This is a genomic window from Methanobacterium paludis, from assembly GCF_000214725.1.
Lineage (GTDB): Archaea > Methanobacteriota > Methanobacteria > Methanobacteriales > Methanobacteriaceae > Methanobacterium_C > Methanobacterium_C paludis.
Map to the genome: position 1 here is coordinate 2,446,101 of NC_015574.1, position 100,441 is coordinate 2,546,541.

Genomic DNA, 100,441 nt, shown 5'->3' on the forward strand with positions numbered 1-100,441 from the left:
CCCATCCATGAGCGAAGGTGTGGACCTGCCCTACGAGAAGTGCCAGTTCCAGGTTATCTACAAGGTACCATTCCCATACCTTGGCGATAAACAGATAAACAAAAGAAAAGCCAAAGACCCGAAATGGTACGCCTACAAAACAGTTATGACGCTTTTACAGGCCTACGGTCGTGGAATGAGAGCTGAAGACGATTACTGTGAAACCTACGTTCTGGACGGGAACATAAAAATGCTCTTCCGAAACAGGCTCTACAAATCCCTTGTTCCAGAATTCTTCACCGAAGCCATTTCAAAGGATTGAAAAGTTTTTTGTAGGAGTTTGGGATTAAATTTTAAAATGTAAAACTTTTAAGATGTATAACAAAATTAGGATAAATAAGAAAATAAGAAAACTAGGATAGAAAATTTCTAAAAACTATTTTTTTCAAATTTTTCTTTCAATTCTTCCCTAAAATCCTTTTTTCAATTCTTAACTAGAGTATATTTCTCAGGTTATAGTTTCTTGGGTTATAAATTTCTAATTTATTCCTTATTCCTTGGCTACTGGAAGTTTGGTTATCTTCCACCCGGCAAAACCGCCAAGGATGTTGTAAACTTCCATGAACCCCATATCCATCATTATTTTAGAGGTTTTTGTACCCCTAACTCCAGATCCACAATAAATTATGTATTTTTTATCTTTATCCATTTCATCAAGCTGTTTTTTAAAGTCGTCTGCATAATAATCCAGGTTTTCTGCGCCCTCCACATGCCCCTTGGAAAATTCCTTGGGGGTTCTCAAATCAATTAGGATGAACTCATGATCGTTTGAAGAGTTTTCAATTAGTTTAATTGCATCTAAAGGAGTTATATTTATGATCAACTGATCTTCGGGGTTTACAGGTTCAGACATTTTAAAACCTCTTAGTTTTATAATTTTAAACTTATTGCCTTCATCAATATTTATATAATTGCATTCATCATTTCAGTAATATTTATGATGTACTTAATTATTTGTTAAAAAGTGTATTTTAATTATATATTTGTCTGTGTATTTTTTTCAATTAATTTTTGATGATCTATAAAATAAAGGGTAGAAATCCACATCACCATCTGCCCCTATTTAATGTGGGCTCATAAAATCGAAGCTTACTCCCACTTTGCCTTCCAATCCCTTTTCTCTTCAGGCGTCATCCAGTGGCGACCATCACAGAAGGGTTTGTTTTCAGACTTTCCACACTGACATAATGTGACCCTATTTCGGATTTCATAAAGGGTTCCATCTGCAGATTCTATTGGGATACCTCCCCTTACCCACATTGGACCTTCACAGTCTTTCACCGGGTCATGAACCATTGCAATGGACTGTTCAAATTCTGGCTCAAGTGGCTTGCCTGTTTTTTTGTCCCAGACAACCAACCTACCAGAGGGACAGTTTTTACCCTGTTGGATGGCAAGTTCCCTGGCTTCGGGATTTTCAGACTCGGCTATAAGCTTCCTTATTCCCCCTGCCCTCATGCAGAAACGTGAATGGTCGCAAAGTGACCATACGTCTGTTAAATTCAAATCAAAACCTTCTGTTTCCACAGCCTCCTCAAGGTACGATTTTCTGCTGGCTATTTCTGTACCATCAAAACCCACTTCTCCATGGGTTCCATCACAGAATGGTTTGTTTTTGGATTGACCACAGCGACAAAGGGTGTAAGTTTCACCACACGGTACTATCTCTTCAGAATGCCAGTTGTAAGAGTTTCCCTCTTCATCCGTTCCTATCACCATTTTCATAAGTGGCACAGCACCTGAAACAATGTAAGGGCCATTTTTAACTATTTTGATCCTTCCTTTTGCCTTCTCATCTGCCATTTATTGCATCTCCTCTTTTTACCAAGAACATGTTTAAACTATCTAATCCTTTTAATGCTACCTGAAATAATTTAAGATTTATTATTTTTTGTCTGAATTGAATTCATAGGCAGCCATTCCCAGGTCACCCCAGTACCAGCTATGATGAATGATCTTTCCCCTGGCACCAGATCCTGCAGCTCCCAACGCCACAAGTAAAGGCATGAAGTGGTCAGGATAAGGATGGGCACGTTGTGGGTAGGGAGCCAGCTGACTGTAGTTTTCAAGCTGTTCCACATCTCCCCGGGTTACAGCATCTGTGAGCCATTTGTCAAAATCCATGGCCCAATCGTCTGTTCTTGCACCAGGTCCCAGTGGGGCGTAGCCCAATGGATGTACTGCACCGCCGCTACCCAAGATCAAAACTCCCTCGTGATTCAGTTCTTCTATGGCCTTTCCCAACAGGTAATGCCTTTTAGGGTCCAAATGGCTCTGGATAGAAAGCTGAACCACAGGAACATCCGCCTTGGGATACATCAGACGTGTGGGCACCCATGCACCATGATCCAATCCCCGTTGGCCGTCTATATCGCAGCTGAAGCCTGCTTTATTTATAAGATCGGCTGTGCGTTCTGCAAGTTCAGGTTCTCCTTTGACAGGGTATTTTATGGTGTAAAGTTCCTCTGGAAATCCATAAAAATCATGGATCGTCTCTGGTTTCTCCACTGCCGTGACTTCCGGGTTTTTGGTGTTCCAATGGGCAGATATGCAGAGTACAGCACTGACTTCAGGGTACCGTGACCCTAAACCCTTCAAAAATTCCCGGGCAGGAATGTCTTCAATGCTCAGGGTGGGTGCTCCATGGGATACAAACAGAGTAGGTAAGGTTTTCATATTTTCCTCTTTTATAGGTTTTAATAATATGATTATCTATGAAGTTATTTAACTCTATTTAACAATTGTTATTAATTTTGGAGTTGGAGTAACTTAAATTTTGTGTAAACCCGGTTTAAACATTCTAAAATGAGTTAAATCCATGAAATATCAAAAATCATGAATAAAAGAGTGATTAAAAGATAATCACTGCTAATTTTCTAATTTATTCATCTAAAATCTTATAATAGGATCCACTAAAGCATGAGGTACAGTATGCACGTCCTCCTAGTAAATGATGTTTTCCATCCATTACCACTTCTCCACAATTGGCACAAGTAGCTATTTCAAGTGGTTTACCCGGTAAATCATTTTTATCAATTTTAACTGATACTTTTTGAATTTCAAACAGATCCTCTGCTGGGGTTTTGGCTATTCTTTCAATGAGCTCTTCTACTGTTTCATCTTCTTCCTCTTCCATATCTTTCTTATTGGCACCTAAGTCTATGACACGGATTGCTTCTCCAGTATCTATGTTAACAAAAGTAGCCGCGAATTTACCATAACCCATTGGTTTAAGTGATTTTTTACCCAGGGAAGTTCTGGTTACAGATAAAATTGCATCTGATATACATCGATCAATTTCAGTGAAGACTATTAATCTTTTATCTTTCTCTCCAGGCGTCATTCCCATAGTTTCCATACCATAAATAGCTAATTTTGTTCCCATAACAATTCCACCGCATATATCGCCATGAAACTCACCAGCTCTTTTTAATAATTCCATATAATCACTCATACTATCACCATTTTGCTTTTTTTAAATTAAATTTCAAATTAAACTATTTTCAATTATTCATCTTTACTGAGAATTATGCTCTTCAATATTTTCTTTACTATGAATAATATCTAGTTCAATATTTAATGAAGAATTATAGAATATAGACAGTAAAACACATTTACTGACCATTTTCTAGTATTTTCATCTGTTAATTTCTCTTTTATGACGTTACCCTATCCATTCCAGATCCTTCCAGATGTTTTGATTTCTTCCGGTCAACTTATATCAGTAGAATTTATTCCAGATGCTTCCAGGATCTTATTTACTTCATCATCCGTCAGTTTATAATGGTAAAAGTCTGAATAAAATTCTTCAACCTGACTGGTTAAGTTTAGATCCTGGAATTTGTCGGGATAAATTACTTTAGCCGTCCATGGAATTCCAATAATCATATTTGCCCCTGTTGGTCTGTCAAACCATTTGAATGGAGACTGTGGAGAGAGGTATACCCTTTTATTTTTAACAGCGGTTACTCCACTCCAGCTGGAGTTACCGTAGACCTCCGCGTAGAATGTTTCATCGGTGGTTATTATGACCTCGGGATCCCATTGAAGCACCTGTTCCATTGACACAGTACTGTGTCCTGCTCCTCCTTCTTCTTGAACGTCCGCCACATTTATTCCACCACAAAGACTAATTAACTGTCCATGCACAGAACCGGAAGGATCTGTTTGAAGTCCAGCAGTACCTTCAGCATAGTAAACAGTTACTTTTTCACTTTCAGGTATTGTTGATACAACATCGGTAACTTCCTTTTGAACTTTATCATTGAAAGCCGTCAATTTTTTAGCTGTATCTTCAGTCCCCAGTAACGTTCCAATAAATTCAATCGAAGGATCTAATGTGCTGATATTATTGGTATCAGCCACCCCAAGGTCAGGTATCGAACCAAATTGCTGCTGTCTTGCTTTAAGGGTGGCCACTGTTGCTAAATCTTCAGATGAAGAGTTAGATGGTGTATAACTATCCAATATCACATCTGGATTCATAGCTATGAACTGCTCATAATCACCAGTTTGTGATCCATACCAGCCCCCCACGGAGGATAGATTCTTATATTTATCTGGCATGTACTTCTGTTCTTCAGACGTTGTTACATAATTAAAAGCAAGCAGTTTGTCCGGGGCCAGCATGTACAACATAACTGTTATTGTTGGAGAAGTTGATAGTACGCTATTAACAGGTGAGGGAACACTTAAAGTTCGGTTAGCCATGTCCGTTATTGTTTTATTACCTCCAGGGAGGTATCCGGTTTCTGTTAAATAATGTCCCACACCTGAAGCTATAATTAAGGATATTGCTGCAATTAAAATCAAATGATTTTTATTCATTTCATCACTCTCATGAATTTATAATTATGATTTTTAATCATTTTTTTCACCGATTAAAATCCAGTCTGGTTTTCATAAGGATTTTCCAAGATTCCATCCATTATTATTAAAGTTTTTTTCTAAATGGTTTTTCATGACCTCTTCTTCTGGATTTAAACCATTCTTTGCTATCCCAACTTTGCTCTGTTATGCCCTGGATCTTTTAATTCTTTTTCCCAGTGATACTGCCCAGCTAGAGTATTCAGGGGATCATCAACAATAAAAGAATAATTATTTTTTATCATCATACCGCCTCAAGATGTTAACTAACCATAATAAGTTTGCCTGTTGTAGGGTCTTTGTAAACAGTTCCCATCTGCTGATAACCACTGTCAGACCCGGATTGATTCTCAGGGGTATCGTTAAGTGTTGAGCCTGTACTGACAGAAACTGTATTAGTAGGTGTGGATCCACTCTCCATTAAGGTAGGATTACCGTGTACAGCCATTATAGCAAATACTAAAAATCCTACTGCCAGTACCAACATACAATCTGTCATGTTAATTATTCCGGAGGTGGGGTCTTCACCGTCATCATCTAAAAATTTTCTTTTTTTTGGCATTTGTCTAAAACCTCCAATGTTGAATCAACTATTGATTCTAAAATGGATAGATCATCATTGTACCAGTTTTTCCTGTATCTTGATATAACAAATCCTATGGAACCCGCAGTCAATCCTGTTATTGTAGTATCAAATGCTACCAGCAATGCCTGTGCCAGAGTATTTATATCTCCAGCCCCTAACGCTGATAAACCTGGACCTAATGGAATTAATGTCCCCAAAAGCCCAATAGTTGGGGCTAATCTGACCAATATATCAGTTTTTTGAGTTATATTCGCAAATCGGAGTTCTTCTTCTTCAATTAATTTTGTGGCCAGTGCTCTTCTTGATTGCGGACCAATATCATGGTTAGAAATAATTTTTATGATAATTTTCTTATAATTATCCAGAAGTTCACTTTCAAGAACCTTTTCCTTCATTTCTTCAGGATTGGAAGATTTTGAAATAGCCCTTATCAAATTCTCAGTCTTATCCACATCAAATTTTATTCTTGAAAATTTTTCTGTTAAAAAACCTCCTAAACTCAAAACCGCATAGGTTATGAAGATGAGAACAGCTATTATAACGGGTATAAATAAACTCTGCGCGATTAGATATAGTAAACTGCTTAAAATTTCGCTTCCAAGAAATTGCATGAACAAACACCTGTAAAATATTTTCAAATTAAATTTTTTCAATTATTGTCGTTTAAATCCTGATCATCAAGTTTTTTTAGTTTTATTGGATTTTGATAGATGTATCCTTTTATGAATGTCCCCTAAGCTCGTGATGCCTTCCTCTTTTAGATAAACTCCTATTAAAAATACTCCCATACCTGCCATTGCCATGAAAATCAGCGATGATACTGATGAGTTTATAGATACTGAACTTGTTTGGACCGAGGCTAATTTTTTAATATTTGGGACAAATACTGCGCTTATTAAAAAACAAAATCCATTTAAAATCATGAAATTTCCAAGCAGAACTGGATATGGAGTTTCAGCGTTTCTTAAAATCTTAGAAAATAAATAAAAAAACATCACCATTAAAACCATAGTGATCGCCGTAACTGCACTGAACTCCCAGAAAGAAATTGTTATTTCCTTACTCAACAACACAGCAACAGATGCGAATCCCACAAAACAACATATCGATGAAGACATCATTGCCGCTGATGAAAAGGAATAGTACTCTTCTTTAGATTTTTTCCATTTATCAATGGTGTAAATTCCACTTAAAAGAATTACAGCACCTATAACTCCAAGTATTATGGAGATATAACTTCCAATAACCGTATAAAATACTGAATTAACTAAATTAGCAATTATGCTAAGTATCAATAGGATTAAGCCGCATGATAGTGAAATAGCCAGAGCTTTCTTTTTATGGAGCTCTGTGAGGCCCACTGCAAGACCAATATTAATACCAAACAGTAAAACCATGGATATAATTAAGCCTCCCCATACCAACTCTGCCATCTTTAACCTCTCACGTGATATTTTCTTTCTAAATTTGAAGATAATTTATTTTAATTTTTGAAATTTTGTTTAAGTAATTTCATGAACTTATTAAAGACCAATTAAACATAAATCGATAAGATTATATAAACATGTCGATGTGCTAAATTTAGATACTAAAAAGAACCATTATCTTGAAATAACAATTACATAGATGGAATTAAATAGTTCAATTCATCATTTATTTTTTAAAGGATTGAATTCAGTTAAAAAAAATAATAATTAAAAGAATGAAAGCTCCAGAATAGTAATTGATTCAATTATTAGAGTATTTTTAAAATAAAGGATTTAATCCAATTATAAAAGATAAATAACATTAAAAAAAGATAAAAAAATAGGTTAATTTCTCGATTTTTTGATCATGCACATCAAATCCTTCCTATAATAAGCCACTAACACCAGGACTATGAGTACGATAATTCCAATTATACCCCAAACATGCGAATTTTTCACTGCATTATCGATGAACAACTCCTGAGCAGTTTTAGACTTAGAATCTCCTTCACCATTGGATCCAGCCTGCCCAGCAGCAGCCGAAGCGGCCATAACTCCCGTAGTGGAAGATAAAGAACCAGATGTACCACTACTACTACCAGAACCAGAACCACTACCAGAACCAGGACCATTGCCTGTACTACCGGGACCAGAACTATCTGGAGGACTATCTCCAGAATTGGTATTGCCATTATCTGTATTACAGGAGTTGGTTTTTTGGCTATTCCAAGGTATAGAAACACTCACCCCATTTGCGGTAGCTGTTATCATACCCGTAAGACAGTCATCACTCACCGTAAAGGTAACTTGTCCATTCTGAGTCGTGCCAGTTTGTGAAGATCCACCTGCCGTAAGTGTTACCAAAGTAGGATACAAATCAGTTACCAATTTACCAGTAACACCATCTACAAACGACACAATATAAGTATTTGTCCCAATTCTCTCTAACTTCAGCTTTATGGACGCAGCATATTCAAGTGCAGGACAGAGTTTATCTGAATTTCCATACCAGTTTGAACCTATCTTAGGCGTAGTTGATGCATAACGTGCCCTCATCTCAAAATTTTCATTACCCCAAACAGCATTGTGTTCTATGACTTCAGTTACAGAACGGACACAGTAACCCGACCCAAAGGACATTCCATTCCCAGAATCTTCGCCTGATATTCTATTCTCGCTGCCGGTTACGAAATTCCCGCTGATATTCACGTGATTACCAGTATAGTAGTTAACCATGATCCCGTTATTATTTCCGTCTATGTAGTTACTCGTTACTGTGATACCATTTGCGGACCCACTGAGCAATATTCCTTCTCCATAGTTATCAACTATTGTGTTACTGTTTATGATAACATTTGATGCATCTACTACAGATACACCCTGGCTGTTATCAGTAATCTTGCTGTTGGTGATTTTAACACCGTCTGAGCTTTTTACATATACCCCGCCTTCATTAGAGGATAAGCCCGCAGTGCTGTTGTTTCCATTACCTTTTATGGTGGAGCTAGTTATTGTGGTGTTCTTGGAATTGTAGACATTAACTCCTCTTTTTGCGTTGTTTAAGATCTGATCCTGACTCAGGGTGGTGTTTACAGAATTCTCTACGTCAACACCGTCTTCTTTGTTATTTTTGATGGTACTTCCAGTGATCTTGGTATTGTTACTGTTGGAAACCGTGATTCCTGTGTTGGAGTCTATTATGTTGCTGTTTTTAATGACCGTATTAGAACTTTTATTGACCGTGACCGCTGATCCGTTGGTTGAACTTATCTGATCGTTGGAGAGCGTCGCACTACGGGTGTTGTTCAGAATTATTCCCGAACCTGCATTCGTAGTAATAGTAAATCCGCTTATCTGGGTTCCCGAAGCCTGGGACCCGTTAACCAAAAATACTGCAGAGCCAAATGAATTAGACCCAGATATCTTTGTTCCACTGGTTACTATGTTCAATTTCTTGTTAATAACCAACTGCAGATTTTCATAGACATTTCCAAGGAATTTTATAGTGTCTCCCGATGCAGCGTTATCCAATATCGACTGTATCTGTTCACTCAAAGACAACGTTCCATTACTGTAGTAAGAAGCGTTCTGCACATCCACCGTGGCAGCCGAAACAGGCTCAACAAAAGCAACATGTGCAAACATACACACAAACAACAAAGACAACACCATAAAACCATTTTTAGCATTCATTTTCTTAGTTCACCTCCTTCTCAATTGTTTTTCATTATGAATCTTAAAAAAATTAAAAAAATAAAAGATTCACATACATTAGGAATAACCGACTAGTCTATATAAACGTGTCGATTAAATAGGATTAATCAAACGTTATGGATTTCATTTTAAAAGTTATATTTATATTGTCAGTTTGATATGTGTATATGAACATATCAAGAGTATTCAAAAAATATTTTGCAAGATAATAGGATTAATAACTCCTTGAATAGCATTATTCTTAAAAATAAATTATTTAAAAGCGTTTTTATAACCTAAAAAAATAAAAAATGAGAAAAATATATCTATTTTTTAATTGTAAAACGGCTTACGTAACCTTTTAAGTTGTTACCAGCTAAATCAGTCACACAACCCGTATGCAACAACAACGTGTACTTAGTTCCTTTAACCAAAGCACTATCAGGTGTTATTGTTAACACATTACCACTGATTGATTTGGTGAAAGAAACTGCTTTTCCAGTACTATCTAACAACTCTATCCAGCCAGTTCCATTTTGTATTGCCTCACTGAAAGTGACCTTGACCACCTTATTAACTGCCACGTTCACAGCGTTGTTTGCAGGGTCAACAGTCTTAACAGTTGGTGCAGTGCTGTCAGTTGTGAAACGGCTTACATAACCTTTTAAGTTGTTACCAGCTAAATCAGTCACACAACCCGTATGCAACAACAACGTGTACTTAGTTCCTTTAACCAAAGCACTATCAGGTGTTATTGTTAACACATTACCACTTATCGATTTAGTGAAAGAAACAGCCTTTCCAGTACTATCTAACAACTCTATCCAGCCATTTTCATTCTGTACTGCCTCACTGAAAGTGACCTTGACCACCTTACTAACTACCACGTTCACAGCGTTGTTTGCAGGGTCAACAGTCTTAACAGTTGGTGCAGTTCCATCAACTGTGAAACTGTACACATAACCAACTAAACTGTTACCATACAAATCAGTGATACTGCCAGTATGCAAAAGCAACTTATATTTAGCCCCTTTAACCAAACTGGTAGGTTTAATTTTTAAAACACTACCATTAATTGATTTAGTGAAAGAAACAGCCTTACCAGTACTATCCAACAACTCTATCCAACCAGTTCCAAGTTCTATAGACTCACTGAAGTTAACAGTGATACTATCTTTTGGAGTATTATAACTCACACCAGTAACGACAGGTGCAGTGGAATCAATAGGATTAGGTTCAATTTGGCTATTCCAGAGTTTGGAAGCAGTTAATCCATTTGTAGTTACATTTAATTCATTTGTAAGAGATATGGGATTTGTTTGGATGGTAGCTACTCCATTTCGGGTCATAACAGTCTGTGAAAAGTTACCTGCTGTGAATGTTACTGGAATAGATGGTAAATCAGTTACCAATTCACCTGTAACGCCATCAACAAACTCTACAGTGTAACTGTTTGTCCCAGTTCGTTCTAATTTCATGTTTGTGGCAGTAGCATATTCTATGTCCGGACAGAGTACAGGAGAATTGCCGTACCAATTGGAACCTACTTTAGGTGAAGTTGATGCCTCACACGCCCTCATATCAAAATTTCCATTACCCCGAATAATATTGTGTTCTATGACTTCAGTTACAGAACGGACACAGTAACCTGGGCCAAAAGAAAGTCCATTTCCTGAATTTTCTTCAGATACCCTGCTTAAACTGCCAGTTATGTAATTTCCGTTGATAGTAACATTGTTACCAGTATAGTAGTTAACTTTGATCCCGTTGTTATTTCCTTTTATGTAGTTATTTGTTACTGTGATATTATTTGCAGATCCATTGAGTAGTATACCTTCTCCATAGTTATCAGTTACTGTATTGTTGTTTATATTAACGTTTGATGAATCTATTGAAGATATTCCTTGACTGTTATCAATAACCTGGTTATTGGTAATTTTAACATCATTTGAACTTTTTACATAGATTGCACCTTCATCCGATGATAGACCTGCAGTGCTGTTGTTACCGTTACCTCTGAAACTAGAACCGTTAATGGTATTATTATTGGAATTGTAAACTCTAACTCCTTGTTCTGTGTTATTTTCAATCTTGCTTCCAGTGATCTCAGTATTTTTACTGTTTGAAACATTAATTCCAGTGACAGAATCTGTTATGTTGCTGTTTTTAATGGTAGTATCAGTACTGTTATTTATTGTAACTGCGGATCCATTAATTGCACTTACCTGATCATTAAAAATGCTCACGTTGCTGGTGTTATTTACCAGAATTCCAGAAGCTGTAATATTAAAACCATTTATTTGAGTTCCAGAAGCCTGAGAACCATTAATTAAAAATACAACAGAGTCAGATCCAGATATTTCTGTCCCAATGCGGGTTATTATATCTAATTGTTTATTGATAGTTAGCTGTAAATCTTCATAGGACTGCCCTAGAAAGTTTATAGTATCCCCAGATACAGCAGCATCCAGTATTGCTTGAATCTGATCACTTAATGAAGATGTTCCACCACTATAATAAGAAGCATTCTGCACATTAATCACAGCAGCTGATGCTGGTGCCACAGAAGTAACAGGTATAGCTAAACCCATAAACAACAAAGATAACACTAATACCTCCTTTTTAAAATTCATCTTTAACCTCCTTCAATTGTTTTTCATTATGAATCCTAAAAAAATTAAAAAAATAAAAGATCCACATATATTATGAATAACCGATAGGACCATATAAACATGTCGATACCAATGGTATTCAAAAGATATTTTACAGTACAACAAATTTAATTCTTAAAAATAGCATTTTTCCCTATAAAACCTAAAAACTGTTTTCTTAATAACCTAAAAAAAATAAAATGGGGAAAATAATTTTGTTCTAGCTTTTAAACTGTGAAGCGACTCACGTAACCTTTTAGGTTGTTACCAGCTAAATCAGTCACACAACCTGTATGCAAGAGTAGCATGTACTTGGTTCCTTTAACCAAAGCACTGTCTGGTGTTATTGTTAACACGTTACCGCTGATTGATTTGGTGAATGAAACTGCTTTTCCAGTACTATCTACCAACTCTATACTACCATTTCCTGCTTTTACTGTTTCACTGAAAGTGACTTTAATTACCTTATCGATAGCCACATTCACAGCGTTGTTTGCGGGGTCAATAGTCTTAACGGTTGGTACTGTACTATCAACTGTGAAACGGCTCACGTAACCTTTTAAGTTGTTACCAGCTAAATCAGTCACACTACCTGTATGCAAGAGTAGCATGTACTTGGTTCCTTTAACCAAAGCATTATCAGGTGTTATTGTTAACACGTTACCGCTGATTGATTTGGTGAATGAAACTGCTTTTCCAGTGCTGTCTAACAGTTCTATACTGCCATTTCCGTTTTGTATTGCTTCGCTGAAGGTGACTTTGATCACTTTATTAGCTGCTACGTTCACAGCGTTGTTTGCAGGGTCAACAGTTTTAACGGTTGGTGCTGTGCTGTCAGTTGTGAAGCGACTCACATAACCTTTTAGATTGTTACCAGTCAAATCAGTCACACAACCCGTATGCAAGAGTAAAATGTACTTAGTACCTTTAACCAACGCGTTGGTAGGTGTTATTGATAACACGTTACCATTGATTGATTTAGTGAAAGAAACAGCCTTACCAGTACTATTCAACAACTCTATCCAACCAGTTCCATTCTGTATTGCCTCACTGAAAGTGACCTTAATCACTTTACTAACTGCTACGTTCACAGCGTTGTTTGCCGGGTCAACAATCTTAACGGTTGGTGCAGTTCCATCGACTGTGAAACTGTACACATAACCTGCCACATTGTTACCAGACAGATCAGTGATACTACCAGTATGCAAAAGCAACCTGTACTTAGCTCCATTAACCAAACCAACAGTAGGTTTAATTGTTAACACACTACCATTAATTGATTTAGTGAAAGAAACAGCCTTACCAGTACTATCCAACAACTCTATCCAACCAGTTCCAAGTTCTACAGGCTCACTGAAATTAACAGTGATACTCTTATTCGGAGTATTATAACCTATACCACTAACAGTCGGAGCAGTAATATCCTTAACCGTAACAGTCTTAGTTACAGTGTTGGTATCACCATAAGCTGTGGTTACAGTCAAACTAACCGTATAAGTACCATTTGCAGCATATGTATGCATTGGATTCTGCTCAGTACTTGTTGAACCATCACCAAAACTCCAACTCCAACTCGTAGGAATATTACTTGAACTATCATTAAACTGAACATTTAAATTAGAACCAGCCGTAGAAGTGAAATTACCAACCAAATCCTGAAACGCATACAAACCGCATCCATATCTACTAACATATAAAGTACCGTCAGGGCCAATTGTTGGACTACTTAATGAACCACTACCACTAGCAGTGTAAATCCATTTGGTGGTTAAATCTGGGTTGAGTGCGTACAAAATACCATTTGTTGTTCCAATGTAAATGGTCCCGTCTGAACCAATCACAGGTGTTGATACACTTGTTGCTTTTGTAAGGCTACAATTATATAGAATGCTTCCATCAGAAGAGTTTACCGCGTAAAAATTTACACCGGTTTTAAAGCATCCCACGTATATTGTTCCATTGGAACTGATTGCGATATTCCCATAACTTGATCCAATGGTAGTGTTCCATTTTACTGTTGCATGATCCCCATTATCAGTTATAGCATAGAGTATACCAGTACCGTATGTTGCAACATAAATTGTTCCATCTGAACCAATAACAGGAGTACTTTGGATTCCTCCTTTGCTGGAGCTTGTTCCGGTACTGTAGCTCCATTTTAAAGTTCCATCAGCTGTGTTTAGAGCATATAAAGCAACAGCACCATATGATCCAACATAGAGTGTTTTACCATCTGAAGAGATAGCACCATGACTAGTCAATGACTTTCCAGTAGAGTATACCCATTTTGCACCCACATCGTTAGGGTTAGTCTTGGTGTCAATCGCATACACATTACCTAAATTTGAGGTAAAGTAGATTATTCCATTGGAATCTAGTACAGGATCACCATAAGGAGCACCCACACTTCCGGTGTTGTATTTCCATTTTATTGTTCCGTTAGAGTAAACCGCGAACAATGTACCATCATCAAGTGCGTAGATGGTTCCATCACTACCAACAACCAGACCATTATTTGCAGTTCCTGTACCCAGATAGTCGCTCCATAAGAGTGTTCCATCTGATTTGAAAGCATACAGAGTAGAATCACTATGTCCCATAACGTATATGGTACCGTTTTTTGTGACAGTTACTTTTCCCACTGAGTATATGCTGCTGTTGGTCCATTTTGTGGTGTTTGTCTGTGGTCCAGTATAATTGGACTGACCTGTTGCATTTGTGGCAATGGCCGTGTTTACTGTTGTGTTTGTAGTGTTGGTTGCGTTTAAAGTTGAATTATTTCCAGTGCTGGCTGCACTAACACTTCCAACTGTTGAAACACCAATCACAGCAAAAACCACCAACAGAACTAACAAATTATTGTGTTTCATTTTTTTTAACCTCCCTTCTCAATTAATTATTTATAATTTTTTTATTATGAATCCATTATAGAATTAAAAAAATACTAAGATTCACACATAGTATGAATAATCGAATACATCATATAAACATATCGATCAAATAATATGAGTTAAATACCTTTAATCAAATTAAAACGAACATTTCTATCAATCTGATATGTGTATATGGACATGTCGAAACCATCCAAACTGCATATAATCAGTGCAAATAATAATTAAAGTATTAATACGTCTTAAAAACAGAATTTGATAACACGACTAAAAAAAATAAAAAAGGAAGTTGATTCCCATTATGTGTAAGGACTTCCATTTAAAGTGTTACCACTCCATTCTCCATAAAGTCCAGCGTCGTCGTGGAAAGTATCAGTTACGGGGTAACTGAAAGCGTTGTTTGTAACAGAAATTGCGATACTTGGGTCTACTGCAAAGTATGCATTTGTTAGTATACTGTACCCTGTGCTGTTTAACTGGCTTATGTTGTTATTATCTAAGTTAAGGTATAATACATCAGGACTTTCCATAGCTATGCCTGTTATGTTGTTGTTGGATATAGTTGCGCTTAATTGACCGTTGGTTGCGGCATTTTTTCCAGTTATGGTCATTCCATATGGAGAGTTAGTTATATTGTTACCTGAAACAGTTCCTTTGAAGTTTCCACCCAAGAATATACCATATTGAAGGCTGTCTACGACGTTGTTTGTGATAGTTGATGGAATAAATGAGTCCATGTCGATGGTAGTAGCGTGGTTTACGAGTGAGATACCGTCACGGGCATCGTTCATGTTGGTTATTTTGTTGTTGTTGATTGTGAGGTTTGCGTACAGCATGTAAATGTTGATTCCATCGTCACCGTTTGTTATGTTATTGTTTTCAATGTCACAGCTGTAGACGTTGGATCCAGTTATACCGTCTGCAGATGGGTTGTTAATATTGATATTGAAACCGTTTATGCTGACTCCAGTTGTACTTGAAAGTTTCAGAATTGAAACTCCATCACCAACAAGAGTAGCTCCGTTACCTACCAAAGCCAAAGCCTTATTAATTGTCAGGTTAATACCATTATAAGTTCCTGATGCGAAATTAATGGTATCTCCTGCATTAGCACCAGTAATTGCAGTTTGGATTTGAGCATTGGTCATGCTTGAATCCACATTGACAGTAGCTGCAGATACTGGTCCGACAGCAACGACTAAGGCCAGTAAAAACATTAACACACTCAATTTGTTTTTTTGCATTTAATTCCTCCGTTCTATATTTTCTATAATTACATCCATTCCATCAATTGATTCAATTCAACGAAATGCAAGTAACTACAATTCAATGTGGAATAACATTACTATATAAAACTTTGCGGAATTTCATAAGAATTCGTGTGATATAAGAAAATAAAAAATTAAGTCCCAAACATTTTAATTTTCCACAATAATACTACAATATACGTTTAAACACATTAATATCAAAAAATATCCTTAACATTAAAATTTAAAAACTTTTTTAACGATTGAATACTAATTAAATGACAGAAATTTAAAAGTAACAATTATAATGATAGTATTATTGTCATTAAATTTATTATTTTTATAAACTAAAATAATAAAATATCAAAACGTATATTAATCCATATCGATATACCTGTGTGTACTCTAGATGTTAGCCCAGACCATGAGTTATATTAAATTCTATGGATTTAATATGAAAAATTTAAAATTTATACCAACAATATCTATTCAGCAGACGATATAGATTTAAAACCTTTCAAATTCCATAATAATTGATTTATGATGTTTATTATTAAGGATATGAATCTCTTCGATATAATAAAAGATGTATATCATGAACAAAACTAAAACTGAGATTTTAACCTTGTAAATAGAAAATTACTTGGATAAATGACTTTTTTATATCAAAAAAAATGAACGAATTCAAAACCAACGTCCAGCAGTCACTAAATCGAAATGTATATATACACATATCGGATATCATATTTTAAAACGAAAGGAGTATAGAAAATGTCAAACAATACAGGATTACTTCCATTTAATGGCCACCGTATTCAGGGAAGGTCAAGCGAATCTTTTATAGATGCCCACGATGTAATTTCCAGATTAAATCTCAAAGGAAATGAAGTATTCATGGATGCAGGTTGTGGTGATGGCCATGCAGCCATGATAGCGTACGATATGCTGGATGATGAAGCAACAATATACGCTTTAGATATCTACGAACCATCCATCCAAGATATAAAAGAAGATCTGAAAGAAAAAGGGATAACTAACGTAATTCCCCTTCAATCAGATATAACGGAACATATTGCCCTTGAGGATGATACGGTGGATATGTGTCTCATGATCAACCTTTTCCACGGATTTGTAGCCAATGATAAATGCAAGGAGAACGTTACAGATACCAGTAGTAAGGTTGATGAAGCCATTACCGAACTTAAAAGGATAATAAAACCAGGTGGAAAGATAGCGATTATGGACTTTAAGAAAATGAAAGCCAGACATGGTCCCCCATTTGAAGCTAGAAGCAGTCCAAAAGAAATAGAAGAGATGTTTGTTAAAAACGGTTTAAAGATGGTTCAACTGGACAATGAAGTAGGAGAAGACCTTGAACAGGGATGTAAATCCCATTATCTTGTAGTATTTGAAAAATAAAATTAAAAAACTGAAATTCAAGAAAAAATTAAAAGTATATAAAAAGAGCATCTTCCTTAGGAAGTGTTTTTTTAATTTTAATTAAAAGATGGAATACGCCATCTTAAGGAAGATAATTCGTTCTAAAATTTTCTATTTTTTATAATAAAATTAATTAGTATTTGTTTCTATTTTAGATACAGGTTAGAACTCTAAGATCATATGAGATGGTTTTAAAGCAAGAGATCTACGATCGTAACACAAAGTTAAAACTTGTAAATTTTCATGAATAAAACTGGCTTAAAAGAGTATTTAAACAAAAATTAGCGGACCTGGGGGGATTTGAACCCCCGACCTTGGGATCCGAAGTCCCACGTCATGTTCCTGGCTAGACTACAGGCCCCAAAATTAATCTGATGTAGAATAAATTTAGATATTCATTTCATATAAATTTAGTTACTCATAAAGTTTTGGGATAAAAAAAAGGAGAAGTTTGGGGTTGATTTTTTAGTTTCTGGAGTACTCATGGAAACATGGTATGCAAACCATCTTCCCATTTTCCACACGGGCCCTGTGCTCTGCAACCATCTCCCCACATTTGGAACAGCGTACTGATTTGAAGATTCTGGCTTCCTCTGGAAATTCCATTTCCACACGTTCTACCTTGAAGAGATCCTCTGCACTTATTCACTGATTTAAAAAAAAGATGAAATATTATTTTCGTGTTCATTAAACGGTTTCAAAGTCCTGATTTTCTCCTATTTCATGATTATCATCAGCTTCAGTATCAGTATTTGTGCTAAAGTATCCATTTAGATACATAAGTCCCGTAAATCTGCTCCGAGCTATATTTCTATAGACAGTGAACAAAAGATACAAAATTCCCCCTACAACAAGGCCGGCCAGCCCAAAAATTCGCCCCCATAAACTTACATTAAAAAAAAGGCCTAAAATACCTAGAATTATGAAGAAGACAAAGACGTATGCAAAGTATGTTAACCATCCTATTCCTTTAATAAATTTGAATATGGTACTAAATTCAAATGCAGCGCCAAAACGTTCATTATGTGCCATATTGCCCAGAGCCATTATGTAAACCAAATTAAACAGTAAGCTTATTATTAAACCTATCAGTAACAAAAATAGATACAAAACGATTTGAGAGTTTCCAGATCGTACCGAAAGGATCATGCCCACCAGACTCACAATTAAAATTACGGTGGGGACAATAAGGTAAATTATGTTAGCTCCAATATATTTTAAACCATCTACAAACATTTTATCCCAATCATTAAAGGCAGGAAGTTCATCATAACCACGAATAGTGTGTTCCACTATTCTCAAAAGGTATCCTAAAGCAAAAAATGCAGGAATAATTAAAAAACTTCCTAATAACAGTGCTAAAAGCCCTAAAAATCTCCCATTATTTGAAAAAGGGTACTTCAATGAATCTGATACTGTCCCATCGATCCTCATTTTAAACCTCCACAATTTTATTATGAGGATATGGTTTGTAAAGTTATAATTATTACTATTTGTATTAGAATGAATGGGATAATTATTAAGGGGATTGGAGAGAATTTAATATATCAAAATTAACTAAATAACAAAGATTATAACTAACACCTCATTTAATTCAGGAGATTAAAATGCTTGCCAAACGAATCATACCATGTTTAGACTGCGACCTCCAGGTACCTCACGGCCGTGTGGTCAAAGGAGTGGAATTTAAACAGATAAGATATGCAGGGGAACCTGTGGAACTTGCAACCCGCTACTACGAGGATGGAGCCGATGAGATAGTATTCCTGGACATAACAGCATCACACGAACGCAGGGAAACTATGGCAGATGTTATAAAGGCAACCACAGAGAACGTGTTCGTGCCCATATGCGTTGGAGGGGGCATCCGCAAGCCAGAAGACTACGTGAACATGCTCCGCGCAGGTGCAGACAAATGCTCAACCAACACGGCAGCCATACACAACCCGGACCTCATAAACCAGGCTTCAAAAGTTGTGGGCAGTCAGGCCTGTGTAATAGGGATAGATGCCAAACGCCGCTACGTTGAAGATCCAAAGGAAAATGAAGACAAGATCATAATTGAGACAAAGGAAGGCTACTGCTGGTTTGACTGCAGTATCTACGGTGGCAGAGAATTTACAGGCATAGATGCAATAGCATGGGCCATGGAATGCCAGGAAAGGGGAGCAGGGGAGATACTCCTGACCAGTATGGACAGGGACGGGACCAAGGACGGTTATGATCTGGATTTAACACGAACAATGAGCGAAAACCTAGATATACCCGTGATTGCATCCGGTGGTGTAGGTAATCCAGAACATATCTATGAAGCATTCATCAAAGGCAAAGCAGATGCCGCACTTGCTGCAAGTATCTTCCACTTCAACGAGTATCCTGTGTATGTGGTGAAGGAGTACTTGAAGGAGAAGGGTGTTGAGGTTCGATTATAATTCATGTTTTAAATTAGTGGATCTATTCAACATTACAATAATTATTTAGGACTTTTTAATGAGTGGAGGTTATATGAGTACTCTTGACTATAAAACCCTTGAAAATATAGCTGATTTAATATGTGGCGATAAATTATCCGAAAAATATTGTGAAGATTCTTTTAATTGCCCATTTTATAGAAAAGGGTTTCAATTACCAACATTTTTTAGAAGTGCTGGTTTAAAATGTCCAGATCATGATGGCAGTACTCGAAACTGGTGAACATTAAATCGTTTAGAAATTTATAATAATGAAGATAAATTAGACCTTGTTTTAAAAAGGATAGCTAATCCTAAAGAATATGGGGATATGCAAAATACATTAATAGTAATTAAAGAATTAAATAATTTAATTGCAGTAGAAGGTCTTGAAGTTGAACTAAATGGGGTAGAACCAGTTATACTAAATAAAAATGCTACAGTACCTCACAAAAAGTCCACAATGACAAGCTTACTTAAAATTGATTTTAATGAATTTATTAATGACAAATCACTTGTTTTTATATTGAACAGCCGATGGAAAGAAGTAGAAAATTGTATAAACTCTAAAGCTTTTCTTGCTGCCATAATTTTGATGGGTAGTATTTTAGAGGGAGTTCTACTCTATGTTATCGAAAATAATGAAGAAAAAGCAAAATTATCAAAAGAAGCACCCCATAAACATGAAGAAATTAAAAATATTGATAAATGGACATTATATGATTTAATAGTAGTATCTCATGATTGTAAATGGCTTGATAAAGACATAAAAGATTTTGATCATAATTTAAGGGATTATCGTAATTTAGTTCATCCGAGAAAACAGCGTGATGAAGAATTCTATCCTGATGAAGATACATGTAAAATTTGTTTGGAAGTAGTTAAAGCAGCAATGAACGACGTAATGAATAATAATGAAAATATTAATTCAATATAAGAGTTATATACTGTTAAACCGAATCAATTCAACTTTTGAAAGCTCAAAATTCGATTCAGATTTTTTTTAATTTCATTGTCACCAACCATTATAAGTCTGGTAATCCAAAAAATAGTAAAAAGAGATCATTAGGGGAATGGATTTGAAAAAACGAAAACATATTTTTCTGGACGATAAAGCTAAAATCGACAGAATGGCCAATAAAATCAAGAAATACGAGAAATTTAAGCCTTACAGTCAAAAAACTGCCGATGAAGACTTCCGTTTACAGGAAAAAATAGCTCAGTTAAGCATCGTGGCAAGTAACTTCATGATGACAGGCCACAGTCCTACCCTTGTTTTAACAAAAAGGGAAGAGGGAGACGAAGTTCAGCTACCTGTAGGTGGAGGTCAAAAGGATCGGGCCAGGGAAATAATATCCAAGGTTGATTTCAGGAAGCTTTATCGTGGAGGTAAAGGTAGAAAAACAGACCCACTCATGATCATAACTGCCATTTGTATGTACGTTATGAGACAGGATAACCCTAAAAGAGGAGATATAAAATATTCTAACGATTTTATTAGGAACGTTGGAGTAACCAAGGAAATTTACGGACACATCAGTGAAAAACTCGACTCCTGCCTGAAATCGTAAGATCTGATAGGTAGCTCTATATAGTGATAGCAAAAATATCGAGTACTTCTTTTTCTGATTATTTTCATGAAATTATTTAAAAACAGTAAATTTTGTTTTAAATTTATCATTACAATTAACAACAAGGCCTGGATCATTCTCAACGAATGGTTTCGGGCCTTTTTTATTAATATAAGCTTTAGTAAGATGCGTATTATTTAATTTAGATTACCAATCAGGGTATAATCTTTTTTTAACATTTTTTATTTTGAATTGTAAGTTGAATTCACTGATTCTATTTAAAAATTCTTAAATCATCAGTATTTGAATGGTGTAAAAAACAAACCCCGTCCAGGTCATAACTGCCGTCTTCATGTACGTTATGGGGCAAGATAACCCTAAAAGGAGAGATATAAAATATTCTAACGATTTTATTAGGAACGTTGGAGTAACCAAGGAAAGTTATAGATACATCACTCGAAATCAGAACTCCTATTCTAAATCGTAGATCTGATAGGTAGCTCTATATAGTGATAGCAAAAATATTGACTATTTTTTTCTGACTTATTTTAACAATTATTTCAAAAAAATTAATTTTTAGGTTATTTTTAACTATATTTCTTCCGCATTCTTTCAAAAGAGTATTTATAATAATTTCTAGTTATTTTATTGCCCTTTTTAGTTTAATTGCTATAAAATGCCCGTTGACTATTTAAAAAATTATTAAAAAGATTTTTACTCCTCCTTATTCCTTATTGCTCCTTCTTAGATTCATCTTCTTCGTCTGTGGTCATTAATAAAGCCAACCAGCGGGTTTCATCAAAGTTTTCTAGATACTTGATAACCACCAGAGTTAAGGGTACGGCCAAGAACATTCCGGCCAATCCCATAATCCAACCCCAGATGAATAATGATACAAATACCACATAAACAGACATCTGAAGTCCTTTACCTGTCAATTTAGGGAACACATAACTTTCGGCAATAGTGTTAACTACTACAAAGAGGATGGTTATGGCCAAGGCCCCCCAGATACCGTATTGAACCCATGCTACCAGAATAGGGGGTATGGCAGCTATTATAATTCCAATATATGGAATAAATCCCAAGACAAAGGTTAATATTCCCCAAAGAATGGCGAAATTAATATCGAAGACCCAAAATATACCCACAAATCCTACGGCTGCTAAGAAGTTCACCTTTATTCTAATTACAAAGTATTCAATAAAATCAGCAACCAAGTCAAAGGTATGTTTCAGGGCAGGACTTTCTGCACCTAAACCTTTTACTAACCTTGATTTTACGTAGGGTAACTCATAAATCAGGAACATTACCGCGAATATTAAGAAGAATCCTATCTCAATGATCCCAGCAATATTTTCCAATGGTATATTGGAGAAGAGGAACTTGATGATCTGATTGGCATAAGTGGCCAGGAAAGAATTAGGGGCTATGGTTATAGTTGATGCTGATGCTACCAGCTGACTTATACTCATGACCATGATTGCTAACAAGCCCAATCCCAAAACAAAGGTTAAAGCCAGGGTTATAAGAATAGACACATTGTAAGAAAATCCCTTCTTTTTAAGCCACATTAAAAATGGATAGATAAGTATGCTGATAAAAATAGAAATGAGTACCGGTCCCAGAATTGGAGCAATATACTTCATTCCTATAAATACCAGTATGATAACAACTATAATAACAATTTGGCGAAGAAAAGGTGGTATTTCATAATTTTCGCCCATATACTTTGTCCCTCCCCAACAGTCTTTTTCAAAAGCTCGGTTATTATATTATTTACTTAAACCCACATAAATAGAGTATATTTGTTATTAACAACAAAATATTATCCATAGTATTTACTTAGTCTGAAAATTTTCATGGCATTAACTTCGCAGAATGTAGCTAGAAATGGGGTTTTCAATATGTCAGAGGATTTTAACCTAAAATCAAAAGATTATTGGAAGCGTATGGGTTGGGGGCTGTTTTTAGGTCTAATCAGTGCTTTAGGAACATTTATATTTATAATGCTGATGAACCTTGGCCAAGGCCTGTTTTTTTCCAAATTGACAGACAACTGGACACCATTTTCAGGACCGTGGTGGATGGTAGTCGTAATGACTGTAGCCGGGCTGTTGGTTGGAATAATTCACCGTTATACCCCCGCCCAACAAATGGATACATTTGAAGCAATGGATAAGGGGTATTTGGACCCTAAACCAGTGCCTTCTTCTCTTCTTGCGTCGCTTATTTCTCTGATTAGCGGTTTTAGCCTAGGACCTGAAGTGCCGTCTGGATTTCTGGCTGCAGGACTGGGAAGCTGGATATCCAAGAAGCGAAAAATGGACCCTAGAACAACCCGAACTACTGTCCTGAGCAGTGTTTCTGGTGCCTTTGCAGGACTGTTTTCATCCCCTCTTGCCATGCTGATCATGCTGCTCGAAACCAACCACAAACAAAATGTAATCTACTATGGGACTCTGTTGATTGCAGGACTTGCGGCGGTGATAGGTTTTGCCATATTTTATTTATTTAATGATTTTAATTATGCGTCACTTTTGGGGATTTTATCACCCCCTGCCTATGATTTACGGCTGTGGCAACTGGGGGCTAGTGTTTTAATGGGTGTGCTCGCTGTTCCTTTTGCCCTGGTATTTGTGATCTTTAACAAGATTTTCAGCCGCCTGGTGGAACCAATAAAAAGTAAACCAGTCTTACGCAGTACTTTAGGGGGCTTTTCACTGGGCTTACTGGCAATTGTCATACCATCAAGTATTGGTCTGGGAACCACTGAAATGTCCATCGTGACCCAGCAGGCCACCCAAATCGGAGTTCTGCTCCTTGTTGTATTTGCCTTGGTCAAGTTGTTGGCCCTGAGCGGAGCATTGAACTTCGGTTTCATTGGAGGCCCTATTTTCCCACTCCTTTTTGTGGGTTCCTGTCTGGGGGCTGCCATAAATCTGATTTTCCCCCAAATTCCACTGGGTCTAGCCCTGGGCTGTATGATAGTTGCGGTACCCGCAGCCATTGTACCCATTCCAATTGCACTGGGGGCAATCGGAATTATTATTATTGGATTATCACCGACCAACGCCCTTCCAGTCTTCATTGCAGCATTGGTCTCCTTCTCCATAACCCACGGGCTTCTGGGCGGAGATCACAAAAAGGCATCAGAAGTTGAGGGTGCAGATGAAAACTAAGCTGAACAGTTGTGATCTCACAATATCCATTCATATATGCATGACTCGAAGTAGTTCTGCTCTTATGAATTTTATGATTCGATCAAATACGTTGAATATTCTTTTATTTTTTATTTTTTAAGTGATGAACAGAATTATAAAATATTAAACCATTTTATAAGGAAATTAGGATTAAAAAATGATAATTAGTTGTATATGAATCAAAAACGGGACTTCCGCTTGAAATCGTGGCATCTGATAGGTAGCTCTATATAGTGATAGCAAAAATATTGAATACTAATTTTTTTCTGATTAATTTTCATGATTATTTTAAAAAGAGTAAATTTTATTTTAAATTATTATTGCACTAACAACAAGCCCGGATCGTTCTCGAAGAATGGTTTCGGGCTTTTTTATTAATAGATGGATTTATTATTTAATTTGGATTTAATTAATTTGGATTAATAATCAAATGTATGGTCTTTTTTTAAAATTTATTTCGAATTTAAGTTGAATTCACCGATTATATTTTTTTATTTTTTAAAAAATCTTAGATCCTCAGTTATTTTGAATAATGTGTAGAAAACAGACGTTCTCCTGATCATAACTACAACTTTTACATACGTTATGAGGAGGGAAACCCCCAAAAGAGGAAATATAAAATATTCTAAGGATTTTATTAGGAACGTTGGAGTAACAAAAGAAATTTACTGACGTATCAGTGAAAAACAGGGCTCTTACCTAAAATCGTAAAATTTGATACGTAGCTTTATATAGTGATAGCAAAAATATCGAACACTTATTCTATTTTGAATTATTTTCACTTGAACAAATTACAACCACTAACATGGCATGGCCATCGTTCGATGAATGGTTTTTAGGTCTTTTTATTAATAACTGAGTTATTTTTAGGTCTTTTATTAACAATTGAGTTATTATTTTACTTGAAGTAGCAACAATCATTCTAATTTTCAAAATCATACATTGAAATACATTTATTTCCCCTGGTTAGAAGACAATTAGTTTCCACTGGAGTTTATGGATTGATAGGTATATCTTGGAGGTATTCTAATGTTTCTAGGCGGGCCACTTCCAATGGGTTCCATCTACGGTTAGTAATTGGCATATTCTTATCCCTATCTTAGTTGTTCGTATCAGATTATAAAAAGAAGGTTAAATTTCGTTTAATTCCGTATTTATGTAATTAATATTTGATTTTTTTAAAGGCCTACTCCACATTCCAACCCACATAACCTCCAATTAGATTATAGACCTCAGTAAAACCTGCCTCTTTCATGGCCTTCAGAGCTAGGCCCCCCCTACGGCCTGTTTTACAATAAACTATATATTTCTTATTTTTATCAAATTTCTCCAGATTCTCACTGAAATCCGGATCTGTAAAATCCAAGTTCTCTGCATTTTTAATATGGCCCTCAGCGAATTCCCAAGGGGCTCTAACATCCAATATAATAAAATCTTCGTTTTCCATTAATTTCAGGGCTTCTATTGGTGTAATGTTCTTGATGGTGGACATGATATCACTTTTTGTTATATGTTGTTCTTCATTATTTAGATCTGGGATTCCATATTTTTTAAAAATTCTTAAATATTTCTGAAATTATAATATATAGTGGTAATTTCATTTTATCAATTAAATACTGGAGTAACATCCATGGAAAACCAGAAAACATCCAAAATCAAACTATTTCTAACTTTTATTTACATCCTTATATTCCCCGTAGCCCTCCTATTTATTTCAGGAAACTGGCTCTGGATTCAAGGATGGGTATTCAGTATCTGGTTTATAGGATTGTGTTATACCACCATAATCTATCTGTATCGCTACGACCCGGCACTCTTAGAAGAGAGGTACAGACAACCGGGAAGCGGTGAGGAGAAAAGGTGGGACAAGTATTTTATGTATATCCTGTTCCCCAGCTTCGTAATTTGGTTTTTAATCATGTCCTTAGATGCCCAAAGATTTGCCTGGACCATTAATTTCCCTATAGGGTTAGAAGCAGTGGGATTGATCCTTTTAATAGGTTCTGCCTTCTTTTTGTTTAGATCCTACAAGGACAACACCTTTGTATCTCCTCTGGTTAGGATACAATCAGAAAGAGATCAGAAAGTAGTCTCCACAGGAGTTTATGGATTCGTGAGACATCCCATGTATCTGGGAGGAATACTCTTATTTTTAGGGGCACCGCTGCTCCTGGGATCAGTGTATGGATTAATAGTTGGTATATTTCTCTCCCTCTTATTCGTGGCCCGTATCACGGGCGAAGAAAAGATGCTGTTAGAAGAATTAGAAGGATATCCAGATTATAAAAAGAAGGTTAAATACAGGCTAATTCCTTATATCTGGTAGTTAAACAAATTACCATAATATGGAATCAAGGTAAAGAAAAAGTATCTAGGGAAGGATAAGTATGAAAAGAAACATTATTCATATTTCAGATGTACATTTTGGAGATCCTACACATTCTGATGAGTTGGTATACAATTTAACGTCGCAAATTGAGGAAGAAAATCCAGATATGGTAATTTTTGCAGGGGACCTCACTTACGGGGGCTTTATAAGTGAATACAACAATGCCAAGAATTTTATTGAAGAATTGAAATCTATTACTGAAACCCATGTGGTTCCAGGAAACCATGACGCCAGGAACGTGGGTTTGGAACACTTTAAAAATTTGATTGGGGACACACATTTTGTTAAAATAGATAAAAAATGTAAATTAGCAATAATTGGCCTTGATTCATCCCGACCAGATATTGATGACGGAAATATTGGATCATTCCAGTTAGAATGGTTGAAAGCCGAACTTGATAAAATACCAAAGAATTTCGGAAAAATGGTTATTTTTCATCACCACCTAATTCCCATACCCCAAAGTGGTCGGGAAAGGAACATTTTACTGGATTCAGGGGATATAATACAGTTGTTAATAGATGAAGGCGTTAATATTGTACTGGGCGGGCATAAACACGTTCCCAATGTGGTGACCTTAGAGGGAATAGCTGTTATAAACTCAGGTACTGCAACAACCAGAAGATTGAGGGGTACGGGCCATCCATGTTACAGTCAGTTAATTCTAAACGATGTGGATATGGAAGCAAACCTAATATTCACAGAATCTGGGATCAAAAAAAATGTAGCCAATTACAGTTTCGTTGAAACAGATTCAGGTGTTAAGATTCATTCATATAATCATGAAGCAGCATTTAGGATAAAACCTGTGATCTAATTCTTTTTTAATAAAATCAGGACTTAATCTACACAGACTATATGCCAAATTTATCGCAATTTAAAAAAATACATCACGCCAAAATATCCATATTCGCGTCTTCAAGGGTATCACACCCTGTAAGGATCATGGCTCGCCTCAAATCATCTTTCACATAATCTAAATACTTTTTAACTGCTACTTCTCCCCCGGCAATGGACATCTGGGCCAGAGGTCTGCCAAGTAATGCCACATCAGCACCCAGGGCCAGTACTTTGAGTACGTCAAATCCTGTACGTACAGCACCATCTGCCAGTATAGGAATTTTTCCAGAAATTTCCCGAGCAATATCTGGAAGAACTTCGGCTACTGCCTGGCCTCCGTCCATAACTCTGCCCCCATGATTAGATACATAACAGGCACTAGCTCCTGAATCCACCACTTTACCTGCATCTTCTGAGTTCATGATGCCCTTGAATATAACAGGCTTTTCTGTAGAATCTACCAGTTCCCGGAGCTCTTTTTCGCTTTTACGGTAGACTCGTTTTTCAGGTGTGGTCCAGAATGTGGAACCGGCACATTCCAGATCCACACCAATGGCAATCACATCAAGTTTTTCGGCCAGTTTAAATAACTCAAATAATTTATCCTGTGCCTGTGGTTTGAAGGTGGGTATGCCCCATCCCTTATTTTCTCCTATGATAGTAACTCCAAGATCTTCTGGTGCAGAAGGGGTGTTTCCCACCATACCTATGGATCCAAAGGCTTTCGCCCCGTTTAAAAGACCGCGGTAGAATGATTCTTCAGGAATAGCATCATTAAGACGGGCTTTACCCCAGAAAGACTGGCCCCCATTACTGGCGCTACTATATCCTTTCCGAAGATAGATATGTCCATTTCTGGTTCGTGGTGGGCCTTAATCACTCGCATTTTAAGCTTATATTCCTGAAGGGAATTGTAATTTGCTTCAAAAGTCTTTCCCTGTCCAGCACCACCCATGCCAATGGAAGCCCCGAAATTCTGCCCGGCGCATATACGATCGGGCTGACCATTACAGACTGAATAAACCCCACAGGTTCCTGTAAGCATTTTTCGTGCTATGGTACGATAGCGATTCAGATCACCAGATTCATCCTCTTTTTCCTGGTAAACAGCCATTTTAAGGTAGAAAACTTCGTCAGTTACTTGCTGGAGGTAAGTTTTGGGCATTCCACAGACTGGACATTCCCAGTTATCAGGGATATCTTTTAAAGTAGTTCCGGGTTCTAGATGGGAATTGAGATCCCCTTTTTCATCATCATAGGCAAAAAAATTGCAGTAGGTGCAGATGTACTTCATTTAAGTTACCTCCTTGAATATCGGGATGTATAATGTTTTCAGCACATTAATATCGTTAGTCCCTTTTCTTTCCTTTATCTAATTTATTCCTTGCCTGTCCAATAGCCTTAATGGAGGAACTCCTCTAGGACACACCTCAAAACAGTTCCCATGAAATTCACATGCCCACCAGCCGTTGGTGATATCAGCCTTTTGCAGTCGTTTACTGCCTTCATCATCTCGTGGATCAATGTAGAATTGGTAAAGTTTGGCTAGAGCAGCAGGTCCCAGATATTCTGGATTTTTCCCATTAACAGGGCATGCTCCGAAACAGGCGGCACAGAGAATGCAGTTAGTATATAATTCAAGTTCTTGCATCTCTGCCGGTCCATGAGTCGTTCCTTTTCAGGAGTTGGATCGGATGGTCTTAAAACAGGATCTACAAACTTGTAATTTTGGAAAAAGGTAGTCGTGTCCACCATAAGATCTTTGATAACTGGTAGATGGGGTAGGGGCTCTATTAAAATCTCTTCATCTGAATTCCGCAGTACATTTTCTCCTATTGTAGCATCTGGAGAGAAATCAGTCTTTATATCCCCTTTAAGAATTGATGTCACTTGAGTTCGGCAGGCAAGTCTGGGAACTTTGTTAATGAGCATGGCACATGTACCACATACTGCACCTCTACACGAGTAACGAAATGCGATAGAATCGTCGAAATGTTCCTGAATCTGAAATAGTGCTTCTAAAATTGTCATTCCTGGGTTTGGCTCCAACTCGAATGTATCGTAGCGTGGTGAATCCATTCCTTCATGATAGCGGAATACTTTAAGTTTCATTAGTAAAAGCGCTCCTCTGGTTCAAACATACCTATGTTAACTGGTTTATATGACAGCTGCATCTGATTATCTTTCATTGAGATCATTGTATGCTTCAAGAATCCTTCATCATCCCGTTTCGGATAATCAGTTCTACTATGGGAACCACGGCTCTCTTCTCTTCCTAAAGCACCCATAGCAACTGCTTCTGCCAGATAAAGCATATTTTCCAGTTCAAAAAACCTGATAAGTGTTTGATTCACGACCCGTTCTTTATTATTGATACTGACATGGGAACTCTGCTCCTGCAATTTTTTAATCTTTAAAAGTCCCTCCTGCATCCTGGAATCTTCACGATAAATGCCAAACTTGTCAGACATGGTTTTTTTCATTTCATCCATAATTTTAAAGAGGTTTTCTCCCTCGTTTAGTTTAAGAATTTCATCAATCCACGAATTTTTTTCCTGCATTGCATGTTTTATCGGTTCTAATGAGGGTTCATCCATATTGGGGATATCTCTAATGATACTATCAGCTACCAGCCTACCAAATACCACTGTTTCCAGAAGTGAATTTCCCCCAAGCCGGTTGGCCCCGTGAACACTGATGCATGCACATTCACCTGCAGCATAGAGGCCAGAAATAGGGGTAGCTCCGTTGATATCCACATGAATTCCACCCATTGAATAGTGTTGACCTGTCTGGACAGGTAGAGGATCTTTAATAGGATCTACTCCTGCAAAATCCATGGATATCTGTCTTATCCCAGGTAAACGTTTTTTAATCTGATCAGCACCCACATGGCGGAGATCCAGATGTACATATCCTCCATTAAATCCTTTGCCTTCGGCTATTTCCTGTTCAATGGCTCGGGCCACCACATCTCGTGGGGCAAGATCCATGGATTGGGGAGCGTATCGTTCCATAAAACGTTCCCCATTTTGGTTCAGGAGAATGCCCCCCTCACCACGTGCCCCTTCAGTTATTAGAATGTTGGTTCCATAAAGGGTCGTGGGATGGAACTGCACAAACTCCATATCTTTGAGAGGAGCACCTGCACGAAGGGCCAGTGCCTGTCCGTCGCCTGTATTGATAAGAGCATTGGTGGAATTGTCAAAAATTCTACCAAAACCACCCGTTGACATGAGCACGGCCTTGACTGCAAATCCATGTATCAATCCGGTCATGATATCCAGGGCTGTGCATCCTGTACACTGCCCATGTTCAGTTACCAGAGATGTAACAAAAAATTCTTCATATACTCTGATATTTCGGGATACGATCTGCTCATAGAGAGTATTAAGTGCGTTATGGCCACTACGATCAGCTGCATAGCAGGTTCTAGGAAATCCTACCCCTCCAAAGGGTCTCTGAGCAATTTTTCCATTTTCAAGCCTCGACCAGGCAGTTCCCATATGTTCCAGTTCGATCACAGTTTTAGGGGCTTCACGGCACATTAGGACCACAGCATCCTGATCTGCCAGATAATCAGAACCTTTTATAGTGTCGTAAGCATGCATTTTCCAGCTATCTGCCGTATCATCTGGACCGGGAACATTACCTAAAGAAGCATTCATTCCCCCATGGGCTGCCACAGAATGGGATCGTAGAGGATGAACCTTGGAAATTACTGCTACGTTGAGTCCTGCATCTGATACCCGTATTGCAGCTCGAAGTCCGGTTAATCCTCCTCCTATTATAACAACATCGTACCTGTGAATTGATGATAAATCCAAATCAGTACCAACTTCTTTATCAGGAGTTATCCTAGACCCATTGGTTTCAAAATATTTTTTTAATGATTTATATCTTGTTTTAAAATTTTCTAATCGTGAAGGGGGCTTTTTATCTTTAATAGATCTGATAACTTCCACTCAATCACCTTTCCCTCAATCACCTTAAATTATTCTTTTGCCTTAATCCTGGTTTCTTTAATATTTCTTTTTTTGAGGTAAGTTGGGATTAACCATCTTCACAGGATCAACTAATAGGTTAAATTCATCTTCTGAAAGATATTTTAAATTCAAAATAGCTTCTTTAAGAGTTAAATCATTATTAAATGCGTAATTTGCGGCTTTTGATGCCTTGTCATATCCAATAACAGGACTTAACGCAGTTACTAACATGAGGGATTGCTCTAAAAATATATTAATCTGTTTTTTATTGGGTTCAAGACCCTTTACTAGAAATGATCGGAAGTTACGGCAGCCATCAGCCAGTATCCGTATGGACTGCAGGATATTACGTATCATCAACGGTTTGTAAACATTCATTTCCAGATAACCCCCGCCGCCTCCCATGGTTACTGCCACATCATTAGCCATTACTTGAACTGCTATCATGGATAATGCCTCACATTGAGTGGGGTTTATTTTCCCGGGCATTATAGATGAACCGGGTTCATTAGCAGGAATATCAAGTTCATGGATACCGCAGCGCGGTCCGCAACTTAATAAACGAATATCGTTGGCTATTTTGTATAGTGAAGTGGCCAGGGTTTTTAAAGTGCCACTCATCATCACCATGGCGTCATGTGATCCCTGTACAGTGAATTTGATGGGAGCTGTGACAAAGGGCATCCCCGTTATTCTAGCTATTTTCTCGGCTACTTCTTTATCAAATCCCGGAGCAGTATTAATCCCCGTTCCCACAGCTGTACCTCCCAATGATAACTTATATAAATCCTGTAAACTGTCCTCTAAACGCTTTAAATTATCATTTAACATGCCCACATAACCTGAAAATTCCTGGCCTAATGTTATTGGTGTAGCATCCTGCATGTGGGTACGGCCAATCTTGACAATATCTTTCCATTCTTCTGATTTAATATGCAACGAATCACGTAATTGTTTCACAGAGGGGATTAATTGCTCATTTACACCTTTTGCTGTGGCAATATACATGGCCGAAGGAAAAGAATCGTTGGACGACTGAGACATGTTCACATGATTGTTAGGATGCACTGGTTTTTTACTGCCCAAGGGCGTTCCTGCCAATTGTGAGCAGCGATTGGAAATCACTTCATTTACATTCATATTGAACTGAGTCCCGCTTCCCGAAATCCACACATGGAGGGGGAATTGATCCTGATGTTTACCCGCTAGAATTTCGTCGCAAACCCAGACTATCAGATCTTTCTGCTCCTTTTCAAGCCTGCCACCATTTAAATTAACCAGTGCCGCAGCTTTTTTTATAATTGCATAAGATTCAATCATTTCTTTTGGCATCGGATCGTCACCAATGCTGAAATACTTTAGAGAACGTTGAGTTTGGGCCCCCCACAACTTATCCAAAGGGACCTGAACCTCACCTAGACTATCTGTCTCTTTCCGAAACTCGTTTGGCATATATACCCCCTTCGACCTATATTCAGAACTATTAGAGATTTTAGATTTGATTTCTAGATTAAAATAATGTTATTCTTATTATTATTTTGTGTTTCAAAACTTATTATATTTTGTAGGTATTCAATTTAAAAAACATGTTCCGGGGTTTTCATTAATCTAAAGACTAATAATCGAAATAAAAATTAAAAAGACGATTTGAATGGTAAGTTTGTAAAATTTTAAACTAAAATAGAAAGTATATTAGATTAATAGAGGATATTAAAACTTTATTTATTTGTTAAATAATAATTGTTTATTCACTTACCAAAGGAAGCTTACTGATCTTCCAGGCCACGAAACCTCCAAGGATATTGTAGGCACCTTTGAAACCAGAATCCCTCATTTTATCCATGAAGTAACCACCTCTAACCCCACTTTTACAGTATATGAGATAGTTCTGTTCTTTATCCAATTTCTCCACTTTCTGTTGAAATTCGTGTCCATCATAATCTAAATTCAAAGCATCGGGGACGTGCTCTTTTTCAAAGTCCTCTTTAGGCCTAATATCCAGAATGGTAATCTCATGGCCTCGTTCTTCAATTAATTTAAGTGCTTCATGGGGAGTTATTGTTACAAATTGGGGCATTATAATCACTCTCTTGTAGAATTAATGGCCTGTAATTGGGCCCATCTTTACACTTGTATTGTATGGCTCTATGGAATAATAAAATTTGTGAATGTCTTACAAGATCGTGGCCTCAAATATCATCCCTGAAAAATGATGAGAAAAATAAATAAGTTACAAACCTAAAAATGAGTATCATGAAAAAACGCTGCCTATGGGCTAAAAAAGACCCTTTAATCATAGAGTACCATGATAAAGAATGGGGCGTTCCAGTCCATGACGATCAACGCCTTTTCGAGTTTCTGATACTGGAGGGGGCACAGGCAGGTCTAAGCTGGACCACCATACTCAGAAAAAGGGATAATTATCGTGAGGCATTTGATGATTTTGACCCTGCAAAAGTTGCAGTCTACGATGACCATAAAATTGAGGAATTGAGGAAAAATGCGGGTATAGTGCGTAACCGCCTCAAGATCGCTTCTGCCATCACCAATGCACAGGCGGTTCTTGAAATTCAAAGGGAGTTTAAAAGTTTCGATTCCTACATCTGGAAATTTGTAGGGGGCAAACCCATCCAAAACAGATGGAAAAACCTGCAAGATGTGCCATCATCTACAAGAGAGTCTGAAAATATGAGTTTAGACCTGAAAAAGATAGGTTTCAAGTTTGTGGGTCCTACCATATGTTACGCTTTTATGCAAGCTGTTGGCATGGTCAACGACCATACTACAGATTGTTTCAGGCACTTGGAATTGCTGAAAGATCACCCTTAAAGAGATCATCACACAAACCCATTGAAACAAGGATTGAATGGCCCGCATAACCTTTAAAAATCCAGGATTAAAGCTTTTTATTGCATATACTGAAATTTTGTGATAAAAAAAGAATTTTAATTTGAAAAGAAGTTAAAAAGAATGATCTCCGTATCTTTGAAGCGTTATTTCCCCTTAAAGACAATTTGAAGTCTGAAATCAAAAAAATAATCTTACAACCACCATAAAATTATATACAATGATCTAAAAAATAGTAGTATTATTAATTGAGGAACAAGTTTTAAAAAATGGAGGGTTACCATTTAAAACCATAGCAATTACTGTGGAAAAGGAAGGAACCACATACGTTGAAACATACCTCAAAGGAGCACAACTCCTGCAATCAGCCCATCTGAATAAGGGCACCGCTTTTAGTAACGAAGAAAGAAAAGAATTCTCTTTAAAAGGCCTCTTACCTCCAGTTGTGGAAACAATAGAAGACCAACTTCAAAGAGCCTACCGTCAGTTCTCTTTACAACCAGACGATCTTCAAAGAAATATATTTTTAAACAACCTCTACAACACCAATGAAACGCTTTTTTTCAAGCTCATCTCAGAGCATGTTGATGAGATGATGCCGATAATTTACACTCCAACTGCAGGTTTAGCAATCCAGCATTACAGCAACGAATTTCGAAACCCTCGTGGTATTTATATATCTTACCAGGATCAGGATAACATTGATGAGATTCTAGACAATCTAAGTAATGATGAAATTGATCTAATAGTTTTAACAGATTCTGAACAGATACTGGGAATAGGGGACCAGGGAGCCAACGGAATCGGTATTTCAGTGGCTAAAATTGTGATATACACCCTTTGTGCTGGTGTTAATCCTCGAAGAATGCTGCCTGTAATGATCGATGTTGGAACCAACAACACCCGGCTTCTAAACGACCCACTCTACATTGGATGGCGCCATCCCAGGATCAGTGGCAGGACCTACGACCGGTTTGTGAATAAGGTTGTAGAATCCATCAGAAGAAAATTTCCGGATGTTTTCCTCCAGTGGGAAGATTTTGGGAAGAAAAAGGCCAGATGCAACCTTGACGAGTATCAAGATAAAATCTGCACCTTCAACGATGATATACAGGGCACTGGGGCGGTTACAATGGCTGCACTCCTTAACGCTTCCAGACTGACCGAAACCCGATTATCAGACCACAAAGTTGTGATATTTGGTGCTGGAACAGCAGGCTGCGGAATTGCGGACAGGATCTGTGAGTGGATGGTAAAAGATGGTCTCAGCCAGGATGAGGCCCGTTCCAGGTTCTGGCTCATGGACAGTGAAGGGTTAATAACAGACGATAGGGAGAATCTTGATTACTTCAAAGCCCATTACGCCAGGCCACAGGATGAAACCAAAAACTGGGATTTGAAAGATAACTCCATATGTCTTCTGGACGTTGTCCGCAACGTAAAACCCACCATTCTTATTGGCACCAGCGCCGTTCATGGTGCATTCAATGAGGATGTGGTGAGAGCCATGGCATCGGCAGTTGAAAGGCCGGTTATATTTCCAATTTCCAACCCTCCAAGCTTGGCGGAGGCCGATCCAGAGGATGTGCTTAAGTGGACTGGTGGAAGGGCCCTGGTTGCCGCAGGAAGTCCACATGACGATGTTACAGTAAATGGAAAGAAAATATTTGTGGCACAATGCAACAATGCATTTATATTTCCAGGATTAGGTTTAGGGGTGATCTGCGCCCGGGCAAAAAGGGTGACCCCCGCAATGATCGATGCTACTGTAATGGAACTGGGCGATGCAGTTAAGCTCCATGTCGATCATGGCGAAAGGCTGCTCCCAGAAGTCTCCAAACTTCAGGAAGTGAGTAAAAATATCGCAGTGGCTGTGGTTAAGAGAGCAGTGCATGAAGGAGTTGCCAGAATTGACCCTGAAGAGGATGTAGAAGAACTAGTTAATCGGAACATGTGGAAGCCTGTGTATATTCCTTACAAAGAAATGAAACATTCCGAAGCTTCTAAATAAACTATTCGATCATTCTCTTTTCTATTTTTTGGATTACCTTAGGTTATTATCCGAATAGGAATATTTAAGTTTCTGCCGGATAAAGGACCTGATAAAGGAATATAAACTTGGGTTATCATAAGTCTATTTTAGAAATAATAATTTTTAGAAATAATATTGAGGTGGTCTCAACATGTCACTTGTAATAAACACAACAACACCTGAAGGAATAGTTTTAGCTGCAGATAGCAGGCAAACATACCGCAACCTTAAAGGAATGGCTCGTATCGGCAGCGACAATGCTTCAAAACTTTTTCAGATCAACAAAAGAATAGGGGTTGGAGTAACGGGCCTCGCATTTTTATCAGATGATGGAGTGCTGAAAAACATAAGCAAGTTCATCGATGAGTTTAGGAGGGGGTCGAAAATTGAGAAAATGGAGGTTAAAGATGTTGCAAACGAACTGCACAGGCTATTTAACCGGAAGTACCAGTGGGAAGAACAGCTTGAACTTGCAAAAACCAACATCCAAAACGATCTCAAAGCCAAGGGCTGTGAACTTTTAAGCATTGAAAGACAGAATTACGCCCTGAAATTTAAATTTAAAACTCCTCAAGGCACGGTAGAAGATGGAATGGCTGGTGTGGATATGATCGAACTTCTGGTTGCAGGCTACAATCGGGATGGTTCCCATGAAGTTTACGGATGTCAAATACCCGGTGATGTCCAGAAAAGGAGGGACAGTCGTCAGCAAAACAACGAGTACGGCAGTTCATGGATAGGTCAGGGCGACGTTGTCTCAAGAATCGTTTTGGGATTTGACGGGAGGATAATGAACGTGAACTTTGCAAAGGAAACTGCAAAAACCATAGGCGAAGCCCAGATCATTGAACAGTTGAAGGGATTGGAGTACGCAATCCAATGGGGAACCATGACGCTGCAGGATGCTGTGGATTTCTGCACCCTGATGATTCAAACCACCTCAGCCATGCAAAGGTTTTCAGACGGGATAAATGCCGACCCGGGGGATATGCCTGGTGTTGGTGGACCGGTGGATGTTGCTGTTATCACGGAGGATAAGGGATTCTTATGGGTGAGTAAGAAAAAACTGACGTTTGGTGAAAATGAGGTGGATTTGGGCTAAAACTAGGAGTTATAATAGAATATCACATAAGGTGAGAAACTATGAAAATCACCCTAAAAATCAGTCCAGAAGAATACAAAGGCCCGTTCAACCTTATAAACACCATCAGAAGTGGGCAAACATCCCAGCCAGCATGGTTCTACAAGGATGATTACTTCAGGGAGCTGATTAACGTGGCAGGCAAACCATGCCTCGTGAAAATCTCCCAGAGAAGTTGTAAGAAAGACAGTACCATGGATATTGTGGTGGAATGTCCTGAAAATCTAGAAGAAGATGTAATTAAAGCCCGAATAATGGAAATTTTCGGTTTAAACGACGACCTGAATGATCTCTACGAATATTTAAGGTCGGACCCTATGCTCGAACCAACCATCAAATTCTGCAATGGATTGCGACTTTTCAAGGCGCATGACGTCTTTGAATGTTTAATATCATCCATATCCTCGGCTAACTGCTCCATTATACGCTGGAACAAGGCAATTAAAGACATTAAAATGAAATGGGGAGATGAGTACAAGTTCCCATCTGGAACATTTTACACCTTTCCAAAACCTGAAATTCTCGCTAATGTGCCTGAACACGACCTTGAAGAAATGCAGCGTTGTGAGGATAATCTACCTGAAGACTTCAAATTTACGAACAATCTAAAAAGCTGCGGTGTGGGTTACAGGGCCAAATACATCATCAAAGCCGCTGAGATGGTTCAAACCGAAATTGAACTGGATAAACTGGGAAATATGAGCTACGAAAATGCATTCAACACCCTCTTAAAGATCCCTGGTGTGGGACCCAAGGTGGCGGACTGCATACTCTGCTATGGTTACGGTTACGGTTACGGCAAAGCCTTCCCTGTGGATGTGTGGATAGGAAGAATAGTATCAGAGCTCTACTTCAACGGAGAAGAGATCAAACCCCAAAAGGTAAGGCAGTTCGGTATGGAAAAATTCGGTGAGCACGCAGGTTATGTGCAGCTCTACCTCTTCCATTACGCCAGAAAATCCGGCCTTTTAGATTCTCTCAAGAAATAGGAAAGCTGAATAACAGCCTCCAACATAATAAAATAGGTGAGTTTTATGGGAGGAATCTCCGACAACCTGGAGGAATTCAGAAAAATTACCCGTAAACACTACGGAAAACTTGTTGACAGCCTTGAGGAGAAGTACTGCTGGAAGTGTCCCATGCATACCACGAGCCCTGAAACCTTCTGCAGAGAGGCTGAAATCTGGCTTCGGCTTTCAAATGCATTTGAACAAGGCATACACGATGAACTGATTTCTAGGAACATTCCAAAAGATAGTTTAGAGGTTATAGCTGCCAAACTTCTGGAAAAAAAGATGAAAGCAGAGGTTAAAACTCCTAAATTCCAGAAACTGATTTTATTGAAGGTTGAAGAGGACATGGATCTCCAGGTAAAGAAGGGTAGTTTCCTGCTGGTTAAGGAGAATCCAAAATCTGTTAAAAAGGATGATCTGGTTCTGTTACCCCGGGTTTGTCCCCTGTCCCTAGGCTGGTTTGCCAGGGCAAGCTACCGGAACATGCCCCTGAAACTCTTTAAAGTTGTCAGATCATTTCAAAAAGGCAACATATCCTACATCAAAACAGAAAATGGGCTTGAAATACCAATTGTATACGTTTTTGGGGTTGTTCTTAAAACAATAATGGAAAAAGATCCAATCTACTCTGATTTAGGACTTAAACAAGCCTAAAAAAATAAATTTTCACTTATTTTGGCAAATAGGTTATATAGGTCATTATCCACACTGAAAAGAACAGTATGAGGAGTATTCCATAGAACATGGTGTGTTTATCCCTCTTGGCTGCAAGGTACACGCCCAAAATTGGAGATAAAATACTTCCAAGGAAACCTACAAGGTAACCCTTTGAAACGAAGTACAGTCCCACAAAGAAAGCCCCAAAGCTTAAAATGTAACAAAGGTTTATTTCTTTAGTGTACTCCCTTTCTACTAATTTTCTTTCCAGTTCTTCATTGTCCATTTTTTCACACCCTAAATGACACTCCCATTCTTCTGGGTTGAAAATAAATTACAACATATTGATGGAATGAATATATGTGATTGCGGTTACTATGGCCCATATCACTGCAAGTGCAAGGAGAATGTAGCCAAATTTTCCATTTCCATCCAATTTTTTATAGTTGTAAGCCCCAAAAAGAGCTGCAACCACTGAAATAGCAAGTGTTAAGGACTGCAATCCAGGAGATAAAATATAACCTCCAAGAAGGATTCCGAGAAACATTACAATCGCATTTGTAGATTTATAAGAAGTTTTAAGATTTTCACATTCTGTTTTATCGTTGTCAACCATTTTTATCACTTAAAATTAATGTTAAGGTGTATGTTATCTCCCAACTATAAATGTTATGAATCTTATAAACTAATCACAATATAGATGCTTGTCTTAAGACTGAAGGTGATTACATGGAAGATAATGACACATCAGAGTATGGGCTGGCATCAGGGAAAAGGATAAAATCTAAGGCAATTGAATCCCTGAAAAAGGATGTAATTAATATGCTACCGACTTCATCCCTAAAAGAGGTATCAGATGTTATTATGAATGAAGCAAAGCATCTGACAGGAAGTCAGCACTGCTACATTGCATACGTGGACCCGAAAAACATGGACAGTGTGGGTATTTCCTTTTCACATATGACTGGTGGGTGCGATATGTACGAGAAGATGGGTGAGGCTCGTTTCAAGGTCAGAAAGGATGGAACTTACGGCGGTCTTCTTGGATATTCTCTTGACACTGGTGAATCCTTCTACGTACACGATCCTTCAAAGCATCCTGCATCTCACGGACTTCCAAACGGACACGAACCAGTTTCACAGTTTTTATCGGTTCCAGTAAAGCATAACGACAAAATACTGGGACAGATAGTGCTTGGAAACCCTGAAATGAATTACACATCTCATGATGTGGATTTAGCAGATGCTGTGGCAGAGGTTTATGCAGTTGCACTAAAAAAGTTTTTATATTGAGAGTAATGTGACTCAATAAGTAAGATATGTTTGTTTTGGACTTATTTTTCTAATAGTTTTTAATGGCTGTTTTAATGGTCACCATAAAAATTAAATATTATTTTCAAAAACTAAAAAAGAAGCTAAAAAAACTAAAATTAGGGAAAAAAAAGTAAAGTTAGGATTTTTTTTGTTTACTCGTCAACCACTGTGACTTTATTCATTACGTCGCCTGCAGTTATCTTGTTCACAACATCCATTCCCTTCACAACCTTACCAAAGACTGTGTGCACTCCATCGAGGTGTGGCTGTGGGCTGTGGGTTATGAAAAACTGGCTTCCACCTGTGTCCTTTCCTGCATGAGCCATTGATAATGCCCCTGTACCGTGTTTGTGCTCGTTTATCTCACATTTAATAGTATAACCTGGGCCTCCTGTTCCGTTACCTTTGGGGCATCCACCCTGAATTACGAAGTTAGGTATGACCCTGTGGAATGTCAGTCCGTTGTAAAAACCCTTTTTTGCAAGTTTTTCGAAGTTTGCAACCGTGTTGGGTGCCTCTTTATCAAAAAGCGTGAGCTCAATATTTCCTTTATCCGTTTCAATTATTGCTTTTTTCATTTTATTTCACCATTCAGTTTTTGTTAAGGTATGTAGTTAAAATTTATTAAACCACCTAATCAAAGTATCCATTGGTATCTAACAATTTAATATTACATAAGTTTCAAATAAATAAAAAGCTTTCACAGGTCATGTGGAAAAATGAAACCCAATTTTTATGTAACCACATGACATCCACAATTTAAAGTTACATCATGTTTTTAGAAGGTGAATAAATGAACACAAAAGAAATTATGGCATTAGACAATGAATACGTTATGCAGACATACGGTCGCCAACCTCTGGCCCTTAAAAAGGGTAAAGGAGCTGTGGTTTGGGATGTTGAAGGTAAATCTTACATAGACTGCGTTGCAGGAATTGCAGTCAACAACGTTGGCCACGCCCATCCTAAGGTGGCAGAAGCAATTTGCAAACAGGCGCAGGAACTCATACACTGCTCAAATATCTACTACACAGAGGAGCAGGTGACCCTTGCAAAGTTACTTGCAGAGGTCTCACCCCATAATAAAGCATTTTTCTGTAACAGCGGTGCAGAGGCCAACGAAGGTGCGATCAAGCTTGCACGAAAGCACACTGGTAAGGGTGAAATAATAACCATGGAAAACTCATTCCACGGCCGAACCATAACCACAATAACAGCAACAGGCCAGACCAAGTATCAGAAGAACTTCGGACCATTAACACCAGGATTCAAATACGTACCATACTGCGACGTGGATGCAGTAGCAGATGCAATAACAGACAAAACAGCGGCAGTACTTGTTGAGCCTATTCAAGGTGAAGGTGGGGTAATAGTACCACCTGAAGGATATTTGATGGAACTTAAGAAAGTTTGCCATGAAAAGGATGTTTTATTAATCTTTGACGAGGTTCAAACAGGTTTCGGAAGGACCGGGCAGATGTTCGCCTCCCAGACATTTGGTGTAACCCCAGACATCACAACCCTTGCAAAGGCAATAGCCGGAGGATTCCCAATGGGTGCAGTACTTGCAAGTAAAGAAGTTGGAGAAACATTCCAGCCAGGAGACCATGCAGCAACCTTCGGTGGAAGTCCATTGGCATGTGCAGCTGCAAAAGCTTCAATAAATGTGATAATTGAAGAGAAGCTCCTCGAAAAGTCCAGAGAAAACGGAACCTACTTCAAAGGTAAGCTGGAAGAAATAAAAGAAACCTACAACATAGTTAAGGATGTGCGTGGTTGTGGGCTCATGCTAGGTATGGAGATGGAGAAAGAATGTGGTGTAATGGTTGATGATGCCCGTGAAAGGGGTTTAATCATAAACTGTACTGCAGGCAACGTGTTAAGGTTCGTTCCTCCATTGATGATAAGTAAAGACCAGATAGATGCTGTGGCCTCAATGATGGATGAAATTATCGGTGATTTCGCCTGAGTAAACTTTAAAGGGTTAAATTCAAATTTCATACTTTTTGAATTTATTTTTTTTTATTTTAAACGATCTACTTAAGTTAGGATTTTAACCAAAGTTTACTTAAATATTAATTAAAAGGAAAAAGGCTGATTAAAAAAAATTCATATTGAATATTTTAAGATTTATATCCGTTTATGTGATTAATTTATAAAATAAGGTGATTTTAAGGTTTAACTTCATCATATATCTCTGAAACTTCTTTTTTAATTTTTTCAGTGCCCATCCCCATAATGGATAATACTGCCATTCCAGCACTTAATATGGCTGCAAATGTAACCACCAGGTGCATTCCTGTTGTGAAGTTGTATGCATCCAAGTTGAAGAGTTGGTGCATTTGAAGTACCGCTGGTGAGACTGTAAAGTTAATTAATATACCTGCATAGCATACTGCAAATACCATTCCAAGGTTTCTCATGGTTACTATAATGCCCGATGCAACTCCTGCCTGACCCATAGGTATTTTAGCCATTATGGCCTTGTTGGTGGGAGACTGGAATATTGCGGTTCCAACCCCCAAAAGTGCAAGGCGCAGGAATACATCGGTGGCTGTTGAGAAGATGGTGAGCTGTGTCATGGAGTAAAATGCCACAACACAGATCATGGCTCCAAGGAAGGAGAGGGATCTTGAACCAAATCTATCGGACAGAGCACCACTTAAAGGTGCCAATGCCATCATTATAATTGGAGATGCTGTTAAAACCAGTCCTGTGGTGTTTGGTGTGAGATGGAGGACTTTCTGCAGATAGAACGGCATTATAAATATGATCATGTACATGCATATGTAGTTGAAGTGCAGGCTCAGGTTGTATGCTGAAAAGCTGGGGTTTTTGAAGAGTGAAAGGTTGAGCATAGGGTCTTCAACACGGTTCTCCCTCCGAATAAAGAGTAAAAATGTCACCACTGCAAATACTATCATTAAAATTGTTTCAATATTTAAAGAATTTATCGTTATGTAGTTTAGAATGTAAACTACCGCGAAAAGACATGCAAACTCAAGTAAAGTACCTGGAATATCCCATTTAACCTTCTTGGTTTCCCCAATTTTGAGTATACGGTAGCAGAGCAGAAAACTCAGTATACCAGTTGGAACGTTCACAAGGAATATGGCCCTCCAACCAAATGCAGCATCAAGTATGCCTCCGATTGCAGGGCCAAGGGCCAATCCCGCCGCAACTGCCACTGCATAAATTCCCAGGGCTTTGCCAAGTGTGTAGGTTGGGAAAGATTTTTTAATTATTCCCATGGATACCGACAGCATCATGGCGGCTGTAAAACCTTGTAAAGCTCTAAAAATGATCAGAAGCTGGATAGATGGTGCCAGGTTGCAGAGGAGGGATGTTAATATGAACCCCACCAACCCTGTCAAGTAAAGCCGTTCATGCCCTAAAAAATCACCCAAACGGCCAAAAAAGAGGACAAATCCCAGTAAAGTAATTAAATAACTTGTTAAAACCCATTCTGAAGTTACAAGGCTTGTACCGAAAAATTCTGTAATGGATGGCAGTGAAACATTGACCAGACTGGCATTTATCGGGACCATCGTACTTCCCAATGCTATTGCAAACAAAATTTGCCAGCTTTTTCGGTATGGATCCTTCAAAGTAATCCATCCATCTGAATAATGTTTTTATACATCTTTTAATCATTTAAACAAACTTATTTAAAAATTAAGTAATTTTTAACCTTTATATTTAGAATAAGATTTATATTTGTTCTTATATTAATTATTTGAAATGTATATCATAAAATTTTTCATGAAAAACATCGAGTGATTTCAGTTTTTTGGTGATTTTTCGTGATGATATGAATAAAATTTCATCTTATCTTTTCAGATGATGAAATGAAAATTAAAATAAAATTTTTAAGTTTTTGATGTTTTTTAGGATGGTTCAATTGAAAGTTTAGGACTCCTGTGATGCCCCTACAAACTATTTTTTTTATTGCAAAATTTTTATATGATAAAGATTAAAAATTGAACATCAACTTTACTTTTCTGTTTTTGGAGGATAATAGATGAATTTCGATTTAGAAACAAATAAAAAAGGAAATCTGAGCATCGGAGGAGCTGATGCATTAGAACTTGCAGATGAATATAAAACTCCGCTTTACGTCATTGATGAAATGAAAATAAGGGGAAACTACAGAAGGTTGTACAAAGCTTTCTCAAAACAATACGATAATTTTAACATGTATTATGCATGTAAGGCCAACACTAACCTTGCAGTAATGAAAATATTGGAAGAAGAGGGAAGCGGAATAGATGCAGTATCCCCTGGTGAGATATACACATCCCTGCTTGCTGGATTCGATCCTTCAAAAATTCTTTACACTGGAAACAACGTCACAGATGAAGAGCTTGAATTTACAATATCATCTGGAGTTAGATTGAACATTGATTCAATTTCACAGCTTAAAAGACTTTCAAAACTGTCAGGTGCAGAGGGAATGGAAATATCATTCCGTGTAAATCCTAATGTTGGAGCAGGACACCATAAACACTGCATAACTGGTGGACCGTTAAGTAAGTTTGGTATTATGGAAGAAGAAGCTGTAGAAGTTTACAAACTGGCCCAGGAACTTGGTTTCAAACCAGTTGGTATCCACAGCCATATAGGCTCAGGAATACTGGACCCAGAACCATTCATGCTTGCGGTTAGAAGTTTGATGGACATTGCAGGAAGGGTGCATAGGGAAGCGGGAGTTGAATTTGACTTCATAGACTTTGGAGGAGGTATTGGAATACCTTACGAGCCTGAAGAATCCAAACTCGATATCGATCTCTTCGCTCAAAAAATCGTGGACCTTTTCAAAGAGAAGTTAGGAGAGTACGACCTTGGAAAACCTACAATGTGTATAGAACCCGGCCGTTATATAGTTGGAGACAGTTCATACCTACTAACGAGGGTGAACACTGTAAAACAGAGCTACAGAAAATTCGCAGGAGTTGACGCCGGTTTCAATACACTCTTAAGGCCAACCATGTACGGTTCATACCACCACATAGTGGTTGCAGACAAGCCTGGAGCAGAACCAACTCAGACTCTAGATATTGCCGGAGATGTTTGTGAATCAGGAGATCTGTTTGCAAGGGACAGGCCAATGCCAGATATAGGGGAAGGGGACCTTCTTGCAATACTCAATGCAGGAGCATACTCATTTTCCATGTCATCCCAGTACAACAGCAGACCACGACCCGCAGAGGTACTTGTGAAAAACGGTGAAGCAGATGTTATAAGAGAAAGGGAAACTTTTGCAGACGTCCTCGCAAAACAAAACGTGCCTGTGAGGTTGCTCAAATGAAAAATACCCTTTTAATCTTCTCCAAGATGCACGGACTCGGAAACGACTACGTTGTAATTGATGAGAGTAAAAAAGAGATAATCCCTGAGTATAAGAAACCAGAAATTGTGGAGGAACTGTGCAGACGCGGGTTTTCAATAGGAGCCGACGGTGTGATCTTCGTTGTGCCACCAACTGTGGACAAAGCAGATATAAGGTTCAGGATATTCAACGCAGATGGAAGTGAAGCTGAAATGTGTGGAAACGGGATAAGATGCTTTGCAAAATTTGTTTATGAGAACGGGATCGTTCCCCATGATGAAATGGTGGTTGAAACACTCGGCGGCATTAAATATCTGGAACTTATAGTTCGAAGCGGAGAAGTCCTGGCTTCAACTGTTGATATGGGCAAAGCAAACTTCAAAGCTGATGCAATCCCGATGATAAACCCTTTGATCGGTACCGACGAGTTTATGGACCAGGAACTGATCGTTGATAGTAAACCAATGAAAATGAGTGCAGTAAGTGTTGGCAACCCACATGCGGTTATATTTACAGATGAAGACCTTGAAACCATAGATCTGGACTATCTCGGCCCTTTAATAGAAAATCATGAGGCTTTCCCACAGAAAACCAACGTACACTTCGTCAATATCATCAACAGAGGGGAGATAAAGATGCTCACCTGGGAGAGGGGTGCAGGATTTACATACGCCTGCGGTACAGGTGCAACATCATGTGCACTGGTCGGTTACAAGCTTGGAAAACTCGATGAAAATGTTCTGGTGCACCTGCCGGGTGGAGACTTATTTATAGTTGTTTATCCAAGAGATGGTGGTCTTGGAGCATTCATGGAGGGTGATGCAGTCCTTGCATTCGACGGTGTTGTTGAAGTTGATATTTAAGGGAGATTAATGGATGATCAATGGGTTATTTAATGGATAACTAGGATGTAAAAATAGATGAAAATGAGGTGCATTACGAACATCTCATTCACCTATCCTATCTTGATCCGTCCATTTCAATTATAATGGATAACTTATCTTTTTTTTATTTTTCTTAGAAAATTTTTATCCGTTTTTTAAATTAGTTTAAAGAGTTAAGTTCTTTAAAAAATGAAGTTCATTTACAAATTTTTATAAAAATAATAATCTGAATGATATTTAATAATCTGGGAAATTGGAATATTGAGAATTCGTATATTTTACTTAGAGAATGGATATTTCTTATTCTCCTATTTTTATCCTTAATTAAAAACCAAAATAATTTTAACCCTTTTAAAAGTTCTTCTTTAAATCAGCACCATTTTTATATGTTTGATCTTAGATATAAAATTCCATGGAAAAATGGATTCAACACCCCCTCATAAAACCCGGAAAAATTGAATCACGATTGTATCAACAGATCCTGGCAGCAGGAGTGCTTAAAAAAGGTAACAGTATGATTGTGGCCCCAACAGCCCTTGGAAAAACTATTGTGGCCGCACTTGTGGCTGCAGAGAGACTTAAAAAGTTTCCTGATTCCAAAGTGCTGGTTCTGGCTCCGAGCAAACCACTGGTTATCCAGCACGAGGAGAGTTTCAGGGAGTTTTTGAAGGTAAGCACAACGTCATTAACAGGAGCCATAACCCCATCTAAACGAGTTAAACGGTGGTTTGACTCTCAAATAATCTGTGCAACTCCCCAAACAGTTGAAGCTGATGTTATATCTGGAAGGTACTCAATTGAAGATGTTTCGCTCCTAGTGTTTGATGAATGTCATCGGGGGGTGGGTGCATACTCTTACGTATATCTGGCATCCAAATACACAACCGATGGAAAGAATCCGTTGATACTTGGACTTACAGCATCTCCAGGATGGGATGACGAAAAGATAGGTAGCGTCTGTGAAAATTTATTCATTAAAGACGTTGTTATAAAAAGCGAAGAAGATGCAGATGTTGTGCCTTATTTTAACCCTGTGGATGTTAAATGGGTAAAAGTGGAGTTGAAACCAGAGCTTAAAGATATAAAATCCCATATGGACAAGGCGCTTAAAGCCCGGCTGAAAACTCTGAAGAGAATGGGAATAATAAGATCCGTAAGTGTCAGCAAAAAGGATGTGCTGGCTGCTAAGGCAAGTGCTCAAAGGAGGATAGGAAGCAGTGCAAACCCTCCTAAAAAATGTTTCTTGGCGATTTCTATTTTGGCTGCAGTTTTGAACCTTCTACACTCCCTCGAACTTCTTGAAACCCAGGGTATAAGCAACCTACACAGCTACTTTGGAAGGCTTCGTAAAAAGAGGACGAAAGCATCAAAGGGGCTCATGAATGATCCTGAATTCCACACAGCCATGGAACTCACAGAAAAGGCCTATGAAAACGGAATAGAACACCCCAAACTCGAAAAACTTATCAAAATTCTCAAAAATGAGCTCAAAAATCCAGAGTCAAGGATAATTGTTTTCACACAGTTCAGGGACACCGTTAACAAAGCCTATGATAAATGCATGGAAAATAATATAAACGCCGTAAAATTCTTTGGACAAGCATCAAGAGATACTGAAAAGGGTTTAACACAGAAAAAGCAGAAAGAAATAATTAAAAACTTTAAAAAAGGTGTTTATGACGTTTTAATATCAACCAGTGTGGCTGAGGAAGGTATAGACATTCCATCTGTGGATCTGGTGGTGCTTTACGAACCTGTACCATCTGAGATAAGGATGATTCAGCGTAGGGGAAGAACTGGACGAAAAAATAAGGGTAGAATGATCATACTCATGACCAAAGGAACCAGAGATGAGGCTTATTATTGGTCCAGTAGTAACAAGGAAAAGAAGATGAAAAAACAGCTTTCATCGGGCTATAAAACTGATCTGAATGGCTTCGTAAATGGTGCTGAAAAATCTGCTTTTGAAGCTATTGAATACAGCTACAAAGAACTTGAAGCTGATGAAAATTCTGAATTAAATGATGAAAAAAAAGAAAGACCTTTAGTATACGCTGATTCAAGGGAAGGGAATTCATCGGTTCTTAGGGAACTCGATAGATTGGATGTTAATATAAAAGTTAAGGGGCTTGCAGTTGCAGACTATCAGGTCAGCGATGAAGTTGCAATTGAAAGAAAAACAGCAAAAGATTTTATAGGTTCAATTATGGACAAAAGACTCCATAAACAGGCAAAAGAACTGGTTGAAAACTTTGAAAAGCCCGTGATCATACTTGAAGGTGAGAACCTTTACTCCAGCTTCATCCATCCGAACGCTGTGAGGGGTGCTTTGGCCTCTGTTGCTGTTGATTTTGGAATTCCAATAATACCAACCAGATCCGAGGCAGATACAGCGGCCATGATAACTAGAATTGCAATAAGGGAGCAGACGCATGATAGGCCTGCGATGCAGATCAGGACCGAAAAGAAGCCCCTGACTGCATGGGAGCAGCAGCTTTACATAGTTGAATCATTACCTAACGTGGGGCCTGTCACAGCAAGGAAGCTCCTTGAAGAGTTTGGAAATGTTAAAAATGTTATAAACGCCTCAAAGGATGAATTAAAAAATGTTGAAGGAATTGGGGATAAAATAGCCCAAAGAATCAAAACAGTTGTTGATTCTGAATTTAAAACAATTCGAAGTGGAAACAGTCTCCAAAAACCCGGTGAGGAATATAAATTAATAAAATAAAGATTGATTGGAAATTTAATTGATTTGAAATTAATTGAAAGATGAAAGAGATTTAATTGAAAGGATTAATTAAGAATAGAAAAATCAGTTAAAAATTTTAGAATAAAGATTTAGGGAATAAAATTTAGAGATACTTAAAGATTGATGATATTTCTGAAGGTTTATCTGAAGGTTAAAAATCTAAGATCATATCAAAAGAACCTGACTAATTTCAAATTAAAAAATTTTCAAGATTATAAAAAATAAGATTGTAAGAACTTTAATGTTCTGTAACTAAGGAGTGATTTAATTGCGTGTTCTCATCGATGAAAGGGAAAAGAAGTATATGGTTGGTGATGTGGAATTCCATACCGACTTTGGATTCATTAAAAAAGAAGATATAATTAACAGTAAATCAGGAGATATCCTTAAAACCCATCTTGGAAGAGAATTCCATGTTATAGAGCCAGATGTCAATGATTACATCGATTTAATGGAAAGAAGATGTTCAATAATTCTTCCGAAGGATGTTGGAATCATCACAGCTTATACAGGACTCGGATCAGGTTACAAGGTTGTGGATGCTGGTACAGGGGCAGGGGCAACCGCACTCCACTTTGGAAATATAGTTGGAAAAGATGGAGAGGTCAATACTTATGAAGTCCGTGAAGACTTTGCAGAAATTGCAGAGCGTAATATAAAAGGTTTTGGTCTTGAAAATATTCATGTAAAGTGTCAGGACATTACAGAAGGTATAGATGAAAAAAATGTTGACGTGGTGTTTTTAGACCTCCCAAAGCCATGGGACGTTGTTGAACACGCACAAAATGCCCTGAAAGTGGGAGGATACATTGCAACTTACACACCTTTCATTGAACAGATACAAATACTTCAGAGGGTTCTTAAAAAGTTCAATTTTTCAGAAATTGAAAGCTTTGAATGCATATTCCGAGGGATGGAAGTTAAAGCTAGAGGTACGAGGCCAAAAACAAGAATGGCTGGACATACAGGTTATCTTACATTTGCAAGACACCTCTAATGAGGAATTACTTCAAAAATTAGTTCACCAAGATTATAAATTACAAGGACAAAAAATAATTGGTTGATAAACGATTGTAAAAAAATAGTGTTGAACTATTTAAACTTAAGATCTAACTCATGAACATAGATGGAATTCAGTTAGCATTTCATTTATCTGAGAGTTTATCTTAAAATTTTACAATAGAAATGTTTTAGAATAGGAAATGGTGTGATACATGGACTTTAATCAGAAAGATATCATTTCAATTAGGGATTTCAGCAAAGAAGATATTGAATATATTTTAGATGTTGCAGAAAAGATGGAACCCGTTGCAAGGTCAAAAAAACGATCAAACGTTCTTTCAGGAAATATCCTTGGAATGTTATTTTATGAACCTTCAACCAGAACAAGGCTTTCATTTGAAACTGCAATGAAAAGATTGGGCGGTAGTACGATCGGATTTGCGGAAGCAAATGTGAGTTCAGCTACAAAAGGAGAAAATTTAGCTGACACAGCCAAAATAATAAGTGAATATGCTGACGCTATTGTTATAAGACATAATATGGAAGGTGCAGCACGTTTTGTGGCTGATGTTGTTGATGTACCGGTTATAAATGCAGGTGATGGGGCTGGACAGCACCCAACACAGACACTTCTTGACCTTTACACAATGAAGAGGGTGCTTGGAAGAACTGAAAACTTGCACGTTTCATTAATTGGAGACCTGAAATACGGAAGAACTGTGCATTCATTGGCATATGCCCTTGCAATGTTTGGTGTTGATATGAGCTTCGTATCTCCAACTGAACTGAGAATGCCACAAAGTATAGTGCACGATTTAAGCAAGACAGGAGTTTCAGTTGAAGAAACAGAAAGTATACATGACGTAATTGACAAAACTGATGTTTTGTATGTGACTAGGATTCAAAAAGAGCGATTCCCAGATCCTGAAGAGTACTCCAAGATCAAAGGGGCTTATATGATAGATCTAAAACTTCTCAAAGGTACAAATGCCATTGTGATGCATCCACTACCAAGAATCAGTGAAATAGCCCCTGAAGTGGACAACACAGCCTATGGAAGATATTTCGAACAAGCTTTTTATGGGGTTCCAGTGCGTATGGCTATTTTAAGCTTGTTAATGGATAAAATTGAGTGAAATATGAAAATAAAATAAGTGAAGAATATATTTACTTAATTAATATAAATGTAATTTTAAAAATGAAAATCACATGCGAAATAGTGGAACTGTATTTAAAAAAGGGATTAAGAAAAATTTGGATGAAAAAAGATTAAAAGTGAAATAGAATATATTAACTCCATATTGCATCTTCAAGGAGTGCCATTTCACATTGAAGGTCTATTATATTTGTTCTTCCTTTTCCTCTTCCTCTTGACACTGTTTTTGTTGATATAAGTCCTAACATTTCTAGCTCGTTTATAAAGTCAAATATTCTTCTGTAAGAGACTGAATCCCCCTTAGATATTTCTTTGTAAACATCGTAAAGCCGGCCTGAAGTTATCTCTTCCTTCTTCTTTGTGAGGTAAATTATAGATTCTAAAACCTTTTGCTGCTGACTTGGAAGGGTCATTACTATATCAGTAACTTTGTTGTGTTCTATGTAATCTTTTGCTTCTCTTACATATGTTTCTTGAACTATTTCAGACCCTTTTTCATCTGCAAGTTCTCCTGAAGTTCTTAAAAGGTCAAGAGCATATCTTGCATCCCCTTCTTCTTTGGCTGCAAGGGCTGCGCATAATGGTATCACATCTTGATGTAAAACATTATCTTTGAAGGAAAGTTGAGATCTTTCTTTCAGGATATCGACAAGCTGCTGTGCATTGTACGGTGGAAACACAATTTCACGGTCACGTAGACTGCTTCTGACCCTGGGTTTTATGAACTGTTTGAAGTCAACGAAGTTACTTATAGATGCAATAGAAACGTTATCTGTACGAGTTAAAGTGTAAAGAAGACCATCACCATCATTTTTTAGAAGAATATCTATTTCATCAAGAATTATTATTAGTATAAGGTCCTTTCCAAACACATCTTTTTTGAAAAGGTTTCTAAAAGCATTAATAACTTCTGCCTTTGTCCAACCTCTGTATGGAACATCACGTCCCATCTGTTGACATAGACGAGCAATAACTTGATATTCTGTAGTATAATCTGTGCAACGTATGTATTCAACCCTTACATTGATATTTTTATCCTTGGATATTTGTTCCAACTGTTTTCTTGCAAATTTCGCAACAGCTGTTTTCCCAGTACCAGTCTTACCATATATAGTTACATCTGGAGGCGTAACACTTCCTAAAGCTTCCACCCAGTATTTAGCTACGGATTTAATTTGCTCAGTTCTGTGAGGCAATTTGTCAGGTAAAAATCTATGATCCAAAAATTTTTTGCATTTAAAAACTGTCTTTTTTTCGCCTAATTCTTCAAAAATATTCATAGAGACCACTACTATTATTTTATAATAAAATTACGAATTAAAATTGAATCATTGATAATCTTAAGAGTCCTTGAGAGTTATCGTTAAAACTGATTTATCTTTTTGTTTTTAGTAAAATTGTCGAGTTAATGATGAGTAAAATGTTCAGGACTACTCAAAATTTTTTAGATTATTGGAATGGGTGCGTGTGAGGTGCATTTCAAGTGTAAAATTTATTTAAAAACCCTGAAATAATGATCGTTTGAGGTGCATTTCAAGTGTAAAGATGATCGTTACTAAGTCCCGATGATAGAGACGTGCATTTCAAGTGTAAGCAACGAGATTCCCGATCAAATTTTAAGTGTGGGAGATGCATTTCAAGTGTAATATGTACTGAGTTTAATATGCGTTTTATAGTTTTCGTATTATCAACGTTTATAATAAGAATAATAAGTGATGAATTTGGTAGAACTTGCTCATTAAATTGGAAAACACGGACTTTTGAGTTAATTCAACTATGTTTAGTAACTATGAAAAAAATGTATTATGAAATTGTTTTAAGTGTAATAGAAAATGGATTATATTAATTTAAAAGCTTTAAAACATAATATAACCATGTGTAAAAAATAATTAATTAACTTTAAGATAAAATTAAATCAAATTAATAATTTTAAACAGATGTACAAATAAAAAGTTAATTAAAGAATGTAAAAATAAATTTTTAGGTTATTAAATAATTGAAAAATTAAAATTAGTTTTAAAAAGGTTTAAAAGTTAATATTAATCCTTTAAACAATTTATTTTTTTATATTATAATAATAAATTATATAATAAATTATTTTAAAAATTTTATACTGATCCTATTGTAAAGTTAACATTATATATAAATGTACCTATTTTTTAGAAAAACTTTTAAAAAGAATATTTAGCAAATTTTGTGGTCCTATATATCTTAACAATAAAACCATTTTACTTAAATTTTTTAATTAGTATTCTAAGTTAAAAAAGAAAAAATAGAAGGTAAATACAGTTGAAATGGAACTCATTTTTTCATAATTAAATTAAAAAAAATCTTGACTCATATTTTTCAAAATTTTACACTTGAAATGTACCTCTCAAAACTTCAAAAACATTTTTGCACGCGTTTGTTACACTTGAAATACACCTCTCTTTTTTTTGTAAGATCTAAATTGAATGTAGATGATCTACTTACACTTGAAATCAATCTCTTACCCATTTTTTGATAAAAAAAAATAATGAAAATTTCCTAAATAAAAATTAATCAATTAAATGTAAGCTAAAAATCAAAAAAGTTAATAACAAAAATCTGATTTGAACAAAAATTTTATTTTACAGTTGAAATTGGTGTCTCACCCATGTTTCATATCTATCTGATATATTCATTCAATTTCAAGATTTTGATCCAATTTAATTTAAAAGCAACAAGATAAGATTTAAGCATGTTTTTGTAGAAAAAATCAAACAAAAAAAAACAATATAATAAAAGAAAGAATAAAAAGAGAATTATGAATATGAATATTCTTTTCATAATTTTAGTGGCAATAATTATAGATATTGTCTTTGGAGAACTTCCATCTCAAATTCATCCTGTTGTGATGATGGGCAAGTTCATAGATATTTTCAAGGGTTTCCTAACTAAACGTAACAGCAAATTAGCAGGTGCTATCTTCACAATTTTGATGATCGTCGTTTTTGTTACGGCGTTTTTCCTGATAATTCAATTATTCACATTTAATTACTTAATCTACCTTTTAATATCAGCTATTATTCTTTCAACAACATTTGCAATAAAAGTGCTTTTAAACTCTGCAGAACACATAAAAAATGATTTAAACCAAGATATTGAAACTGCAAGAAAATCTGTTTCTTACCTAGTAAGTAGGGACACTTCCAAACTTTCAAATGAAGAACTAGTTTCTGCAACCGTTGAAAGCCTCACAGAAAACATAACAGATTCTGTTGTGTCCCCAATTTTTTACACCTTCATATTTGGAGTTTTGGGTGGAATTACTTGCAGAGTTATAAACACATTGGACGCTATGGTTGGATATAAAAATCCTGAAAATATAAAAATAGGCTGGTTTCCAGCAAAATTGGACGACATCATGAATTATATACCTGCACGTGTTACAGGAATTCTTGTTACACTTGCAGCCCTCCTCTTAAGGTTTGATTGGAAAAGTTCCTACACGATCATGATGAGGGATGCCAGTAAAACACCAAGCCCAAACTCAGGATATCCAATGGCAGCGGCTGCAGGTGCACTTGGAATTAAACTCAAAAAAATAGGTTGTTATGAAATCGGAGACTCTATAAATCCTTTAAATCCTGACAAAATAACCGAAGCATTACTTCTTACCAAAATTACAATTATACTGTTTGTTGTACTTGCATCGGTTGTATTTGGAATCTTCTTGACCATTGCTGAACTTTTAATATAACTTTTTAATGTAAATAAATTTCAATGCTTTATCAATTTCATTCTTAAAAAATTGATTAAAAAAATTAATTAAATAGATCTTCAACTTAAAAATGTGGTTCACATGAAACTGGCTATAATCACAATAACGCCTAAAGCCCGAAAGCTTGCAGAAAAAATAATGGATGATGTTGCAGAAGATCCAACTGTAATAAAAGTTGATTTATTTGAAAAAAACGTTAAAAAAACGTTAAAAACAGTGTTTAACTCTTATGATTGTATCATTGGTATAATGGCCACAGGGATCATGGTCAGAAACATCTGCGGACTGATTAAAAATAAAACAGAAGATCCTGCAGTTTTGGTTGTGGATGAGAATGGTGAACATGTTATAAGTTTACTTTCAGGACATTTAGGTGGTGGAAATGATTTCACCCTAAAAATGGCAGATATTATTGGTGCAGAGCCCATTATAACAACATCGACGGATCTTAACAGTAAACTTGGCGTTGACAGTCTTGCAAGAAGATACCTTCTCAACGTAGATGACCCCAACAAAATAAAAAGAATGAACATGGCATTAATAAACAATGAAAACGTTAAAATAGGTGTAAACCCTAAATTTGATTTCATATTAACGGATCCTGAAGTTAAAGAGTCATACAAAGAGATTTCTTCGGCTTCAGATAGAATAAGAATTTCCTGCAACCATATCAATATGATTTTAAGACCTAAAAAAATTGTGGCTGGCGTGGGCTCAAAAAAAAATATCTCTAAAATCTCTGTAATGGAAGCTGTGAAATCTGCAATGGATACGTTGCGTTTACCAATAAAACGATTAGATTGTATTGCAACAGCAGAAATGAAAAAAGATGAAGCTGGAATAATTGATTTAGCTTCCGAACTTGGAATTTCACTTAAAATAATTCCAAAAAAGGTTTTAAAAGAATTTAAACATCCTGATTGTTCCAAATCAGACTTTGTAATGGAAAAATTTGGGGTACCTGGTGTATGCGAGCCATCTGCCCTGATCGCTGCAGGAACCAATTCACAACTCATATATAAAAAAACAGCCTTTAACGGTGTTACAGTTGCAGTGGCGGTTTCAAAGAATTGATCAACACATGAAACTCGTTTTATATAACTAATTGTTTAATTTTCATGAATTTTATTTTCATCTTCGACCATGAACACCAAAACTTTTTTAAATTATGAATGAGAAACAGTTTTAGATATAACTTTTACCGGTTATTTTAATTTAAACATTGGAGGAATAACTATGAACCAAGATGCATTTGATCGTTGTAATCAAATTTTACAACATATAACTGAAGATACAAGCGTTCCAAGAAATATTCGAAGGGCTGCAGAGGAATCTAAAAATATATTGGCTAAAGATGAAGAAGCAACAATACGTGCAAGTAGTGTGATTTCAATACTTGATGAGATCAGTAACGACCCAAATATCCCTATACATGCACGAACACTTATATGGAACGTTTTAAGTGAGCTTGAGTCTGTCCACGACTGAGTAAACTGGACACAAGTTGTATTTTAGCTGTCTCTTCCACAAATTCTGCAAGAAGGAAAGCATCATCTAAATTTTCTCCACAGGCAACAATACCGTGCCTCTTTAAAAGCACAACGTCCTCATTTTCCAGAGCTTTTGAAACATTTTCGGCAAGCTCCATAGTACCTGGGGTTGCATACTCTACGAAAGGAATAAATGGATTTTTAATAGTTCCAAAACCTTCTAACCTTTTAATTTTTTCTTCAGCAAATGCAAATCCTGTTGCAACTGGAGAATGTGTATGAACAATTCCATTCACTTCATCATTTTTTTTATAAACGTTGATATGCATGAAAACTTCTGAAGAAGCTTTTTTATCATTTTCAAGGCTTTCATTTAATTTATTACCATCCATATCAACAATTACGATGTTTTTTTCATCCACATCTTTGAGTGAGACTCCGCTAGGGGTTATAGCCACATTTTCTGAACCATTAGCAACGAATCTAAAACTCACATTTCCAGATTTTCCCGGTACAAGTCCTTTTTCATACAAATAGTTTGATACGTCAGTAATTTTTCTTAAAACTTCTTTTTTGTCCATTTAAAGTCACCTATTGAATTTTAACTATCCTAATTTTTAAACTTAATTTTAAAAAATATTTGCAATGGTCTGAATTTAACATTTTAGAAATCATAAAAATAAAAAAAAATTTATCTAATTCTTTAAATCTTATTTGACCCTTCATTCATTTATTAATTAAATTTGAGGACTTTCATGGTCCCTCTGTTTAATACAGGAACCTCTGCGCACGTCGGTACAATGTTGTAAATCTTCTGGAACTCTGTTTGGGACTGGAAGGTTCCTGAGTTTATCATGTGAACTCCCTTGTACTTCTTGTAAGCATTTATATGCACATGCCCTGTATGAAAAACGTCTGGAATTTCTTCTATAACAAGATGATCCTCATATTCTGATGCAAGTGGTGTTCTCTCCCCATATATTGGTGCTAAATGTCGTTTTTCAAGGAGTTCCTTCATTATAAGATCTGTGTGTTCGTGTGACATTCCGTTGACTGTCATTGCAAAGTCATCGAAGCTTCTTCCGTGGTACATCAACGTGTTGATTCCTTCAAGACTTACAACGGCTGGGTTGCTGACAAACTCCGTGTTTTTAAGCTTGTAAAGTTCTGATGCATAGTGTTCTGGAAGTGCTGGCTGAGGTTCAGCTAAACGGCATGCATCGTGGTTTCCAGGAGATATAACTATTTTAACTCCATTTATATCTCCTAATAATCTTGCAGCTTCTTCGTACTGTCCATAGATATCCTTTATTGTGAGTTCATCTTCCTGGTGGGGATAAACACCGATACCATCCACAAGGTCCCCAGCTATAACCAGATACCTCACGTCGTTTGCAATTTCTCGCTGCTCTTCATCTCCATAATTCCCATTCATCCAACTTGTAAACCTTTTAAAGGCATCTTCAAGGAATGTGGAGCTTCCTATGTGCACATCTGAGATGAAAACTGCTGAGAAATCCATTTTTTTATCTTCTTTCCTGGGAACTCCAGGATTTATCAATTCTGAGGCTATTAATAGGCTTCCTTTCCTGATTCCAACAACACCAATAACCTCATCTTTAACGATCTTTTCAGAGAACTGGAACAGTTTTTCATTGTCCTTGTGTACCAGTACAGTTGTGTACCCTGTTCCATCTTCTAACTCGATGATCTTGTGGTTGTTTTTTGTGGTTCTGATTTCATTAACCATTCCTATTACTTTAACATCATTTTCAAGGTTAACAACATCTTTTATAGGATGATTCTCCCTGAGTTCAGGTTTTTTCTCAAGAATACCCTTTAATTTTTGGTATCTACTGTTGAAGTAAGCTGAAAAATCTTTTATTTCACCGTTGGTGTAGGATTTTTTACTTGCATCCTTTATGATGTGGAAGTCGAAGGGAAGGTTGGGTAAAAGTTTGCTCTGGGGCATTTGCACACTAACATCCGTACCATTAGATGGTTCATTGGGTGTAATACTTTCATCCATATCTGTTCCATCAAAATTAATCTGTTTAAGATATCGATCCACGATTTCCCCTGTTAAAATAAATATATTTTCATCAGAATTGGACAAATCATCTATTAAGGAATCTGTAAGTTTCAAAGAGTTTTTTTGCCCGCTTATTTTATGGTAAGCTGCATCGTTTATCAGAATATCTGCATTTGTGAATTTTAGAATAATATCATCGATCATGAGAACCCCATGGAAAGCTTTTAGTATATTATATCTACAACCTTAATTATAATAACTAATCCAAATTGATAAACTGAAAGGTGATAATTTTGTCCAGGATTCTAAAGATCATATTATTCATCATATTCTTCGCAATATTCTTTGAAGCAGGTCTTATAAGTGCGTATACCATTGTAACATCCCAACCTCCTGACGTGAATAAACTTATAACTATGCAGGTAGATGAGCTATCATCTCTTTTCAACTTCGGTTCGGGCTCAATTGGGAGCAACCAAAATACTTTGAATGTAACCAATCCTAATGAGGTTGCAACTGCAATCAATGCCACTGGAATTGTTGATGGTGTGAATATTCAGAGTATAACAGCTACGACGTCGCAGAGCACTAAAAATGTGGATACTTTACTGGTAAATATCACCGCAACAGGGTATAAGGATGTTATAACTGGTGATAATACGAGTGCTCAAGTAGTCATATCTCCAAATCAAACGTACACTATTTTGGCAACTGCAACTGGAAATTTATCTACTGGAAAAACTCAAATTACCATTGACGTTAGTACATTAAAGATAATCTCAACCAAAGAGCTCTATTCTAAAACATCTTAAAAACCTTCAAAAGATTTTAAAGAACAACCTTTCAAAAAGGTTAATCAATAAGATTTAATGAAAATAACTCTTTCAAAAAGCAACAACTAAAGTTGGAAATGGAATTAGTGAAGGATTAAAATTAATAAGAATTAAGAAATAATTTTTCAAAAATATTCCTAAAATACATCAACTTTAAATTTTTTAAGTACGATGATGAATAGTTAAATATCTAAAAAAAGGTTTGAAACAAGTAATAAAACATTAAAACTGTTTAAATTTTATTTTTTTTAAAAAAGGTGAAGAAATGATCAGCGTTATAGGAATTGGACCCTCCCGTGAAAATATGAGCATCAGGGCCATGAATGCAATAGGGGCTGCGGATGTTATAATCACCTACAAGAAGTACATAAAAAACATAGAAGATCTTGTAGAAGGAAAGGAGATCATACTCAAGGGAATGGGTGATGAGATAAAAAGGGCAGAACTTGCAGTATCTAAATCTCAGGAAGGAAAGAGAGTTGCTTTGATAAGTTCAGGAGACCCTGGAGTCTTTGGAATGGCAAACGTGTTCTTCCAGATTCTGGGAAAGTACGACGATGTTGAAGTTGAAGTCATACCTGGAGTAACTGCGGCAAATTTTGCAGCATCCTTGCTTGGGGCGCCTCTACACGACTTTGCAGTTATAAGTCTAAGTGACATTTTAACTCCCCTTTCTGAAATAAAGAGGAAGGTCAATGCAGCAGCTAAGGGTGATTTTGTAATAGCCATATACAACCCCCTGAGCAAAACAAGAACCAAACCCTTTGAAGAAGCATATAAAATTCTTCTTGAAACAAAAGGTCCGAAAACACCTGTTGGAATAGTTAGAAGTACCTCAGATGGTGCTGTAGTTACAGTGACAAACCTCCATGATCTTTTGGATCATGAGATAAACATGTCCACAACAGTTATAGTTGGAAACTCCATGACCTACGTCCAAGATGGTCACATGATAACCCCCCGAGGTTACAAGGTTCCATATCCAACACATCCACTAGCAGTTGAATTCTACGATAAATACCTTGCAGGTGAAGGTAACAAAGGTTCCAACAGGGAATGTGAATTTTATCCATGTCACAGCCACCCTCAAAACTGTACATTTTGTTACTGCCCATTTTATCCTTGTGGTGACAGTTCAACCGGTGGAAAGTGGATAAAAAATAAGGGTGTCTGGAGCTGTGAAAACTGTGAATGGATACACCGCGACAAAACAGTTGAGTGCATACAGGCCAGACTACCCGAAATACTTCAGGAAGTGGACGACCTGAAGAATAAAAAGAAAGACCTTTTAAAATTAAGAAGAGAATGCATGTATCTTACCAAATAAATCAGGGTTACTTATGTAATGCTGAAAGAATTATTTTTTCAAAAATATTCTTTTTTAGATGACGGTGGAACAACCTTCAATATTAACCTTCATTTTTTTTATTTTTCCTATTGTAACCATCTTAATTTAATTTTAATTTGCAAATCTCATCATTTTTCAAAGTTCATTTTGAATTTTCTATTTTTCTCATAAGTCAAAAACAAAAAAAATCAAACTAGTAAAAAATTAGCTAAAATACTTCGAATATTAAGTTTGATAAGAAAAGAATCCAATAAGATAATTTAAATGATATTATTACCTAGAAAATCAAATATTATTACCTAGAAAATCAATTAAAAAATTTAAATCAAGCATCATTTTGGTACTGTACCTTTATCAATAATTTTATTGATTGCAGACGCCGCTTGTTTGCGAAAATTCACATCTTCATCCTTTAAAGCACCTATGAGGGGGGTTAACGCCTTTTTATTTCCTATTCTCCCCAGAACCCTGGCGGCCTCCATACGGATATCAAGGTCATCGTTCTTAAGAGCCTTTATTAAAGGATTTATGGCCGGTTCACCAATTTTAACCAGAATATCAGCTATATAATTCCGCACATCCCAATCAGGGTCGTTTAAATTTTCAATAAGGCCTGCAACATCTTTTTCATCCATTTCCATGCTACCACTAGAGTCTTTATGAATTTTCTATCTAATCTATTTTGTTGAAAGAAGATCATTCATTCACAAAAAATAAATCATACCAGAGATAAATAAAATTATCAACAAAAGTTAAGTTCGTGATACTTTGGCAACTTTGGAAAAAAGACTTCACTCATCCAGTAGGAATATTGCAGAAAGATCCATAGAAGAAGTTATCTTCGAATACGAAGTTGATGGATTGGATGCATTGATCTTTGAGTTGAAGAATTTAAAGAACTCCGGATGCTATGAAAAACTTTTCAATGCATATAAAACATGGGAAGAACCGTCCGAACGATTAAATGGGGAACTTCTCGAAGAAGAATTGGAGTCTCGCCTTTTAAATCTTGCATACGATACGTTAGATCCCCCCAGTTCCAGAATTTCAAGATCTGGAACGATAGATTTTTTTGGTTTTTGCTGGCTTTACCCATTTTTAGAGTTATTTTACTTCAGAGACATTGGCAGAAAATTATATTCATACGATCTGAAAGTTTTGTACTCCAGCAGAATAGATGAACGTATAATTTTTGCATTTGATAAGTTTGATGAAGTTTCTTATATTCCTGAACCCACAGACAACTTCTTTTTTAACTTAAAGAATGTTGGATGGGATGGCAGGAAGACTAAACAACTATTTGAGAAATTAAAAAAGATAAGACATTTTATGAGGTATGAAATTGTAGGGTACCTTGAAGATATAACCTTTCAAGACAATGAAGATGCATTTATTTTTTTAATTGCATGTTGCAGCGCTGCATATCATGGTGGAAACATCGATGATCATGATGTTGTCAGGGCGTACATGACTTACTTCAAACTAATGAAAACAGATATCTCCCATCTCGTTGATAACCTAAACGTAGATAACAAGCCGCAGGAAACTGGGTACCTGGTCTGCGAGAGATGTCATGGTTATTATAAACTTGACCCTTGGGAATCACCAGAAGATTTCTCTTCCTGTCACTGCCAGGGTAAGTTAAACTACTACGATGATATTGACTGGCTATTTGAAGATATCTAAGATTAAAAAAAATGGCTTTTAAAATGAAATAAAGAAGATTAAACTTCTTTAGAAAAAGAAATTGAATAAAATAGAATTATTCCTCGAAATCAATTAAATTCTCAAAGTCGTCGAACACAACTTCCAACCCGCACATGTTGGGCACGTAGTTTGCTGCCTTTGCAGAATTTACACCTACAACCTTAAATTCGAGTTCTTCAATGGGTGCAACCACCATACATGTGTCGCAGACTATTTTACCTCCTGCTTTTTCTATAATTGAGGTGTAGCCCATCCTGTCTGCAGCAGCCTTAACTGATATGGATGTGCAGACCCAGAGCTCATTTTTGATACTGCGGCCAGCCACTTTCTCGGATATTTCCCGTATCTCCTCAAGGGATGCGTGTGGACATCCAAGACAGATTAGATCAGGCTTTTTTGTGGTTGTTGAAAGTTTTTGACGCGCTTCAGTGATATCAGACCTTCCGAGCGATATCTTATCTACATCAACACCTTTTAAGGCATCCTTGTATTCTGGGGTGACTCCTTCAACATGATAAAGCGCAACAGCTCCTGATGATGCCAGTGCAGCTCCCAGCCATTTGAGTTCATCTGTTGATGGTGCTTTCTGGAATTTGAAGTAGGGCACACCACCTCCAACCTTGTTTCCAACCATGTATCCAATGGCCCCGTAGTCTGAACCCGCAAGATTTGCATCCACTTCAACCACAAGGTTGGCCTTCCGTTCTTCATCTAGATGGTAACCATATTCTGCTGTTTTCCCGCATATTGCGGCTGCAAGTGCTCCTGGACCTCCTTCACGGTTGGTTCTGGCGCCAAGAACAGAGTTTGCATAGCAAACTGCTGAAGATTCTGACCAAGCTATATGGGATCCAAGCATTGGAACGTTACCCACAAGGTAGGGAGTGCACGTGCAAGTAGTTGAGATGCCCATCTTCTGGTAGGCTTCAACAATCCTGAGCTGCTTCTGGGTGAATTCTTCTGAAAATCCCAGTTCCCTCCATATTTTAAGGTCTACACCTGCAGGGTTTAATGTGGATGGCACACGGACATGTGCGTCCTTTGCAAGTTCTTCAACAAACTCCAGACCTGCATCGCCAATGGTTTTGTAGGAAACACCAGATATCTGGGCCGAACTTATATCCACAAGACGTTTCGCCCCATATATATCGCCCAGGGCTACAATTATCTCCATACATTTTGCAACTGCGGGGCCTTCTTCCCCATTATACATCTTTTTTTCTTCTTTTGTCAGGTACATGAGATCACACGTTAGTTTAATTAACTTTACTTTATCCATTAGTTTAATCAAGCACGCTACAATTTCATCTTAATCCAATAATGCAGGTTTCTTTCAGGAAATTGTTGGTGGAATCTATTGTTGAATTAAATTTATTGTATTAAATCGATAAAAATAATTTGAAATTTTTACAATTAAAATATATTCCTAAAAATATCAAATAAAATAAAAAAATAGAAAAAATTGGTGTTCAACTAGCTTTAAGCTGGGTTTCCACTACGTCATCCACCAGGTTCAGGAAGTTTTCCATGTTCCTGTAGGGTACCACAGCTCCTGCTGCTATATTATGTCCTCCACCAGTTCCACCGAAACTTTTAGATGCATCTTCAAGGGCTGACCCTAAATTAACACCTTTTTCTGTGAGATTTTTGGTGGTTCTTCCAGAGATCTTCACTATGTTGTCCATGCGTGATAGAGTAATCACTGGTTTTTCAGGGTCTAAAATTTCAAGTTCCAATCCTATACTGGAAAGTGTGCCCATCACTTTCTTCCTCTTTTTATCAGCGGTATAAATGTACTGAATGTTCCTTAAAACAATAGAACCTTCCTTTTTTATCCATCCAATACCCTGGACAATGTTGTCTCGATACGTCTTAAGGAGAAGATCAGCTTCTTTAAGGGAACCGTCCCTATCCCCTATGCATATACTTAAGCCCACACCGTGTTTTTTGTTCTTACCACAGGCATCTATTAACTTGGAATAATCCTCAATATTACGAAGTTGAGGGATTTCCTGTGGAATAGAGTAGGTACTTCCGAATATGTTTGGATTTATCCTTATAAGCTCTTCTTTCAGGAGGTCTTTCTCCTCGTTTGCAAGTTCTGTGAATTTTATTCCGTAAGATATACCAAGTTTCTCAAGGAAGGTTCTGGAACCCTCTTCATCACCCGTAATTTCCTTAATAGCGGGGTTGAATGTATATGCCAGTGCCTTGTAAAGGGGCTCTTGTGCTTTATAAGCTATTTTAAGGTCATCTCTAACCTCAACCGTGCCCGCTCCAGTTCCATCTTCCAGTATTATTTTGTTGATACCTTCTATGCCGTTAGAACACTGCATATCTCCAAAGGCACCCACAAGGGCCAGTCCTGCAAGTTCCTTGTAATCCATGGGACGTACTGTTAGGTATGAAAGTCCTGAAGCACTCACATCACTTGTACCGTCCAGCCCGTATAGATGGGGGTTTACATGAACTAGATTTTCCGGGGGCTCGGCTTTAGAATCAATGGTTTGGTGGTGGTCAGCGATTATCACGTCACCTTTGAGTCTTCCAATTGGGGTTAGACTCGCACTTCCCATGTCACAGAAAACAAATAGTTTATATTTTTCCTTTAGGATCTTGGCCAGAACATCATCTTTCAGTCTTGGAACTATTGTAACATGAAATTTACCCTCCTGCCGGGCAATTGCATTGCACATAACTCCGGCAGCGGAAATTCCATCGGCATCGTTGTGAGAGATTATTCTCACAACATGATCCGATTCAATATGCTTGCGAAGTAAATCGCAGGCTTCTTCAGCCTTATTTAACAAGGAGTGCTGCTGTTTTTGGATCATATCTCCATCCTTCAGGGAGCACACCTTCCTTGGTGTAGTATCTGACGAGTCTTCGTATGTTTGATTCAACGATCCTTAGACCCCTTTTGGTGTGAAGGTCCTTTGGATTTTCATCAAGATGTTCCCTTACGTTAACGGCCTTTCTTATGAGGTTCATTAGATCCTCAGGATATTCAAGGCCGTGGCCGTGTTTTTCAAGGATTTTTGTAATTTTCTGTCCTGTTACAACCTTAACATCAGGAATTCCGTACTGGTCACGTAGTATTATTCCTATCTTACTTGTGGAGTTACCCTCTTTATTGAGTTTTAAAACCAATTCTTCTATCTCTTCTGTTGAATATTCAACCCATTCCGGTTTTATTGCCATCAAATCACCTCTATTCTTATTTTAGTTATTTTTAGTAGTTTTACACATATTTTAAGTAGTTCTGTAGTAATTTATTACAGTTCTTTATACCAATGTGCAAATTGCTCAAGCGATTGTCTACGATGAGAAAAGTCGTTCTTCTCTTGTGTGGTTAGTTCTCCGAAGCTTTTATCATAGCCTTCTGGATAAAAAAGGGGATCATAGGCAAAACCATGTTTTCCCCTCTCTTTGTAACCGATGCGTCCCTTAACAGTGCCTAAAAAAGTCTTGGGCTCGGCTTTGGGAGTGCAATACCCAATAACCGACCTGAACTCGGCGTATCTGTCTTCAACATCACTCATAAGCTTTAATATACCCTTATTCCCAAGTGTTTCCTGAACGTAGGATGAATAAGGTCCTGGGAACCATTTAAGGGATTTTATAAAAATTCCGGCGTCTTCTACAATCACAGGTTGTCCAAAACGCCCTGCAGCATCCTTTGCACCGTACCTTGCCACATCTACCAGATCTCCCTGGATTTCTGGGTAGCCGAGGTCAGCATGCTCCAGTTTGATGCCAAACTTATCAAAGATTCCTTTGGCTTCTTTTACTTTGTGTTGGTTACCAGTTATAAATGTTAGCTTCATTTTGATCCCAAAATTCTATTATTTTTTCATGTTTATATTACTATTATTTTTGATCTAGTGCTATGATGAACTTTACCGGCCAGATCATGAATTTTTTATCTTTTTCATGATACATTAGATGAAATTATTTTTGAGATTTTTGAAATATTCTAAATGAATTGAAATTTCAAGTAAGAATCAAGACGGATTTCTCAACATGATCTTCATGAATTTTACGTTAAGTTCGCTTAAATCTTATTGTGGCTATTGTTATTATTAGCTGTATAACGACCCCTTCCTTCAATCTCCTCAACCTTGCCAACTACTTCATCACAATCTTTTGCAATCCTATATCCTTGAAGAATGGAATCAAAACATTCCTCTCCAACTTCATGGTGAATGCCTGAAATGGCCTTCTTGAACACCAGGAGGTCCACACCCTTATCCTCAACTAGATCCGAGATCCTGCCGAGGCCGAAGTCTATAAAGACAATTTCATCGTCATGGAGGATCATGTTGCTTGTTGTAAGGTCTCCGTGAATTATTCCACAGTTGTGAAGTTTTGCAACGTTTTTGCCTATTTTTTCGCACAACTCCTTCATGCTATCAATATCCAGATTATCAAAGACGTCTTTCACGGGCTTTCCACGAATTTTTTCCATTACGATGGTTTTTTCTTCCTTGTTTATATCGTAAACAATGGGGGTGATGACTCCGCAGCGTTTTGCCTCACTTAAAAGTTTAGCCTCACGTTTTGTTCTCTTTTTCCGTAGGTAATGGTCTATCTCTTCTATACGATATGTTTTAGGGATTCTATTTTTCATAAGAACCTCTTCACCCATCCATTTGTCCGGATAAATGTTGGCCTCCGCACCCTTCTCCAGCATCTCTGCAGGCAGTCGCAGATGTTTTGGGGAACTTTTCCTCCATGGAACGTCCACCTGGTCTGTTCTGTACTTTTGAATAACTTCTGTATCTTCCATGCCTTTGACCAGACTGTGACTGTGCATGAGCTGGCCCATCCACGCGATCATGGCCCCGTTGTCTCCACAGTACTTCATGGGAGGCATGTGGAATTCTGCATAATGTTCCTCAGCCATGATGCTGAGCATTTCCCTGAGCCTGTTGTTTGCAGCCACTCCTCCGCAGAGCATAACCTCACGTTTTTTTGAGTGAGCAAGTGCCCTTTCAGTGACTTCAACGAGCATGGAAAATGCAGTCTCCTGAAGGCTGTAGCAAACATCCTCAATCGCCTCTCCCGATTCATATTTCCTTATTGCTGCAGTTAGAAGCCCTGAAAATGATAAATCCATCCCCTTAACTGTGTAGGGAAGTTTTATATGGTTTCTGGATTTTAATGCCAGTTTCTCAACCACAGGCCCTCCTGGATGTCCCAGTCCCACAGAACGTGAAAACTGGTCTATACAGTTGCCCATCGCTATGTCAAGGGTTTCACCAAAGACTCGGTAGCGCCCGGCATCGAATGCAATTATCTGTGTATTCCCTCCACTCACGTAGAGAGTCACAGGGTCTTCAGCACCTGTGGTGAGTCTTCCTATCTCAACATGGCCTATGCAGTGGTTTACACCCACAATTGGAATGTTGAGTGAAAGTGCAAGGCTTCTAGCGGCTGTTGCAACTGTTCTGAGGGCCGGTCCAAGACCAGGACCTCTTGAAAATGCCACAAGATCCATATCTTCAAGGCCTAACCCTGACTCATGGAGTGCATCCTTTATAAGCGGCACTATGTTGGCTGCATGGTGTTCTGCAGCTTCTCTTGGATGAATTCCCCCACTTTCAGGGATTAATGGGTTGCCCTGTGATGCCAGGATTTTCCCGTTTGAGTCAACTATTCCAACTCCTGTCTTTTCTGCAGTTCCTTCTATTCCGATGCATATCACTTTGATCACTTGATGATTATTGATTAAGTACAATCTAGTTCGAATTTGTTGATTAGTTTATGAAATAATGATTTATGGATTAATTTATCCAGATCTAATTGATGTGTAATTCAACGTTCTAATTCATATCTTATTTATTTCAGATTATATCCCCTATTTACTGATTATATTAATTTGTAACTAGTTTAAACCCATAAAAATTTAATTACAAGCTTAATTAAAACTTTCATTTATGGGATTTCGTATTGTAAATTGGCCTAGTAAATTGCATTAGTTATATCTTACCTTGTACCATACTTTATTTTTATACCCTATCACTAATGAGGTGGAAACATGAAGAATGCTATAAAAAGCTACGGTTCATCAGATATACTTCACAAATTGGAAAATAAAGATTCACTCTTTTTATGTGCCATAGCAAGCACAAGAATATCAAGAATTCCCGGAATAACAGGTGCAGGTGCAACTCCTGAACTTACAGACTACACACCTGCAGCGGACGTTGAACTGGTTTTGAATGGAAAACCCCAGTGCCTTCCAGATATAGCTAAAACAATAGTTGATGGAGTACCTACTCCAACTCCTGCTGTGATAACCAAAGCATCGGTGGAACTTGCTGACATTCCATTCCTGGTTGCAGATGCCGGTGCCGCCGTAAAACCGAATTTACCCTATTTTAAAATAAATGAAGAACCCGGTGGAAACATAAAGATGGGAAAAGCAGTTAAAAATTCCAAGGACATCTTCGATAGGGGTGTTATGCTTGGTCGAACCCTCTCAAAACTCACGGATCACCTTGTGATTGGGGAGAGCACCCCTGCAGGCACAACAACGGCCCTGGGTGTTTTAACTGCCATGGGCTACGATGTTGACCATAAAATCAGTGGCAGCACACCTGAAAACCCCCACAAACTCAAACATCAACTTGTGGAAGATGGTCTTCAGGCTGCAGGGTTCAGTGCAGGAGAACTTTCATCAAGACCATTTGAAGCCGTGAACGCGGTTGGTGACCCAATGATTCCTGCAGTTGCTGGTATTGCAGTTGGAAGCAGCGTTCCAGTAACTCTAGCAGGGGGTACACAGATGATGGCGGTCTGTGCAATTATTAGTGAAGCTGCACCGGACTTTAACTTTGACAACCTCGCAGTTGCAACCACCATATTCGTTGCAGAGGATAAAAATGCCGATATAAACTACATATCTCGCCAAATTGCAGGCACAACTGTGTTTGCAGTGGACCCAGAATTTGAAAGATCTGAAAGCGGCCTTAAAAATTACACCACAGGTTCTGTGAAGGAAGGAGTTGGCGCAGGTGGTGCAATGATGGCAGCAATTCTTAAAGGTATTGATGTTGGAGATATAAGAAGAAAAACAGAGGACATATGCAGACGTATGCTCTAAAAAATATTTTATTTTTTTCATAAATGCATCTTTAAGAGTGTTTGATGAAGTTTGCAGAAGTTTTCAAATAAAAATAATTCGTTAAAATTTTATTAAATAAACAATAGGTTTCATACTCATGCCAAATAAATTGAAACCCAATAAAAAATGGATTAAAACGTTTTTACACGGATTTATACCGTCGAAGTATGCTTTTCTAACTTTTTTAATATTCTATTTTGCAGGATTCATTTTTGCGTACGTTGCACCTCATTTAGCCCAGTCAAATTTTAATGGGGGTTTTTTACTAGGAGAGCTAGATGCTAAAATACAGGTTCCCCAAACCATAACCCTCGTCTACCTTGAAAATCAATTTATCCATTATTTGGGGGCAGTTTCTTGGGGTTTGTTCGTGAACAACATGCGGACCAGTTTTTTGTGTATATTCAGTGGAATTGCCATTGTTCCAGTTGTGCTCATAAGTCTTTTCAGCTCCCTGGGTGCAGTTACCTACCTTCTCATATTAAAAGTGGGTATTTTCAAGGCATTTTTGATCATTTTTGGGTCTTTTCACCTTTACTTTGAAGTTTTAGCTGCAATGCTGGTTATAGATGCATTTCTAAAGTTTTATGGATCGTTTTTAATTTCAATAAGGGAAGGATCCACCCGAAGATTTAAAAATGAGGTTATATATGGAGTTTTACCAATTTTATTAAGTATAATAGTTCTTTTGGCTGTTGCAGCAGTTCTTGAGGTATTCTGGAGTACATGGTGGGTTTACATACTCACCCATAGCCACGTTTCCTGGCAGAACTTTTATTTGGGCCTTTACTCCTGTATTGTGCGATGATGTTAATTTTCAGTTTTGATACAAAATATTATCAAACAGGACATCTTTCAAGCATTATTGATAAAGTGTTTCAACTGTTTCAAACAACCTCTGTAAGAATTTGTACAAGAATTTCATCTACGTCTGAAAAAAATGAGTTTGACTTTGGAAAAAATAATTAAAAAAGAAATTTAAAAAATGTGAAAAAATATTTTTTTACCTATTTTTATTTTCACATTATTACAGATGATACACCATTGCAATGATTATAGATGCGATACCAACGATCCAGCAGTAGTATGCGAATATAACCAGGCTCCATTCCTTTATTATTTTCAGGAGAAGCTTTATTGCAAGGTAACCAAATATGACCGCGGCAAGAAAACCTGCTATGAGGGCAGTTAGGGTCATATCAATGGCGGTTATGTCTTTGACTTGTACCAGGGCAGCTCCAAGAATTGCTGGTATGGAAAGCAGGAAGCTGTACCTTGCTGCAAGTTCCCTGTTGAGTCCAGAGAAGAGTCCAGCTGATATTGTTGCCCCTGACCGGGATATACCCGGTGCTATTGCAAATCCCTGGAATATTCCAATTGCCAGAGCGTTTTTAAATGAAACTTCTTTAACTTCCTTGTTTCCACGTTTGTAGTGTTCAGCTGTCCATAGCAGTACACCTGTTATGAGCAGGAAGAAACCTACGGCAAGTACCGAGGTGAAGAGAGCTTCAAACTCGTTTTTAAATGCTATACCCATAATACCTGCTGGAATCGTACCAACCACAAGGAGCCATACGAGTCTTTTGTAAACGTCTTCTTTTACACCTTCTTTGAATGTTCCTCTGAATAGGTCGAGGATGCTTGATACCAACGCTTTTATCATCGATAGTATATCCCTCCAGAAGAACGAAACAACTGCAACCAGTGTTCCTAGGTGGAGAACGGTGTCAAATGCAACACTTGACTTTGTTCCCAGGATGTATGGGAAAAATACCAGGTGAGCTGAGCTACTTACGGGTAGGAACTCTGTTAAACCCTGGACCATCCCTAGAATTATTGCTTGAATTATTTGAATTAAATTTATGTCAATCATTTTTTTGATCACCCTACATTTTGAATCCTAGTTACTCAGAATAAATCGTGCTACGTCATGGTTATATAAAAAATTAGTGGGAACTTTATAACTTATAACTTCTAAGGTTTAAGTTAAAAGTTATAACTTATAATTATGTTCAGTCGAGGAAGGTTAACCAACCGTGTTCATCTTCACATTTGGCGTTAACAACTTCAAAGAACTTATCCTGAAGTTTTTTTGTTATTTTTCCTCTTTTACCCGCACCTATGGTGATCTTATCTATGGACCTGATTGGTGTGACCTCTGCAGCCGTACCTGTTAGGAATGCCTCGTCTGCAATGTAAAGCATTTCACGCGGCATCTGTTGTTCGCTAACCTCCAGTCCCATATCCCTGGCCATTTGAATTATTGAATCCCTTGTGATTCCCCCAAGCAGGGATGATGATATTGGCGGCGTGTAGATGGTACCGTCCTTGATAACAAAGACGTTTTCACCACTTCCTTCTCCAACAAGACCCTGATAATCGAGCATTATTGCCTCGTCGTAGCCGTTCATCACAGATTCAACCTTTGCAAGCTGGGAGTTCATGTAGTTGGATCCTGCCTTTGCCATGTTTGGCATGGTGTCGGGTGCCATACGCCTCCAGGTTGAAACACCAACATCAACGCCTTGTTCAAGTGCTTCTTCACCAAGGTACTGCCCCCAACCCCAAACTGCAATTACAGTTTCAAGAGGGCAGTTCAATGGGAATACTCCCAGTTCCTTATAGCCCCTGAAGGCTACCGGCCTTATATAACACTCTTTAAGGTCGTTGGCCTTTATTGTTTCGATTATTGCGTCTGAAAGCTCGTCGACACCGTATGGAATGTCCATTCTGTAGATCTTTCCCGAGTTAATGAGTCTTTGTACGTGCTCTCGCAACCTAAAAATTGCCGGGCCTTTTTCAGTGTTATAACATCTTATTCCTTCAAACACGCTGGATCCGTAGTGAACAACGTGAGATAAAACATGTATGTTTGCATCTTTCCAATCAACTAATTTTCCGTTAAACCAAATTTTTCCAGATTCATCAAATGCCATTGTTATCCCTCTATTCTATTCAAACATAGTTGGACACGATCCAATAAATAGTTTGTAAAGTAAGTTTGTAAAGTAAGAAAGAAGTTAAATACTCAACGAATTAAGCGTAACTTTCCAAGAGGTATTCCAGTTTCACTAAATTTAACTAAAAATATTTAAAATAAAAATTAGAGGAATAATTGAACTGTATGGTATGATTTAAGGACATCTAACTATTTTTATGGTTGGGATTGTTGGCTCTAAAATATTCTATTAATTTGAAATTTTTTTAGATGATCCTCCACATGTGGAAAAAGTTTATATAGCCAATCTACCATACATGAAACAATAGGGCCGGTGGTCTAGGGGTATGATACCTCGCTTACAACGAGGTGATCAGGAGTTCGAATCTCCTCCGGCCCATTTAGACATATTTTTTAGATTTAAGGTATTAAATATTGTTTTAGGGATCACTGATTCTATTAAATTTTACTAATCTTATTTGGATTCCAGAATTGGAGGGCCGGTGGTCTAGGGGTATGATACCTCGCTCACACCGAGGTGATCAGGAGTTCGAATCTCCTCCGGCCCATTTTTAACTAACTAAGGAATCAAGATCTAAACTGATATCCTGCTAGATTTAAAGCATTCCACTAAAAACAGGATAAGAGCGAAATTAAATCCATTAAATATCTAAAAAACATTAAAGATTTTAAAGTATAGTTAAATTCCCATTTATTTTTAGCTAATTTTTAACCCAATTTTTAACAAATGAAAAATATATGGGTCGTTTTTTTAGTAATATTTGGGAAAGATAAACTAAAATAAGTAACAATAATATAATAAAACGATAAATATCGGATAAAATTTAGATGCAATTTGAATCGAACAATAAAATACAACGTTTTATTTTAAGACTTAAAATCAAAAAACACGTTTAAGGAAATTAAATTAAAGATTTTTTAAATTAAAGATTTTTTTTAAATGTTCATTTATGCCTGCAAAAGTTATCTGAAAACTATCTCAGAGTATAACTATCATCACAGCATATATGACCATGGAAACAAAGAAAACTGTTGTTCCTTTTACAAGCACGACTGTTGCATCTTTTTCAATGCCTAAAACAAGTCCATAAGCGAGTATTGCCGAAACGAATATCTTTGAAACTCCAAGCAGTGCGGTGTTTTTATTTCCAAAACCTATCAAATACGTTGCAAATGATGATAAAAGAAGAACTATGACGATCAAGGCCAGGGTGTTATTTAAAAGCATCTTAATTCTGGGTTTCACTGCTTTTAAAATAGTTTTTCCACTTTTTCCTTTACTTAAACTTTTTTTACCCTTGAGAAATGTGGTGGCATTTGATCGGGACGAAGGAGCGTAATCTTCAAAGTCATCGTTTTCAACTGTATCCTCGGCTTCTTCTACTACTTCAACTTCTTCAGCGAATTTTTTGGCTAATGCAACAATTCCATCCTTGTCTATGAGTTTAATATTCCTTCTTCCAGCGTAATTTGCAGCACTGTCTGTGAAGTAGGATGTGCTGACAACGACGATCTTGGATGCTTTAAGGGGTTTCCCTATCATTTCCATCTCCTTCAAAACATCGAGCCCTACTTCCCACTTCTCGTCGTAGTTTTTGCAGGCTACTACAACTCCCATGTCTCCTAGAACTGTGGGTAAAACCCCGTAAATGTCTATGATATGTCTGGATGTTTTGAAGTTTTTGTAAACTTTGAACCCAGATTTTTCCATAACCTTTGCAACGAACCCGACCAACCGATTTTTTTCCAATTTTATCACCTATTGAAAGTTCAGGTGAATGAATATTTACATGACCTTTCTTATCACTATTTAATAGGTATTATTAATTATTTTCTAATTTAATATACTTAAAACTGTTCATGATGTGTGATTTTCCCGCGTAAACTTTTTGAAGGTTGAGGTATATAACATACAACCATGGGAATTCTCATAACCAACGACGATGGAGTTAACTCGTCAGGAATCATAGCAGCAAAAAAAGCAGTGGAAGATCTGGGAAATATCGATGTGGTAGCTCCAGCAACACAGCAAAGTGGAATAGGACATGCATTAACACTTTTCGAACCCATAAGAATCACGGCAACCAAACTTTCAGATGGAAGCGAGGCCTATTCTGTATCTGGCACCCCTACAGATGCACTGATCATCGGGATCTATGAGATTACAGATGAAAAGCCGGATCTGGTGATATCAGGGATAAACATAGGTGAAAATCTTGGAATGTCCGAGCTCACAACATCAGGAACAATAGGGGCTGCAATGGAGGCGGCAGTAAACGGAGTGCCTGCCCTTTCAGTCTCACTCCAGGTATCAAGGGGTGACATTAAATTTCACGATGGTCACGTTGATCTTGATTTCAGCCACGCCCAGAAGATCATGCGAAGGGTTGCAAAGAGAATTCTGGAGCGGGGACTTCCAGAGGGTGTTGACTTTTTAAACCTGAACATACCCTCCTCACCGGATAGTGACAGGATAAAATTAACAAGGCTGGGAACTCGCATGTACAGGATACACATCCAGAAACGGTTGGATCCAAGGGGTAGGCCTTACTACTGGATAGACGGCGACCCGGTTGAGGATGATAAGGAGGGCACAGATGTTCACGCACTTAAACAGGAATCTTGTGCAACTATAACGCCAATATCATTGGACTGCACGGCTGATCTGAATGCAATGGATGGCTGGATGGACTAAAAATCTCTTGGAAATATTTCTTTACTAAAATTGATTTTAAATAAATTGATTTAAAGAATTCATAAATTTTTTTATTTTATTGAAATTTGGAACAGAATTTTAATTTTTACAAGATCTCTACTTAAATTTCTTTTAATTGAATAGTTATGTTAATATGATGTATTAACCCAGTTTAGACACTTTAAGATGATTCAAATTCTTATTTAAAACTTATATCTCATGGAAATAATCCTTCTATGAACCGGTAAAAACAAGGTTTATATAATAGTTTTGAATATATATTCAGAATATGCCACGGCCTCGAAAATTCAGAAGGGTATTAGAAGAACCACAGACGCGTTGTTTTAAACCGGATAGCAAAAAAATTGGTCCATCTAATCCTATTAAAATTACAGTAGATGAGTTTGAGGCCATAAGACTCAGAGATTATCATGATATCCAACAGAAAAAATCTGCAGAGATAATGGGCATTTCACAGCCCACATTTCACAGAATATTAACCTCTGCCAGAAAAAAGATATCAAGAGCCTTGATTGATGGAAATACAATAGAAATCATAGGTGGGAATTATATAACTGACAAAAAAAGGTACAAATGCAATGGTTGCGGATTTGAATGGCGTAGCCCTGAAAAAGAATATGATAAATGCCCGGACTGTAAATCTGAAGACATAAATATTATTGTAGGGGATGAAGAAGTCCCAAAAGAATCAGAAGATTCATTACTCCAGAGAAGATCCTATGGCGGCACAGGTATTCGAGCGGGCCCACCAAAAGTTTGCAAATGTCCAAACTGCGGATATGAATCTCCAAAAATAAAGGGAGTGCCATGCAAGAATACTAAATGTCCTAAATGTGAAACTCCACTGTGTGGAGCGGATTAAACATCTTCTAGATTTAAAAAAATTAAATACCAATAATGGATAACATTATCTCTCTAATAAACTCATAAATTAGGAAATAAACGATAAAAATCCTATATAAACAAAAATGGTGGTTGCATTGTCTTTTATAGAGGTTAGGAACGTTACTAAGACTTTTAAAGGTGTGGATGTTTTAAAGAATGTTAGTATGACCATAGATGAGGGTACTGTTTTAGGTATTCTTGGAAGAAGTGGTGCGGGTAAATCAGTTCTTATACAAATGCTCAGAGGAATGAAGGATTACAAGCCAGACCAAGGTCAAATAATCTACAACATAGCCTTTTGTCCTGATTGTATCCGAGTTGAAACACCATCACAAGCCGGGCAAAAATGCAGCTGCGGATGTGAATTCCAGGCAATGAGTGTTGATTTCTGGAACTGCGACCGAATACTGTTTGCAGCCATCAAAAGAAGAATCTCAATAATGCTCCAAAGAACCTTCGCCCTCTACGAGGACGATACAGTCATAGACAACGTTCTAAAAGCAATTCACGACCATGATGAGGAAGAAAGCATCTCAATAGCCATAGACCTTCTGGAAATGGCTCAAATGACCCACAGAATAACCCACATAGCAAGAGACCTCAGCGGAGGGGAAAAACAAAGAGTCGTGCTCGCCAGACAAATGGCCAAAGAACCCATGATATTCCTAGCAGACGAACCCACAGGAACACTCGACCCCAAAACAGCAGAACTAATACATGAAGCACTGCTCGACGGAGTGAAAAACAAAGGCAAAACAATGATCATATCCTCCCACTGGCCAGAAGTCATGAAAAAACTATCAGACCAAGTAATATGGCTCGAAAAAGGAGAAATAATCGAACAAGGCAACCCCACCAAAATCGTGAAAAAATTCCTACAACAAGTACCCCTACCAGAAAAAGGAGAAGTCTTCAAAACAGGCGGACCCATAATAAAAATGGAAAACGTGAAAAAACATTACTACTCCATAGAAAGAGGAGTAGTCAAAGCAGTTGACGGAATAAACCTAACAGTAGATGAAAGCGAAATATTCGGAGTCGTAGGCCTCAGCGGCGCAGGAAAAACAACACTATCACGAATACTCTACGGCCTAACAGAACCCAGCACAGGCAACATCCAAGTCAAACTAGGAGAAACCTGGATAGACATGACACAAAAAGGCCCATACGGAAGAGGAAGAGTCAAACCCTACCTAGGAATACTCCACCAAGAATACAGCCTCTACCCGCACAGAAACGTGCTCGGAAACCTCACAGAAGCCATAAGCCTCGAACTACCCGCAGAATTCGCAAAAATGAAAGCCATATACGTCCTCAAAGCCGTAGGATTCGACGAAACATACGCCACAACCATACTAAACAAATACCCAGACGAACTCAGCAGCGGAGAAAGACACAGAGTAGCACTAGCACAAGTCCTCATCAAAGAACCCAAAATAATAATCCTAGACGAACCCACAGGAACCATGGACCCCATAACAAGAGTACAAGTCACAGACTCAATAATAAAAGCACGAGACGAACTAAACCAAACATTCCTAATCATATCACACGACATGGACTTCGTACTCGACGTATGCGACAAAGCTGCCCTAATGCGCGGAGGAAAAATCCTAAAACAAGGAAACCCAAAAACAATAATCCAAGACCTAACACCCACAGAAAAAAAGAAAATGCTTACAAAGGGATAATAACAGGAAATCATGATGTATAAACTATTTTTGGCAGTGTTGGCAGTTATTGTTATTTTATATGCTGTGTTAAAGGATCCAGCAAAGAAGTATGAATAAATCATGGAATGGTGATGTTATGCGTGTAAAAAATCTAAGGACCTTAATTGAACATTGAATTGTCATCTAAAACGCATGTCATAGGTACTTCATAATCTGGGCACGTTCAAGACAGCATAAAAATCTTCTTCAGGCCCACGAAGGTTGAGATCAGGGGGGAGTTAAGCCATCCAAAGAACTTGCAAAAACCTTATAAAACCTTTTTTATTCTTTTTTACACTTTTTAAATTCTAATCTACAGTTACTATTAAAAAAACATTTTTAATCATTAAATTGTGTTGTTTTTATTTTAAAACACTTATGCTCTGATTGGGTAAAGATTTGGGTGTAAATCTGGAAAAACTACTTTTGTGATAGAAGCCTTTTTTAGTCAAGTAAAACTGTTCCTGTTTTTGATGTAAAATAGAGACGTTTTGGGTCTTAGGATTTAAGTCTCCTTTAAAAAAGAAATAAGTTGAGGTAAATTTAAATGATGTATTGGACCCTCATTTTTTAGTTTTCAAACCAGTTGGCTTAGGCGATAGGTTTATTTTATGTGGGCTCAAAAAGTTGATTAGGTTAGTTGATGTCCATGAAAAAAATGTTATGGTGGCTTATTGGAGGTACTAGGGGCGGAGTTAATAGGGCCAGGATTATAAATGCTCTACATCAGAGGCCCTACAATGCCCATCAGCTTTCTGAAAAACTGGAACTGGATTACAAGACAGTTAGGCATCATACAAAGGTTTTGGAAGATAACCAGATCCTCACATCCTCTGGAGAAAAATATGGTGCTATGTACTTTCTTTCTTCCAAGATGGAGGAAAATTATGATTTTTTCCAGCAAATATGGCTTGAAATAGGTGAAGATTAACAATTAGGTGATTAAAGTGATTGGAGAACCAGGTTTTGAAGGGAACGGGAGTCCTGAACATATTCCCCCAAACATTCCGTTAGATGATCCGGGGTTAGCCTTTGCGGCTGCCATTGTAGGCTTAGCAAATATTATTCTGCTTGTAATATTGCTGTTTACATACGTTTCAAATTATAGGAAATTAAAATCCAGCTTCAGTTTGGGACTGGTTTTATTTGCCTTACTTTTGATCATGCAGAACCTCCTTTTCATCTTCTTCCTAGTATCTAGAGAAGGGTTTCATGGCCCAGGAATGGGGTTTCCCGTTCTGAGTCTGAATATCATTCAATTCGGTGCACTCATAGTACTGTTAAAGATAACTTTGGTTTGAGGAAGTTGAGGTTGCGTTGCAGATCGATCCCAATCCCATAATTTTATTACAGGATTGGACTAAATAACCAAATCTCATTTCTAGAAGAGATATAAAAACAGTGATTTTAATGGATTGGAAAAAGAGTTTTATTGAAATTAAGGATATAAACAATCCTTTGATATTGTTTGGTGTAATTATAGCACTTACCAATTACAATGGATATTTATGGGGGTACATGCTGGCTATTGCTGCTGTGATAGTCGGTGTTCTGGGCATTGGACTTAAAAAGAAGTGGATAAGAATTTTAGGAGGATTTTTGTTCGCGTTAACTGGAAGTTACATGGTTCTGTCTTACTCAAATTTTTATTATCATCATTTTGGTATTGTGGCATTATTTTTAATAGTGTTGGTGGCAGTACTCCTCATAATGGAGGGCGTAATCGTCATGGTCAATGCTGTTACAGCTAAATCAGATAGTTAGCTAACAATGAACAATGTATATTGTTGGTCTGTGATCTATGGGATACATCAAGGTGAACTACATGGAAATAGTTAAATCTCTCTTTTACTTCTTTTTGGCGGGCTTGTTTGAGATCGGTGGGGGTTACCTCATCTGGCTTTGGCTTAGGGAAGGTGCAGGTATTCAATAGTTTTTCAAGTTTACTATCATTTACCTTGCAGCGCCATCTCTGCAGAAATATGATCCCGGTTCCCCTTTGTTAAGCCCATATTCGGTCCATATTGGACATTCCCCACATTTACATATTTCATGTGTATCAAGGTCTGTGCAGACAGCTTTTCCATTTGCACAGTAAATTCCTGGAACGTCTTTTGGCTCTATCACAGTAGCAATGTCCACGTCTTCAGACATCATCTCCTGCATACCCCTCAACGTATTCTTAAAGCACTCGCTTTTTGCCTGAACAGGACATTTCACGCATTGACATTTTGCAACATTCTCAGCATTGAATTCAACTTTTCCCATTTTAAGTCCCCCCTATCTTTTCATAATTGGTTTTTATGAGATTTAGTCATGAATACATTTAATGAACAATTGAAAAATGGAGCAAACTTCTAATGTTTTAGGCACATCTAAGTTTAAGTTTTTCTGGGCATATCTAAGTTTTAAGCTTACTGGGGAGTGGGATTGATATCTGATCTAGATTTGATTTTTTTCTTAATATTACTTGGATCTGTGCTTTAAGAGCCATGGTAATAAGTAGCGCTCAGATCACGGCCAATTCAACGGTAACAACCGCGTTGCAAAGAATCGATTTGACTCCATCAGTATTATAATTGTCCGATTTTGTATATAAAAATTGTTGAAAAAATAAATTAATTCAGAAAAAATATGGTCAATAGTTGTAACATACCCTACAATATTCATGATTATTTAAAACATTTTCAATTTAGCATTTTCATGATTCATGGTGTTGAACAAGTCCACAATTCTTGTAGAAAAAGATTTATTCATCTTTATTGGGATAAATAAACGATTTGAATAGCAGATTAAGTTTATTACTCATTATTATTCTCCTATTATTCGCCATGTTCTCTTATATTCGTCGCTTTTTTCTACAGTAGACTTACTGGAGATAAGTTACATATTATTTTTAATTAGAAATCCGATAGTAAATGAGAGTATTTTATGTAATTTTTTATACTGTAGAACATTTTTTCACAACATATCCTTCAAATACAGCTTTAGTATTAATTATGCTTTAAAAAAATTTCTTCGTTAAATACACTTGAAACGATCCTCTCCAAGTTTTTTCTACTGTAGAATCAAAATTTTTCTAACAGCTCGGGATTTAAAAATGGATTAGATTTAACTCATTTTTACATGATTAATTTAGTTATGTCCTAAAATAGCATTATCAAACTTATTGACCGCCCTATAATTTGAAAATAAAAAATAATGCAACGATACTGGGGAATATGACACAAAAAATAAAGAATTTAATATCTCAAAAAACTTTTAACCCTTAACTTTTATCCCTAAAATTTCTTTTTTCCCTTCAAAAACAGCTTCGGCTATTTGAGCGCTTCCAACTGAACCTGAAGTTGCCGGGAGATTTACAACAGGGGCAATATCCTGAACATTCTCTTTTACCCTTCCAAAAATGTCGATAAGTTCCTGCATCGAGCCTATAGAGCCTGTAAGTATAATTCCTTCGATAGGTTTGTTTGCTATCCCTGCAAGACCCCAGATCTCCATGTTTATGGTCATTATCATGGTTTCAATTGCGAGTTTCGCTTTCTTGTTACCCTCAAGGTACATTTTAAGAATCTCATCCTTGGCCCTGGCCACCTTAGTGTCAACACCGGCCACTTTAACGGCCCCTGCGTTTGAAAAACATTCGTTGGCAGTTTTAGTACCATCATCTATATCCCTCAACATTTCAAGGTCCAGAGGGCCGTGCACAATTCCCATTGCACCAATACATGCGTCCATAGCTCCTTTTATCTGTCCATCCTCGATCAACATGGTCACGGTGTTGGAGCTAATGTCCGAGACCAGCATGTTATCAAAACCAGTTTCTTTATAAGCGTTGTAGGATATGCTGATCTTTTCAGGGCTTGCATGGTGAGAATAAGCAGCTTTGAATCTGGGGTCAAGGCAGGGGGTGTTTTTGTGAAGTCCGGGTATTAAAACTGTGGGAATGCCAGATTCTCTTATTTCATCGTATACTGCGGTTCCCCCGCCTGTAACTTTACCTGCACCGCCCATTGATATTATTCCCCTATCTTTTACCTTTTCAATGGGAGTTATTGCACTTATACCATCGCCCATGGCGTATGTTATGGCCATAAGTTCTATGGATTCTATTTCGACTCTTTTTGAAAGTTCTTCAACTGCAGATGCTTTGCCTGCCGACAGTTCTTCCCTCCCGATCCTGAAGTGTACCCGTTCATTACCAAGTACTGTAAATGAAACTCCTGTTGTACCATGATCCATGCCAACAAAAACCATAAAATCACCCTGATGTTTTTAACTCAATGATATCATTTGGCTGAAATATATTCAACGCAGTTATTAAATTTATCTCATGATTAAAATGATTGGATTTATTGTATAATCTATATACTAACTTATTTTTAACACATGCCACTTCTGATGAATGGTTTACTAATTGTTGATGGTTCTAGACAGTATGTATCGGCCATGAAGACATGTTCTGGTATGGATAGTGATAACTTACTGAATATTAGTAGATCTGATCGTTTTAGAGGAGAATAACCAAATCTCTAGAGAATAAAGAGTTTAATGGGGTTGAAGTTCATCAAGGAGACATAAGTTGGATATAAACTCCTATTGCCCCTGAAACTGTGAATGTTGTTGGGATCCCAGAGCAAATGTTCGTTTTCTGCATGAGTAAGTGGAAGTGATTAGGGATGATGTGGCTGGCAGCATTAAAGAGGAACAGTTCATTAGTCGTGTTCTAATGATTTTAAAACGCCATATACAAGCACAGACGCAGTAAAAAAGCTTGGATTTTGTGAATTCTACGGATATTCAGGTGGATTTGAACTGATTTGGCAGAAAATCTCGAAAAAATCTCTGGATATGAAGTATAATAGAACTAGTAGAATTGGAAATTAAAATAGAAAAAAAAGGAATGAATTTTAATCTTCCTTCTGTAAACCGCAAGCTTTCCTTAATTTTGCACCAACTTTCTCGATCTGGAGGTCATCCTCAATTCTCCTGAGGCTGTTGAGCATTGGAGCTCCGGCGTTGTTTTCGGTTGCAAATTCTTTGGTGAATTCACCGGTTTGGATCTCTTTAAGGACCTGTTTCATCTCTTTACGGGTTTCATCTGTTACGATACGGTCTCTAATTGCGAGTCCTCCGAATTCAGCTGTGTTACTGACATCGTGCCACATGTTACCGAATCCTTTCTTGTAGATTAAGTCAACGATGAGCTTCATCTCGTGGCATGTTTCGAAGTATGCGATCTCTGGCTGGTAACCTGCCTCAACAAGGGTCTGGAAACCCGCATTTATGAGTCCTGTAACTCCTCCACAGAGTACGGCCTGTTCACCGAATAGGTCTGTTTCTGTTTCTTCTTTGAATGTTGTTTCAAGGACACCAGCTTTTGTGAGTCCTGCTCCTTGGCCCATTGCAAGGGCTATTTTAAGTGCGTCTCCTGTGGCGTCTCTTTCAACTGCAACAAGTCCTGGAACTCCGAATCCTTCGAGATACTGCTGTCTTACCATTGAACCTGGTCCTTTTGGGGCTATCATGGTTATGTTGATGTTTTCAGCAGGTTTTATGTAACCGTAGTGTATGTTGTAACCGTGTGAAAATGATATGGTATTTCCTTCCTCTAATTTGTCTTTTATTGATGTTTCGTAGACTTTACCCTGGATTTCGTCAGGTATAAGCACGTGTACAACATCACCTTGCTCTGCAGCATCTTCAACGCTCATGACATCCATGCCTGCATCTGATGCAGCTTTCCAGGAGTTACCGTTTTTCCTAAGTCCGACAACAACGTTTAATCCGCTGTCTGCCATGTTCCTTGATTGTGCCAATCCCTGGCTTCCATATCCTATTACTGCAACGGTTTTATTTTTTAAGACGTTTGCGTCCACGTCTTTATTGTAATACATTTTCATTGTTGGTCTCCTCCTAATTTAAGAAATTTAGTAAATGTCTATTCATTAAAATATTGCCAAAGATTTTGCTTTTAAAATTTTTTGGCTTTTAAAAATTAATTCTGGTATATTATTGATGAAGAATGGTTTATAAAGTTTATCATCAATGTACCAAGTAGATTTATTGTTTTCTTTTTTCTGGTTAATAATCTTTCAATTTAGAAAATAAAAAATAAATAAATTGATGTTAAGGACTTTTGGATGGTTAAAATAGATTTAACTCTTAAATTGGTCCTTAAAAACTTCAGATGGTCTTAGTGCCCCTTGATATTGCCGTAGGTCCTGTTCTTGATATTTCTTTTATTCCAAATGATCTTAAAAGATCTATAAGGGCTTCTATCTTGTCAGGGGTTCCTGTAATTTCTATTGTAACGGTTTCAGGACTTACATCAATTACTTTTCCCCTGAAAATGTTCGTATATTGAATTATCTCTGATCTAACCCTCTCTGTTGGTGTGTGCACCTTGATGAGGCAAAGTTCCCTTTCAACTGTGCTTTCAGGTTCAAGGTCCCTGACCTTTATGACCTCTATCAATTTGTTCAGCTGTTTGGTTATCTGTTCCAGGATTTTCTCATCGCCCCTGGCTATTATGGTCATCCTTGCCATGGATTCCTGTTCAGAAGTACCGACCGTGATGTTCTCTATGTTAAAGCCTCTTCTTGTGAAGAGTCCTGCAACACGTTGGAGCACACCTGGTTTGTTAAGTACAAGGGTACTGATTATGTGAGTTCTCTGTTCATCCATCCTAATCACCCTCCATTTCACGGGCCTTTGACTTGTAGGGGATTTCTCCAGGGTACTCGGTTTCAACCTTATACTCGCCCACTATTTCTGTAAGTCCGCGTCCTGGCGGCACCATTGGAAGGATCTCATCTGGATCTATTACAATGTCGAGTAAGGTTGGTTCACCGGAGTTTAGGGCACGTTTAAGGGATTCTTTGAGCTCTCCAGGCTTTTCAACCTTTTCACCCTTAATATCAAAGGACTCTGCAAGTTTAACAAAGTCTGGTACGTTTCCAAGTTTTGTATGTGATATTCTGTTGTTGTAGAATAGTTTCTGCCACTGGGCAACCATTCCAAGGTATCTGTTATCTAGAACGCAGATTACAATGGGTATATCATAATCTTTTATGGTTGCAAGGTCCTGACAGACCATGAGGAATCCACCGTCTCCACAGACTGCCACAACATCTGTTTCAGGCTTTGCAACTTTGGCGCCTATGGCTGCTGGGAATCCGAAACCCATGGTTCCAAGTCCCCCGGATGAGAGGAAAGTCCTTGGAATCCGGGATGTGAAGTAATGTGCCATCCACATCTGGTTCTGGCCAACATCTGTTGTAACAATGGTATCATCTGTAATGGCTTCTGATATCTCTTTTATGACCTGCTGAGGTTTCAGTGGAATCTCGTCAAATGAAACACGTGGTATAGAACGTTTTCTAAATGCGGACACGTGTTTGGTCCATGCTGCTGTGTTAACGGCTGCAGAAACCTTTTTTTGAGATATGGTCTGTAAAAGACTTTGCATCACGATCTTGGCGTCACCAACGATTGGAACATCCACATCCACGTTTTTACCAATTTCTGCTGGATCAACATCAATATGTACTATTTTGGCATCTTTAGCAAATTTTGATAGAGATCCTGTTGTTCTATCCGAGAACCTGCATCCTATGGCAATTAAACAGTCACAATCATCTACTGTGAAATTTGCAACCTGTTTACCGTGCATACCAAGCATTCCAAGGGATAATGGATGGTCTTCAGGGAACGATCCTTTTCCCATGAGAGAGGTGGCAACAGGTGCCCCAAGGATTTCTGAAAGTCTTAAAAGCTCTGAAGACGAACCTGATAATATAACTCCACCACCTGCAAGTATAACAGGTTTTTTGCAGCTTAAAATCAGGTCAGTAGCCCTTTTAACCTGAAGAGGATGGCCTTTTTTGGTTGGTTTGTAACCTGGAAGTTCCATGGGTTCGGCCTTTTCAAAGTCGAAATCTTCCTGCTGGACATCCTTTGGAAGGTCCAATACAACAGGTCCAGGTCGGCCGGTATTAGCTATGTAAAATGCTGATTTTATCAGTCCGGGTATTTCATCTGCGTGCATTGCCTGGAAGTTGTGTTTTGTAATGGGCATGGTCATTCCAAGGGTATCCACCTCCTGGAATGCATCGTTACCAATGAGAGGAGTTGAAACCTGTCCTGCAATTGCAATTATTGGAGATGAGTCCATATATGCCGTTGCAATTCCTGTAACAAGGTTTGTGGCTCCTGGTCCTGATGTTCCAATACATACGCCAACTTTTCCAGATGCCCTGGCGTATCCGTCAGCTGCGTGGGCTGCACACTGTTCGTGCCTTACTAATATATGTTTCATGTCCGAATCGTAGATTACATCGTATAATGGAAGTAGAACTCCTCCGGGATATCCGAAAACGACGTCTACTCCCTGATCTGTGAGTGATTTGATTATGGCTTCGCCACCCTTCATAAAAACACCTTTAAATATTTTAAATTAAATCTATCTATTTATTGTTGTGTCCATTAAATGAACAGATCCTTTATGCTAATTTCATCATTACGATATAAAAGTATATATTATCTTTTGTTGAACACACTCAATTATAATTATATTTTCAATTATATTTTCCAGTTTTAAACCATTTTTTTACAAAAATATCCTAAAATAACCTGTAATATGCAAAAATACTCATTTTAATTCTGTTTACAAAATTTGGCCCCCCATTTTTATAAGGGTACAGATTTATAAGATTTACATATGAGGAGGACTTTAATATGAGAATTCTTGTTGTAGGAACCGGAGCAAGGGAACATGCAATATGTAGGGCCATCGGAAACGAAGCCGAATTACACTCAATAATGAGTAACAAAAACCCTGGAATAGCCAGGATATCAAAATTCAAGATTTCAAGCGAGAAAGACATTGAAGCGGTTAAAAAGTACGCACTGGACAATAGAATAGACATGACAGTAATAGGTCCGGAGGCACCCCTTGAGATGGGAATAGTTGACGCACTTCAAGAAGAAGGAATAGGATGTGTTGGCCCAACAAAGGAAGCAGCCAGGATAGAAACCGACAAAGCCTTCATGAGAAACCTTTTTGAGGACCATAAAATACCAGGGTCCCTGGTTTACAAGGTCTTTGACAACACCCATGATGCCGGAGACTTCATAGAGGACTTTGGTGAGGATGTTGTTATAAAACCTGTGGGATTAACAGGTGGTAAAGGTGTTAAAATTATGGGAGAGCACCTTAAAGATGCTTCTGATGCCAAAAGTTACATAAAAGAGATAATAGACAACAAGATAAGTGGCCATCCTAAGGTGGTAATAGAAGAAAGGCTTGTTGGTGAAGAATTCACAGTCCAGGCTTTTGTTGATGGAAGCCACGTTGTGCCTATGCCTGCTGCCCAGGATCACCCTCATGCATTTGAGGGGGATCAGGGACCTATAACTGGGGGAATGGGATCTTATTCCGATAAAAATGGCTTACTCCCATTTTTAGATCAGAAAAGTTACGATGAATCTGTTAAGATAATGGAAGACACTGTGAAGGCTATTAAAACAGAAGTTGGACCATACCGGGGAATTCTCTACGGTCAGTTCATGCTATGTAAAAACGGGCCAAGACTTGTCGAGTACAACGCAAGGTTCGGAGACCCGGAAGCCATGAACGTGCTCCCTCTTCTAAATTCAAGCTTTGTTGAACTATCCGAGGGCATAGTTGATGGAAACCTTAAAAAGGCCGATTTTGAAAGCAAGGCAACTGTCTGTAAGTACGTAGTTCCAAGAGGATACCCTGAAACTAAAGCAGCCAACCAGGTTTTGAACGTGGATGAGGCCAAAATAAATGATGCAGGGGCCATTGTTTACTACGCGGCTGTGAACCAGAAGGATGATAAAATATACACGTCTTCATCAAGGGCACTTGGACTTGTTGGAATTGGTGACAGCATAGCAGAAGCAGAAGAAATTTGTGAAAAAGTTACAGGCCATGTGAAGGGCGATGTGTACCACCGTAGCGATGTGGGAACAGCAGAGCTCATAGAAAAGAGGATCAGGCACATGGAAAAAATTAGAGGGAACTAAAAAGGAATTGATAGGTTAGGGAATAATAAATTTTAAGAGCAAGCTCCTTGGAGGTTTCCTATGAATAACTCTCGGAGTGTTTCTTAGAGATAATTCAGGGTCTTATATGGAATTCAATTGAAAGTTTTCCATGATCAGATTGAATGAACTTCAAGGAAGAACTTAAGAAGAACTCCCAACATATAGTTAAATCAAAAATAAAGAAGAGCTAAACGTAATAAAACATGTTTTCGGTATGGATTCTGGTTGAGAATAATTTAAAACGCTTTCTATCAAGGATCCGTCCGAATAACAACCTTTAAATAAAGGTTCCATAATAAATAATGGTTCCATAAGATATCTTAAAAATTTATATCTTAATTTAATAATCAATATCACATGTTTTTTGGGGATGAATATTAATGAAACATCTTTTATCAGTCACAGATGTAAAGGAAAATATATTTGAGATACTTGAACAGGCGGAAAAGTTTAAAAAAGACCCTATAATGGGCGAACCGCTTAAAAGTAAGACGCTTGCAATGATCTTTCAGAAGGCATCAACAAGGACAAGGGTCTCCTTTGAAGTGGCTATGTTCCACCTTGGAGGCAGCGGTCTTTACCTATCTACAGAAGACCTGCAGCTCGGTCGCGGGGAAATAATCGAGGACACAGCAAGGGCAATGACCAGATACGTTGACGGTGTGATGATAAGGGCCAAAGAACATGATGATGTTGTTAAATTTGCTGAATACTCTAACGTACCGGTTATAAACGGTTTAACAAATGTTGAACATCCATGTCAGGCTCTCACAGATCTTCTAACCATATACGAGAATAAAGGTACGTACAAGGTTAAACTAGCATTTGTAGGGGATGGAAACAACGTTTGCAACTCGTTACTTCTTGCAGCTGCACTTGTTGGCATGGACATGACTGCTGTATGTCCACAGGGATACGAACCAGACCAGGAAATATTTAAACAGGCCCAGAAATACGCTGAAAAATCCGGATCCAAAATAGAAATAACCAGCAACGTTTCAGAGGGAATTAAAGGTGCAGATGTAGTTTATACCGACGTATGGGTAAGTATGGGTGATGAAGAGGAAGCTTCAAAACGTGAAGAAGATTTTAAGGATTATCAGGTTAACATGGAACTTTTAAAACATGTAAAACCAGATGCAATAGTGATGCACTGTTTACCTGCCATTAGGGGTCAGGAAATAACTGATGAAGTGATAAACTGCCCTCAATCTGTTATATGGGACCAGGCAGAAAACAGGATGCACACCCAGAAGGCAGTGCTTTACGAACTGTTAACAGACCTTTAAACATCTTTTAACTTAACCATTTTAAAGTTAAAATAATAATTAAGATAAATTAACATAAAATAATTAAAATAATTATTTTAAATATCTTTTTTTTTGAATATTTTTTTGAATCAGTCTTGTGGGATTTTTTTTAAAGAAAAAATAGAAAAAATACATTCTTTTAAATTTTTATCTGGATTTTTTTCAAAATTAAAGATAAAAAGAATTTATCTCCTTTTTGTTTAAATAACCAATTAAAATTAGTATTGATCGAAAATAAATTAATTTGGCCCTAAAAAATTTTAAAAATTAAAAATTAAAGTTTAAAAAGTTTAAAAAAAAAATTTCGCCTAAATTATTGTTAATTTAAGTGTATACCTTTTTGCTGTTTTCTCAAACTTCAGATTTTACATTGAAACAGGTGCATCGATCCCCATGAGCTCTAAACAGTTTCTAATGGTTATCCTAGCCTTATCAACTAAAAGCAGTCTTAAAGCTTCTTTATCTGAATCGATCACAGGCACTGATTTGTAAAACTTGTTGAAGGCTCCTGCAAGGTCCTGGGCGTACTGGGCCAGGTTGTGCACTCTCCTTGTTTTTGCTGATTCCTCTATTACCGTTGAAAATTTGGACATGGTCTTCACAAGTTCAATTTCAAATGGGTCTTCAAGGTTCCAATCAGCAATATCTTCATATCTTGGAGCAGTGTCTCCAACTCGGTACCCTGCTTTCTCAAGAAGTTTGCAGGCCCGGGCGTGTGAGTACTGTATTGATGCGCAGCCACGCTCAAAGCTCAGTGCTTCATTCCATTTGAACACTACATGCTTTTCAGGGGATAGTCTTGCTATGTAATACCTTATAGCCCCAATACCCACTTTTTCTGCGATCAATGTTTTTTCATCCCCATTTAGGTCGGGTCTTCTGGTCTCCATCTCCTTCATTGCGCGCTGGACAGCTTCCTCCATGAGATCGTCAACACTTATGAAAACACCCCTACGTGTGGACATTGAACCTTCTGGGAGAGTTATGAACTCATAAAATATAACGTATGGAGTTTTACCGCCAAGCATCCCTAAAACGGCACTTAACTGTTTTACTGCAAGTTTATGGTCTGATCCAAGGACATCAACGATCTCGTCGAAGTTTTTAGATTTATAGAGATGGTAAGCCAGGTCTCTTGTGGCATATAACGATGTTCCATCTGATCTTGTGAGTATGAGCTCTTTTTCTATGCCGTACTCGTTAAGATCAAGATATGGAACTTCATTTCTTTTTATACATCCTTCCAAGGTTTTTAATATATTTTCCACATCTCCGTTTTTCACGAATGTGCTTTCCCATGTGAATGCATCGTGTTCGATGTTCAAACGTTTTGAAGTGATTTTTATTCCCTCAATACATTTTTCAACCACGGTTTTGAAAAGTTCCTGAAGTTCTTTCTCCTTCCCCTTCTCATATCTTTTTAGTATGGTGTTAATTTCACTTTTAAGTTCAGGATTAGCACGTAATTTTTCGTTTACATTGAAGTAAAGCTTTCCAATCTCATGGTCTGGCTTTCCCTTGGGATCCATCTGGTAATCCATGTTAAGAAGTCCCCACACTATCATGGCTATCTGCCTGCCCATATCATTTACGTAGTACTGGGTTTCAACTTCATAACCTGCTTTTCTCAATATTCGAGCTAATGAATCTCCTATTATTGAGTTACGTATATGTCCTATATGGAGTGGCCCGTTTGGGTTTGCAGATGTATGTTCAAGGATTATTTTCGTGTTTTTTGATTCTAACCTTCCATAATCATCGTCTACAGATTCTAAAACTAGTTTTGCGAATTTGTTGTAATCTGCAAAGAAGTTTATGTAGGGACCCTTTGATTCAACCCTGCTGAATATTTCCGGAGCCTCTATTTTATCCATTATCTCCTGTGTTATTTCCATTGGAGATCTTTTGAGCTGCTTTGCAAGCTGGAATGAAACTGAACTGGCAATGTCCCCCATATCAGAGTTAGGGGGTTCTTCAACCTTGATATTTCCGGATATTCCCCAACCTAACGCCTCAATTGCATTTTCCAATGATTTTACTGCTTCTTTTTTTAGTATTCTATACATAACTTCACCTTTAAATCCTAAAATGTTCCCTAACCTAAATGTTCTTCCCTTAATAATGCCAATTTAACTATTAAGATCTTAAGATTCTAATTTAACTACTCAGATTTTAGTAATTTGTTAAGCTTTAAATTATTAATTAAGCTACTTTGTGCTGTTTTAAATTAATGAAATCCAATAAAAAATGTAAAAAGAGCATTTATATTGATCACTATAATAAATTGCTCGTTAAAATGGATTAAATTATAATCCTCTGATCCAGAGGGTTATATATCCAATTTTTGGTATTATCAGCGGGGTGTTGCCAATATTTATAACTTTGGCCTCCACCTGATCTGGATACACCACTACAGGGTCTTGAACAGGATTGTTATCACCCTTCGTTATGTAATATGTCTTACCCTGAGAATCTTGTCCTTTATAGATGATTCGATGTATCACAGGATCTGGGAACCATGTGGCGTGATAGATTACGATATTACCAACGCTCAAGTCACTTGCATTTATTTCATTTAACCCTAAAAAGTCGGTTTTTTCAATTACAACAACGTCCCCTCTGTAAAAAACGGGTTCCATACTTCCTGAAACAACCACGTTCATATGCTGGGCAATGATTATTCCGATAAGTATAATTGCAACGTAACTTATTATTTCTTTGGTATCTACCATACTTCACACCTTTTGGGATAAATTCAACATTATCTTAGAACAGCTCCCTTATCTGCTGAACTTGCAAGCTTCATATATCTTGAAAGCCATCCTTTAACTTTTCTTTCAGGTTTAACAGCATTTTGGACCCGTTTTTTAATTTCATTTTCCTCAACTGCAAATTCAAGGGTCCTGTTTGGAATATCTATCTTTATGATGTCACCGTTTCGAACAGCAGCTATAGGACCGTTTTCCATTGCTTCCGGTGAAACATGGCCGACACACGGGCCTCTTGTACCGCCTGAGAATCTTCCATCGGTTATGAGTGCAACGGATTTAATTCCCATACCTGATATTGCAGAAGTTGGGTTGAGCATTTCACGCATTCCAGGACCTCCTTTAGGTCCCTCGTACCTGATAACAATGACATCTCCCTCTTTGATCTGGCCGCCTGTGATAGCGTCTACACACTCTTCTTCGCTGTTAAATACCTTTGCAGGCCCTTCATGCACCATCATATCTGAGTTTACAGCACCCTGCTTAACAACGGATCCGTTAGGTGCAAGGTTTCCTTTTAGAACCGCTATTCCTCCTTCTTCATGTATTGGATTGTCCAGAGGCCTTATTACATCATGGTCCAAAACCACAATGTCTTCAATGTTTTCTTCAAGTGTTTTACCTGTGCACGTTAGTGCGTCTGTATGTAGTTTGTCCTTTAAAACACTTAAAACTCCGGGTATACCCCCAGCATTCTCCAGATCCAGCATTCTGTGGGATCCACTTGGTCTTATTGCAGTTATATGGGGTATTTTGTGGCTTAGATCATCGAAAAGTTCGAGGTTTGCATTTATGCCTTCAAGTTCGCTTGCAATTGCTGGTATGTGTAGTGTGGTGTTGGTTGACCCACCAAGGGCTAGATCAGCAGCCACAGCATTTTCAAACGCTTTCTGTGTCATTATCTGGGAGGGGGTGATGTTTTTCTCCAGAAGTTCTATTATCTTCCTTCCTGAAGCCTCTGCAATCTGCAGTTTTTTGTCAGAAACAGCATGGGCTGTTGCGCAACCTGTTAGGCTCATTCCCATTGCTTCTGTCAGGCAGGCCATTGTGTTGGCAGTGAAAAGACCGGCACAGGATCCAGCACCAGGGCATGCACATTTCTCCAGCTCATCCAGTTCTTTTTCGGACATTTTACCCGATAAAACTGCACCCACACCCTCAGAAACATTTATGAAGTCCACAGGTTTGCCCTGGAATTCCCCAGGCAGCATTGGACCTCCTGTGACCACTATTGCAGGTATGTCAAGTCTGGCTGCTGCCATGAGCATTCCAGGGACAACCTTGTCGCAGGTTGGTATGAGTACCAGCGCATCGAATTGATGTGCCATGGTAACGCTTTCCACAGTATCGGCGATTATTTCCCTTGATGCCAGGGAGTAGCGCATACCTTCATGGTTCATAGCTATACCGTCGCATATGGCCATGGTGTTAAATTCAAATGCTACACCACCAGCTTCAGTTATGCCTTTTTTTACGGCTTCTGATAATTTGTTGAGATGAATGTGACCTGGAACTATTTCCGTGAAACTGTTGGCCACACCTATAAATGGTTTGTTCATTTCTTGGTCTGTTAATCCGCAGGCCCTTAGTAAAGATCTGTGAGGAGCCCTCTGAAGGCCTTTTTTAATGATATCACTTCTCATTTGATCACCGTGAGTCTTTTGTCATCATATCTTCTATCTGTAACAATTTTTCTAACAAAATTTTCTATCTGAAAATCAATAGTACAACATTATTTTATATTATCATTTTTGTCCTCATTAGGTTTAAAATGATCATGTTGACTTAGTAAAATATTTTATCTAAAAAAATTTTTAAAAAAGAATTCAAACTACATATAATAATTGAAGATTAGTAATTTGAGAAGTGTTAAGCTCGTTTGAATTGATTCATTTGCGTTACCACTTGTCCCAATGAATATTTTCAGGGTTGAATTTGTCTCTGGGCTTTTCTAAACCTTTAGGGTAACCTATTGAAATGATGTTTAGAGGAACAACATTTTCAGGGATGTTCAGAATATTCCTAACACCTTCAACTCGTTCTGGAATGGGATGAACTCCCAACCAGACAGTTCCAAGTCCCATAGACTCTGCAGCCAGGAGAATATTCTCTGAAGCAGCAGAACAATCCTGAATCCAGTATTCTGGAGCACCCGGTACAGATTTTTCAGGAATGCCACAGACAACCACGGCTGCGCCTGCATTTGGGAGCATCTTACCAAAAGGCATTACATCAGCCAGGGAAATGAGGTTTGATTTATCCATAACAGCTATAAAAGCCCATGGTCTTAAATCAACTGCACTTGGGGCGGCCATACCTGCTTTTATCAAAGTTTCCAGGTCTTCTCTGCTGATGTGTTTATCCAGATAATTTCTAACACTTTTACGATTTTTTATGGTGTTTAATACTTCATTTTCCACTTTAAAAACCCCCTAAAATTATTAAATGGATTTATGACTCGTATAATTTTATGTTTACTAAATGTTTTAATGGTTTAAAGCTGTTTCCATCTTAAACCTGTTCTATAAACCATAAACTGTTTTTATTAATCTATAAATTGTTTATAACTTCATTTACCCTTATATCTGTCGGTACCTCAAAATAGAGATTACAAGGGCCATTCCAAGTACGGCACTTATAACAAATCCTATTATTCCAAGAAATGGAAATCCTAGAAGTAATATTCCTTTATTAGTTTGCATTATAAGTGAGGAACCAATTATAAGGGCAGATATTATTAGTGCAAGAGATATGCGGTTGGTTATCCTGTCCAGGCTTCCTGAAATGATGTCCAGATTTTTATGTTCCATTTCAATGTTTATTTTTCCTTCTTCAAGTTTCATGAGGGTTTTACTTATGCTTCGAGGGAATATCTTCATCAGATGTTCAAACTCAAAGATATTTTCACCTATAAAATCCAGGAGTCTTGCTGGATTTAATTTTCGCACTAAAAGTTTTTTGACAAATGGTTTTGCTATTTCAACACCGTTGAACTCTGGATCCAGTTTCTGTCCCGTGTCCTCCATCATGGTAATGACGCGGGACAGGAGCACGAATTCTTTTGGGAATTTTATCTGGTACTTTTCAAGTATATTGGAGCTTGAAAGGTCCTGAAGCACGTTACCCACCTGTTTAATTTCCGTTCCGATGTACTTGTCCATGAGATCCATGAGATCATATTTAATGGATTTTCTATCCACACTTTCACTCAATATTCCCATGTAAATTAACTGATTTATTATTCCGTTAACATCGTTGTTTATTATAAAAATGAACAGCTCTGCAAGGTCTTCACGGGACTCCTCGTCTATACTGCCCATCATACCAAAGTCTAAAAAGCATATAATGTTGTGTTTCAGTACGTAGATGTTGCTAGGATGGGGGTCTGCATGAAAAAATCCGTGTATTAAAATCTGTTTGAAGTAGGATTCTGCGCCGCGTTTGGCTATGAGCTTTCTATTGAATTTATCTTCCGATCCATCCGATTCCATAATGTCCCGGACTTTAACCCCATCTATGAACTCCATTGTCAGAACTTTGGTTGTGGAATGTTCGTTATAGATTTTAGGAACGTAAACTGTTCTGTCGCCTTTGAATATTTCTTTGAACCTCTTAGAGTTCCTAGATTCCTGCCCATAATCCATCTCCTTTAATATGGATCGTTCAAATTCGTCCACAATTCCTGGAAGATTGTAATACTTCCATTTGGGGATTCTCCTGTCTATGAGGTCGGCGAGGTAGTGCATAAGTCTTATGTCCTGATTTACCTGCCTTTCCAGACCGGGTCTTTGAACCTTCACGGCAACATTTGATTTATTTTTAAGTACAGCTTGATGGACTTGTCCAACAGAAGCTGAAGCCAGTGGAACTTCATTAAATTTGGAGAAAACTTCGTCCAATGGACTTTTAAGCTGTTCTTCAATCACAGATTTGATCTTTTCAAATTCAAATGCTGGAGTTGAATCCTGAAGTTTACTAAATTCCTGGGCAAGTTCTTCACCCACCAGGTCTGGTCTGGTGCTTAATATCTGTCCCAACTTGATGAAGGTGGTGCCCAGTTCTTCTAAAACCATTCTGAGTCTTTCTGAAACTGAACTGTCAAATTCATCAATAGAACTACCTTTCTTAAATCGTTCAGATAGAGGAAGCTGGTTTTTTAGCCCTATCTTTTCAACTACGCTTCCAAACTCGTATTTGGCCAGAATTCTTAGAATTTCTGTCAGTCTTTTGAGATCTGGTAATGTATCATCATGAATCATGCTCATGTCTAACAATTTAGACCATGGTTATATACAAACTTTTCGTAGAAGTTTAATAAGGCATATAACTACAAAAAAGGTCTATTAAGTAGTTTTATAAGGCATAAATCCTTTTTATATGATTCAATGTGGGGTTAATGTTTTATTCATAAAAAAAAGATGTTTATTCATAAATTTAGTTAAATTAGGACTTGAAGGGCTGATTATTGGTTTGATGGAAGCATTCATAAACTATCAAAAACCAATAATGAGTAAATCATAAATAACATTATAACTAATGCTAACGAATTTTATTCATAGCTTAATTCAATAGGTGGTCAAATGAGGATACTTCTGATTCATTCTGATTATTTAAAATATAAAACAAGGTCAAAAACAAGAATAGCAGAAAAAATAGACGATGAAAAGAAAAAAGGTGAATTTAAAGATTCATTAGTAGTTTTCACAGCAGTCGAGAAGGAAGATGAGAAAAATCCAGAGGGAGTGGTTGAAAACGCTATCCTGGAAATAAAAGATATCTTAGCTAAAGTTGGGGCAAAAAATGTGGTTATATATCCATACGCCCACCTCAGCTCATCTTTAAGCTCACCTGACGCTGCAAAGAAAATACTTCAGGACATGGAGTCAAGACTGGACGAGCTTGATATTCCTGTTGGAAGGGCTCCATTTGGATGGTACAAATCCTTTGAAGTTTCATGTAAGGGACACCCACTTTCAGAGCTTTCAAGGACAATAACAGCCGAAAAACCTGAAAAAAAGGAAGAAAAACCCGAGGAAGAAAAATCAAAATTCTACATCATGGTCGATGGAAAACTCCAGGACCCTGAAGAATTTGAATATCAAAATCAGGACTTCAAAAAGCTTGTGGGCAATGAACTGGGAATAATGGAGTCCACAGGTGAGGAACCTCCACATGTACGCCTTATGAGGGAGAAAAGTCTGGCAGACTATGAACCTTCAGCAGATATAGGCCATCTCCGCTGGTATCCTAAGGGCAGACTTGTCAGGGACCTTCTTGCAGACTACGTTTACAACCTCGTGACAGAGAGGGGTGCAATGCCTGTGGAGACCCCTATAATGTACGATTTGTCGGATGAGGCCATAAGGGTGCACGCAGAGAAATTCGGGGAACGTCAGTACCGTTTAGGCACTAAAAACAAGGAGCTCATGCTCAGATACGCATGCTGTTTCGGTGCCTTCAGAATTCTTGCAGATTCATTCCTAACATGGAAAAACCTTCCAATAGGCATGTACGAACTTTCAACCTACAGTTTCCGTCTTGAGAAAAAGGGAGAGGTTGTAGGACTTAAAAGGTTGAGGGGATTCACAATGCCAGACCTGCACACAGTCTGCGCCGACATAGACCATGCAATGGAGGAGTTCGACAAGCAGATAGACATGTGCAAACAGACTGGAGTGGACCTTGAAGTCAACTACGAAGTTATAATGAGGGCCACAGCAGAGTTTTTCAAGGAGAACGAGGAATGGGTCTACAACGCAGCGGCGAAAATAGGTAAACCAGTGCTCATGGAAGTCTTACCAAAGAGAAAACACTATTGGATAGCTAAAATGGACTTTGCAGCTATAGACTACCTTGGAAGGCCTATAGAAAATCCAACCATCCAGATAGATGTTGAAAGTGGTGAAAGGTTCGGAATAACCTATATAAACGAATCAGAAGAAGACATAAACCCAATAATACTCCACTGCAGCCCAACTGGAAGTGTTGAAAGGGTTATATGCAGTTTACTTGAAAAAACCGCCGTTGAAATGGATGAAAAACCACCAATGCTCCCTATATGGCTTGAACCAACACAGGTACGGGTTATACCAATTGCAGAAAGGCACACAGACTTTGCACTAAAACTTGCAGAAGAGATAAAGGCCCAAAATGTCCGTGTTGACGTTGATGAGATGCATGAAACAGTTGGAAAGAAAATAAGAAATGCAGGTAAAGATTGGGTTCCATACGTTGTTGTGATAGGTGATAGGGAACTTGAAGGTGGCGAACTAACAATAAACGTTCGTGAAACCGGTGAAAAAGTTTCTATGACTGTTGACGAACTTGTCAAGAAAGTTCATGAGGAAACCAAAGGTATGCCTTTCAGAAACCTTCCACTGCCAATTAAACTGTCTAAAAGGGTTCATTTCTAATCCCTTTATTTATTTACTATTTTTTTTGATTTCTATCCAACTGAGTGAATTTTGTATTCAATTTCAAATTCGATCGACCTACAAAATAGAGATATAGAACAGAGTGACGGGATTACAGAATTATTCAGATCTATTTCTACTTCCATTCGGATTATTTACTACTCCAATGTATTTTAGACACGGATCATCACTGGAATATACATATCCAAACCTTTCAATTTAAATTAATCTAAGTTTTCATTCTGTTTTCACAATTTGGTATGTATCTAATTTATTAAATAATCCCGAGTTATTAAAACAGCTAATTTAATTGAAGAAAGCTAAAAGAATATTATAAGTTTCTTATTTAACCCTCTGAAATATGTAAGATTGTATTAAAATAACAATAGTAAGAACCCAGTTAGTTTTAAGGATCATAGGATTTTATCTTCAAATTCAACTTTTTGACTTTTACTTCTATTCACTTATGAATGATCCATCTGTCTATTGGTGGTTATGTCAATTGATAAAAAAATATCAGATGTGAAGATTAAAAGTTATTTGCTTCTAAATCTTATCTAAAAATAGGTACTAAACGATTTTTTAAACTGATGTAATTTTAAACTCAATGTGATATACTCAAGGATAACATTCCAAAATCGTAGCAAGGTGGTTTCAAATGGTTTATCTCATCTGTGATAAATGTAAACGTCATTATAAACTCCAAGAAGGAGAATTTCCAGAGAATGTTAGTGATGCATGTGATTGCGGTGGAAAATTAAGATCTGCTGAGAACCTTCCTGACACAGATGATAAGGATGAAACGTCTGTTGAAGAGTTAGAGAATGAATTAAACCTTAAAGAAAATGAAATCAAGGGCTTAAGAGAAAAACTGGCACGAACACAGGAACAGCTCCAGGACGTGATGAATGAAAAGAAATCACTGGAAAAACGGATGAGTGAATTGGAACTCAAAGAGATAGACCTGAAACTCAATAACTCCGAGAACATGCGGCAGGAACATAACAAACTTGAGCATCGAGTACAGGTCACTAAAAAGCAGTTGGATGATGCCAATGATGAGTTGAAAGTTCAGCATAAAGTTATTGAAGACCTGGATAATCGTGGAATCGTGGATATCCTTAGGGGAAGATTCCCTGAAAGTTTTATTAGGTACAGGAAGATGAAGTAGTCCTGGAAAATTTTTTAATTTTTTAAGTTGAATCTATATTTTAAGTTAATTTGTCAATTAAAGTGGTTGTCACTCGATTAAGGACTTATAAAAAAAATTAAAACTTGATATTTCATAAAATTCCACAACTTACAAAATTTAAATAAAGATTTTTTTGCAGGATTGAATAAATTTGTCATACATTTTTTTCAAACGTTTTTATCCAAT

At 37.5% G+C, this 100,441-nt stretch carries 87 protein-coding genes, 3 tRNA genes and 1 pseudogene (1 of these 91 running past the window's edge); 42 read left to right on the top strand and 49 right to left on the bottom strand.

The annotated features are described in order from the left end of the window. Nucleotides 1–301, top strand: partial view of a helicase C-terminal domain-containing protein gene (locus MSWAN_RS11700; protein WP_013826862.1) — the final stretch only. 1,439 nt of this gene lie to the left of the window's left edge; the window shows 301 of its 1,740 coding nt (coding positions 1,440–1,740); its start codon lies off the left edge, out of view; its stop codon occupies nt 299–301. A 228-nt stretch (nt 302–529) separates the two neighbouring features. On the opposite strand, the gene MSWAN_RS11705 is transcribed toward MSWAN_RS11700, so the two are convergent. The 12 genes from MSWAN_RS11705 to MSWAN_RS11760 all read right to left on the bottom strand — a co-directional run bounded on the left by MSWAN_RS11705 (nt 530) and on the right by MSWAN_RS11760 (nt 15,936). After that, the gene (locus tag MSWAN_RS11705; RefSeq protein ID WP_013826863.1) at nt 530–892 is read right to left on the bottom strand and encodes a rhodanese-like domain-containing protein; all 363 of its coding nucleotides are present in this window, start codon (nt 890–892) and stop codon (nt 530–532) included. 236 nt (nt 893–1,128) lie between these two features. After that, on the bottom strand, nt 1,129–1,842 hold the full coding sequence (locus tag MSWAN_RS11710; protein ID WP_013826864.1) for a CDGSH iron-sulfur domain-containing protein: 714 nt from the start codon (nt 1,840–1,842) through the stop codon (nt 1,129–1,131). 81 nt (nt 1,843–1,923) lie between these two features. Continuing rightward, nucleotides 1,924–2,715 (bottom strand): DODA-type extradiol aromatic ring-opening family dioxygenase, encoded by a 792-nt coding sequence (locus MSWAN_RS11715; RefSeq protein ID WP_013826865.1) that lies wholly within the window; start codon nt 2,713–2,715, stop codon nt 1,924–1,926. A gap of 205 nt (nt 2,716–2,920) precedes the next feature. Continuing rightward, nucleotides 2,921–3,493: an FmdE family protein gene (locus MSWAN_RS11720; RefSeq protein WP_048188125.1), complete on the bottom strand. Its 573-nt coding sequence runs from the start codon at nt 3,491–3,493 to the stop codon at nt 2,921–2,923. Between the two features lie 257 nt (nt 3,494–3,750). After that, the gene (locus MSWAN_RS11725; RefSeq protein WP_013826867.1) at nt 3,751–4,866 is read right to left on the bottom strand and encodes an ABC transporter substrate-binding protein; all 1,116 of its coding nucleotides are present in this window, start codon (nt 4,864–4,866) and stop codon (nt 3,751–3,753) included. A gap of 301 nt (nt 4,867–5,167) precedes the next feature. Beyond that, entirely contained in the window at nt 5,168–5,467 is a 300-nt protein-coding gene (locus tag MSWAN_RS11730; protein WP_013826868.1) for a DUF2149 domain-containing protein, read from the bottom strand. Next, a complete protein-coding gene (locus MSWAN_RS11735; RefSeq protein WP_013826869.1) occupies nt 5,443–6,102 on the bottom strand; it encodes a MotA/TolQ/ExbB proton channel family protein in 660 nt (219 codons plus the stop codon). Before MSWAN_RS11735 ends, MSWAN_RS11730 begins: the two co-directional genes overlap by 25 nt. Nucleotides 6,103–6,168: 66 nt before the next feature. Continuing rightward, nucleotides 6,169–6,924: a DUF2162 family putative transporter gene (locus tag MSWAN_RS11740; RefSeq protein ID WP_013826870.1), complete on the bottom strand. Its 756-nt coding sequence runs from the start codon at nt 6,922–6,924 to the stop codon at nt 6,169–6,171. A gap of 378 nt (nt 6,925–7,302) precedes the next feature. Further along, complete coding sequence (locus MSWAN_RS11745) at nt 7,303–9,150, bottom strand: right-handed parallel beta-helix repeat-containing protein (protein ID WP_013826871.1); 1,848 nt, start codon at nt 9,148–9,150, stop codon at nt 7,303–7,305. A gap of 326 nt (nt 9,151–9,476) precedes the next feature. Next, the gene (locus MSWAN_RS12880) at nt 9,477–11,783 is read right to left on the bottom strand and encodes an Ig-like domain-containing protein (RefSeq protein ID WP_013826872.1); all 2,307 of its coding nucleotides are present in this window, start codon (nt 11,781–11,783) and stop codon (nt 9,477–9,479) included. A 245-nt stretch (nt 11,784–12,028) separates the two neighbouring features. Next, entirely contained in the window at nt 12,029–14,671 is a 2,643-nt protein-coding gene (locus MSWAN_RS12385; RefSeq protein ID WP_013826873.1) for an Ig-like domain-containing protein, read from the bottom strand. Between the two features lie 320 nt (nt 14,672–14,991). Next, the gene (locus tag MSWAN_RS11760; protein ID WP_013826874.1) at nt 14,992–15,936 is read right to left on the bottom strand and encodes a right-handed parallel beta-helix repeat-containing protein; all 945 of its coding nucleotides are present in this window, start codon (nt 15,934–15,936) and stop codon (nt 14,992–14,994) included. 774 nt (nt 15,937–16,710) lie between these two features. Here MSWAN_RS11760 and MSWAN_RS11765 point away from each other — a divergent pair. Beyond that, the gene (locus tag MSWAN_RS11765) at nt 16,711–17,358 is read left to right on the top strand and encodes a class I SAM-dependent methyltransferase (protein WP_013826875.1); all 648 of its coding nucleotides are present in this window, start codon (nt 16,711–16,713) and stop codon (nt 17,356–17,358) included. 306 nt (nt 17,359–17,664) lie between these two features. Here the strand turns inward: MSWAN_RS11765 and MSWAN_RS11770 are convergent. From MSWAN_RS11770 to MSWAN_RS11775, 3 genes are all read right to left on the bottom strand, one after another. Next, nucleotides 17,665–17,740 (bottom strand) — tRNA-Arg (locus tag MSWAN_RS11770). 104 nt (nt 17,741–17,844) lie between these two features. Continuing rightward, nucleotides 17,845–17,985: a TraR/DksA C4-type zinc finger protein gene (locus MSWAN_RS12555; protein WP_227716966.1), complete on the bottom strand. Its 141-nt coding sequence runs from the start codon at nt 17,983–17,985 to the stop codon at nt 17,845–17,847. Nucleotides 17,986–18,066: 81 nt separating this feature from the next. Beyond that, nucleotides 18,067–18,813, bottom strand: coding sequence for a DUF4013 domain-containing protein (locus MSWAN_RS11775; RefSeq protein ID WP_013826876.1), 747 nt, complete (start codon nt 18,811–18,813; stop codon nt 18,067–18,069). 173 nt (nt 18,814–18,986) lie between these two features. Between MSWAN_RS11775 and hisF the strand changes: the two genes are divergently transcribed. The 4 genes from hisF to MSWAN_RS11795 all read left to right on the top strand — a co-directional run bounded on the left by hisF (nt 18,987) and on the right by MSWAN_RS11795 (nt 21,400). Next, nucleotides 18,987–19,811 carry an imidazole glycerol phosphate synthase subunit HisF gene (gene hisF, locus MSWAN_RS11780; RefSeq protein ID WP_013826877.1) on the top strand — a complete coding sequence of 275 codons (825 nt, stop codon included), beginning with the start codon at nt 18,987–18,989 and terminating at the stop codon, nt 19,809–19,811. 73 nt (nt 19,812–19,884) lie between these two features. Then, complete coding sequence (locus MSWAN_RS11785) at nt 19,885–20,073, top strand: hypothetical protein (RefSeq protein ID WP_013826878.1); 189 nt, start codon at nt 19,885–19,887, stop codon at nt 20,071–20,073. 87 nt (nt 20,074–20,160) lie between these two features. Continuing rightward, on the top strand, nt 20,161–20,766 hold the full coding sequence (locus tag MSWAN_RS11790; protein ID WP_013826879.1) for a hypothetical protein: 606 nt from the start codon (nt 20,161–20,163) through the stop codon (nt 20,764–20,766). 136 nt (nt 20,767–20,902) lie between these two features. Beyond that, on the top strand, nt 20,903–21,400 hold the full coding sequence (locus MSWAN_RS11795) for a hypothetical protein (protein ID WP_013826880.1): 498 nt from the start codon (nt 20,903–20,905) through the stop codon (nt 21,398–21,400). A gap of 731 nt (nt 21,401–22,131) precedes the next feature. Here the strand turns inward: MSWAN_RS11795 and MSWAN_RS11800 are convergent. Next, nucleotides 22,132–23,127: an AI-2E family transporter gene (locus tag MSWAN_RS11800; protein WP_013826881.1), complete on the bottom strand. Its 996-nt coding sequence runs from the start codon at nt 23,125–23,127 to the stop codon at nt 22,132–22,134. A gap of 135 nt (nt 23,128–23,262) precedes the next feature. Here MSWAN_RS11800 and MSWAN_RS11805 point away from each other — a divergent pair, with 135 nt between their 5' ends. Beyond that, nucleotides 23,263–24,582 carry a chloride channel protein gene (locus MSWAN_RS11805; protein ID WP_013826882.1) on the top strand — a complete coding sequence of 440 codons (1,320 nt, stop codon included), beginning with the start codon at nt 23,263–23,265 and terminating at the stop codon, nt 24,580–24,582. A gap of 1,207 nt (nt 24,583–25,789) precedes the next feature. Here the strand turns inward: MSWAN_RS11805 and MSWAN_RS11810 are convergent. Then, on the bottom strand, nt 25,790–26,095 hold the full coding sequence (locus MSWAN_RS11810; RefSeq protein WP_013826883.1) for a rhodanese-like domain-containing protein: 306 nt from the start codon (nt 26,093–26,095) through the stop codon (nt 25,790–25,792). A gap of 138 nt (nt 26,096–26,233) precedes the next feature. Here MSWAN_RS11810 and MSWAN_RS11815 point away from each other — a divergent pair, with 138 nt between their 5' ends. After that, nucleotides 26,234–26,929, top strand: a complete 696-nt coding sequence (locus MSWAN_RS11815) for a methyltransferase family protein (protein ID WP_013826884.1) — start codon at nt 26,234–26,236, stop codon at nt 26,927–26,929. Between the two features lie 61 nt (nt 26,930–26,990). Then, nucleotides 26,991–27,809: a metallophosphoesterase family protein gene (locus MSWAN_RS11820; protein WP_013826885.1), complete on the top strand. Its 819-nt coding sequence runs from the start codon at nt 26,991–26,993 to the stop codon at nt 27,807–27,809. 73 nt (nt 27,810–27,882) lie between these two features. Here the strand turns inward: MSWAN_RS11820 and MSWAN_RS12390 are convergent, their stop codons facing one another. From MSWAN_RS12390 to MSWAN_RS11845, 6 genes and pseudogenes are all read right to left on the bottom strand, one after another. Continuing rightward, complete coding sequence (locus MSWAN_RS12390; protein ID WP_052296856.1) at nt 27,883–28,536, bottom strand: alpha-hydroxy-acid oxidizing protein; 654 nt, start codon at nt 28,534–28,536, stop codon at nt 27,883–27,885. Nucleotides 28,537–28,565: 29 nt separating this feature from the next. After that, nucleotides 28,566–29,126, bottom strand: coding sequence for a rubredoxin (locus MSWAN_RS12395; protein WP_052296857.1), 561 nt, complete (start codon nt 29,124–29,126; stop codon nt 28,566–28,568). A 78-nt stretch (nt 29,127–29,204) separates the two neighbouring features. Then, a pseudogene (locus tag MSWAN_RS11830) lies at nt 29,205–29,944 on the bottom strand (succinate dehydrogenase/fumarate reductase iron-sulfur subunit). Further along, a complete protein-coding gene (locus MSWAN_RS11835) occupies nt 29,944–31,797 on the bottom strand; it encodes an FAD-dependent oxidoreductase (protein WP_013826886.1) in 1,854 nt (617 codons plus the stop codon). The pseudogene MSWAN_RS11830 and the gene MSWAN_RS11835 overlap by 1 nt, the downstream one beginning before the upstream one ends. A gap of 57 nt (nt 31,798–31,854) precedes the next feature. After that, nucleotides 31,855–33,270, bottom strand: a complete 1,416-nt coding sequence (fumC, locus tag MSWAN_RS11840) for a class II fumarate hydratase (RefSeq protein WP_013826887.1) — start codon at nt 33,268–33,270, stop codon at nt 31,855–31,857. Nucleotides 33,271–33,562: 292 nt separating this feature from the next. Continuing rightward, a complete protein-coding gene (locus MSWAN_RS11845) occupies nt 33,563–33,895 on the bottom strand; it encodes a rhodanese-like domain-containing protein (protein ID WP_013826888.1) in 333 nt (110 codons plus the stop codon). Nucleotides 33,896–34,071: 176 nt separating this feature from the next. On the opposite strand from MSWAN_RS11845, the gene MSWAN_RS11850 reads away from it, so the two are divergent. The 5 genes from MSWAN_RS11850 to MSWAN_RS11870 all read left to right on the top strand — a co-directional run bounded on the left by MSWAN_RS11850 (nt 34,072) and on the right by MSWAN_RS11870 (nt 39,505). Next, complete coding sequence (locus MSWAN_RS11850) at nt 34,072–34,647, top strand: DNA-3-methyladenine glycosylase I (protein WP_048188132.1); 576 nt, start codon at nt 34,072–34,074, stop codon at nt 34,645–34,647. Nucleotides 34,648–34,969: 322 nt separating this feature from the next. Continuing rightward, nucleotides 34,970–36,676, top strand: a complete 1,707-nt coding sequence (locus MSWAN_RS11855; RefSeq protein ID WP_013826890.1) for an NAD-dependent malic enzyme — start codon at nt 34,970–34,972, stop codon at nt 36,674–36,676. Between the two features lie 172 nt (nt 36,677–36,848). Beyond that, nucleotides 36,849–37,799: a hypothetical protein gene (locus tag MSWAN_RS11860; RefSeq protein ID WP_013826891.1), complete on the top strand. Its 951-nt coding sequence runs from the start codon at nt 36,849–36,851 to the stop codon at nt 37,797–37,799. A gap of 41 nt (nt 37,800–37,840) precedes the next feature. Next, on the top strand, nt 37,841–38,827 hold the full coding sequence (locus tag MSWAN_RS11865) for a DNA glycosylase (protein WP_013826892.1): 987 nt from the start codon (nt 37,841–37,843) through the stop codon (nt 38,825–38,827). Nucleotides 38,828–38,872: 45 nt separating this feature from the next. Further along, nucleotides 38,873–39,505: a hypothetical protein gene (locus tag MSWAN_RS11870; protein ID WP_013826893.1), complete on the top strand. Its 633-nt coding sequence runs from the start codon at nt 38,873–38,875 to the stop codon at nt 39,503–39,505. Between the two features lie 16 nt (nt 39,506–39,521). On the opposite strand, the gene MSWAN_RS11875 is transcribed toward MSWAN_RS11870, so the two are convergent. Next, a complete protein-coding gene (locus tag MSWAN_RS11875) occupies nt 39,522–39,794 on the bottom strand; it encodes a hypothetical protein (RefSeq protein WP_013826894.1) in 273 nt (90 codons plus the stop codon). Between the two features lie 48 nt (nt 39,795–39,842). Continuing rightward, on the bottom strand, nt 39,843–40,124 hold the full coding sequence (locus MSWAN_RS11880; RefSeq protein WP_013826895.1) for a hypothetical protein: 282 nt from the start codon (nt 40,122–40,124) through the stop codon (nt 39,843–39,845). A 113-nt stretch (nt 40,125–40,237) separates the two neighbouring features. Here MSWAN_RS11880 and MSWAN_RS11885 point away from each other — a divergent pair, with 113 nt between their 5' ends. Then, complete coding sequence (locus MSWAN_RS11885; RefSeq protein WP_013826896.1) at nt 40,238–40,801, top strand: GAF domain-containing protein; 564 nt, start codon at nt 40,238–40,240, stop codon at nt 40,799–40,801. Nucleotides 40,802–40,974: 173 nt separating this feature from the next. Here MSWAN_RS11885 and MSWAN_RS11890 read toward each other — a convergent pair whose 3' ends face one another. Beyond that, nucleotides 40,975–41,400 carry a peptidylprolyl isomerase gene (locus tag MSWAN_RS11890; protein ID WP_013826897.1) on the bottom strand — a complete coding sequence of 142 codons (426 nt, stop codon included), beginning with the start codon at nt 41,398–41,400 and terminating at the stop codon, nt 40,975–40,977. A 215-nt stretch (nt 41,401–41,615) separates the two neighbouring features. On the opposite strand from MSWAN_RS11890, the gene MSWAN_RS11895 reads away from it, so the two are divergent. Then, complete coding sequence (locus MSWAN_RS11895; protein WP_013826898.1) at nt 41,616–42,791, top strand: acetylornithine transaminase; 1,176 nt, start codon at nt 41,616–41,618, stop codon at nt 42,789–42,791. 202 nt (nt 42,792–42,993) lie between these two features. Here the strand turns inward: MSWAN_RS11895 and MSWAN_RS11900 are convergent, their stop codons facing one another. Further along, nucleotides 42,994–44,430, bottom strand: a complete 1,437-nt coding sequence (locus MSWAN_RS11900) for an MFS transporter (RefSeq protein WP_013826899.1) — start codon at nt 44,428–44,430, stop codon at nt 42,994–42,996. Nucleotides 44,431–44,843: 413 nt separating this feature from the next. On the opposite strand from MSWAN_RS11900, the gene lysA reads away from it, so the two are divergent. The 5 genes from lysA to pyrB all read left to right on the top strand — a co-directional run bounded on the left by lysA (nt 44,844) and on the right by pyrB (nt 51,925). Further along, on the top strand, nt 44,844–46,130 hold the full coding sequence (gene lysA / locus MSWAN_RS11905) for a diaminopimelate decarboxylase (protein WP_013826900.1): 1,287 nt from the start codon (nt 44,844–44,846) through the stop codon (nt 46,128–46,130). Next, nucleotides 46,127–47,014 carry a diaminopimelate epimerase gene (gene dapF, locus MSWAN_RS11910; protein WP_013826901.1) on the top strand — a complete coding sequence of 296 codons (888 nt, stop codon included), beginning with the start codon at nt 46,127–46,129 and terminating at the stop codon, nt 47,012–47,014. Before lysA ends, dapF begins: the two co-directional genes overlap by 4 nt. Nucleotides 47,015–47,447: 433 nt before the next feature. Continuing rightward, entirely contained in the window at nt 47,448–49,766 is a 2,319-nt protein-coding gene (locus tag MSWAN_RS11915; RefSeq protein WP_013826902.1) for a DEAD/DEAH box helicase, read from the top strand. Nucleotides 49,767–50,055: 289 nt separating this feature from the next. Continuing rightward, nucleotides 50,056–50,784: a tRNA (adenine-N1)-methyltransferase gene (locus MSWAN_RS11920; RefSeq protein WP_013826903.1), complete on the top strand. Its 729-nt coding sequence runs from the start codon at nt 50,056–50,058 to the stop codon at nt 50,782–50,784. Between the two features lie 217 nt (nt 50,785–51,001). Beyond that, nucleotides 51,002–51,925: an aspartate carbamoyltransferase gene (gene pyrB, locus MSWAN_RS11925; protein ID WP_013826904.1), complete on the top strand. Its 924-nt coding sequence runs from the start codon at nt 51,002–51,004 to the stop codon at nt 51,923–51,925. A 154-nt stretch (nt 51,926–52,079) separates the two neighbouring features. Here the strand turns inward: pyrB and MSWAN_RS11930 are convergent, their stop codons facing one another. Continuing rightward, nucleotides 52,080–53,225 carry an orc1/cdc6 family replication initiation protein gene (locus tag MSWAN_RS11930; RefSeq protein WP_013826905.1) on the bottom strand — a complete coding sequence of 382 codons (1,146 nt, stop codon included), beginning with the start codon at nt 53,223–53,225 and terminating at the stop codon, nt 52,080–52,082. 1,511 nt (nt 53,226–54,736) lie between these two features. Between MSWAN_RS11930 and MSWAN_RS11935 the strand changes: the two genes are divergently transcribed. The 3 genes from MSWAN_RS11935 to MSWAN_RS11945 all read left to right on the top strand — a co-directional run bounded on the left by MSWAN_RS11935 (nt 54,737) and on the right by MSWAN_RS11945 (nt 57,175). Next, complete coding sequence (locus tag MSWAN_RS11935; protein ID WP_013826906.1) at nt 54,737–55,666, top strand: cobalamin biosynthesis protein; 930 nt, start codon at nt 54,737–54,739, stop codon at nt 55,664–55,666. A 102-nt stretch (nt 55,667–55,768) separates the two neighbouring features. Continuing rightward, the gene (locus MSWAN_RS11940; RefSeq protein ID WP_013826907.1) at nt 55,769–56,761 is read left to right on the top strand and encodes a cobalt-precorrin 5A hydrolase; all 993 of its coding nucleotides are present in this window, start codon (nt 55,769–55,771) and stop codon (nt 56,759–56,761) included. A 162-nt stretch (nt 56,762–56,923) separates the two neighbouring features. Beyond that, nucleotides 56,924–57,175 (top strand): UPF0147 family protein, encoded by a 252-nt coding sequence (locus MSWAN_RS11945; RefSeq protein ID WP_013826908.1) that lies wholly within the window; start codon nt 56,924–56,926, stop codon nt 57,173–57,175. On the opposite strand, the gene MSWAN_RS11950 is transcribed toward MSWAN_RS11945, so the two are convergent. Together MSWAN_RS11950 and MSWAN_RS11955 are read right to left on the bottom strand one after the other, a co-directional pair. Then, complete coding sequence (locus MSWAN_RS11950) at nt 57,132–57,758, bottom strand: class II aldolase/adducin family protein (RefSeq protein ID WP_013826909.1); 627 nt, start codon at nt 57,756–57,758, stop codon at nt 57,132–57,134. The two genes, MSWAN_RS11945 and MSWAN_RS11950, sit on opposite strands and share 44 nt — an antisense overlap. Nucleotides 57,759–57,910: 152 nt before the next feature. Continuing rightward, complete coding sequence (locus MSWAN_RS11955; RefSeq protein ID WP_013826910.1) at nt 57,911–59,413, bottom strand: DNA-directed DNA polymerase II small subunit; 1,503 nt, start codon at nt 59,411–59,413, stop codon at nt 57,911–57,913. Between the two features lie 80 nt (nt 59,414–59,493). On the opposite strand from MSWAN_RS11955, the gene MSWAN_RS11960 reads away from it, so the two are divergent. Beyond that, nucleotides 59,494–60,021, top strand: coding sequence for a hypothetical protein (locus MSWAN_RS11960; protein WP_394295791.1), 528 nt, complete (start codon nt 59,494–59,496; stop codon nt 60,019–60,021). A 286-nt stretch (nt 60,022–60,307) separates the two neighbouring features. Continuing rightward, complete coding sequence (cobJ, locus tag MSWAN_RS11965; RefSeq protein WP_013826912.1) at nt 60,308–61,369, top strand: precorrin-3B C(17)-methyltransferase; 1,062 nt, start codon at nt 60,308–60,310, stop codon at nt 61,367–61,369. A gap of 353 nt (nt 61,370–61,722) precedes the next feature. Here the strand turns inward: cobJ and MSWAN_RS11970 are convergent, their stop codons facing one another. Beyond that, nucleotides 61,723–62,031, bottom strand: a complete 309-nt coding sequence (locus tag MSWAN_RS11970) for a HEAT repeat domain-containing protein (RefSeq protein WP_013826913.1) — start codon at nt 62,029–62,031, stop codon at nt 61,723–61,725. Between the two features lie 127 nt (nt 62,032–62,158). Here MSWAN_RS11970 and MSWAN_RS11975 point away from each other — a divergent pair, with 127 nt between their 5' ends. Further along, complete coding sequence (locus MSWAN_RS11975) at nt 62,159–63,076, top strand: hypothetical protein (RefSeq protein WP_013826914.1); 918 nt, start codon at nt 62,159–62,161, stop codon at nt 63,074–63,076. A gap of 76 nt (nt 63,077–63,152) precedes the next feature. On the opposite strand, the gene MSWAN_RS11980 is transcribed toward MSWAN_RS11975, so the two are convergent. From MSWAN_RS11980 to MSWAN_RS12000, 5 genes are all read right to left on the bottom strand, one after another. Further along, nucleotides 63,153–64,337 (bottom strand): aconitase X, encoded by a 1,185-nt coding sequence (locus tag MSWAN_RS11980; protein ID WP_048188134.1) that lies wholly within the window; start codon nt 64,335–64,337, stop codon nt 63,153–63,155. Between the two features lie 229 nt (nt 64,338–64,566). Continuing rightward, on the bottom strand, nt 64,567–65,931 hold the full coding sequence (locus MSWAN_RS11985; protein ID WP_013826916.1) for a single-stranded-DNA-specific exonuclease RecJ: 1,365 nt from the start codon (nt 65,929–65,931) through the stop codon (nt 64,567–64,569). Next, nucleotides 65,897–66,298 (bottom strand): 30S ribosomal protein S15, encoded by a 402-nt coding sequence (locus MSWAN_RS11990; protein ID WP_013826917.1) that lies wholly within the window; start codon nt 66,296–66,298, stop codon nt 65,897–65,899. The genes MSWAN_RS11985 and MSWAN_RS11990 overlap by 35 nt, the downstream gene beginning before the upstream one ends. 74 nt (nt 66,299–66,372) lie before the next feature. Further along, nucleotides 66,373–66,924 carry an XTP/dITP diphosphatase gene (locus MSWAN_RS11995; RefSeq protein ID WP_013826918.1) on the bottom strand — a complete coding sequence of 184 codons (552 nt, stop codon included), beginning with the start codon at nt 66,922–66,924 and terminating at the stop codon, nt 66,373–66,375. Between the two features lie 227 nt (nt 66,925–67,151). Next, nucleotides 67,152–68,813: a bifunctional N(6)-L-threonylcarbamoyladenine synthase/serine/threonine protein kinase gene (locus tag MSWAN_RS12000; RefSeq protein WP_173361656.1), complete on the bottom strand. Its 1,662-nt coding sequence runs from the start codon at nt 68,811–68,813 to the stop codon at nt 67,152–67,154. Nucleotides 68,814–69,137: 324 nt separating this feature from the next. Here MSWAN_RS12000 and cobT point away from each other — a divergent pair, with 324 nt between their 5' ends. Further along, nucleotides 69,138–70,205 carry a nicotinate mononucleotide-dependent phosphoribosyltransferase CobT gene (gene cobT / locus MSWAN_RS12005; protein WP_013826920.1) on the top strand — a complete coding sequence of 356 codons (1,068 nt, stop codon included), beginning with the start codon at nt 69,138–69,140 and terminating at the stop codon, nt 70,203–70,205. Nucleotides 70,206–70,323: 118 nt separating this feature from the next. Then, nucleotides 70,324–71,034, top strand: a complete 711-nt coding sequence (locus MSWAN_RS12010) for a stage II sporulation protein M (protein ID WP_013826921.1) — start codon at nt 70,324–70,326, stop codon at nt 71,032–71,034. A gap of 219 nt (nt 71,035–71,253) precedes the next feature. On the opposite strand, the gene uppP is transcribed toward MSWAN_RS12010, so the two are convergent. Then, nucleotides 71,254–72,099 (bottom strand): undecaprenyl-diphosphatase UppP, encoded by an 846-nt coding sequence (gene uppP, locus MSWAN_RS12015; RefSeq protein WP_013826922.1) that lies wholly within the window; start codon nt 72,097–72,099, stop codon nt 71,254–71,256. Nucleotides 72,100–72,238: 139 nt separating this feature from the next. Then, nucleotides 72,239–73,162 (bottom strand): branched-chain-amino-acid transaminase, encoded by a 924-nt coding sequence (gene ilvE, locus MSWAN_RS12020; protein ID WP_013826923.1) that lies wholly within the window; start codon nt 73,160–73,162, stop codon nt 72,239–72,241. Nucleotides 73,163–73,492: 330 nt separating this feature from the next. Here ilvE and MSWAN_RS12025 point away from each other — a divergent pair. Next, nucleotides 73,493–73,564: transfer RNA gene (locus MSWAN_RS12025), tRNA-Val, on the top strand. Nucleotides 73,565–73,661: 97 nt separating this feature from the next. Beyond that, nucleotides 73,662–73,733, top strand: a tRNA-Val gene (locus MSWAN_RS12030). Between the two features lie 431 nt (nt 73,734–74,164). On the opposite strand, the gene MSWAN_RS12035 is transcribed toward MSWAN_RS12030, so the two are convergent. Next, nucleotides 74,165–74,944, bottom strand: a complete 780-nt coding sequence (locus MSWAN_RS12035) for a restriction endonuclease (protein ID WP_227716967.1) — start codon at nt 74,942–74,944, stop codon at nt 74,165–74,167. Between the two features lie 159 nt (nt 74,945–75,103). Here MSWAN_RS12035 and surE point away from each other — a divergent pair, with 159 nt between their 5' ends. From surE to MSWAN_RS12565, 7 genes are all read left to right on the top strand, one after another. Beyond that, on the top strand, nt 75,104–75,880 hold the full coding sequence (gene surE, locus MSWAN_RS12040) for a 5'/3'-nucleotidase SurE (protein WP_013826925.1): 777 nt from the start codon (nt 75,104–75,106) through the stop codon (nt 75,878–75,880). 289 nt (nt 75,881–76,169) lie between these two features. Further along, on the top strand, nt 76,170–76,763 hold the full coding sequence (locus tag MSWAN_RS12045; protein ID WP_013826926.1) for a DUF134 domain-containing protein: 594 nt from the start codon (nt 76,170–76,172) through the stop codon (nt 76,761–76,763). Between the two features lie 118 nt (nt 76,764–76,881). Then, nucleotides 76,882–78,477, top strand: a complete 1,596-nt coding sequence (gene atwA / locus MSWAN_RS12050) for a methyl coenzyme M reductase system, component A2 (protein WP_013826927.1) — start codon at nt 76,882–76,884, stop codon at nt 78,475–78,477. A gap of 664 nt (nt 78,478–79,141) precedes the next feature. Then, complete coding sequence (locus MSWAN_RS12055; protein ID WP_013826928.1) at nt 79,142–79,429, top strand: ArsR/SmtB family transcription factor; 288 nt, start codon at nt 79,142–79,144, stop codon at nt 79,427–79,429. Between the two features lie 16 nt (nt 79,430–79,445). Next, nucleotides 79,446–79,799 carry a hypothetical protein gene (locus MSWAN_RS12060; RefSeq protein WP_013826929.1) on the top strand — a complete coding sequence of 118 codons (354 nt, stop codon included), beginning with the start codon at nt 79,446–79,448 and terminating at the stop codon, nt 79,797–79,799. A 109-nt stretch (nt 79,800–79,908) separates the two neighbouring features. Then, nucleotides 79,909–80,262, top strand: a complete 354-nt coding sequence (locus tag MSWAN_RS12065; RefSeq protein ID WP_013826930.1) for a hypothetical protein — start codon at nt 79,909–79,911, stop codon at nt 80,260–80,262. A 37-nt stretch (nt 80,263–80,299) separates the two neighbouring features. Next, on the top strand, nt 80,300–80,431 hold the full coding sequence (locus tag MSWAN_RS12565; RefSeq protein WP_227716968.1) for a YnfA family protein: 132 nt from the start codon (nt 80,300–80,302) through the stop codon (nt 80,429–80,431). A gap of 20 nt (nt 80,432–80,451) precedes the next feature. Here the strand turns inward: MSWAN_RS12565 and MSWAN_RS12070 are convergent, their stop codons facing one another. The 5 genes from MSWAN_RS12070 to MSWAN_RS12090 all read right to left on the bottom strand — a co-directional run bounded on the left by MSWAN_RS12070 (nt 80,452) and on the right by MSWAN_RS12090 (nt 86,932). Next, nucleotides 80,452–80,766: a DUF2769 domain-containing protein gene (locus MSWAN_RS12070; protein WP_013826931.1), complete on the bottom strand. Its 315-nt coding sequence runs from the start codon at nt 80,764–80,766 to the stop codon at nt 80,452–80,454. A 993-nt stretch (nt 80,767–81,759) separates the two neighbouring features. Continuing rightward, nucleotides 81,760–82,755: a methanogenesis marker 12 protein gene (locus tag MSWAN_RS12075; protein WP_013826932.1), complete on the bottom strand. Its 996-nt coding sequence runs from the start codon at nt 82,753–82,755 to the stop codon at nt 81,760–81,762. 653 nt (nt 82,756–83,408) lie between these two features. Next, nucleotides 83,409–84,401, bottom strand: coding sequence for a ketol-acid reductoisomerase (gene ilvC, locus MSWAN_RS12080; protein WP_013826933.1), 993 nt, complete (start codon nt 84,399–84,401; stop codon nt 83,409–83,411). 283 nt (nt 84,402–84,684) lie between these two features. After that, nucleotides 84,685–85,185, bottom strand: coding sequence for an acetolactate synthase small subunit (gene ilvN, locus MSWAN_RS12085; RefSeq protein WP_013826934.1), 501 nt, complete (start codon nt 85,183–85,185; stop codon nt 84,685–84,687). A 1-nt stretch (nt 85,186) separates the two neighbouring features. After that, a complete protein-coding gene (locus tag MSWAN_RS12090; RefSeq protein ID WP_013826935.1) occupies nt 85,187–86,932 on the bottom strand; it encodes an acetolactate synthase large subunit in 1,746 nt (581 codons plus the stop codon). Nucleotides 86,933–87,237: 305 nt separating this feature from the next. On the opposite strand from MSWAN_RS12090, the gene purD reads away from it, so the two are divergent. Next, nucleotides 87,238–88,551: a phosphoribosylamine--glycine ligase gene (gene purD, locus MSWAN_RS12095; RefSeq protein ID WP_013826936.1), complete on the top strand. Its 1,314-nt coding sequence runs from the start codon at nt 87,238–87,240 to the stop codon at nt 88,549–88,551. A gap of 401 nt (nt 88,552–88,952) precedes the next feature. Continuing rightward, entirely contained in the window at nt 88,953–89,861 is a 909-nt protein-coding gene (gene argF, locus MSWAN_RS12100; protein ID WP_013826937.1) for an ornithine carbamoyltransferase, read from the top strand. Nucleotides 89,862–90,247: 386 nt separating this feature from the next. Here the strand turns inward: argF and argS are convergent, their stop codons facing one another. The 5 genes from argS to MSWAN_RS12125 form a co-directional block, all read right to left on the bottom strand. Next, the gene (gene argS / locus MSWAN_RS12105) at nt 90,248–91,948 is read right to left on the bottom strand and encodes an arginine--tRNA ligase (protein ID WP_013826938.1); all 1,701 of its coding nucleotides are present in this window, start codon (nt 91,946–91,948) and stop codon (nt 90,248–90,250) included. A gap of 240 nt (nt 91,949–92,188) precedes the next feature. Then, entirely contained in the window at nt 92,189–92,614 is a 426-nt protein-coding gene (locus tag MSWAN_RS12110) for a signal peptidase I (RefSeq protein ID WP_013826939.1), read from the bottom strand. A gap of 29 nt (nt 92,615–92,643) precedes the next feature. After that, on the bottom strand, nt 92,644–94,293 hold the full coding sequence (ilvD, locus tag MSWAN_RS12115; RefSeq protein ID WP_013826940.1) for a dihydroxy-acid dehydratase: 1,650 nt from the start codon (nt 94,291–94,293) through the stop codon (nt 92,644–92,646). Between the two features lie 255 nt (nt 94,294–94,548). Further along, nucleotides 94,549–95,070, bottom strand: a complete 522-nt coding sequence (locus MSWAN_RS12120; protein ID WP_013826941.1) for a nitroreductase family protein — start codon at nt 95,068–95,070, stop codon at nt 94,549–94,551. A 159-nt stretch (nt 95,071–95,229) separates the two neighbouring features. Continuing rightward, the gene (locus MSWAN_RS12125) at nt 95,230–96,909 is read right to left on the bottom strand and encodes an ABC1 kinase family protein (RefSeq protein WP_227716969.1); all 1,680 of its coding nucleotides are present in this window, start codon (nt 96,907–96,909) and stop codon (nt 95,230–95,232) included. Nucleotides 96,910–97,230: 321 nt separating this feature from the next. On the opposite strand from MSWAN_RS12125, the gene MSWAN_RS12130 reads away from it, so the two are divergent. After that, nucleotides 97,231–99,063 carry a threonine--tRNA ligase gene (locus MSWAN_RS12130; protein WP_013826943.1) on the top strand — a complete coding sequence of 611 codons (1,833 nt, stop codon included), beginning with the start codon at nt 97,231–97,233 and terminating at the stop codon, nt 99,061–99,063. Nucleotides 99,064–99,721: 658 nt separating this feature from the next. Beyond that, nucleotides 99,722–100,234, top strand: coding sequence for a coiled-coil domain-containing protein (locus MSWAN_RS12135; protein ID WP_013826944.1), 513 nt, complete (start codon nt 99,722–99,724; stop codon nt 100,232–100,234). Nucleotides 100,235–100,441: the final 207 nt, after the last annotated feature.

Bases quoted from the DNA above. Each gene is read 5' to 3' on its own strand.
- MSWAN_RS11705 (WP_013826863.1), bottom strand. From the start codon at position 892: ATGTCTGAACCTGTAAACCCCGAAGATCAGTTGATCATAAATATAACT.
- MSWAN_RS11710 (WP_013826864.1), bottom strand. From the start codon at position 1,842: ATGGCAGATGAGAAGGCAAAAGGAAGGATCAAAATAGTTAAAAATGGC.
- MSWAN_RS11715 (WP_013826865.1), bottom strand. From the start codon at position 2,715: ATGAAAACCTTACCTACTCTGTTTGTATCCCATGGAGCACCCACCCTG.
- MSWAN_RS11720 (WP_048188125.1), bottom strand. From the start codon at position 3,493: ATGAGTGATTATATGGAATTATTAAAAAGAGCTGGTGAGTTTCATGGC.
- MSWAN_RS11725 (WP_013826867.1), bottom strand. From the start codon at position 4,866: ATGAATAAAAATCATTTGATTTTAATTGCAGCAATATCCTTAATTATA.
- MSWAN_RS11730 (WP_013826868.1), bottom strand. From the start codon at position 5,467: ATGCCAAAAAAAAGAAAATTTTTAGATGATGACGGTGAAGACCCCACC.
- MSWAN_RS11735 (WP_013826869.1), bottom strand. From the start codon at position 6,102: ATGCAATTTCTTGGAAGCGAAATTTTAAGCAGTTTACTATATCTAATC.
- MSWAN_RS11740 (WP_013826870.1), bottom strand. From the start codon at position 6,924: ATGGCAGAGTTGGTATGGGGAGGCTTAATTATATCCATGGTTTTACTG.
- MSWAN_RS11745 (WP_013826871.1), bottom strand. From the start codon at position 9,150: ATGAATGCTAAAAATGGTTTTATGGTGTTGTCTTTGTTGTTTGTGTGT.
- MSWAN_RS12880 (WP_013826872.1), bottom strand. From the start codon at position 11,783: ATGAATTTTAAAAAGGAGGTATTAGTGTTATCTTTGTTGTTTATGGGT.
- MSWAN_RS12385 (WP_013826873.1), bottom strand. From the start codon at position 14,671: ATGAAACACAATAATTTGTTAGTTCTGTTGGTGGTTTTTGCTGTGATT.
- MSWAN_RS11760 (WP_013826874.1), bottom strand. From the start codon at position 15,936: ATGCAAAAAAACAAATTGAGTGTGTTAATGTTTTTACTGGCCTTAGTC.
- MSWAN_RS11765 (WP_013826875.1), top strand. From the start codon at position 16,711: ATGTCAAACAATACAGGATTACTTCCATTTAATGGCCACCGTATTCAG.
- MSWAN_RS12555 (WP_227716966.1), bottom strand. From the start codon at position 17,985: ATGGAATTTCCAGAGGAAGCCAGAATCTTCAAATCAGTACGCTGTTCC.
- MSWAN_RS11775 (WP_013826876.1), bottom strand. From the start codon at position 18,813: ATGAGGATCGATGGGACAGTATCAGATTCATTGAAGTACCCTTTTTCA.
- hisF (WP_013826877.1), top strand. From the start codon at position 18,987: ATGCTTGCCAAACGAATCATACCATGTTTAGACTGCGACCTCCAGGTA.
- MSWAN_RS11785 (WP_013826878.1), top strand. From the start codon at position 19,885: ATGAGTACTCTTGACTATAAAACCCTTGAAAATATAGCTGATTTAATA.
- MSWAN_RS11790 (WP_013826879.1), top strand. From the start codon at position 20,161: ATGCAAAATACATTAATAGTAATTAAAGAATTAAATAATTTAATTGCA.
- MSWAN_RS11795 (WP_013826880.1), top strand. From the start codon at position 20,903: ATGGATTTGAAAAAACGAAAACATATTTTTCTGGACGATAAAGCTAAA.
- MSWAN_RS11800 (WP_013826881.1), bottom strand. From the start codon at position 23,127: ATGGGCGAAAATTATGAAATACCACCTTTTCTTCGCCAAATTGTTATT.
- MSWAN_RS11805 (WP_013826882.1), top strand. From the start codon at position 23,263: ATGGCATTAACTTCGCAGAATGTAGCTAGAAATGGGGTTTTCAATATG.
- MSWAN_RS11810 (WP_013826883.1), bottom strand. From the start codon at position 26,095: ATGTCCACCATCAAGAACATTACACCAATAGAAGCCCTGAAATTAATG.
- MSWAN_RS11815 (WP_013826884.1), top strand. From the start codon at position 26,234: ATGGAAAACCAGAAAACATCCAAAATCAAACTATTTCTAACTTTTATT.
- MSWAN_RS11820 (WP_013826885.1), top strand. From the start codon at position 26,991: ATGAAAAGAAACATTATTCATATTTCAGATGTACATTTTGGAGATCCT.
- MSWAN_RS12390 (WP_052296856.1), bottom strand. From the start codon at position 28,536: ATGGTGGGAAACACCCCTTCTGCACCAGAAGATCTTGGAGTTACTATC.
- MSWAN_RS12395 (WP_052296857.1), bottom strand. From the start codon at position 29,126: ATGAAGTACATCTGCACCTACTGCAATTTTTTTGCCTATGATGATGAA.
- fumC (WP_013826887.1), bottom strand. From the start codon at position 33,270: ATGCCAAACGAGTTTCGGAAAGAGACAGATAGTCTAGGTGAGGTTCAG.
- MSWAN_RS11845 (WP_013826888.1), bottom strand. From the start codon at position 33,895: ATGCCCCAATTTGTAACAATAACTCCCCATGAAGCACTTAAATTAATT.
- MSWAN_RS11850 (WP_048188132.1), top strand. From the start codon at position 34,072: ATGAAAAAACGCTGCCTATGGGCTAAAAAAGACCCTTTAATCATAGAG.
- MSWAN_RS11860 (WP_013826891.1), top strand. From the start codon at position 36,849: ATGTCACTTGTAATAAACACAACAACACCTGAAGGAATAGTTTTAGCT.
- MSWAN_RS11865 (WP_013826892.1), top strand. From the start codon at position 37,841: ATGAAAATCACCCTAAAAATCAGTCCAGAAGAATACAAAGGCCCGTTC.
- MSWAN_RS11870 (WP_013826893.1), top strand. From the start codon at position 38,873: ATGGGAGGAATCTCCGACAACCTGGAGGAATTCAGAAAAATTACCCGT.
- MSWAN_RS11875 (WP_013826894.1), bottom strand. From the start codon at position 39,794: ATGGACAATGAAGAACTGGAAAGAAAATTAGTAGAAAGGGAGTACACT.
- MSWAN_RS11880 (WP_013826895.1), bottom strand. From the start codon at position 40,124: ATGGTTGACAACGATAAAACAGAATGTGAAAATCTTAAAACTTCTTAT.
- MSWAN_RS11885 (WP_013826896.1), top strand. From the start codon at position 40,238: ATGGAAGATAATGACACATCAGAGTATGGGCTGGCATCAGGGAAAAGG.
- MSWAN_RS11890 (WP_013826897.1), bottom strand. From the start codon at position 41,400: ATGAAAAAAGCAATAATTGAAACGGATAAAGGAAATATTGAGCTCACG.
- MSWAN_RS11895 (WP_013826898.1), top strand. From the start codon at position 41,616: ATGAACACAAAAGAAATTATGGCATTAGACAATGAATACGTTATGCAG.
- lysA (WP_013826900.1), top strand. From the start codon at position 44,844: ATGAATTTCGATTTAGAAACAAATAAAAAAGGAAATCTGAGCATCGGA.
- dapF (WP_013826901.1), top strand. From the start codon at position 46,127: ATGAAAAATACCCTTTTAATCTTCTCCAAGATGCACGGACTCGGAAAC.
- MSWAN_RS11915 (WP_013826902.1), top strand. From the start codon at position 47,448: ATGGAAAAATGGATTCAACACCCCCTCATAAAACCCGGAAAAATTGAA.
- pyrB (WP_013826904.1), top strand. From the start codon at position 51,002: ATGGACTTTAATCAGAAAGATATCATTTCAATTAGGGATTTCAGCAAA.
- MSWAN_RS11930 (WP_013826905.1), bottom strand. From the start codon at position 53,225: ATGAATATTTTTGAAGAATTAGGCGAAAAAAAGACAGTTTTTAAATGC.
- MSWAN_RS11935 (WP_013826906.1), top strand. From the start codon at position 54,737: ATGAATATTCTTTTCATAATTTTAGTGGCAATAATTATAGATATTGTC.
- MSWAN_RS11940 (WP_013826907.1), top strand. From the start codon at position 55,769: ATGAAACTGGCTATAATCACAATAACGCCTAAAGCCCGAAAGCTTGCA.
- MSWAN_RS11945 (WP_013826908.1), top strand. From the start codon at position 56,924: ATGAACCAAGATGCATTTGATCGTTGTAATCAAATTTTACAACATATA.
- MSWAN_RS11950 (WP_013826909.1), bottom strand. From the start codon at position 57,758: ATGGACAAAAAAGAAGTTTTAAGAAAAATTACTGACGTATCAAACTAT.
- MSWAN_RS11955 (WP_013826910.1), bottom strand. From the start codon at position 59,413: ATGATCGATGATATTATTCTAAAATTCACAAATGCAGATATTCTGATA.
- cobJ (WP_013826912.1), top strand. From the start codon at position 60,308: ATGATCAGCGTTATAGGAATTGGACCCTCCCGTGAAAATATGAGCATC.
- MSWAN_RS11970 (WP_013826913.1), bottom strand. From the start codon at position 62,031: ATGGAAATGGATGAAAAAGATGTTGCAGGCCTTATTGAAAATTTAAAC.
- MSWAN_RS11980 (WP_048188134.1), bottom strand. From the start codon at position 64,337: ATGTACCTGACAAAAGAAGAAAAAAAGATGTATAATGGGGAAGAAGGC.
- MSWAN_RS11985 (WP_013826916.1), bottom strand. From the start codon at position 65,931: ATGATCCAAAAACAGCAGCACTCCTTGTTAAATAAGGCTGAAGAAGCC.
- MSWAN_RS11990 (WP_013826917.1), bottom strand. From the start codon at position 66,298: ATGGCAATAAAACCGGAATGGGTTGAATATTCAACAGAAGAGATAGAA.
- MSWAN_RS11995 (WP_013826918.1), bottom strand. From the start codon at position 66,924: ATGAAGCTAACATTTATAACTGGTAACCAACACAAAGTAAAAGAAGCC.
- cobT (WP_013826920.1), top strand. From the start codon at position 69,138: ATGAAGAATGCTATAAAAAGCTACGGTTCATCAGATATACTTCACAAA.
- MSWAN_RS12010 (WP_013826921.1), top strand. From the start codon at position 70,324: ATGCCAAATAAATTGAAACCCAATAAAAAATGGATTAAAACGTTTTTA.
- uppP (WP_013826922.1), bottom strand. From the start codon at position 72,099: ATGATTGACATAAATTTAATTCAAATAATTCAAGCAATAATTCTAGGG.
- ilvE (WP_013826923.1), bottom strand. From the start codon at position 73,162: ATGGCATTTGATGAATCTGGAAAAATTTGGTTTAACGGAAAATTAGTT.
- surE (WP_013826925.1), top strand. From the start codon at position 75,104: ATGGGAATTCTCATAACCAACGACGATGGAGTTAACTCGTCAGGAATC.
- MSWAN_RS12045 (WP_013826926.1), top strand. From the start codon at position 76,170: ATGCCACGGCCTCGAAAATTCAGAAGGGTATTAGAAGAACCACAGACG.
- MSWAN_RS12055 (WP_013826928.1), top strand. From the start codon at position 79,142: ATGTCCATGAAAAAAATGTTATGGTGGCTTATTGGAGGTACTAGGGGC.
- MSWAN_RS12065 (WP_013826930.1), top strand. From the start codon at position 79,909: ATGGATTGGAAAAAGAGTTTTATTGAAATTAAGGATATAAACAATCCT.
- MSWAN_RS12565 (WP_227716968.1), top strand. From the start codon at position 80,300: ATGGGATACATCAAGGTGAACTACATGGAAATAGTTAAATCTCTCTTT.
- MSWAN_RS12070 (WP_013826931.1), bottom strand. From the start codon at position 80,766: ATGGGAAAAGTTGAATTCAATGCTGAGAATGTTGCAAAATGTCAATGC.
- MSWAN_RS12075 (WP_013826932.1), bottom strand. From the start codon at position 82,755: ATGGTTTTTGTTGGCATGGATCATGGTACAACAGGAGTTTCATTTACA.
- ilvC (WP_013826933.1), bottom strand. From the start codon at position 84,401: ATGAAAATGTATTACAATAAAGACGTGGACGCAAACGTCTTAAAAAAT.
- ilvN (WP_013826934.1), bottom strand. From the start codon at position 85,185: ATGGATGAACAGAGAACTCACATAATCAGTACCCTTGTACTTAACAAA.
- MSWAN_RS12090 (WP_013826935.1), bottom strand. From the start codon at position 86,932: ATGAAGGGTGGCGAAGCCATAATCAAATCACTCACAGATCAGGGAGTA.
- purD (WP_013826936.1), top strand. From the start codon at position 87,238: ATGAGAATTCTTGTTGTAGGAACCGGAGCAAGGGAACATGCAATATGT.
- argF (WP_013826937.1), top strand. From the start codon at position 88,953: ATGAAACATCTTTTATCAGTCACAGATGTAAAGGAAAATATATTTGAG.
- argS (WP_013826938.1), bottom strand. From the start codon at position 91,948: ATGTATAGAATACTAAAAAAAGAAGCAGTAAAATCATTGGAAAATGCA.
- MSWAN_RS12110 (WP_013826939.1), bottom strand. From the start codon at position 92,614: ATGGTAGATACCAAAGAAATAATAAGTTACGTTGCAATTATACTTATC.
- ilvD (WP_013826940.1), bottom strand. From the start codon at position 94,293: ATGAGAAGTGATATCATTAAAAAAGGCCTTCAGAGGGCTCCTCACAGA.
- MSWAN_RS12125 (WP_227716969.1), bottom strand. From the start codon at position 96,909: ATGATTCATGATGATACATTACCAGATCTCAAAAGACTGACAGAAATT.
- MSWAN_RS12130 (WP_013826943.1), top strand. From the start codon at position 97,231: ATGAGGATACTTCTGATTCATTCTGATTATTTAAAATATAAAACAAGG.
- MSWAN_RS12135 (WP_013826944.1), top strand. From the start codon at position 99,722: ATGGTTTATCTCATCTGTGATAAATGTAAACGTCATTATAAACTCCAA.